This window comes from Janthinobacterium sp. SUN206, assembly GCF_030587305.1.
GTDB lineage: Bacteria > Pseudomonadota > Gammaproteobacteria > Burkholderiales > Burkholderiaceae_D > Janthinobacterium > Janthinobacterium kumbetense.
Genome location: NZ_JAPWIB010000002.1, coordinates 461,374 through 576,716, shown reverse-complemented (window position 1 = coordinate 576,716; position 115,343 = coordinate 461,374). Strand labels below are relative to the sequence as shown.

General features: G+C 62.7%; 102 protein-coding genes and 2 tRNA genes (2 of these 104 only partly in view). 72 read left to right on the top strand and 32 right to left on the bottom strand.

Going from position 1 to position 115,343, the window contains the following annotated elements:
* A protein-coding gene (locus O3300_RS15430) for an NAD+ synthase (RefSeq protein ID WP_305053443.1) crosses the window boundary here: on the top strand, positions 1-1,411 show its 3' portion. The gene continues 206 nt to the left of window position 1, outside the view; 1,411 of the gene's 1,617 nt are visible here — the last part of the coding sequence; the start codon falls outside the window, past its left edge; it ends in the stop codon at positions 1,409-1,411.
* A 41-nt stretch (positions 1,412-1,452) separates the two neighbouring features.
* The gene (locus O3300_RS15425) at positions 1,453-1,791 is read left to right on the top strand and encodes a P-II family nitrogen regulator (RefSeq protein ID WP_034758685.1); all 339 of its coding nucleotides are present in this window, start codon (positions 1,453-1,455) and stop codon (positions 1,789-1,791) included.
* A 215-nt stretch (positions 1,792-2,006) separates the two neighbouring features.
* Here the strand turns inward: O3300_RS15425 and O3300_RS15420 are convergent, their stop codons facing one another.
* From O3300_RS15420 to trxB, 3 genes are all read right to left on the bottom strand, one after another.
* Positions 2,007-2,636, bottom strand: a complete 630-nt coding sequence (locus O3300_RS15420; protein WP_034786156.1) for a trimeric intracellular cation channel family protein — start codon at positions 2,634-2,636, stop codon at positions 2,007-2,009.
* Positions 2,637-2,759: 123 nt separating this feature from the next.
* Positions 2,760-3,434 (bottom strand): Smr/MutS family protein, encoded by a 675-nt coding sequence (locus O3300_RS15415; RefSeq protein WP_305053442.1) that lies wholly within the window; start codon positions 3,432-3,434, stop codon positions 2,760-2,762.
* Positions 3,435-3,441: 7 nt separating this feature from the next.
* Positions 3,442-4,395, bottom strand: a complete 954-nt coding sequence (trxB, locus tag O3300_RS15410) for a thioredoxin-disulfide reductase (RefSeq protein WP_034786153.1) — start codon at positions 4,393-4,395, stop codon at positions 3,442-3,444.
* A gap of 216 nt (positions 4,396-4,611) precedes the next feature.
* Here trxB and O3300_RS15405 point away from each other — a divergent pair, with 216 nt between their 5' ends.
* From O3300_RS15405 to O3300_RS15395, 3 genes are all read left to right on the top strand, one after another.
* Positions 4,612-6,972, top strand: a complete 2,361-nt coding sequence (locus tag O3300_RS15405) for a DNA translocase FtsK (protein ID WP_099664816.1) — start codon at positions 4,612-4,614, stop codon at positions 6,970-6,972.
* Between the two features lie 3 nt (positions 6,973-6,975).
* A complete protein-coding gene (gene lolA / locus O3300_RS15400; RefSeq protein WP_305053441.1) occupies positions 6,976-7,632 on the top strand; it encodes an outer membrane lipoprotein chaperone LolA in 657 nt (218 codons plus the stop codon).
* A gap of 73 nt (positions 7,633-7,705) precedes the next feature.
* Positions 7,706-9,025, top strand: a complete 1,320-nt coding sequence (locus O3300_RS15395; protein WP_251351836.1) for a replication-associated recombination protein A — start codon at positions 7,706-7,708, stop codon at positions 9,023-9,025.
* 3 nt (positions 9,026-9,028) lie between these two features.
* On the opposite strand, the gene O3300_RS15390 is transcribed toward O3300_RS15395, so the two are convergent.
* The gene (locus O3300_RS15390; RefSeq protein ID WP_305053440.1) at positions 9,029-9,769 is read right to left on the bottom strand and encodes an NAD(P)-dependent oxidoreductase; all 741 of its coding nucleotides are present in this window, start codon (positions 9,767-9,769) and stop codon (positions 9,029-9,031) included.
* Positions 9,766-10,056, bottom strand: a complete 291-nt coding sequence (locus O3300_RS15385; RefSeq protein WP_180278594.1) for a DUF2917 domain-containing protein — start codon at positions 10,054-10,056, stop codon at positions 9,766-9,768. Before O3300_RS15385 ends, O3300_RS15390 begins: the two co-directional genes overlap by 4 nt.
* A gap of 180 nt (positions 10,057-10,236) precedes the next feature.
* Between O3300_RS15385 and O3300_RS15380 the strand changes: the two genes are divergently transcribed.
* From O3300_RS15380 to O3300_RS15360, 5 genes are all read left to right on the top strand, one after another.
* The gene (locus O3300_RS15380) at positions 10,237-11,658 is read left to right on the top strand and encodes a PLP-dependent aminotransferase family protein (RefSeq protein WP_099664812.1); all 1,422 of its coding nucleotides are present in this window, start codon (positions 10,237-10,239) and stop codon (positions 11,656-11,658) included.
* A gap of 276 nt (positions 11,659-11,934) precedes the next feature.
* On the top strand, positions 11,935-12,132 hold the full coding sequence (locus tag O3300_RS15375) for a hypothetical protein (protein ID WP_099664811.1): 198 nt from the start codon (positions 11,935-11,937) through the stop codon (positions 12,130-12,132).
* Between the two features lie 146 nt (positions 12,133-12,278).
* The gene (gene serS / locus O3300_RS15370; RefSeq protein WP_099664810.1) at positions 12,279-13,568 is read left to right on the top strand and encodes a serine--tRNA ligase; all 1,290 of its coding nucleotides are present in this window, start codon (positions 12,279-12,281) and stop codon (positions 13,566-13,568) included.
* 109 nt (positions 13,569-13,677) lie between these two features.
* Positions 13,678-13,767 (top strand) — tRNA-Ser (locus tag O3300_RS15365).
* 347 nt (positions 13,768-14,114) lie between these two features.
* A tRNA-Ser gene (locus O3300_RS15360) sits at positions 14,115-14,204 on the top strand.
* A gap of 163 nt (positions 14,205-14,367) precedes the next feature.
* Here O3300_RS15360 and O3300_RS15355 read toward each other — a convergent pair.
* A complete protein-coding gene (locus O3300_RS15355) occupies positions 14,368-15,030 on the bottom strand; it encodes a hypothetical protein (RefSeq protein WP_305053439.1) in 663 nt (220 codons plus the stop codon).
* Between the two features lie 125 nt (positions 15,031-15,155).
* Here O3300_RS15355 and hisC point away from each other — a divergent pair, with 125 nt between their 5' ends.
* From hisC to O3300_RS15305, 10 genes are all read left to right on the top strand, one after another.
* Positions 15,156-16,211 (top strand): histidinol-phosphate transaminase, encoded by a 1,056-nt coding sequence (gene hisC, locus O3300_RS15350; RefSeq protein WP_305053438.1) that lies wholly within the window; start codon positions 15,156-15,158, stop codon positions 16,209-16,211.
* A gap of 4 nt (positions 16,212-16,215) precedes the next feature.
* Complete coding sequence (locus O3300_RS15345) at positions 16,216-16,653, top strand: GNAT family N-acetyltransferase (protein WP_305053437.1); 438 nt, start codon at positions 16,216-16,218, stop codon at positions 16,651-16,653.
* Positions 16,654-16,716: 63 nt separating this feature from the next.
* Complete coding sequence (locus tag O3300_RS15340; RefSeq protein ID WP_099664806.1) at positions 16,717-17,586, top strand: NAD(P)-dependent oxidoreductase; 870 nt, start codon at positions 16,717-16,719, stop codon at positions 17,584-17,586.
* Between the two features lie 207 nt (positions 17,587-17,793).
* The gene (locus O3300_RS15335) at positions 17,794-18,858 is read left to right on the top strand and encodes a YeiH family protein (protein ID WP_305053436.1); all 1,065 of its coding nucleotides are present in this window, start codon (positions 17,794-17,796) and stop codon (positions 18,856-18,858) included.
* Positions 18,859-18,874: 16 nt separating this feature from the next.
* Positions 18,875-20,179: a D-amino acid dehydrogenase gene (locus O3300_RS15330; RefSeq protein ID WP_305053435.1), complete on the top strand. Its 1,305-nt coding sequence runs from the start codon at positions 18,875-18,877 to the stop codon at positions 20,177-20,179.
* Entirely contained in the window at positions 20,176-20,991 is an 816-nt protein-coding gene (locus O3300_RS15325) for a thiazole synthase (RefSeq protein ID WP_305053434.1), read from the top strand. Before O3300_RS15330 ends, O3300_RS15325 begins: the two co-directional genes overlap by 4 nt.
* 83 nt (positions 20,992-21,074) lie before the next feature.
* Positions 21,075-22,085, top strand: coding sequence for a porin (locus tag O3300_RS15320; protein ID WP_305053433.1), 1,011 nt, complete (start codon positions 21,075-21,077; stop codon positions 22,083-22,085).
* 225 nt (positions 22,086-22,310) lie between these two features.
* Positions 22,311-24,128 carry a sulfoacetaldehyde acetyltransferase gene (xsc, locus tag O3300_RS15315; protein WP_305053432.1) on the top strand — a complete coding sequence of 606 codons (1,818 nt, stop codon included), beginning with the start codon at positions 22,311-22,313 and terminating at the stop codon, positions 24,126-24,128.
* 125 nt (positions 24,129-24,253) lie between these two features.
* Complete coding sequence (gene pta / locus O3300_RS15310) at positions 24,254-25,255, top strand: phosphate acetyltransferase (protein WP_305053431.1); 1,002 nt, start codon at positions 24,254-24,256, stop codon at positions 25,253-25,255.
* A 1-nt stretch (position 25,256) separates the two neighbouring features.
* Positions 25,257-26,021, top strand: a complete 765-nt coding sequence (locus O3300_RS15305; protein ID WP_305053430.1) for a sulfite exporter TauE/SafE family protein — start codon at positions 25,257-25,259, stop codon at positions 26,019-26,021.
* On the opposite strand, the gene O3300_RS15300 is transcribed toward O3300_RS15305, so the two are convergent.
* Complete coding sequence (locus tag O3300_RS15300; RefSeq protein ID WP_305053429.1) at positions 26,011-27,408, bottom strand: RtcB family protein; 1,398 nt, start codon at positions 27,406-27,408, stop codon at positions 26,011-26,013. The genes O3300_RS15305 and O3300_RS15300 overlap by 11 nt on opposite strands.
* 446 nt (positions 27,409-27,854) lie before the next feature.
* Between O3300_RS15300 and O3300_RS15295 the strand changes: the two genes are divergently transcribed.
* Both O3300_RS15295 and O3300_RS15290 read left to right on the top strand, forming a co-directional pair.
* Entirely contained in the window at positions 27,855-28,742 is an 888-nt protein-coding gene (locus O3300_RS15295) for an RNA ligase family protein (RefSeq protein WP_305053428.1), read from the top strand.
* The gene (locus O3300_RS15290) at positions 28,739-29,878 is read left to right on the top strand and encodes an AAA family ATPase (protein WP_305053427.1); all 1,140 of its coding nucleotides are present in this window, start codon (positions 28,739-28,741) and stop codon (positions 29,876-29,878) included. The genes O3300_RS15295 and O3300_RS15290 overlap by 4 nt, the downstream gene beginning before the upstream one ends.
* On the opposite strand, the gene O3300_RS15285 is transcribed toward O3300_RS15290, so the two are convergent.
* The 3 genes from O3300_RS15285 to O3300_RS15275 are packed head-to-tail and all read right to left on the bottom strand — an operon-like array spanning position 29,871 to position 33,460.
* Positions 29,871-31,613: a cobalt chelatase gene (locus O3300_RS15285; protein WP_305053426.1), complete on the bottom strand. Its 1,743-nt coding sequence runs from the start codon at positions 31,611-31,613 to the stop codon at positions 29,871-29,873. The genes O3300_RS15290 and O3300_RS15285 overlap by 8 nt on opposite strands.
* Complete coding sequence (locus tag O3300_RS15280; RefSeq protein ID WP_289911903.1) at positions 31,610-32,584, bottom strand: AAA family ATPase; 975 nt, start codon at positions 32,582-32,584, stop codon at positions 31,610-31,612. The genes O3300_RS15285 and O3300_RS15280 overlap by 4 nt, the downstream gene beginning before the upstream one ends.
* 39 nt (positions 32,585-32,623) lie before the next feature.
* On the bottom strand, positions 32,624-33,460 hold the full coding sequence (locus O3300_RS15275) for an IclR family transcriptional regulator (RefSeq protein WP_369811606.1): 837 nt from the start codon (positions 33,458-33,460) through the stop codon (positions 32,624-32,626).
* A 224-nt stretch (positions 33,461-33,684) separates the two neighbouring features.
* Between O3300_RS15275 and xsc (O3300_RS15270) the strand changes: the two genes are divergently transcribed.
* The 11 genes from xsc (O3300_RS15270) (at position 33,685) to O3300_RS15220 (ending at position 48,331) form a co-directional block, all read left to right on the top strand.
* Entirely contained in the window at positions 33,685-35,493 is a 1,809-nt protein-coding gene (gene xsc, locus O3300_RS15270; protein ID WP_289906731.1) for a sulfoacetaldehyde acetyltransferase, read from the top strand.
* Positions 35,494-35,691: 198 nt separating this feature from the next.
* Positions 35,692-36,099 carry a nuclear transport factor 2 family protein gene (locus tag O3300_RS15265; RefSeq protein WP_034788413.1) on the top strand — a complete coding sequence of 136 codons (408 nt, stop codon included), beginning with the start codon at positions 35,692-35,694 and terminating at the stop codon, positions 36,097-36,099.
* Between the two features lie 58 nt (positions 36,100-36,157).
* Positions 36,158-37,567, top strand: a complete 1,410-nt coding sequence (locus tag O3300_RS15260) for an FAD-binding oxidoreductase (RefSeq protein ID WP_289906733.1) — start codon at positions 36,158-36,160, stop codon at positions 37,565-37,567.
* Positions 37,568-37,688: 121 nt separating this feature from the next.
* Positions 37,689-38,741, top strand: coding sequence for a taurine ABC transporter substrate-binding protein (gene tauA / locus O3300_RS15255; RefSeq protein WP_369812292.1), 1,053 nt, complete (start codon positions 37,689-37,691; stop codon positions 38,739-38,741).
* Positions 38,742-38,825: 84 nt separating this feature from the next.
* A complete protein-coding gene (locus O3300_RS15250) occupies positions 38,826-39,641 on the top strand; it encodes a taurine ABC transporter ATP-binding protein (RefSeq protein ID WP_070219220.1) in 816 nt (271 codons plus the stop codon).
* A 79-nt stretch (positions 39,642-39,720) separates the two neighbouring features.
* Positions 39,721-40,515: an ABC transporter permease subunit gene (locus tag O3300_RS15245; protein WP_058049276.1), complete on the top strand. Its 795-nt coding sequence runs from the start codon at positions 39,721-39,723 to the stop codon at positions 40,513-40,515.
* Positions 40,516-40,795: 280 nt separating this feature from the next.
* A complete protein-coding gene (locus tag O3300_RS15240; RefSeq protein WP_305053425.1) occupies positions 40,796-42,229 on the top strand; it encodes an amino acid permease in 1,434 nt (477 codons plus the stop codon).
* Positions 42,222-43,448 carry a molybdopterin-dependent oxidoreductase gene (locus O3300_RS15235; RefSeq protein WP_305053424.1) on the top strand — a complete coding sequence of 409 codons (1,227 nt, stop codon included), beginning with the start codon at positions 42,222-42,224 and terminating at the stop codon, positions 43,446-43,448. Before O3300_RS15240 ends, O3300_RS15235 begins: the two co-directional genes overlap by 8 nt.
* 10 nt (positions 43,449-43,458) lie before the next feature.
* Positions 43,459-44,073, top strand: coding sequence for a c-type cytochrome (locus O3300_RS15230; protein WP_305053423.1), 615 nt, complete (start codon positions 43,459-43,461; stop codon positions 44,071-44,073).
* A gap of 297 nt (positions 44,074-44,370) precedes the next feature.
* Complete coding sequence (locus O3300_RS15225) at positions 44,371-45,840, top strand: glycoside hydrolase family 19 protein (RefSeq protein WP_305053422.1); 1,470 nt, start codon at positions 44,371-44,373, stop codon at positions 45,838-45,840.
* A 112-nt stretch (positions 45,841-45,952) separates the two neighbouring features.
* Positions 45,953-48,331, top strand: coding sequence for a glycosyl hydrolase family 18 protein (locus O3300_RS15220; RefSeq protein WP_289906555.1), 2,379 nt, complete (start codon positions 45,953-45,955; stop codon positions 48,329-48,331).
* A 79-nt stretch (positions 48,332-48,410) separates the two neighbouring features.
* Here O3300_RS15220 and O3300_RS15215 read toward each other — a convergent pair whose 3' ends face one another.
* Positions 48,411-49,679 (bottom strand): carbohydrate porin, encoded by a 1,269-nt coding sequence (locus O3300_RS15215; protein WP_305053421.1) that lies wholly within the window; start codon positions 49,677-49,679, stop codon positions 48,411-48,413.
* 310 nt (positions 49,680-49,989) lie between these two features.
* Here O3300_RS15215 and O3300_RS15210 point away from each other — a divergent pair, with 310 nt between their 5' ends.
* The 8 genes from O3300_RS15210 (at position 49,990) to O3300_RS15175 (ending at position 59,692) form a co-directional block, all read left to right on the top strand.
* Positions 49,990-51,294, top strand: coding sequence for a sugar ABC transporter substrate-binding protein (locus O3300_RS15210; protein ID WP_099664784.1), 1,305 nt, complete (start codon positions 49,990-49,992; stop codon positions 51,292-51,294).
* A 111-nt stretch (positions 51,295-51,405) separates the two neighbouring features.
* The gene (locus O3300_RS15205) at positions 51,406-52,266 is read left to right on the top strand and encodes a carbohydrate ABC transporter permease (RefSeq protein ID WP_099664783.1); all 861 of its coding nucleotides are present in this window, start codon (positions 51,406-51,408) and stop codon (positions 52,264-52,266) included.
* A 10-nt stretch (positions 52,267-52,276) separates the two neighbouring features.
* Positions 52,277-53,095, top strand: coding sequence for a carbohydrate ABC transporter permease (locus O3300_RS15200; RefSeq protein ID WP_034777945.1), 819 nt, complete (start codon positions 52,277-52,279; stop codon positions 53,093-53,095).
* A gap of 23 nt (positions 53,096-53,118) precedes the next feature.
* Complete coding sequence (locus O3300_RS15195) at positions 53,119-54,168, top strand: ABC transporter ATP-binding protein (protein ID WP_305053420.1); 1,050 nt, start codon at positions 53,119-53,121, stop codon at positions 54,166-54,168.
* Positions 54,168-55,649, top strand: coding sequence for a mannitol dehydrogenase family protein (locus O3300_RS15190; RefSeq protein ID WP_305053419.1), 1,482 nt, complete (start codon positions 54,168-54,170; stop codon positions 55,647-55,649). The genes O3300_RS15195 and O3300_RS15190 overlap by 1 nt, the downstream gene beginning before the upstream one ends.
* Positions 55,650-55,665: 16 nt before the next feature.
* Positions 55,666-56,583 carry an AraC family transcriptional regulator gene (locus O3300_RS15185; RefSeq protein WP_305053418.1) on the top strand — a complete coding sequence of 306 codons (918 nt, stop codon included), beginning with the start codon at positions 55,666-55,668 and terminating at the stop codon, positions 56,581-56,583.
* 55 nt (positions 56,584-56,638) lie between these two features.
* Complete coding sequence (locus O3300_RS15180; RefSeq protein ID WP_305053417.1) at positions 56,639-57,565, top strand: AraC family transcriptional regulator; 927 nt, start codon at positions 56,639-56,641, stop codon at positions 57,563-57,565.
* A gap of 72 nt (positions 57,566-57,637) precedes the next feature.
* On the top strand, positions 57,638-59,692 hold the full coding sequence (locus tag O3300_RS15175) for an esterase-like activity of phytase family protein (protein WP_305053416.1): 2,055 nt from the start codon (positions 57,638-57,640) through the stop codon (positions 59,690-59,692).
* An 82-nt stretch (positions 59,693-59,774) separates the two neighbouring features.
* Here O3300_RS15175 and O3300_RS15170 read toward each other — a convergent pair whose 3' ends face one another.
* Both O3300_RS15170 and O3300_RS15165 read right to left on the bottom strand, forming a co-directional pair.
* The gene (locus O3300_RS15170; protein ID WP_369812291.1) at positions 59,775-61,859 is read right to left on the bottom strand and encodes a prolyl oligopeptidase family serine peptidase; all 2,085 of its coding nucleotides are present in this window, start codon (positions 61,857-61,859) and stop codon (positions 59,775-59,777) included.
* A gap of 118 nt (positions 61,860-61,977) precedes the next feature.
* Positions 61,978-62,685 carry a glutathione S-transferase family protein gene (locus O3300_RS15165; RefSeq protein ID WP_305053415.1) on the bottom strand — a complete coding sequence of 236 codons (708 nt, stop codon included), beginning with the start codon at positions 62,683-62,685 and terminating at the stop codon, positions 61,978-61,980.
* Positions 62,686-62,799: 114 nt separating this feature from the next.
* Here O3300_RS15165 and O3300_RS15160 point away from each other — a divergent pair, with 114 nt between their 5' ends.
* The 3 genes from O3300_RS15160 to O3300_RS15150 all read left to right on the top strand — a co-directional run bounded on the left by O3300_RS15160 (position 62,800) and on the right by O3300_RS15150 (position 65,724).
* Complete coding sequence (locus O3300_RS15160) at positions 62,800-63,165, top strand: helix-turn-helix domain-containing protein (RefSeq protein WP_099380591.1); 366 nt, start codon at positions 62,800-62,802, stop codon at positions 63,163-63,165.
* Between the two features lie 61 nt (positions 63,166-63,226).
* Positions 63,227-63,823, top strand: coding sequence for a hypothetical protein (locus tag O3300_RS15155; RefSeq protein WP_099380592.1), 597 nt, complete (start codon positions 63,227-63,229; stop codon positions 63,821-63,823).
* A gap of 248 nt (positions 63,824-64,071) precedes the next feature.
* Positions 64,072-65,724: a PAS domain-containing methyl-accepting chemotaxis protein gene (locus O3300_RS15150; protein ID WP_305053414.1), complete on the top strand. Its 1,653-nt coding sequence runs from the start codon at positions 64,072-64,074 to the stop codon at positions 65,722-65,724.
* Here the strand turns inward: O3300_RS15150 and O3300_RS15145 are convergent.
* The 3 genes from O3300_RS15145 to O3300_RS15135 form a co-directional block, all read right to left on the bottom strand.
* Positions 65,696-66,544 (bottom strand): DUF2071 domain-containing protein, encoded by an 849-nt coding sequence (locus O3300_RS15145; protein ID WP_305053413.1) that lies wholly within the window; start codon positions 66,542-66,544, stop codon positions 65,696-65,698. The two genes, O3300_RS15150 and O3300_RS15145, sit on opposite strands and share 29 nt — an antisense overlap.
* A gap of 169 nt (positions 66,545-66,713) precedes the next feature.
* Entirely contained in the window at positions 66,714-67,496 is a 783-nt protein-coding gene (locus O3300_RS15140; protein WP_034777971.1) for a 3-hydroxybutyrate dehydrogenase, read from the bottom strand.
* A gap of 92 nt (positions 67,497-67,588) precedes the next feature.
* Positions 67,589-68,662 carry an AraC family transcriptional regulator gene (locus O3300_RS15135; protein WP_305053412.1) on the bottom strand — a complete coding sequence of 358 codons (1,074 nt, stop codon included), beginning with the start codon at positions 68,660-68,662 and terminating at the stop codon, positions 67,589-67,591.
* Positions 68,663-68,788: 126 nt separating this feature from the next.
* Here O3300_RS15135 and O3300_RS15130 point away from each other — a divergent pair, with 126 nt between their 5' ends.
* The 4 genes from O3300_RS15130 to O3300_RS15115 all read left to right on the top strand — a co-directional run bounded on the left by O3300_RS15130 (position 68,789) and on the right by O3300_RS15115 (position 73,911).
* Positions 68,789-70,399 (top strand): FAD-binding oxidoreductase, encoded by a 1,611-nt coding sequence (locus O3300_RS15130; protein ID WP_305053411.1) that lies wholly within the window; start codon positions 68,789-68,791, stop codon positions 70,397-70,399.
* Entirely contained in the window at positions 70,396-71,964 is a 1,569-nt protein-coding gene (locus O3300_RS15125) for a glycerol-3-phosphate dehydrogenase/oxidase (RefSeq protein WP_305053410.1), read from the top strand. The genes O3300_RS15130 and O3300_RS15125 overlap by 4 nt, the downstream gene beginning before the upstream one ends.
* A 135-nt stretch (positions 71,965-72,099) precedes the next feature.
* Entirely contained in the window at positions 72,100-72,327 is a 228-nt protein-coding gene (locus tag O3300_RS15120; protein ID WP_099664769.1) for a hypothetical protein, read from the top strand.
* A 3-nt stretch (positions 72,328-72,330) separates the two neighbouring features.
* Positions 72,331-73,911, top strand: a complete 1,581-nt coding sequence (locus O3300_RS15115) for an FGGY-family carbohydrate kinase (protein ID WP_305053409.1) — start codon at positions 72,331-72,333, stop codon at positions 73,909-73,911.
* Between the two features lie 4 nt (positions 73,912-73,915).
* On the opposite strand, the gene O3300_RS15110 is transcribed toward O3300_RS15115, so the two are convergent.
* From O3300_RS15110 to O3300_RS15100, 3 genes are all read right to left on the bottom strand, one after another.
* A complete protein-coding gene (locus O3300_RS15110) occupies positions 73,916-75,274 on the bottom strand; it encodes a diguanylate cyclase domain-containing protein (protein ID WP_305053408.1) in 1,359 nt (452 codons plus the stop codon).
* Positions 75,275-75,563: 289 nt separating this feature from the next.
* Entirely contained in the window at positions 75,564-76,757 is a 1,194-nt protein-coding gene (locus O3300_RS15105) for a PLP-dependent aminotransferase family protein (RefSeq protein ID WP_251351887.1), read from the bottom strand.
* A 176-nt stretch (positions 76,758-76,933) separates the two neighbouring features.
* Positions 76,934-77,848, bottom strand: coding sequence for a DMT family transporter (locus O3300_RS15100; RefSeq protein WP_289899155.1), 915 nt, complete (start codon positions 77,846-77,848; stop codon positions 76,934-76,936).
* A gap of 129 nt (positions 77,849-77,977) precedes the next feature.
* Here O3300_RS15100 and O3300_RS15095 point away from each other — a divergent pair, with 129 nt between their 5' ends.
* The 4 genes from O3300_RS15095 (at position 77,978) to O3300_RS15080 (ending at position 82,314) form a co-directional block, all read left to right on the top strand.
* Positions 77,978-79,396: a PLP-dependent aminotransferase family protein gene (locus O3300_RS15095; RefSeq protein ID WP_305053407.1), complete on the top strand. Its 1,419-nt coding sequence runs from the start codon at positions 77,978-77,980 to the stop codon at positions 79,394-79,396.
* Positions 79,397-79,494: 98 nt separating this feature from the next.
* Positions 79,495-81,414 (top strand): molecular chaperone HtpG, encoded by a 1,920-nt coding sequence (gene htpG, locus O3300_RS15090; protein WP_305053406.1) that lies wholly within the window; start codon positions 79,495-79,497, stop codon positions 81,412-81,414.
* A gap of 148 nt (positions 81,415-81,562) precedes the next feature.
* Positions 81,563-81,952 (top strand): hypothetical protein, encoded by a 390-nt coding sequence (locus O3300_RS15085; protein ID WP_251351884.1) that lies wholly within the window; start codon positions 81,563-81,565, stop codon positions 81,950-81,952.
* Positions 81,949-82,314, top strand: a complete 366-nt coding sequence (locus O3300_RS15080) for a hypothetical protein (protein ID WP_305053405.1) — start codon at positions 81,949-81,951, stop codon at positions 82,312-82,314. The genes O3300_RS15085 and O3300_RS15080 overlap by 4 nt, the downstream gene beginning before the upstream one ends.
* On the opposite strand, the gene O3300_RS15075 is transcribed toward O3300_RS15080, so the two are convergent.
* The gene (locus tag O3300_RS15075; RefSeq protein WP_305053404.1) at positions 82,291-83,022 is read right to left on the bottom strand and encodes an alpha/beta fold hydrolase; all 732 of its coding nucleotides are present in this window, start codon (positions 83,020-83,022) and stop codon (positions 82,291-82,293) included. The two genes, O3300_RS15080 and O3300_RS15075, sit on opposite strands and share 24 nt — an antisense overlap.
* A gap of 134 nt (positions 83,023-83,156) precedes the next feature.
* On the opposite strand from O3300_RS15075, the gene O3300_RS15070 reads away from it, so the two are divergent.
* Positions 83,157-84,194 (top strand): hypothetical protein, encoded by a 1,038-nt coding sequence (locus O3300_RS15070; RefSeq protein WP_305053403.1) that lies wholly within the window; start codon positions 83,157-83,159, stop codon positions 84,192-84,194.
* Between the two features lie 2 nt (positions 84,195-84,196).
* Here O3300_RS15070 and O3300_RS15065 read toward each other — a convergent pair whose 3' ends face one another.
* The 5 genes from O3300_RS15065 to kynU all read right to left on the bottom strand — a co-directional run bounded on the left by O3300_RS15065 (position 84,197) and on the right by kynU (position 90,093).
* On the bottom strand, positions 84,197-85,222 hold the full coding sequence (locus tag O3300_RS15065) for a hypothetical protein (RefSeq protein WP_305053402.1): 1,026 nt from the start codon (positions 85,220-85,222) through the stop codon (positions 84,197-84,199).
* A gap of 2 nt (positions 85,223-85,224) precedes the next feature.
* Complete coding sequence (locus tag O3300_RS15060; protein ID WP_305053401.1) at positions 85,225-87,279, bottom strand: toxin-antitoxin system YwqK family antitoxin; 2,055 nt, start codon at positions 87,277-87,279, stop codon at positions 85,225-85,227.
* A gap of 106 nt (positions 87,280-87,385) precedes the next feature.
* Complete coding sequence (locus tag O3300_RS15055; protein ID WP_305053400.1) at positions 87,386-87,931, bottom strand: alpha/beta hydrolase; 546 nt, start codon at positions 87,929-87,931, stop codon at positions 87,386-87,388.
* A gap of 15 nt (positions 87,932-87,946) precedes the next feature.
* Positions 87,947-88,834, bottom strand: coding sequence for a tryptophan 2,3-dioxygenase (gene kynA / locus O3300_RS15050; RefSeq protein ID WP_099664756.1), 888 nt, complete (start codon positions 88,832-88,834; stop codon positions 87,947-87,949).
* A gap of 8 nt (positions 88,835-88,842) precedes the next feature.
* Positions 88,843-90,093: a kynureninase gene (gene kynU / locus O3300_RS15045; RefSeq protein ID WP_305053399.1), complete on the bottom strand. Its 1,251-nt coding sequence runs from the start codon at positions 90,091-90,093 to the stop codon at positions 88,843-88,845.
* Positions 90,094-90,699: 606 nt separating this feature from the next.
* Here kynU and flhD point away from each other — a divergent pair.
* From flhD to cheY, 14 genes are all read left to right on the top strand, one after another.
* On the top strand, positions 90,700-91,017 hold the full coding sequence (flhD, locus tag O3300_RS15040) for a flagellar transcriptional regulator FlhD (RefSeq protein ID WP_034758381.1): 318 nt from the start codon (positions 90,700-90,702) through the stop codon (positions 91,015-91,017).
* 146 nt (positions 91,018-91,163) lie between these two features.
* Positions 91,164-91,727: a flagellar transcriptional regulator FlhC gene (gene flhC, locus O3300_RS15035; protein ID WP_099664754.1), complete on the top strand. Its 564-nt coding sequence runs from the start codon at positions 91,164-91,166 to the stop codon at positions 91,725-91,727.
* A gap of 121 nt (positions 91,728-91,848) precedes the next feature.
* A complete protein-coding gene (locus tag O3300_RS15030) occupies positions 91,849-92,610 on the top strand; it encodes a class I SAM-dependent methyltransferase (protein ID WP_305053398.1) in 762 nt (253 codons plus the stop codon).
* A 219-nt stretch (positions 92,611-92,829) separates the two neighbouring features.
* A complete protein-coding gene (gene motA / locus O3300_RS15025) occupies positions 92,830-93,690 on the top strand; it encodes a flagellar motor stator protein MotA (protein ID WP_077401985.1) in 861 nt (286 codons plus the stop codon).
* A 58-nt stretch (positions 93,691-93,748) separates the two neighbouring features.
* The gene (gene motB / locus O3300_RS15020; protein WP_305053397.1) at positions 93,749-94,726 is read left to right on the top strand and encodes a flagellar motor protein MotB; all 978 of its coding nucleotides are present in this window, start codon (positions 93,749-93,751) and stop codon (positions 94,724-94,726) included.
* 46 nt (positions 94,727-94,772) lie between these two features.
* The gene (locus O3300_RS15015) at positions 94,773-95,321 is read left to right on the top strand and encodes a chemotaxis protein (RefSeq protein WP_077401991.1); all 549 of its coding nucleotides are present in this window, start codon (positions 94,773-94,775) and stop codon (positions 95,319-95,321) included.
* Between the two features lie 83 nt (positions 95,322-95,404).
* A complete protein-coding gene (locus tag O3300_RS15010) occupies positions 95,405-95,770 on the top strand; it encodes a response regulator (protein WP_034758362.1) in 366 nt (121 codons plus the stop codon).
* 43 nt (positions 95,771-95,813) lie between these two features.
* A complete protein-coding gene (cheA, locus tag O3300_RS15005; RefSeq protein ID WP_305053396.1) occupies positions 95,814-98,006 on the top strand; it encodes a chemotaxis protein CheA in 2,193 nt (730 codons plus the stop codon).
* A 30-nt stretch (positions 98,007-98,036) separates the two neighbouring features.
* A complete protein-coding gene (locus O3300_RS15000; RefSeq protein WP_034758356.1) occupies positions 98,037-98,543 on the top strand; it encodes a chemotaxis protein CheW in 507 nt (168 codons plus the stop codon).
* A 188-nt stretch (positions 98,544-98,731) separates the two neighbouring features.
* Positions 98,732-100,453 carry a methyl-accepting chemotaxis protein gene (locus O3300_RS14995; protein ID WP_305053395.1) on the top strand — a complete coding sequence of 574 codons (1,722 nt, stop codon included), beginning with the start codon at positions 98,732-98,734 and terminating at the stop codon, positions 100,451-100,453.
* Between the two features lie 71 nt (positions 100,454-100,524).
* The gene (locus O3300_RS14990) at positions 100,525-101,397 is read left to right on the top strand and encodes a CheR family methyltransferase (protein WP_251351875.1); all 873 of its coding nucleotides are present in this window, start codon (positions 100,525-100,527) and stop codon (positions 101,395-101,397) included.
* Positions 101,398-101,406: 9 nt separating this feature from the next.
* Positions 101,407-102,015 carry a chemoreceptor glutamine deamidase CheD gene (gene cheD, locus O3300_RS14985; protein WP_034758343.1) on the top strand — a complete coding sequence of 203 codons (609 nt, stop codon included), beginning with the start codon at positions 101,407-101,409 and terminating at the stop codon, positions 102,013-102,015.
* Positions 102,016-102,124: 109 nt separating this feature from the next.
* A complete protein-coding gene (locus O3300_RS14980; protein ID WP_034778028.1) occupies positions 102,125-103,195 on the top strand; it encodes a chemotaxis response regulator protein-glutamate methylesterase in 1,071 nt (356 codons plus the stop codon).
* A gap of 147 nt (positions 103,196-103,342) precedes the next feature.
* Complete coding sequence (cheY, locus tag O3300_RS14975) at positions 103,343-103,741, top strand: chemotaxis response regulator CheY (RefSeq protein WP_010396677.1); 399 nt, start codon at positions 103,343-103,345, stop codon at positions 103,739-103,741.
* 73 nt (positions 103,742-103,814) lie between these two features.
* Here cheY and O3300_RS14970 read toward each other — a convergent pair whose 3' ends face one another.
* Positions 103,815-104,567: an SDR family oxidoreductase gene (locus O3300_RS14970; RefSeq protein WP_305053394.1), complete on the bottom strand. Its 753-nt coding sequence runs from the start codon at positions 104,565-104,567 to the stop codon at positions 103,815-103,817.
* 294 nt (positions 104,568-104,861) lie between these two features.
* On the opposite strand from O3300_RS14970, the gene O3300_RS14965 reads away from it, so the two are divergent.
* Positions 104,862-105,314, top strand: a complete 453-nt coding sequence (locus O3300_RS14965) for a hypothetical protein (RefSeq protein WP_099664748.1) — start codon at positions 104,862-104,864, stop codon at positions 105,312-105,314.
* Positions 105,315-105,379: 65 nt separating this feature from the next.
* On the opposite strand, the gene panC is transcribed toward O3300_RS14965, so the two are convergent.
* From panC to metG, 5 genes are all read right to left on the bottom strand, one after another.
* Positions 105,380-106,219, bottom strand: a complete 840-nt coding sequence (panC, locus tag O3300_RS14960; protein ID WP_099664747.1) for a pantoate--beta-alanine ligase — start codon at positions 106,217-106,219, stop codon at positions 105,380-105,382.
* Between the two features lie 54 nt (positions 106,220-106,273).
* Positions 106,274-107,206 carry a ScpA family protein gene (locus O3300_RS14955; RefSeq protein WP_077402012.1) on the bottom strand — a complete coding sequence of 311 codons (933 nt, stop codon included), beginning with the start codon at positions 107,204-107,206 and terminating at the stop codon, positions 106,274-106,276.
* Between the two features lie 17 nt (positions 107,207-107,223).
* Positions 107,224-107,433: a DUF3460 family protein gene (locus O3300_RS14950; protein ID WP_034778041.1), complete on the bottom strand. Its 210-nt coding sequence runs from the start codon at positions 107,431-107,433 to the stop codon at positions 107,224-107,226.
* Between the two features lie 107 nt (positions 107,434-107,540).
* On the bottom strand, positions 107,541-108,020 hold the full coding sequence (locus O3300_RS14945) for a GNAT family N-acetyltransferase (protein WP_034778216.1): 480 nt from the start codon (positions 108,018-108,020) through the stop codon (positions 107,541-107,543).
* A gap of 19 nt (positions 108,021-108,039) precedes the next feature.
* Entirely contained in the window at positions 108,040-110,196 is a 2,157-nt protein-coding gene (metG, locus tag O3300_RS14940; protein WP_305053393.1) for a methionine--tRNA ligase, read from the bottom strand.
* 160 nt (positions 110,197-110,356) lie between these two features.
* On the opposite strand from metG, the gene apbC reads away from it, so the two are divergent.
* The 4 genes from apbC to O3300_RS14920 all read left to right on the top strand — a co-directional run bounded on the left by apbC (position 110,357) and on the right by O3300_RS14920 (position 115,034).
* The gene (gene apbC, locus O3300_RS14935) at positions 110,357-111,445 is read left to right on the top strand and encodes an iron-sulfur cluster carrier protein ApbC (RefSeq protein WP_034758315.1); all 1,089 of its coding nucleotides are present in this window, start codon (positions 110,357-110,359) and stop codon (positions 111,443-111,445) included.
* A gap of 219 nt (positions 111,446-111,664) precedes the next feature.
* Positions 111,665-112,072: a DUF4399 domain-containing protein gene (locus tag O3300_RS14930; RefSeq protein WP_152257152.1), complete on the top strand. Its 408-nt coding sequence runs from the start codon at positions 111,665-111,667 to the stop codon at positions 112,070-112,072.
* Positions 112,073-112,224: 152 nt separating this feature from the next.
* Positions 112,225-113,910 (top strand): alkaline phosphatase family protein, encoded by a 1,686-nt coding sequence (locus tag O3300_RS14925; protein WP_305053392.1) that lies wholly within the window; start codon positions 112,225-112,227, stop codon positions 113,908-113,910.
* A 161-nt stretch (positions 113,911-114,071) separates the two neighbouring features.
* Positions 114,072-115,034 (top strand): hypothetical protein, encoded by a 963-nt coding sequence (locus O3300_RS14920; protein WP_305053391.1) that lies wholly within the window; start codon positions 114,072-114,074, stop codon positions 115,032-115,034.
* A 15-nt stretch (positions 115,035-115,049) separates the two neighbouring features.
* On the opposite strand, the gene O3300_RS14915 is transcribed toward O3300_RS14920, so the two are convergent.
* Positions 115,050-115,343 carry the 3' end of a phospholipase D family protein gene (locus tag O3300_RS14915; RefSeq protein ID WP_305053390.1) on the bottom strand. Its footprint extends 1,272 nt past the window's final position, so the window shows 294 of its 1,566 coding nt (coding positions 1,273-1,566); the start codon falls outside the window, past its right edge — the gene reads right to left on this strand; its stop codon occupies positions 115,050-115,052.

Here is a 115,343-nt window from a genome sequence, read left to right as displayed (position 1 = left end):
GGGACTGGCTGCCGACCTGGCCCAGTTCAAGGATTTGCACGTGGTGGTGGGCTTGCCCCTGCAAGACGAGAAGGGCGTGCGCCACAATGCCGCCTCCGTGTTGCTGAACGGCGAAGTGCTGGGCACCTACCGCAAGCACGACTTGCCGAATACGACCGTGTTCGATGAAAAACGTTACTTTACGTCGTCCGACCAGGCTTTCGTGTTTGGCGTGAAAGGCGTGCGTTTCGGCATCAATATCTGCGAAGACACGTGGTTCGAGCACGCACCGATGCGCGCCCGCGCGGCCGGCGCGCAAGTGCTGCTGGTGCCGAACGGCTCGCCGTACCACATGAACAAGCAGTATCTGCGCTATGACACCATGCGCAAGAACGTCAGCGCGCAAGGCATGGCCCTCGTGTACGCCAACCTGGTCGGTGGCCAGGATGAGCTGATTTTCGACGGCGACTCGTTTGTCATGGATGCGGCCGGCACGATCTGCGCCCAGCTGCGCCATTTCGATGAAGACTTGCAGGTCGTCGACTTCGACGGCGCCACCCCCGTGCCGCAGCCGCTGGCCGCACCATTGACCACGGAGGCGCAGGTGTACCAGGCGCTGGTGCTGGGCGTGCGCGACTATATCGGCAAGAACGGTTTCCCGGGCGTGCTGATCGGCATGTCGGGCGGCGTCGATTCCGCCCTGACCCTGGCGATTGCCGTCGATGCGCTGGGCGCCGACAAGGTGCGCGCCGTCATGATGCCGTCGCAATTTACGGCCGATATCTCGTGGATCGACTCGCGCGACATGGTAAAACGCCTCGATGTGCGCTACGATGAAATTCCGATCAAGCAAACTTTCGACGCTTTCCGCGCCACCCTGGCCGAGGAGTTCGCGGGACTGGCGGAAGACGCGACGGAAGAGAATATCCAGGCGCGCATCCGCGGCACCTTGCTGATGGCCCTGTCGAACAAGCATGGCAGCATCGTCTTGACGACAGGCAACAAGAGCGAGATGGCCGTCGGCTATTGCACCCTGTACGGCGACATGGCGGGCGGCTTTGCCGTGATCAAGGATATCGCCAAGACCCTCGTCTACCGCCTGTGCGCGTACCGCAACAGCGTGTCGGACGTGATTCCCGAGCGCATCCTGACGCGCGGACCGTCGGCCGAACTGCGCGCCGACCAGCTGGACCAGGATTCCTTGCCGCCGTATGAAATACTCGACGGCATCATGCAGTTGTACATGGAAGAAAATCGGCCGATCGCCGACATTATCGAGGCTGGCTACCCGCCGGCCGATGTGGCGAAAATCACGCGCCTGATCAAGATCAATGAATACAAGCGGCGCCAGTCGCCGGTGGGCATCCGCGTCACGCACCGTGGCTTCGGCCGCGACTGGCGTTATCCCATCACGTCGAAGTTTTACGAATAAGCAGCCATCTGTCCACAATCCAACAATTTTAAGGAGTAGCCATGAAACAGATTACCGCCATCATCAAACCATTCAAGCTCGACGAAGTACGCGAGGCCCTGGCCGATGTGAACGTGACGGGCTTGACCGTGACGGAAGTGAAGGGCTTTGGCCGCCAGAAAGGCCATACCGAGCTGTACCGTGGCGCCGAGTATGTGGTCGACTTCTTGCCGAAAGTCAAAGTCGAAGTGGTGGTGGACGACAGCGTGTCGGAACTGGTGGTCGACGCCATCATCAAGGCGGCCCGCACGGGCAAGATTGGCGATGGCAAGATCTTCGTGCGCGACGTGGAGCAGGTCATCCGCATCCGTACGGGCGAAACGGGTCCAGACGCCGTCTAGCACCAGCCATAAGCTACTGCGCGTCGTGCTTTGCGGCCTGCGATGCTCACCGTGCTTCAGCACGGTTGCGCTTCTTAGCCACAAATCGCTGCCGCTCGCTACGCTTCTGGCAGGCGCTATGTAGATGTTCTTCAGCAGACCGTAGGTCGGATTAGCGCCAGCGCGTAATCCGACATGAGTTGCTAATAATATTATGGATTACGCATCAGCACCGTTCAGCGCCCCAAGCGCATGTCGAATTTCCAGCATATCAGGCGCAGAATCGTGATGCCGCTGGCGCTGGTCCACAGCGCAAAGTCGTGCTCGGCGCCGAAGTGCATCTGCAATAAATAAGCCCAGCAGCCGAAAAACGCGCAGATGGCGTAGGGTTTGCCGTCGCGAAACACCATCGGCACTTCGTTACAGACGATATCGCGCATCACGCCGCCGAAAATCCCCGTAATCACCCCCATCATCGAGGCAATAAAGATCGGCATGCCGGCGCGCATGGCTTCGGCCACACCCGCGATGGCGAACATGCCCAGGCCGATGGCGTCGGCGATGACGATCAGGCGTTCCGAGACGATCTGGCGCAAATGCTGGATCAGGGGCGCGGCCGTCAGGGCCAGCACGAAGATCAAAATCGCGTATTCCTGGTGCGACACCCAGAACAGGGGCCGCTTGTCGAGCAGGATGTCGCGCAGGGTGCCGCCGCCGAATGCCGTGATGAAGGCCACGACGAACACGCCGACCAGGTCCATGCGCTTGCGGCGCGCTTCGATGAAGCCGGAAAACGCGCCCACCAGGATGGCGATGACCTCAATGATCTTGATCAGCGAGCCAGGCGGCAATTGGGGTGGCATCATGGGTGGAGCGCTTGAGCAGGAAATAATTGTCACAGGTTAACATGACACGGCCCCGAATGGTGACAAACGGGGCCGTGTGCAGTGCGGAACTGGTGACTGAATTGTAATTGCTTGCTGTCAAGCCTAGCGGATGGGTTGCAGTGCGGAAGAAAGCAATACCACCAGCGCGCCATCGCCCCCTTCGGAGCGGCGCGCCTGGCAAAAGGCCACAACTTCATCCTTTTGCACGAGCCAGCTGTGCACCATCGATTTCAAGACCGGTTCCTGGCCTTTCGAGCCGAAACCCTTGCCGTGGATCACGCGCACGCAGCGCAGCTTGCGCCGCGTGGCCTGGTTCAGGAAGGCGCCGATGCCGTCGCGCGCCTCGTCGCGGCGCAAGCCGTGCAAGTCCAGCTCGTCCTGGATGGGCCAGTGGCCCTTGCGCATCTTTTTTACGACGTCCGGTCCCACGCCGGGGCGGGCGTAGTTCAGGGCCGGATCGTTTTCCAGGTAATGGTCGACTTCGAACAAGTCCGACAGCGATTCGCGCAGCACGGCCGCATCGTCCTCTTCCGGCGATAGCTTGCGGGCCGGCTGCTGGGCCGCCATGGCGCCCGCCTTGGGCAGGCTGGGCACGTAGCGGTCCGATTCGGGCAGGCGCTTGACGCCGCCGATGCTGGCCTTGAACAGATTGCTTTCCACGGCTTGCACCTTGGCTTGCTGGGCGCGCTCAGCCGCAGCTTGCGCGCGCGCGTCCGCCTGCTCCTTGAGCTGCTTGCTGACCGCTTTCAGGTCGGCAAAGTCTTTCATCGACGCCATGCGACGCTTACTCCTGGCCTTCCAGGTAGCGCTGGGCGTCCAGTGCTGCCATGCAACCCGTGCCGGCGCTGGTGATGGCCTGGCGGTAGATGTGGTCTTGCACGTCGCCGGCGGCAAACACGCCCGGCGCGCTGGTGGCGGTGGCCATGCCTTCCAGGCCCGTCTTGGTCTTGATGTAGCCGTTGTGCATTTCCAGCTGGCCTTCGAAGATGCCCGTGTTCGGCTTGTGGCCGATGGCGATGAACACGCCGTGCACGCTCAGCGCTTCAACCTTGCCGTCGATGGTCGACTTGATGTTCAAGCCCGTCACGCCGCCTTCGTTGCCCGTCACTTCGTCCAGGGTGTGGTTATATTTCAACACAATCTTGCCTTCGGCAACCTTGGCGTTCAGGCGGTCGATCAAAATCGCTTCCGCGCGGAACTTGTCGCGGCGGTGGATCAGGGTGACTTTATTGGCGATGTTCGACAGGTAAAGCGCTTCTTCGACGGCAGTGTTGCCGCCGCCGACGACGGCCACTTCCTGGTTGCGGTAGAAGAAACCATCGCAGGTGGCGCAGGCGGACACGCCCTTGCCCATGAATTCCGCTTCCGATGGCAGGCCCAGGTATTGCGCGGATGCGCCCGTGGCGATGATCAGCGTGTCGCACGTGTATTCGTGGCTGTCGCCCTTCAGGCGGATCGGCTTTTCATTCAGGAAAGTGGTGTGGATGTGGTCAAACACGATTTCCGTATTGAAACGCTCGGCGTGCTGCAGCAGGCGCTGCATCAGGTCCGGACCTTGCACGCCCATCGGGTCGCCTGGCCAGTTTTCCACGTCGGTGGTGGTCATCAGCTGACCGCCTTGTTCCACGCCGGTGACCAGCATCGGGTTCAGGTTGGCGCGGGCGGCGTAGACGGCGGCGCTGTAGCCGGCTGGGCCGGAGCCGAGGATCAAAACGCGGGCGTGTTTGGTAGTGGTCATAATGAGGCTTCTCTATGAGTGGGGTCTATCCGAATTGGGGGCATACGCGCGAAGAACAAGGGCGTATTGCGCTTGCGCAAGCAATCCACGATTATAGACCAAGCCGCCTGTAGCGACGAATCGTGGGGCCGTCCGGGGCATATATGGCTTAGAATACTTCCTTATTATGGGAAATTCCCTTTCAGAAACATTTTTCACCTTGCAGCGCTTCCCAGAATGACTAAACCAGCCCAGGCCAATCAAAATAGCTACACCCGAAAACCGGTCGAACGCCGGCCCCTGCCCAACCGGCTGGTGCGGCTGTTGTCCGAGGCGCGCTGGTTCGCGCTGGCCGCGTTTGCCTTGTATTTCGTGCTGATCCTGGCCAGCTTCAACAAGCTTGACCCGGGCTGGTCGCACGCCACCAACGTCGACAAGGTCGCCAACCTGGGCGGCAAGCTCGGTGCCACCTTTTCCGACCTGTTGCTGTACATCTTCGGCTTTTCCGCCTGGTGGTGGTGCGTGTGGCTGCTGCGCACGGTGTGGCATGGCTATCGCCGCCTGAGTAAGCGCTTCCTGCTGGAAGAGGAAGAGGTGGAGCGCGAGCACCATGTCGAGATGCTGATCCGCATCGTCGGCTTCTCCATCATGCTGATCGGCAGCATGGGCCTCGAATACCTGCGCATGGCGAAAAGCCTGCACGTGCAGCTGCCGCGCGATCCGGGCGGCGTGCTGGGCCAGCTGGTGGGGCACTCGGCCCACGTGGCGTTCGGTTTCACGGGCGCCACTTTATTGCTGTTGCTGCTGTTTGGTCTCGGTTTCAGCCTGTTCTTCCATGTGTCCTGGCTGCAAGTGGCCGAGCGCATCGGCGGCGCCATCGAAGACGCTTTCAACTGGTTCGTGCTGCGCTACCAGGACCGCGAAGACCGCCGCCAGGGCGAAGTGGCCGCCGTGCGCCGCGACGAAGTGGTGGTCATCGAGCGGGCCAAGCATGTGGAAAAGCACGTGGCCGCGCCGCCCGTGAAGATCGAGCCGCAGGTTGTGACGGTGGTGAAATCCGAGCGCGTGGAAAAGGAACGCCAGGCCCATCTGTTCGAGAACCTGGGCGATGGCAAGCTGCCGCCGCTGTCGCTGCTCGACGAGGCGCCACCCGTGGTGGAAACGGTTTCCGTGGAAACCCTGGAATTCACGAGCCGCCTGATCGAAAAGAAACTCTCGGACTTTGGCGTGGATGCCAAGGTAGTGGCCGCTTACCCCGGCCCTGTGGTCACGCGCTATGAAATCGAGCCGGCCACGGGCGTCAAGGGCAGCCAGATCGTGGGCCTGGCGCGCGACCTGGCCCGTTCGCTGTCGCTGACGTCGATCCGGGTGGTGGAAACCATTCCCGGCAAGAATTACATGGCCTTGGAATTGCCGAACAGCAAGCGCCAGATCGTGCGCCTGACGGAAATCCTCGGCTCCAAGGTCTACAACGATGGCGTGTCCAGCCTGACGATTGCGCTGGGCAAGGATATCGCCGGCAAGCCCGTCGTGGCCGACCTGGCCAAGATGCCCCACTTGCTGGTGGCCGGTACTACCGGTTCCGGTAAATCCGTGGGTATCAATGCGACGATACTGTCGCTGCTGTACAAATCCGACCCGCTCGACGTGCGTTTGATCCTGATCGATCCGAAGATGCTGGAAATGTCCGTCTACGAAGGCATCCCGCACTTGCTGGCGCCCGTCGTGACGGATATGCGCCAGGCCGGCCATGCGCTGAACTGGGCCGTGAACGAGATGGAGCGCCGCTATAAGCTGATGAGCAAGATGGGCGTGCGTAACCTGGCCGGCTACAACGCGAAGATTGCCGACGCGAAAAAGCGCGAAGAACACATCCCGAATCCGTTCAGCCTGACGCCCGATTCGCCGGAACCGCTGGAAAAACTGCCGACCATCGTCATCATCATCGACGAGCTGGCCGATCTGATGATGGTGGTGGGCAAAAAAGTCGAGGAATTGATCGCGCGTATCGCGCAAAAGGCACGCGCCGCCGGCTTGCACTTGATTCTGGCCACGCAGCGCCCATCTGTAGACGTGATCACGGGCTTGATCAAGGCCAACATTCCCACGCGTATCGCCTTCCAGGTATCGTCGAAGATCGACTCGCGCACCATTCTGGACCAGATGGGCGCGGAAACCCTGCTGGGCATGGGTGACATGCTGTACATGCCGCCCGGCACCGGTTTGCCGATGCGCGTGCACGGCGCGTTTGTGTCCGATGAAGAAGTCCACCGCGTCGTCAGCCATTTGAAGCTGCAGGGCGAACCGAATTACATCGAGGGCATCCTCGAAGGCGGCACCCTGGAAGGCGACGGCGCCGAAGGCGGCGCGCCGGGCGAGGGCGGCGGCGAGGCCGATGCCCTGTACGACCAGGCGGTGGCGGTGGTGCTGAAAAACCGCCGCGCCTCGATTTCGCTGGTGCAGCGCCATTTGCGCATCGGCTACAACCGCGCCGCCCGTCTGCTCGAGCAGATGGAGCAGAGCGGGGTGGTATCAACCATGCAATCCAATGGCAACCGGGAAATCCTGGTGCCGGCGGCAAGTGCCGAACAAGGGTAAAGAATGAAAAGCAATACTTTCGCAGCAAAAATGATGATCGGCGCGGCCAGCGTTGCCTGCAGCCTGTTGTTCGCTGCCAGCGCCTCGGCCAGCGCGTTGGAGCAATTCAAGAGCTTTGCGGCCGGCACCAAGTCGGCCAAGGGCGAGTTCGTGCAGCGCCAAGTCAAGAAGGCGGACGCCAGCGGCAAGGCGAAAGTGTCGACGCCCGCCAGCGGCACGTTCGAGTTCGCCCGCCCAGGCAAGTTCATCTGGACCTACCTGAAGCCGTACGAGCAGTTGCTGCAAGCCGATGGCGACAAGCTGTATATCTACGACAAGGACTTGAGCCAGGTGACGGTGAAGAAACTGGGCGATGCGCTCGGTTCCTCGCCGGCGGCCATCTTGTTCGGCAGCAACGACCTGGAAAAGAATTTCACCCTGGCCGAAGCGGGCACGCGCGATGGACTGGAATGGCTGAAAGCGACGCCGAAAGCCAAGGACACGACTTTCGACGAAATCACCATCGGCCTGCGCAATGGCGTGCCGGAAGCGATGGAATTGCGCGATTCGTTTGGCCAGACCTCGGTGCTGGCGTTCAAGAACTTCCAGAAGAATCCGGCGCTTCCGGCCAATCACTTTAAATTTGTCATGCCCAAGGGCGCCGACGTCATTAATAATTAAGACTGTTGCGCCTTGCGTATGAGCCGGCCTCGCAGCAATGCGGGGCTTTTGCATTCTTATTAGGTAACTCATTATGGCGGATCTCTTTTCCACCGCACCGCGCCAGCCGCTGGCCGAAGCCTTGCGGCCAGCCACCCTGAACGAAGTCATCGGCCAGACGCACCTGCTGGGCGCTGGCAAGCCGCTGCGCCTCGCGTTCGAGGCGGGCAAGGCCCATTCGATGATTCTGTGGGGGCCGCCCGGCGTGGGCAAGACCACCCTGGCGCGCCTGATGGCGAATGCTTTCGACAGTGAATTCATCGCCTTGTCGGCCGTGTTTGCTGGCGTGAAAGATATCCGCGCAGCCATGGACCAGGCCCGCCACAGCCTGGACCAGTTCGGCAAGCACACCTTATTGTTCGTCGATGAAATCCACAGGTTTAATAAATCGCAACAAGACGCCTTGCTGCCCTTCGTTGAATCGGGCCTGGTGACGTTCATCGGCGCGACGACGGAAAACCCCAGCTTCGAAGTCAATTCGGCGCTGCTGTCGCGCGCGCAAGTGTATGTGTTGAAATCGCTCAACGAAGACGAGATGAAGCAGTTGCTGGCCAAGGCGCAAAGCACGGCGCTGACGCACCTGAGCTTCGACGAGGCGGCGGCCGATACCCTGATCGGCTACGCGGACGGCGATGCGCGCCGCTTCCTGAATTTGCTGGAGCAGGCCGAGACGGCTGCCAGCTCGACGGGCACGACCAAAATCGACGCGGCCTTCGTCGACAATGCGCTGACCTTGAATTCGCGCCGTTTCGACAAGGGCGGCGACAATTTCTATGACCAGATTTCCGCCCTGCACAAGTCCGTGCGCGGTTCCAATCCGGACGCGGCCCTGTACTGGTTTTGCCGCATGATCGATGGCGGCGCCGATCCGCGCTACCTGTCGCGGCGCATCGTGCGCATGGCCTGGGAAGACATCGGCCTGGCCGACCCCCGCGCCTTGACCATGGTCAATGACGCGGCGGAAACGTATGAGCGGCTCGGTTCGCCCGAAGGCGAGCTGGCGCTGGGTCAGGCCGTCATCTACCTGGCGATTGCCGCGAAAAGCAATGCCGGCTATAACGCGTTCAACACGGCCATGGCCTTCGTCAAGAAAGATAAATCGAAGGAAGTGCCCGTGCACTTGCGCAATGCGCCGACGAAGCTGATGAAGGAGCTGGGCTACGGTCACGCCTACCGTTATGCGCACGATGAGCCCGATGCGTATGCGGCCGGTGAAACGTATTTTCCGGATGGCATGGCGGAGCCGGGCTGGTACCAACCCGTGCCCCGCGGCCTGGAAAGCAAGATTGCCGACAAGCTGGCGTGGCTGCGCGAGCTGGACAGAAAAGCGGGAAAACCAGCCGGCAAGGGCTGAGGCTTACAGGCCCAGCAAAGTAAAACCGTCATCCTGCGGCGCGTAGCCCACCAGTTGGCGCGTCGCTGCGATCGACAAGCGTTTATAACGGTTGTCCGACACGCCATGCACGACGTGGTAGCCGGCCGGCACGTCGGCGGCGATGCAGCGCGCCAGCAATTGCACCACGTCGCGTTCGCTGATGAAGGCGGCGATGTCGCGCGCGCTGTGTTGTTGACCTTTCTCAAACTGCGCCACGTTGGCGATGCGCACGGCGATCGCCGTCATGCCATGCTGGTGGGCGAATGCGGAGGCCACGCCTTCGCCGAAGGCCTTGCTGGCGCCATACATGTTCGCCGGGCGCGCCGGCATGTGCTCATGCACCTGTACGTCGAGCGGATAGCCTTCGATGGCTTGCGCGCTGCTGGCGAACACGACTCTTTTCACGCCTTGCGCCTGCGCCGCGCGGAAGATGTTGTGCGTGCCGATGATGTTCGGCTGCAACAGTTGCGCATCGAAATCGGCGCTGGCGTGCGGCACGCCGGCCAGGTGCAGCACCACGTCGATGCCGGCGCAGGCGGCCAGGCAGGCGGCGTAGTTGCTCACGTCGAGCTGAATGAACGGGCAGGGCGCTTCGGCCAGCTTGCCTGTGTGCAGGTCGGCCAGGCGCAGGGAAAATTCCCCGTGCCGGCTCTTCCAGAAAACGGTGCCGATGACGCCGGCGGCGCCCGTGACGAGGACGCGCAGTGGTGGTGCTTGAGTCATGTATTCCTAATATTCAAGGTGTGAGGCAGTGCCAGGTTCAGCCAGCGCAGCAGGGCGGGGCGCGGTGCGGCCGTGCCATGGACGCGGATGTGTCCGCTACCCACGGCTTCGACCAGCACCAGGCCGTCATTCGGTATCGTGTAGCGTTCGCCGCTGCGCAGCACGCAATCCTCGAACTGGGCGTAGGCCGTGATCCACGCCGTGCCGGACAGGCATTCGATGACCTTGGCGTGCGCTTTTTCCAGGCGCAAGGGCCGTTCGCTGCGTAATTCGTGGTCGGTATGCATGGCGTCGCTCCTGTTGTGCTGACAGGAGCAGCTTAGGCGCTTGCCGTGAACCATGACAGATGCAGGAAAACGAAATTGTGATGAATACAGTACACTTCGTCATAGACTGTGCTTATCAAAAAAGCGGGCAACTGTATCTGTGCCGGCCCCGCGCGGCCGCCGCATACTGAAGGGATGAACATGAGCGCGCATTTGAATCTGTACGAGCACCTGGCCAACGAGCTGGGCGCGCTGATCGACTCGCGCGTGTTCGCGCCCGGCGACCGCCTGCCGTCGATACGCCACCTGGCGCAGCAAAAGCGCATTTCCATCAGTACCGTGATGCAAGCCTTGCGCCTGATGGAAGACCGGGGGCAAGTCGATGCGCGGCCCCAGTCCGGCTATTTCGTGCGCCACCGGGCGCCGCGCCGGCCCTGCAGCGCCGACGCCCAGCACCTGAAGGAGCCGGCCTTTGTCGGCATCAACAATCTGTTGATGCGCGTGCTGAAGGATAACGAAACGGCGAATATCGTGCAGCTGGGCACGGCCTGGCCGCCCGACGAGATCCTGCCGATCAAGCGCATGCAGCGCACCATCAGCGCGGTGGCGCGGCGCGATCCCGTCCTGCTGAGTAAAGTCAGCTGCTACGACATCAGCGAAGGCAATTTCCTGCGCCAGGTGGCGCGCCGCGCGCTGGACTGGGGCAAGCTCGATCCGCACGAGATCGTCGTGACGAATTCCTGCACGGAAGCGATCAGCCTGTGCCTGCGCGCCGTCGCCAAGCCGGGCGACACCATCGCCATCGAGTCGGCCACGTATTTCGTGCTGCTGCAAATGATCGAAAGCCTGGGCATGAAGGCGCTGGAAATTCCCACCGACCCGAAGACGGGGCCGTCGCTCGACGCGCTGGAACTGGCCTTGCGCGCCGGCCTCGTGCAAGCGTGCCTGTTCGTGCCGAACGCAAATAATCCTTTGGGCTGCGTCATGCCGGAAGCAAACAAGAAGCGGCTGGCGGGGCTGCTGTCGGAATTCAATATTCCGCTGGTGGAAGACGACGTATATGGCGACCTGTGCTTTGCGCCGCAGCGTCCGTGGCCCGTGAAGGCCTATGACACGAGCGGCAATGTGCTGTTGTGCTCCTCGTTTTCCAAGGCGATCACCCCCGCGTCGCGCGTGGGCTACGTGCTGGCCGGGCGTTTCGCGCAGGAAGTGGCGCTGCTGAAAACCGTGTCGAGCGGCGCCACCAGCCATTTCTTCCAGGCCGTGCTGGCCGACTTTCTGGAAGGCAGCAGCTACGATCAGCAGCTGCGCAAGATGCGGCGCACCCTGGTGCAGCGCATCGCCCGCATGTCCGACGCCGTGGCGGCCAGCTTTCCGGCCGACTGCATGCTGTCCGAGCCGCAGGGCGGATTCGTGCTGTGGGTGCAGATGCCGCCGCAAGTCGATGCGCTGGCCCTGCATGGCCAGGCGATCGCGGACGGCGTGGCGTATATGCCGGGCCAGCTTTTCTCGGCCTCGGGCAAGTTCGGCAATTATCTGCGCCTCAATTGCGGCAATGCGTGGACGCCGCGCATCGAGCAGGCCATTGGCCGCCTGGGGCATCTCGTCAAGGACGCCTTGTAGAACGCCTGTCAAAACCTACTGCGCGGCGCGCTTTGCGGCCTGCGATGCTCACCGTGCTCTAGCACGGTTGCGCTTCTTAGCCACAAATCACTGTCGCTCGCTACGGTTTTGTCAGGCGTTGTTCATTCCCTTGTTTTCCCTTCAGTCCCCGTTTTTCACCGTTCGCTCCCTGTTTTTCGCCGCTGGTCGCAAGCCGGTGGCGTTGTTTGCGGCCGTTGGCTAAAGTACCACCATACCAGCAGCAGTCAACGAAACAAACTAACCAGGAGTCACATCATGAACGCACTGAAAAACATGGAAATCACCTTTGTCGCCGCCGCCATCATCGCCATCGGCGCCAGCTTCGCCACCGCCGGCGCGAATACCCTGGAAGTGAGCGCCAGCAGCAGCGTGATCGCCCAGGCCGCAGACATGCCTGTCGTTACCGTCAGCGCCCGCCGCCTGACGGCTGCCGAAAAAGCCGCGTTCATTTAAGCAATAAGCCAAGCAGAAAATGTAAAGGGGGCGGGAGTGCCCGGCCAGGCCGCCATGACGATGGTTGACCTTGCGCAAAACTCATCGAAGTGAACTGGGTCTTGGTACAATGAGTGCTTTCGATACATCGGCACCGCCATCCACCCATGATAGATATCCAACTTCTCCGTAAAGACATCGCCACCGTCGCAGAACGCCTGGCGACGCGCAAATTCCAGCTCGACGTGGCAGGCTTTACCGCCCTAGAAGCCGAACGCAAGGCGATCCAGACGCGCACCGAAGAGCTGCAGGGCAAGCGCAATGCGCTGTCCAAGCAAATCGGCATGTTGAAAGGCAAGGGGGAAGACACCTCGGCCGTGATGGCGCAAGTGGCCGGCCTGGGCGATGAGTTGAAAGCCGATGAAGCGGCCCTGACCCTGGTGCAAGCCAAGCTGAGCGATTTCATCATGGCCGTGCCGAACTTGCCGCATGAATCGTCGCCCCTGGGCACGGACGAGTCGGGCAACGTGGAAGTGCGCAAGGTCGGCACGCCACGCACCTTCGATTTCGAGGTCAAGGATCACGTCGACGTGGGCGCCCCGCTGGGCCTGGACTTCGAAGTGGCTACCAAGCTGACCGGTTCGCGCTTCTCCGTCATGAAGGGCGGCATCGCCCGCCTGCACCGCGCACTGGCGCAATTCATGCTCAACACCCACGTGGATGAGCACGGCTACACGGAATGCTATACGCCGTACATGGTCAACGCCGATTCCCTGCGCGGCACGGGCCAGCTGCCGAAATTCGAAGCCGATCTGTTCTCGGTGAAAAAAGGCGGCGCGGAAGGCGAGGGCGAGACCTTTTACCTGATCCCCACGTCGGAAGTGTCGCTGACCAACATCGCGCGCGATGAAATCCTTGCGCTCGATCAACTGCCCCTGAAAATGACGGCCCACACGCCATGCTTCCGCTCGGAAGCGGGCAGCTACGGCCGCGACACGCGCGGCATGATCCGCCAGCACCAGTTCGACAAGGTGGAAATGGTGCAAGTAGTGCATCCGGACACGTCGTACCAGGTGCTGGAAGAAATGGTCGGTCATGCGGAAAGCATCTTGCAACGCCTGGGTCTGCCATACCGCGTGATGTCGCTGTGCACGGGCGACATGGGGTTCGGCGCTACCAAGACCTTCGACCTGGAAGTATGGCTGCCGGCGCAAAACACCTACCGCGAGATTTCGTCCCTGTCGAACTGCGAAGCCTTCCAGGCCCGCCGCATGCAGGCGCGTTTCCGCAACGCGGCCGGCAAGCCGGAACTGGCGCACACCCTGAACGGCTCCGGCCTGGCGGTGGGCCGCACCCTGGTGGCCGTGCTGGAAAACTACCAGCAAGCGGACGGCAGCGTCGAGATCCCGGCCGTGCTGCGCCCATACATGGGTGGCCTGACGCATCTGAAGGCTTAAAAGGTTCGGGCAGCCGGTGAATGGAAGGCGAAAAATAGTCCTTCCATTTTTTCAAGCGGCTGCTATAATCTTGCCTTCTCGCAGCAATGCGGGAGAGACCGCAGCAAATGGAGAGGTGGCAGAGTGGTCGAATGTACTTGACTCGAAATCAAGCGTACGTTAAATCGTACCGTGGGTTCGAATCCCACCCTCTCCGCCAGAACAAATAGAGAAAGCTCCCGCAAGGGAGCTTTTTTTATTTGTGGCGGCGAAGAGGAGCAAGGCGCCTGCGCGCCTTGCGCGTGGGATTCGAAGACGAGCGCGTACTCGCGCGAGGCTCCCCGAATCGTCAAATTGGTTTTCACGCGTGCGCCAAGGTGGCGTCTACAAAGGCGAGCCGCGCCTTGTACGAGGCTCCCCGAATCGCCCGATCAGTTTTTTGGTTTGGCTACCAGCCCTCAGTTGCAAATCGCCAATAAAACCCCTACCCAACCCAACAATCCCCATGCTAAAATAGCGCCTCGTTCAAACAGGCACGTTAGTTTGAACGAATAGACCGCAGTAAACGGAGAGGTGGCAGAGTGGTCGAATGTACTTGACTCGAAATCAAGCGTACGTTAAATCGTACCGTGGGTTCGAATCCCACCCTCTCCGCCAGAATACATAAGAGAAGCTCCCGCAAGGGAGCTTTTTTTATGCCCACAACAGATGCCAGCCACCAGCGTATCAAGGCCAGGTAGAAAAACCGCCCAAAGCGCGCAGCGCAAGGCGTTTTTTCCTCCATTCAGACTTTGAAAGCCAGCGTCCCCACTACCGCAAGCTAGTGCACGAGCTTGGCCACCGCAAACGCGACGCCCGACATGGCAATGATCGTCCCCACGCACGACAGGATGACAGCCGACTTCGCCTCAGCCACATCTGACTTGGTCGCATAATTGGAGCGCACCACAGCGAGGTCCAGTTTCAAGCCACTGACATCCGTCTTGAGAACGCCGACATCGGTCTTGAGAGCAGCGACATCCGTTTTCAGACCAGCAACATCCACCTTGAGGCCAGTGACATCCGTTTTCAGGCCAGCCACATCCACCTTGATGTCAGCCACATCGACCTTTACATCCTTTACGTCCAGTTTCACACTGGCCATGTCTTTTGCCAGTGCGTTGACTTGCTCGTCCATGGCGCAATCCTCCGTGCTTGTCACTGCATGCTCCTCGCTTTTTTCACCGCTGTCAAACAGTGTCCCGAGGGTATCGCGCATGGCTTTGCTATTGCTTGCCAGGCGTTGCGCCAGCGCCGTCACGCGCTGTAAGTCGGCCATTCCTTCGCCCTGTAGCTGCTCCGTGGCAGTCTGCAATTCCACGGTGATCTGCTCGCTGAGACTGGCTGCGACCTGCAGCCACGCATCGATCTTGCGCTGGCGTGACTGTTGCGTCAGCGCGCCATGCCGCACCTGCGTATCGCTCAGCTTGTGCATGCTGTTCATGCTGCGTCCTCTTCACGTTGGGGCCGATGCCGCCCACGCTACTCCTCGCCGATGGTGTCCGCCTTGACCCCGCTCACCCTATGGTAATCTACCGTATCCCCATCCTGCCCCCACCAATAAAACCAATGAGCCGATTCTGGAGCACCATCGTCAGCGAGCTGACCCCCTACATCCCAGGCGAGCAACCGAAACTGCCCGACCTGGTCAAACTCAATACCAACGAAAACCCCTACGGCCCGTCGCCTCAGGTGCTGGCCGCGCTGCGCGCAGCGGCCAACGACAGCCTGCGCCTGTACCCCGATCCCACGGCGAGCGAACTGAAGCAAACTCTGGCCGACTACCACGGCCTGAGCAGCGCGCAAGTGTTCGTCGGCAACGGTTCCGACGAAGTGCTGGCGCTGGCCTTCATGGCCTTGCTCAAGCACGATGCGCCGCTGCTGTTCCCGGACATCAGCTACAGCTTCTATCCCGTGTATTGCAAGCTGTACGGCATCGATTACCGCACGGTAGCGCTCGACGAGTCCATGCGCATCCGTCCGGAAGACTACCAGGGGCCGTGCGGCGCCATCATCTTCCCCAATCCCAACGCGCCGACAGGCGTGGACTTGCCGCTGGCCGGCGTGGAAGCGCTGCTGCGCGACCATCCCGACGCCGTCGTGGTGGTCGATGAAGCGTATGTGGATTTTGGCGGCGAGAGCGCCGTGTCCCTGGTCGAGCGTTATCCGAACTTGCTGGTGGTGCAGACGTTCTCGAAGTCGCGCTCCTTGGCCGGCTTGCGCGTGGGCAGTGCCTTCGGGCATCCGGACCTGATCGAGGCGCTGGAGCGGGTGAAGAACAGTTTCAATTCGTATCCGCTGGACCGGCTGGCGCTGGCCGGTGCCGTCGCGTCGCTGCACGACGAAGCGTATTTCCAGCAGACGCGCCAGGCCGTGATCGCCAGCCGCGAACAGCTGACGGCGGACCTGGCGGCGCTGGGCTTCGAGGTGCTGCCCTCGGTGGCCAATTTCGTCTTTGCCCACCACCCGCAGCATGACGCGGCGCAACTGGCCGCCGGCTTGCGCGCCCGCTCCGTGATCGTGCGCCATTTCAACGCGCCGCGCATCAGCCAGTATTTGCGCATCAGCATCGGCAACCCAGCCGAATGCGCAGCCCTGGTGGCGGCGCTGCGCGACCTGCTGTGACGCCATGCTGACCTTCTTGCCTGCCAGCCTGGCCGATGGCGAGGCGCTGGCCAGCCTGCGCGTGGCTGCCATGCGCGCAAGCCTGGAGCGCATCGGCCGCTATGATCCGCAGCGGGCGCGCGATCGTTTCCTGGCCACTTTTGATCCAGCCCGTACCTGGCAGTTGCGCCATGACGACACGCTGGCCGGCTTCTATGTGTTGCGGCCGCAAGCGGACTATCTGTTGCTCGACCACCTCTACCTGGCACCCGGCTACCAGCGGCAAGGGATGGGCGCGGCCGTGCTGGCGCGCGTGTTTGCCGAGGCCGATGCGACCCGCCAGAGCGTGCGTGTGGGCGCCTTGCGCGACAGCGAGGCGAACCGCTTCTATGTGCGTCACGGCTTCGTGCCCGATGGCGAGGAAGAGTTCGACCTGTATTATCGGCGCGCCCCCGCGCCTTGATGCTGCCGGCGGCGACTGTTTGTGCAACAATAATCGCATTCATTCATCGACAGGACGGACAATATGGCAAAAGTGGCATTCATCGGTTTGGGCGTCATGGGTTTCCCCATGGCAGGTCACCTGGCGGCGGGCGGGCACGACGTCACCGTGTACAACCGCAATCCGGCCCGCGCGGCCGCCTGGCTGGAACAGCACAAGGGCAGCAGCGCCGCCACGCCGGCCGCCGCCGCTGCAGGCGCCGAGTTCGTGTTTACGTGCATCGGCAACGATAATGATCTGTATCAAGTCATCCTGGAAGAGGGCGGCTTGCTGTCCGCCATGGCGCCGGGCAGCATCCTGATCGACCATACGACGGCATCGGCTGAAGCGGCGCGCACCATCCATGCTGCGGCGAAAGAGCAGGGCGTGTTCTTCCTCGATGCGCCCGTGTCCGGCGGCCAGGCGGGCGCGGAAAACGGCAAGCTGACCGTGATGGTGGGCGGCGATGCGGAAGCGTATGCAAGGGCCGAGCCCGTCATCGCGCTGTTCTCGCGCGCCGTCACCTACATGGGTGCTTCCGGTTCCGGCCAGCTCACAAAAATGGTCAACCAGATCTGCATCGCGGGCCTCGTGCAAGCCTTGAGCGAAGGCATCGCCTTTGCGGAAAACGCGGGCCTGGACGCGGCCCTCGTCGTCGACGTGATTTCCAAGGGCGCGGCGCAGTCGTGGCAGCTGGAAAACCGGGGCAAGACCATGATCGAGCGTAAGTTCGACTTCGGCTTCGCCGTCGACCTGATGCGCAAGGACCTGGGCATCTGCCTCGCCGAAGCCAAGCGCAACGGCAGCGACTTGCCCGTGACCACCTTGACGGACCAGTTCTATGGCGAAGTGCAGCAGGCGGGCGGCAACCGCTACGATACATCCAGCCTGATTACCCGCCTGAACAAAAAGTAAGCCCTCAGGCTCATAGTTAAAGAGCGGCGCGTCCCTGCAAAGGGCCGCGCCGCTTGTCGTTTACGCCAACATTAACCTTAAAACGTCAGTTTCCGGAACATCCGGTTTCGATTTTCATGGAAAAACATGGACTTCGCTAGCTCATCGTGTATTATTAAAAAACGAGATGAAATGTCCCAATTTTTAAAACATTATGAGCGGACCCGCATGAAAACCAACTCCTCAGCGATAACACGCGTTGTCGACAAGAACATTCCCTACCTGTCTTCCGCCGTCGCCATCTGGCGCCCCCGCGCCGTGCTGCGCAGCTGGCCCGGCGTGGCCATCGCGCTGGTGATCGCCCTGTCGGCCACCTTTATTTCCAGCAATTACGGCGGCCCCCAGTTGCTGTACGCGCTGTTCTTCGGCCTGGCCTTCCACTTCCTCGCGTCCGATCCCACCTGCAAGCCCGGCATCGAGTTTTGCAGCAAGGTGCTGCTGCGCACGGGCGTGGCCCTGCTGGGCGCGCGCATCACGTTCAACCAGATCGCTTCCGTGGGCGTGACGCCGTTGTTGATCGTCGTCGGCGGGCTGGTGGCCACCCTGGGTTTCGGCTATATGCTGGCCAAGTGGCTGAAGCGTCCCATCACGGAAGGCATCCTGTCCGGTGGTTCCGTCGCCATCTGCGGCGCCTCGGCCGCGCTGGCCATCTCGGCCGTGCTGCCGCAAACCAAGGAAAACGAAAAGTTCACGCTGCTGACGGTGGTGGGCGTGACGTCGCTGTCGACCCTGGCCATGATCGTCTACCCGCTGCTGGTCAAGCTGCTGGGCTTTGACCCGACGGAAGCGGGCGTATTCATCGGCGGCACCATCCATGATGTAGCGCAAGTGGTGGGCGCCGGCTACCTGGTCAGCAACCACACGGGCGACGTGGCCACCTTCGTGAAACTGACGCGCGTCGCGTGCCTCGTGCCCGTCGTGCTGGGCCTGTCGATCATGTTCAAGCGCAAGGATGGCAAGAGCGAAGTCGATGCGCCGCCGCTCGTGCCGTTCTTCCTGATCGGCTTTGTCTGGCTCGTCATCACGAACAGCCTGGGCCTGATTCCGCAGGAAGTGAATGGCTGGATCAACAATGCCTCGCGTGCTTGTCTCGTCATCGCCATCGCCGCGCTGGGCGTGAAAACGTCGTTCCAGTCGCTGGCCTCGCTGGGCTGGCGTCCCGTGATCATGCTGGTGATGGAAACGGTGTGGATTGCCGCCTTCGTCGCCATTGCCGTCCTGCTGACGCGCTGAGCGAAGCGGGCCCGCCATGAAGATCCTCGTCCTCGGCGCCGGCGTGGTCGGCACGGCATCGGCCTGGTATTTGCGCCAGGCGGGCCACGATGTGCGCGTGCTCGAGCGCCAGGCGGGCGCCGCGCAGGAAACCAGCTTCGGCAACGGCGGACAGATTTCCGTCTCGCATGCGGAACCGTGGGCCAATCCCGCCACCCTGCGCAAGGTCGTGCGCTGGTTGGGCAAGGACGATGCGCCGCTGCTGTTCCGTCCCCGCCTGGATGCGCTGCAATGGCAGTGGGCCTTGCACTACCTGCGCGAATGTTTGCCGTCGCGGGTGGCGCGCAATATGCGCCAGATCGTTGCCCTGGCCGAGTACAGCCGGCAGAGCCTGCAAGCCTTGCGGCGCGAGACGGGCATCGCGTATGACCACCTGGAGCGGGGCATCCTGCATTTTTATACGGAGCAGCAAGAGTTTGACAAATCGCAAGCGGGCGCCGCGCTGTTGCGCGAACTGGGCTGCCCGCGCAACACCGTCAGCGCGGATGAAGTGATACGGCTGGAACCGGCCCTGGCCCACGCCCGCCGGCACATCGTCGGCGGCGATTTCACGGCCAGCGACGAGTCGGGCGACGTGCACCTGTTTACCACGGCGCTGGCCGCGCGCGCCGCCGCTGCCGGCGTGGATTTCCAGTACGGCACCGCCGTGACGCGCTTGCTGGCCGATGGCGAACGCATCGCGGGCGTGGAATGCATCGATGCGCAGGGCCGCCACCGCCTGGAATACGCGGACGCCGTGGTGGTGGCCATGGGCAGCTTTTCCGCGCCCCTGCTGCAGCCGCTGGGCATACGCTTGATGCTGTATCCGGGCAAAGGTTATTCCGCCACGTATCCCATCCTTGACCCGTCCGCCGCGCCGACCGTCTCGCTGACGGACGATGGCCATAAATTGGTGTTTTCGCGCCTGGGCGAGCGCCTGCGCGTGGCGGGCACGTGCGAGTTGAACGGCTACACGCGGGAACTCAATCCCGTGCGCTGCGCCGCCATCACGCGCCGCGTGCAGGCGCTGTTTCCCCACGCCTGCGATTACAGCGACCCCGTCTACTGGGCCGGCCTGCGCCCCCTGACACCGTCGAACGTGCCCTATATCGGCGCCACGCGCTACCGCCAGCTGTTCCTCAACACGGGCCACGGCACCCTGGGCTGGACCATGGGCTGCGGCGCGGGCAGGGCGATCGCCGACCTCGTGTCGGGACGCCGGCCGGAAGTCGATTTTGCGTTTTGCGGGGAGCCGCCCCGGCAAGAGACCGCTTTGGTTCAACTTAGGAGAGCACCACGATGAGAGACGACGCCACCCCCAGCCAGCCACCCAGCGGCCTGACCCTGGCCGGCACCACCTACCAGTCGCGCCTGCTGGTGGGCACCGGCAAGTACAAGGATTTCGAGGAAACGCGCCTGGCCATCGAAGAGAGCGGCGCCGACATCGTCACCGTGACGATCCGCCGGGTCAACATCGGCCAGGAAAAGGGCGAGCCGAACTTGCTCGACTTCATTCCGCCATCGAAATACACGATTCTGCCCAATACGGGCGGCTGCTACAACGCGCGCGACGCCGTCTACACCTTGCAACTGGCGCGCGAGTTGCTGGGCGGCCACCCGCTGTGCAAGCTGGAAGTGCTGGGCGATGAAAAGACCTTGTTCCCGAACATGCCGGAAACCCTCAAGGCGGCCGGGGAGCTGGTGCGCGACGGCTTCCAGGTGATGGTGTATTGCAGCGACGACCCCATCCAGGCGCGCATGCTGGAAGACCTCGGCTGCATCGCCGTCATGCCGCTGGCCTCCCTGATCGGCTCGGGCATGGGTATTTTGAATCCGTGGAACTTGTCGCTGATCATCGAGCAAGCCCGCGTGCCCGTGCTGGTCGACGCAGGCGTGGGCACGGCGTCGGACGCGGCCATCGCCATGGAACTCGGTTGCGACGGCATCCTGATGAATACCGCCATCGCGGCGGCGCGCGAACCGATACGCATGGCGCGCGCCATGAAACTGGCAGTGCAGGGCGGACGCGAGGCTTACCTGGCCGGACGCATGCCCCGGAGAGCGGACGCCATGAGCGCTTCGCCCTCGTCGCCGATGGCCGGGCTGATCGCCTGAGCCGCCGCATTTACCCGCAATTGCAGCACCGTAGTCGATTATCGTTTCAAGCGTTTATAAAAACCACAATACCTGGAGATGACATGAAACACACACTCGTAGCGGCAGCCATCCTGGCCTCCTTCCTTGCCGGCAACGCCAGCGCCCAATCGTCCGTCACCGTGTACGGCTTGCTCGACGCGGGCCTGACGTCCGAACACGGCGGCGCGGACGGTTCCGTCACCAAGCTGGCCACCGGCGTGCAGTCGGGCAGCCGCATCGGCTTCAAGGGCACGGAAGACCTGGGCAATAATTTAAAGGCCAACTTCTTGCTGGAAAACGGCCTCGACGTGGATACGGGCGCCAACCGCCAGGGCGCCTTGTTCGGGCGCAAGGCTTACGTGGGCCTGTCGGGCGGCTTCGGCGCCGTGAACCTGGGCTTGCAGCACAACCCGCTGTTCACTGCGCTGGACAATATCGACCCCTTCGAGACGGGCATGACGGGCGCCTCGATCAACCTGATGAGCGTGGCCAGCCTGCGCACGAAAAATTCCATCATGTACGAGACGCCGAAGGTGAACGGCTTGTCGGCCGCCGTCATGTACGGCCTGGGCGAAAAGCCGGACAGCAACACGCTGGGCCGCACCATCGACTTTTCCATCGATTACGCCAACGGTCCGCTCGTGCTGACCCTGGCCCACGACAACCGCAAGGATACGCTGCTGAACACGGCGAAAGTCACCTTGCTGGGCGGCACCTACGACTTCGGCCCGGCCAAGCTGCACGCCGCGTATGAGACGGACAAGGACGATGCGGGCACGGATTTCCGCAACTACATGCTGGGCGCATCGGCCCCCGTGGGCGCGGCGGGCAGCGTGATGGCTTCGTACATCCGCAAGGATGACCGCACGAATGCGCGCCGCGGCGGGCGCCAGCTGGCCATCGGCTACACGTTTGCCTTGTCCAAGCGCACGAATCTGTACACCTCGTACGGCCGCATCAGCAACGATGGCGCGGGCACCAACTTCGTCGGCGATGCATCGAGCGGTGGCAGCGTGCCCTTGCCTGGGCATAACTCGAGCGCCTTTACGGCCGGCATGCGCCTGAAGTTCTAAGCGCGACGGCGCAGCGAGGGATGGCGGCTTGTCTGTTGCGGATAAGCCGCCATTGTTGTTTCAGGAGTGGGGCAAAGTCGCGGATTCCGGATTCAGGAATGAAACAGTCCGATTTTTCATGAAATTTCATTGACAGCGCATTTCGCAACCGTTAAATTGAACACGTATTTCAAATATCGGAACAAAATATACCGATTTTTCATAAAACCGTAAGGAGACTGAGCCATGACCGATTTGTCCGACCAAAAAGCCGCCGCCGCAGCGGCCATCCCCACCGGCCCGCAAAAGATGACGCCTTCCGAAGCGTTCGTGGAAACCCTGGCCGCCAATGGCGTGACCGACATGTTCGGCATCATGGGCTCGGCCTTCATGGATCCGATGGATATCTTTGCCCCCGCCGGCATCCGCCTGATCCCCGTCGTGCACGAGCAGGGCGCCGGCCACATGGCCGACGGTTATGCCCGCGTTTCGGGCCGCCATGGCGTCGTCATCGGCCAGAACGGCCCCGGCATCAGCAATTGCGTCACGGCCATCGCCGCCGCCTACTGGGCGCACACGCCCGTCGTGATCATCACGCCGGAAACGGGCACGATGAGCATGGGCCTGGGCGGCTTCCAGGAAGCGAACCAGTTGCCGATGTTCGAAGAATTTACGAAATATCAAGGCCACGTGACGAATCCCGCCCGCATGGCGGAATTCACGGGCCGCTGCTTCGACCGCGCCATGTCGGAAATGGGCCCGACGCAATTGAACATCCCGCGTGACTATTTCTATGGCGAAATCAAGGCGGAAATCCCGAAACCGAACCGCCTGGACCGTGGCGCGGGCGGCGAGCAAAGCCTGAACGATGCGGCGGAACTGTTGGCGAAGGCCAAGTTCCCGGTGATCATCTCGGGCGGCGGCGTCGTCATGGGTGAAGCCATCGAAGAGTGCAAGGCCCTGGCCGAGCGCCTGGGCGCACCCGTCGTCAACAGCTATCTGCACAATGACTCCTTCCCCGCCAGCCACCCGCTGTGGTGTGGCCCGCTCGGTTATCAGGGTTCCAAGGCGGCCATGAAACTGATCGCCCAGGCCGACGTCGTCGTGGCCCTCGGTTCGCGCCTGGGACCGTTCGGCACCTTGCCGCAGCACGGCATGGATTACTGGCCGAAAAACGCCAAGATCATCCAGATCGACGCGGACAACAAGATGCTGGGCCTGGTCAAAAAGATTTCGGTGGGCATCTGCGGCGACGCCAAGGCGGCCGCGAAAGCGATTATTGCCCGGCTGGATGGCAAGACCCTCGATTGCGACGCCACGCGCGAGGAACGCTATGCCACCGTGCAAGCGGAAAAGGCCGCGTGGGAAGAGGAATTGACGAACTGGACGCATGAAAAGGATGCGTACAGCCTGGACATGATCGAAGAGCAAAAGAAAGAGCCGGGCAATTACCTGCACCCGCGCCAGGTGCTGCGCGAGCTGGAAAAAGCCATGCCGGAAGACGTGATGGTGTCGACCGACATTGGCAACATCAACTCGGTGGCCAATAGTTACTTGCGCTTCGAAAAGCCGCGCAGCTTCTTTGCGGCGATGAGCTTTGGCAATTGCGGCTATGCCTTCCCGACCATCATCGGCGCGAAAGTGGCTGCACCGCACCGTCCGGCCGTGTCGTATGCGGGCGACGGCGCCTGGGGCATGAGCTTGATGGAAACGATGACGTGCGTGCGCCATAACATTCCCGTCACGGCCGTGGTGTTCCACAACCGCCAGTGGGGCGCGGAAAAGAAAAACCAGGTGGATTTCTACAACCGCCGCTTCGTGGCCGGCGAGCTGGACAACCAGAGCTTTGCCGAGATCGCACGCGCCATGGGCGCCGAAGGCATCACGGTCGACAAGCTGGAAGACGTGGGCCCGGCCCTGAAAAAGGCGATCGACATGCAGATGAATGAAGGCAAGACCACCATCATTGAAATCATGTGCACGCGCGAGCTGGGCGACCCGTTCCGCCGCGATGCGCTGAGCAAACCGATCCGCCACCTGGACAAGTACAAAGACTACGTGTAATCAGTCTGCCCGATCCTTGTATGACCCCGGCAATCGCGCCGGGTTTTATGTGCCGGAATCATGTTTCATGTCTCATGCTTCATGCTTGCGTGGTTCCGGCATTTTTTTACCGAATTGGAGTCGCCATGAAAGCCCTGCACCGCATCATCGCGCAAGCCCGCGCCGTGCCGAAAAACATCGTCTTGTGCGAGGGCGGCGACGTGCGCGTGCTGCAGGCGGCCGCGCGGGCGGCCAGCGACGGCCTGGCGCATATCACCATCGTCGGCAAGCCGGCCGCCATCCTGGCCCTGGCGCGCGAACAGGCGCTGGACCTGGATGCCGTGCGCCTGGTCGACCCGGAAACGTCCGATGAGTCGGAACACTATGCCCAGCAATTGTTTGTGCTGCGTCAAGCCAAGGGCATGACGGTGGAGCAGGCGAGGATCGCCGTGCAAGATCCCTTGTGCTACGCCAACCTGATGGTGCGCCTGGGCGACGCGGACGGTTGCGTGGCGGGCGCCGTGCACACGACGGCCGACGTGGTGCGCAGCGCCATCCAGATCATCGGCGTCGATCCGGCCTTCAAGCTCGTGTCGAGCTTTTTCCTGATGATGCTGTGCGAACCTTTCCACAGCCTGAAGGGCGGTTTCATCTTTTCCGACTGCGCCCTCGTCGTCGACCCGAAGGCGGAGGAATTGGCCGACATCGCCATGGCCGCCGCCGACAGCGCGCAAGCCCTGCTGATGGAAGAGCCGCGCGTGGCCATGCTGTCGTTTTCCACCAGCGGCAGCGCCCACCACGCGGCCGTCGACAAGGTGCATGCGGCAACGGACCGGGTCAAGTCCCAGCGTCCGCTGCTGGCCATCGATGGCGACGTGCAGCTCGATGCGGCCATCGTGGCCGAGATTTCGCAAAGAAAAGTCAAGGATTCCGTCGTCAACGGCCGCGCGAACGTGCTGGTGTTCCCGAACCTGGACGCGGGCAATATCGGCTATAAATTGGCCGAACGCATGGGCGGCGCCGTCGCCATCGGCCCCTTGCTGCAAGGCTTGAACAAACCGGCCAACGATCTGTCGCGCGGTTGCTGCGCCGACGACGTGTATAACGTGATTGCCGTCACGTCCGTGCAGGCCCAGGGTGGGCGCTGAGTTGTTCAGCTTGCCCGTGCTGGCGCTGCTGGGCGTGGTGGCGGCGGGCACGTATTTCCAGACCGTCACGGGTTTCGGACTGGGCATGATCGTCATGGGCGTGGCCAGCGGCCTGGGCCTGGCGTCCGTGCCCGCGCTGGCGGCCCTCGTCAGTTTGTTGTCCCTGGCCAATTGTCTCGTGGCCTTGCCGGGCGCCTTGCACCACCTGGACTGGCGCGCCATCCGCGCCGCCAGCATCGGCTTGCTGCCGGCCATGGCGGCCGGTGTCTTGCTATTGGGATACCTGGACCAGGCGTATGCGCCCATCCTGAGACTCTTGCTGGGCGCGGCCATCGTGTATGGCGGCGTCAGCATCCTGCTGCAGGCGCCGCCGGGACCGGGCGCGGCCGACAAGCGCAGCTTCTTCATCAGCGGCGTGTGCGGCGGCCTGTTTTCGGGCCTGTTTTCGCTGGCGGGACCGCCGCTCGTGTACCAGTTTTATCGCCAGGAAATGAGTCTGACCACCATCCGCTACAGCCTGATCTTCCTGTTCGCCATCAGCGCGGGTGGGCGCTCGCTGATGGCGGGCAGCCAGGGCCAGCTCGATGCGAAAGTATTGCTGCTGTGCACGCTGGCCTTGCCCGTGGGCGTGCTGGCCACGGTGGCCGGCAAGCGCTATCCGCCGCCGATCGCCCAGCGCGGCATGCGCCGCATCGCGTTTGCCGTGCTGACCGCCATCGGCATTTCGCTGATGGCGGCGGCCGTGCCGCAATTGCTCAGGCCTTGAACGTCAGTAAAGGTTTCAGGCGGGCCACCGATTGCAGCAAGCCCGCTTCCTCCTGCGCGGCGATGACGGGACCGATCTTTTTATACGCCATCGGCGCTTCCTCGACGCGGCGTTCCTCGCGCAGGGTCACGCACTGGAACGCCATCTCGTCGCCGCCCACCGTGGGCCGCATGGCGCGCATGGCCTGGCGGCGGATGCTGCGCCCCGCGCCGTGCGAGCAGGACCACAGCCAGTCGGGATTGCCCATCCCCGTTGCCACATAGGAATAATCGCCCATGGAGCCGGGGATCAGCGCCAGGTCGCCTTCGCGCGCGGGCGTGGCGCCCTTGCGGTGGATGTTCATGCCGTGCTCGCGCAGGATGACGTTGTGCGGCACGTCCACCACCAGGCGGGATTGATCCTGCGCAAACACCTGCGCCAGGCTGTCGCGCACCAGCTCGGCCAATACCATGCGGTTGACCCAGGCATAGCGCGACGCCACGCCCATGGCGTCCATGTATTCGCCGGCCAGTTCGCCCGTCAAGCCGTACAGGCCGGACTGCGGGTGGCGCACGCCTGCCGGCCACGCCTCTTTGGCGCGGTCCATCCAGCGGCTGCCGACGAAAAAGCCCACGTCGCGGCTGCCGCTGTGGATCATGACGACCACTTCGCCGGGCACCAGTCCGTGCCGGTACGCGGCATGGCGGTCCATGACGGCATCGACCAGCTGGATTTCCACGAAGTGGTTGCCCGATCCCGTGGTGCCCAGGCTGGGGTCGCGTATCACTTCGCGCGTGCCCACCAGCGCTTCGGGCGCATGGCGCAAGCCGCCGCCCAGTTCGCGCAAGGCGATGCAATCGTCGAGCTCGCGCAGCAAGCGCTGCTTGTCGACCCGTGGCCACAAGTCCTCATTGTGCAGGCTGTCGATGAACGCTTCTGGCCCCACGTCGAACAGGGCGGCAAACGCTTTCGAGCGCAGCGGCACGTTGCGGCCGTCTTCCAGCAGCACATGTTTGAGCTTGGCGAGCAGTTGCGGCTTGCGCGCCTCGAACTGCGCCAGGGCCAAACCCGTCGTGATCAGGCGCATGCCGCAGGCGATGTCCGTGCCGGGGATGGCGGGAATCACCATGTCGGGACTGGTGGCAACGATGCTGCCCACGGGCGCGATGCTGCCCGGGTGGAAGTCGGGAGTGGCGCAGGCCTTGCACACATGGCCATCCTGGCCCGGCACGGCGACGGCGGCAAACTCCATTAGTTGGCGCACGGCTTTTTCCTCGAGGGGAAAGTTGTGGGGCAGCAGCACGGACGCCTGGGCGTGCGGATTGCTGAGTGTATAAATGCCGTCGGCATAGGCGACAGCGATGCCCTGGCGGCGCAGGGCTTTTTGTAATCTGGATAGGGGAAACACGATTCTGCTCCGGAAATAACGAATGCACGGCCTTTTTGCAAGGGCCATGTTTGTTTTCCACGCAGCAGCGACAGGAAGTGCCGCCAGCTTAGCAAACTTTGTGCCGCTTGCAAAGCCGCCGGCCCCGACAGTGCGCACAAGAGGGCGCACGATACGCAGCGCCACTTGCAAAATAATCAAACAGCCTTTATATTCGCGGTTCTTTCTCGAACCTCTTCCTTATTGGAGCCAAAAGTGCCTCGCTTCTTCGCCATCACCTGCTAACGCTGACGAAATGCTCTCTGCAGCATCGTTCGGCGCGTTGACGCCCCCGATTGCTGCGGCACTGTTTTTGCTCTCTCCGCACACGTATCCAGGACCACCGTCCTGATCGTCCACGCCCGAACACGTCGTCAGTACCCCTGACCCTGTATGGACACGCCCCGGTGAACGCGGCGTGGGACGCTATGTTTTTACAATCTTTGCCCTTATTTAAATACCCGCGCACGCCGCACGTGGAAGGTTCGCGCCTGCAGGATGGCGACGACGGTTCCGACCAGATGCCCCTGAAAAAGCTGGCCGGCCAGTACGTCGTCATCGAGGAAAAAATCGATGGCGCCAACTCCGCCGTGTCGTTCAGCGACGCGGGCGAAGTGCTGCTGCAGTCGCGCGGCCATTACCTGGCGGGCGGCGGCAGCGAACGCCAGTTCAACCTGCTCAAACCGTGGGCGCATGCGCATGAACACGCCTTGCTGCACTTGCTGGAAGATCAATTTGTGCTGTTTGGCGAATGGTCTTACAGCAAGCATTCCGTGTTTTACGACCGGCTGCCCCATTACTTCAACGAATTCGACGTGTATTGCCGCCGCACGCAGATGTTTTTGTCGACGGCGCGCCGCCACGCCATGCTGGCCGGCTCGCCCGTGCTGTCCGTGCCCGTGCTGTATGCGGGATTGATGCCGACTTCGCCGAAACAGCTGTGGCAGCTGCTGCGCCATTCGCTGGCCAAGTCCCGCCTGTGGCGCGACGCTTTCGAAGGCGTCGTGGCGCGCGAACGGCTGCCGCTGGACCTGTGCTGGAAGCAGACGGACAAGTCCGACCACGCGGAAGGCTTGTACCTGAAAGTGGAAGATGACGAGCAAGTACTGGCCCGCTACAAGCTGGTGCGGCATGACTTTACGCAAACCATCCTCGACAGCGGCTCGCACCACAGCACGCGTCCATTGATCCCGAATCTGCTGGCCGAGGGCGTCGACCTGTACGCGCCGCAGCCGCTCGTCACGTGGGAGAGCCTGGGCTTGCACACTTGCCAGTCGCTGGACGAACTGGCAATATTTTCAAGGAGTACTAGATGAACTGGAAACAGTTACAACAACTGGTGCCGTCGGCGGGCCAGTCGCCCGATTTCAACGCCTGCCTGGCCGCCTTCCCGCAGCTGGAACTGGCGAAGACGACGCCGCAAAACCCCGTGTACCACGCGGAAGGCGATGTGTGGACGCATACGATGATGGTGGTGGAATCCCTGCTGGCCATGCCCGATTACCAGCAAGCCACGCGGGCGCAGCAGGAAATCGTGTTCCTGGCCGCCTTGCTGCACGACGTGGCCAAGTGCAGCACCACCGTGATCGACCCCGTCACGGGCGCCATCGGCCAGCCCGGCCACTCGCGCAAGGGCGCCCTCGATGCGCGCATCGCCCTGTGGGACGTGGACGTGCCGTTTGCCGTGCGCGAGGAAATCTGCCGCCTGATTAATGTACATCAAGTGCCGTTTTTCGCGCTGGAAACCTCGCGGCGCGGCGTGACGCCCGAGTTCACCGTGCGCGAACTGTCGTGGCAAGTCGATATCCGCTTGCTGGCCATGCTGGCCGAGGCCGATATCCGCGGCAGGATCTGTCCCGATCCGCAGCGCATTTTAGATGCCATCGAGCTGTTCCGCGAACTGGCGCGCGAGGAGGGCTGCTATGGCCAGCGCCGGGTGTTTGTCGACGATCACACGCGCGTCAAATACTTTCGCGGCGCCGAGGCGCACCCCGATTACTCCCTGTTCCAGGAGCCGGGCTCGCGCGTGATCGTCATGTCGGGCTTGCCCGCGTCGGGCAAGAATACGTGGGTGGAGAAGCACCATCCGCGCCTGCCCGTCGTCTCCTTCGACGATGCGCGCATCGCCCTGGGCTTGAAGCACGGCAAGAACGAAGGGCAGGTGGGCGACTATGCGGAAGAGCGGGCGCGCGAGCTGCTGCGCAAGGGTGAACCGTTCGTGTGGAACGCCACGCATCTGTCCAAACTGATGCGCGAAAAGACGCTCAACCTGCTGTACAAATACCATGCGCAGGTGGAACTCGTGTACCTGGAGCAGCCGCGCAAGGAATTACTGCGGCGCAACGGCCAGCGCGACACGTCGCTCAGCAACAAGAAGTTGCAGTCGATGCTGTGGAACTGGGAAATCCCGCTGCCCATGGAAGCGCATGCCGTGCGTTACGAAGTTACTTGAGTGATTGGCGTTTGCATCCACCGAGCAACTGCGCGATCTCGCTGAACAGCTCATTGTTCAGCGAGGCGGGCAGGGTGGTGGCCAGGCTGCGGCTGTAGTAGGCGCCCAGGTCCAGCCCCAGTCCCAATCCGCAGATTTTCACGGCGCCCTGCGCTTCGCGGCGCGCCACCACTTGTTTTAAATGTTGCGCCAGATAAAACTCGTCGTTGGCCAGATTCGTGGCTGTATCCATCGGGCAACCGTCGGATACGACGAGCAAGATGCGCCGCCGTTCCGGGCGCGCCAGCATGCGCGTGCACGCCCAATCCACGGCTTCGCCATCGACGCCTTCGCGGTACAGGTCCGCTTTCAGCAGGGCCGCGATGTCGGGCCGCGCGCGGCGCCAGCTCGTGTCGCCATCCTTGAAAACCATGTGCACCAGTTCGTTCAAGCGGCCCGGCTGGGCGGGCGAGCGGGCGCGCATCCAGTCGCGCTTGACACGTCCCCCGTTCCACGCGCCCGTCGTAAAACCCAGCAACTCCGTGGCGATGCCCGCCTGGTCCAGCGCGCGCAGCAGAATGTCGAGCAGCACGGCCACGGATTCCGCATGCGTCTTCATGGAGCCGGAGCAATCGACGAGGAAGGTGACGAGGCAATCGGCTTGCGGCAGGAATTGTTCCTTGCGGAACAGCCGGCGTTCGGACGGCGAACTGATCAGCTGAGCCAGGCGGCGCCCGTCGATATAACCCTCTTCCTCGCCGAACGACCAGCCATCGCGTTGCGGTATGGCCAGCAGTTGCGTGAAACGCCGCGCCAGGCGGGCCGTGTTGATGCCCAGGCTGGCGATGCGCGCATCCATGCGTTCGCGGTACTCGAGCAGCAGGGCGCGGCGCACCAGTTCGCCCGCTTTTTCTTCGCGGTCATATGCCGTGGAGTACGCCTTGTAGGCGCCCTTGCCATCGATGAAGGTACGGCTGTCGCCCAGCGGGGCGGCATCGGGCAGGTGGTCGTTGTCGCTGTCGAAATCGAGCAGCAGCTTGAAGGCCGCCTGCGCCCTGGCGTCGCCGGCGTCGTCCTGGTCGCCTTCCCGCTTCGCCTGCGCCTCTTGCAGCATGGCGTCGACGGCGTGGGCGATGGCCAGAGCGTGGCGCGCAAAGGCCGCCTGGTCCGTTCGGTGGCGGCGCAAGCCCGCCAGGTCGCCGCTCAGTTGCGAAGACACGGACCAGCGCGTGGCCTCGATGAAATCCTCCGTCTTTTCCAGCACGGGCCTGGCCGTCAGGCGCGACCAGCACATCTGGAAAACCGTGTACAACAGCAAGCCCGACGCGCCTTCGGCCAGGCCGGAATCGTAGAACGCATGCGACCAGGCCGTGAAACGGTGGCGCAGGTTGTGCGCCACGCCCGCATGTTGATCTGGCGCAAGTGTTTCCACCCTGAGCTGTTCCAGCAATTCGAAGACGAGCCGCGCCACGGGTTCCACCGGGCACAAGGACTTGTGCAGGGCGGCGTCCGTGTGCAGCAGGCGCAGGGCCACGCTGTCGGCCGCGCCGCGCAGCGAGGGCAAATCCTGCAGCGCGGCATTGGGCTGCAGATGGGAGGAGTGGATGGGCAGCGGGCGGTGGCCGTCGTGCAGGCGCCGGCCCCGGTAGCGGATGGAGGCAACGCCGCTCAGCGCGCGGATGGCGCCCGCGCACAACTCGTCCGTTTCCTGCTGCTCGCGCGTGTAGGCGGCAGGCGCGGTCGCTTCCGTACTCATGCCTGGCTCGCCAGCAATTCCTCATTGAAACAGCGCTGGTAATACTCGGCCACCATGGGCCGCTCGGCCTCGTCGCATTTGTTGAGGAAGGACAAGCGGAAGGCCAGCGCCGGGTCGCGGAAGATCTGGCAATTCTCGGCCCAGGTAATCACCGTGCGCGGCGACATCAGGCACGCCAGGTCGCCCGCCGCATAGCCGTGGCGCGTCAGGCTGGCCACGGCCACCATGGCGGCTGCCAGCTGGCGGCCCGCCTCGTCGTTCATGGCGGGCACCCTGGCCAGCACAATCTCGGCTTCTTCCGCCTGCGGCAAATAGTTCAGGGTGGCAACGATGTTCCAGCGGTCGATCTGTGCATGATTGAGCACTTGCGTGCCGTGGTACATGCCGTTCAAGTTGCCGAGTCCCACCGTATTCGACGTGGCGAACAGGCGGAAGTGGGGATGCGGCGTGATGACGCGGTTCTGGTCCAGCAGGGTGAACTTGCCGTCGCGCTCGAGGATGCGCTGGATGACGAACATCACGTCGGGCCGGCCCGCGTCGTACTCGTCGAAGATCAGGGCCACGGGGCGCTGCAGCGACCAGGGCACGATGCCTTCCTGGAATTCCGTCACCTGCTGCTGTTCGCGCAGCACGATGGCGTCCTTGCCGACCAGGTCCAGGCGGCTGATGTGGCCGTCGAGGTTGACGCGCACGCAAGGCCAGTTCAGGCGCGCCGCCACTTGCTCGATGTGCGTGGACTTGCCCGTGCCGTGCAAGCCTTGCACCATCACGCGGCGGTTGTGGGTGAAGCCGGCCAGGATCGCCAGGGTGACATCCTTGTTGAAGCGGTAGGCGGGGTCGATGTCGGGCACATGCGGGTCGCGTTCCGTGAAGACGGGCACGAGCAGGTCGCTGTCGATGTGGAACAGGCTGCGCACGGACTGCAAGGTTTGCGCCGCTGCGGCGGGGGGATGTTGGCGTGAATCTGGCACCTTGTTCTCCTGTGAAACCGCAGCGGGGGCGCTACGGGGTTATGAATTACCTGCCTGCAATGCGTCGTCGTCCCCGCCCGTCGTCGGCATGGTTTCCGATTCGATGGCGGCCAGGGCTTGCGCGGCGCGTTGCAATGCTGGCAAGAAATGTAAAGCCTTGTCGTGCGTCAAACGGATGATGGGCGCCTGGATGGCCACGGCCAGGTTCGAGCGGCCGTTCGGGTTCGGCACCAGCACGGCCACGCACAGCAGGCCGGGCAGGAATTCCTCGTCGTCCAGCGCATAGCCGTTGCGGCGCACCAGTTCCAGTTCGCGTTCCAGCTTGACGGGGTCCGTTTCCGTCTTGTCCGTAAAGCGCGTCAATTCCATGTGGCCCAGCAGGCGGCGCCGTTGCACGGGCGTCATTTGCGCCAGGAACAGCTTGCCGCTGGACGAGCAGTGGGCCGGCACCCGCGAACCGGGATGCAGGTAGAAGCGCAGCGGGGCCGCTGTTTCCACCCGGTCCAGGTACACGACTTCGCTGCCGCTGAAGGCCGTCAGGTTGCAGCTTTCGCCCACTTCCTCGACCAGCTGGCGCAAGACCATGCGGCGGGCGCCATGGAAAGTGTTGTTAATCAGTAGGTTCGATGCGAGGCGGCGCAGGCGCACGCCCGTGCTGTAGTGGCGGCCATCGCTTTCGCGCTGCAGCACGCCCACGCTTTCCAGCTGTTGCAGCATGCGGTGCAGGGTGGGCTTCGGCAAGCCCGTTTCTTCCACCAGCGCTTGCAGCGACAGCAACTGGTCTTTTTCGGCAATCACTTCCAGCAAGGCAAACAAACGCATCGTGGGCGTGTCGCCTTCCAGTTTTTCCGGCTCAAGTTTTGGGGATGAAATCATGTCCATGGTGGCCTCGGTTGGGTAGCTCTGAGTGTGACGTCAGCTTATTTCATTTTCGAACTCAAATTGTACCGTTTCCTTGAAAATCTGTTTGACTTTTGATTGCCGAACGCTTAAATTGAATTGTATATCAAATTTCGGAACAAAATATACCGATTTTTGATAAATTAATTGATAATTCGCTGCACTTCATCACCACAGACCAGGAGACACCCATGAATGACATGACCGAGCAAAAAGCCGCCGCCGCAGCGGCCATCCCCACCGGCCCGCAAAAGATGACGCCTTCCGAAGCGTTCGTGGAAACCCTGGCCGCCAATGGCGTGACCGACATGTTCGGCATCATGGGCTCGGCCTTCATGGACCCGATGGATATCTTCGCGCCCGCCGGCATCCGATTGATCCCTGTCGTGCACGAGCAGGGCGCCGGCCACATGGCCGACGGCTATGCGCGCGTTTCGGGCCGCCATGGCGTCGTCATCGGCCAGAACGGCCCCGGCATCAGCAATTGCGTCACGGCCATCGCCGCCGCTTACTGGGCGCACACGCCGGTGGTCATCATTACTCCCGAGACGGGCACGATGAGCATGGGCCTGGGCGGCTTCCAGGAAGCGAACCAGTTGCCGATGTTCGAAGAATTTACGAAATATCAAGGCCACGTCACGAATCCCGCCCGCATGGCGGAATTCACGGGCCGCTGCTTCGACCGCGCCATGTCGGAAATGGGCCCGACGCAATTGAATATCCCGCGTGACTATTTCTATGGCGAAATCAAGGCGGAAATCCCGAAACCGAACCGCCTGGACCGCGGCGCCGGCGGCGAGCAAAGCCTGAACGATGCGGCGGAACTGCTGGCCAAGGCCAAGTTCCCCGTGATCATCTCGGGCGGCGGCGTCGTCATGGGCGAAGCGATCGAGGAGTGCAAGGCCCTGGCCGAGCGCCTGGGCGCGCCCGTCGTGAACAGCTACCTGCACAATGACTCCTTCCCCGCCAGCCATCCGCTGTGGTGCGGCCCGCTCGGTTATCAAGGTTCCAAGGCGGCGATGAAACTGATCGCCCAGGCCGACGTCGTCGTGGCCCTCGGCTCGCGCCTGGGCCCGTTCGGCACCTTGCCGCAGCACGGCATGGATTACTGGCCGAAAAACGCGAAGATCATCCAGATCGACGCGGACAACAAGATGCTCGGTTTGGTGAAAAAGATTTCGGTGGGCATCTGCGGCGACGCCAAGGCGGCCGCCAAGGCGATTATTGCCCGCCTGGATGGCAAGAAGCTCGATTGCGACGCCACGCGCGACGCACGCTATGCCACAGTGCAAGCGGAAAAGGCCGCGTGGGAAGAAGAATTGACGAACTGGACCCATGAAAAGGATGCGTACAGCCTGGACATGATCGAGGAACAGAAGAAGGAGCCGGGCAATTATCTGCACCCGCGCCAGGTCTTGCGCGAGCTGGAAAAAGCCATGCCGGAAGACGTGATGGTGTCGACCGACATCGGCAACATCAACTCGGTGGCCAACAGTTACTTGCGCTTCGAAAAGCCGCGCAGCTTCTTTGCGGCGATGAGCTTTGGCAATTGCGGTTATGCCTTCCCGACCATCATCGGCGCCAAGGTTGCCGCGCCGCACCGTCCGGCCGTGTCGTATGCGGGCGACGGCGCCTGGGGCATGAGCTTGATGGAAACGATGACCTGCGTGCGCCACAACATTCCCGTGACGGCCGTGGTGTTCCACAACCGCCAATGGGGCGCGGAAAAGAAAAACCAGGTGGATTTCTACAACCGCCGCTTCGTCGCCGGGGAACTCGACAACCAGAGCTTTGCGGAAATTGCGCGGGCCATGGGCGCCGAAGGCATCACGGTCGACAAGCTGGAAGACGTGGGCCCGGCCCTGAAAAAGGCCATCGACATGCAGATGAATGAGGGCAAGACGACCATCATCGAAATCATGTGCACACGCGAGCTGGGCGACCCGTTCCGCCGCGATGCGCTGAGCAAGCCGATCCGGCACCTGGACAAGTACAAGGACTATGTTTAATTAAGTGAGCCAGCCTGTGGGAATGGGCTGTGACCAAATTCTCACAGATTGTCACGAAAACATCATAATTTCATTAAAGAATACAAGGCGTCCCGTTTTTTGAATTATTTGATTTGACAAGGCCATGCTTAAGGCTTAAATTCAATAAAAGACAAAAAACGGAACGTAGCGTATCAAAAACGATTTACGGAGACAACCATGAACCACCCTGTACCGCACACTGACGCCGTCACCACGGACTTCCTGCAAGCGTTCGGCGATGCCTGGAACCGCCACGATATCGAGGCCCTGATGGCCGCCATGGCCGACGATTGCGAATTCCACGCCGTCGCCGGTCCGGAACTTCTGGGCAAGAGCTTCATCGGCCGCGACGCCGTGCGCGCCGGCTTCGAGCTGGCCTGGCAAACCTTCCCCGACGCCGCCTGGCTCAACCCCGTGCATTTCGTCAGCGGCGAACGGGGCGTGACGGAGTCGACCTTTGCCGGCACCAAGGCGGACGGCACGCGCATCGAAGCGCGCATGGTCGATATCTTCACCTTCCGCGACGGCAAGATCGCAGTCAAGAATGCTTTCCGCAAGGATCGCCCACCCGTCGTCACAGTCTGAGCCAGCACGTTCACCAGGAATGACCATGAACAAACCTGTCGACACCCCGCCTGGCGTAATGGGCAACAACAGCACCGCCGCCCGCACGCCCTACGACCCCGCCTTCGATCCGCTGGTGGCCCAGCGCCCCGGCCATGGCAATGCCTACGCGCCCACCTACTGGATCGGCACGGCCGGCGAGCCGCCCGCCGACGACGGCCCCATCACGCATGACATCGACGTCGACGTGGCCATCATCGGCTCGGGTTTTACCGGCCTGTCCTGCGCCATCTTTTTGGCCCAGGAACACGGCATCAAGGCCACCGTGCTGGAAGCGAACCGGGTCAGCTGGGGCTGCAGCACGCGCAATGGCGGCCAGGCCCAGTGCACGACGGGCCGCCTGAAGCGCTCGCAGTGGATAGACCGTTATGGCCTGGACACGGCCCTGAAACTGCACGCGGAAGTGTGCGACGCGATGGAAACGTTCAAGAAGATCACGGCCGATATCGATTGCGACCCGCAGCCGGGCGGCCACCTGTACATCGCCCACAAGGCGAAAGCCATGCCCGCGCTGGAAAAAGAAGCCAAGGTCATGCGCGAGATCTTCAAGTACGACGCCCGCATCCTCGACGCCGGCACCGTCAAGCGCGAATTCGTCGACGACAAGGAAGCGGCCGGCGCGCTGCACGAGCCGGAAGGCATCGGCATCCATGCGGGCAAACTGGCCTTCGGCTACCTGCGCAAGGCGCGCGCGCTGGGCGCCAAGGTGCATCCGTCCAGCCCCGTGATGGGCTGGGAAACGCGCAATGGCGTGCATTATCTGCAAACGCCGGGCGGCGTGGTGCGTGCCCGTTCCGTGGCCGTGGCCACGGGCGGCTATACCTCGCCCCACCTGCATCCGCAAGTGAAGAACCGCCTGCTACCGATTCTGTCGAACTCGCTCGTCACGCGCCCGTTGACCCCGGCGGAAATCGAGGCGTGCAACTTCCGCACCCACCAGGTGATCACGGATACGCGCATCTTGCGCCACTACTACCGCTTGATGCCGGACAACCGCGTACAGATCGGCAGCCGCAGCGCCATCACGGGCGCCGACGCGCCGGACGACAAATACAAACAGTTTTTGATCAACGATCTGCACCGCAAGTTCCCCGCGCTGACGGGCATCGGCATCGATTACTCGTGGTGGGGCTGGGTCGACGTCAGCCACGACATGATGCCGCGCATCGTGCAGCCGGACCCGAAGCAATCGATCTTCTATTCGCTCGGTTACGGCGGCAACGGCGTCATGTACTCGGCGCAGGCGGGCCGGCGCATGGCCGAGCGCATCGCGGGCAAGGCCAGCGACACGGGCTTGCCGATCTTCAATTCGAAATTGCCGTACCCCAACATGATGGAACTGGTCGAATCGCAAGCGTTCGCCCCGTTCCGCCGCCTGGGCCAGCGCTTCCTGTACCGCTGGTATCACTTGAAGGATGAAGTGTTTTAAATAGTAATAGCAGTAGTCGTACTAAGCCGCCGTATGAGTTGACATAGAGCAACCAACGGCGCCTCCCGCAAGGGATGAGATTGCCCGCACGTTCACACATAACAATAACTTGGAGTGAGACATGAACACATACACGAGCAAAAACACGGTATTTTCAACGATGCGCCGCGCCGTCCTCGGCACCCTGGTGCTGGGTGTCGTGGCCGCCTCCAGCGGCACGGCCTTCGCGCAAGGCAAGGAAGTGACGATTGCCTACCAGGAAATCAACGGCCCCTTCCTGGTGGCCATCGCCAGCGGCGAAGTGGAAAAAACCACCGGCTATAAAATCAACTGGCGCAAATTCGATTCGGGCGCCAAGGTGGCCACCGGCATGGCGTCCGGCGACGTGCAGATCGGCGTCATCGGTTCGAGCCCATTGACGGCGGCCGTCAGCCGCGGCGTCGATCTGCAGCTGTTCTGGATCATCGACGACATCAACGAAGCCGAAGCGATGGTGGCGCGCAACGGCGCCGGCATCAGCAAGCCCACGGACTTGCGCGGCAAGAAGATCGCCGTGCCATTCGTTTCCACCACGCATTTTCACACCATGTTCGCGCTGGAAACGTGGGGCATCAAGCCCACGGAAGTGAAATTGCTGAACATGCAGCCGAACCAGATCGCCGCCGCCTGGGAGCGGGGCGACATCGACGCCGCCTTCGTGTGGGACCCGGCCTTGAGCAAACTCAAGCAAAACGGCAAGGTGCTGGTCACTTCCGGCGAACTGAGCAAGAAGGGCAAGGCCACGTTTGACGGCATGGCCGTCGAGCGCGCCTGGGGCGAAGCGAACGCGGACTTCATGGCCAAGTTCGTCAAGGTGATGGCCGCTGCCGACGCCGACTACCGCGCCAATCCGAAGGCGTGGACCATCGATTCCCCGCAAGTGAAAGCCAACGTCAAGCATTCGGGCGCGGCCGCCAAGGACGTGGCCGCTTCCGTGGCCCTGTACGCCTACCCATCGCTGCAGGAACAGGCGTCGCCGGCCTGGCTCGGTGGCGGCGCGAAGGGCGGCGTGGCGCAAGCCTTGCTGGCCACGGCGCAATTTTTGAAGGGCGAAGGCAAGATCGACACCCTGGCAAGCGATTACGCCAAATATGTGACACCCAGGTATGCACAGGCCGCCGGCCTGCTGAAGTAAACGTTGTGCGATGGCGCGCCTGCGGGCGCGCTGACTGAACAGAATACGTTGAACTGAAGTGACTACACCTATGCGGGGCACACGATGGAAAATCTCTACGTCAAGGATGTCAGCGTGATTTATCCGGGCAAGACGGCCGGTGAACGCGTACATGCCTTAAATAATATCAATCTCACCATCAATAGCGGCGACTTCGTCGTCGCGCTGGGCGCCTCGGGTTGCGGCAAGACCACCTTGCTGAGCCTGATGGCGGGCTTTATCGCCCCCTCCAAGGGCGAGATCATGCTCGGCGACAATAAAGTGGAAGGGCCGGGCGCCGACCGTGGCGTCGTATTCCAGAAACATGCCTTGCTGCCGTGGCTGAACGTGATGGAAAACGTGGAATTCGGCTTGAAGCTGCAAGGCGTGCCGAAAGCCGTGCGGCGCGAACAGGCGGCAAAGAACCTGGCGCTGGTCGGCTTGAAGGACTTTCACGACAATATGATTTATCAATTGTCGGGCGGCATGCAGCAAAGGGTGGGCATCGCCCGCGCCCTGACCAGCAATCCCGCCATGCTGCTGATGGATGAACCGATGGCGGCGCTCGACGCGCTGACGCGCGAAACCATCCAGGAGTTGCTGCTCGATATCTGGGCCAAGTCCAGCACCATGTTCTTCTTCATTACCCACAGCGTCGACGAGGCGCTGTTCCTGGCGAACCGGCTGATCGTCATGTCGCCCCGTCCGGGCCGCATCACGCACACGTATGAACTCGATTTCAACAAGCGCTTCCTCGAGTGCCGCGATGCGCGCGCCGTGAAATCGAGCCCGGACTTCATCAAGATGCGCGAAACGGTGCTCAACATCATTTATGGCGACGAGCGCGCCGTCAATAAAGAGCTGGAGGTGTCCCATGCATAGCCCATCCGTCGTGGGATTTCCTCCCACCACCGCCAAGCGCGCCGGCTTTTTCTCGCGCCTGTTCGCCCCCCGCTGCGCCATGCCCGGCGAAGCGTTCGGCGCGCCGGGGCAGGGCAATTCCAGCCGCATCGCCACCGTCACCGTCATCGCCGTGCTCCTGCTGTGGTTTGGCGTGACGGCCAGCGGCATGGTGAAACCCTTGTTTCTGCCTTCGCCGCAAGCCGTGTATGAAAAATTCATCATGGCGGCCACCACCGGTTTCGGCGGCGCCACCCTGTGGGAACACACGGTGGCCAGCCTGGTGCGCGTGTTCGGCGCCTTTGGCCTGGCTTGCCTGTTTGCCATTCCCGTCGGCGTGATGATGGGCGTCAACCGCGTGGCGCGGGGCATCTTCGATCCCTTGATCGAGTTCTACCGTCCATTGCCGCCGCTTGCTTACTTGCCACTGGTCATCATCTGGTTCGGTATCGGCGAGTTTTCGAAGGTCTACCTGATCTTCCTGGCCATCTTCGCGCCGATGGCGATCGCGGCCCGCGCGGGCGTCAGCTCCGTGTCGCTGGAGCAAATCCACGCGGCCTACTCGATGGGCGCTACCCGTTTCCAGGTGATCGTGCACGTGATTTTGCGCGCGGCGATACCGGAAATCCTCACCGGCATGCGCATCGGCATCGGCGTGGGCTGGACCACCCTGGTGGCGGGCGAAATGGTGGCGGCCACGCGCGGCCTCGGCTACATGGTGCTCAGCGCGTCCGAGTTCCTGGCCAGCGACGTGGTGATCATGGGCATTATCGTGATCGGCTTCTTCGCTTTCCTGTTTGATTTGATGATGCGTTACCTCGAACGTACCCTCGTGCCATGGAAGGGCAAGGTGTAAGACGTTCCCGGGAGTGGCGCGCACGCCACAAGTGTTGCCGCCGCTCCCTTTTTTTAATCCGCAATAAGCCGTACTTACCCTCCAGCGCGCTTGCCCCTCGGGCGCCGCGCCGGGCCGCTGCATTTCCAGATTGACTTATGGAATGCGGCCAACCAGACTGATTCACACGATGTATCGATGCTGCTTGACGGTGTTGCCTAAATAAAACAAAGCCGCGCGGCAAGAACAAGCCGCAGCAGGCAGGGCGCACCGAGCTTCAGAGATTTTCAGGAGACAAAACATGATTAGCGAATCGCATAACAGTACCGGCTTGCAGCACTCGCTCAAGCAACGCCACATGAGCATGATCGCCATTGGCGGCGTGATCGGCGCCGGCCTCTTTGTCGGCAGCGGCGTCATCGCCAAGGCCGCCGGCCCGGCCGCCATCCTTTCCTTCCTGCTCACGGGCGGCCTCGTCGTCCTGATCATGCGCATGCTGGGCGAGCTGGCCTCGTCCCTGCCCGTGGTCGGCTCCTTTTACGAATATGCGCGCCTGGCCTTCGACGACAAGCCGAAAGTGTCGAAATTCCTCGGCTTCATGAGCGGCTGGATGTACTGGTATTTCTGGGTCGTCGTCGTGGCCCTGGAAGCCATTGCTGGTGCGAAATTAGTCAACTTCTGGCTGCCCGACGTGCCGTCGTGGTCGATCAGCCTGGTGCTGCTCGTGTCGATGACCATCCTGAACCTGTTCTCCGTGAAGGCGTTTGGCGAATTCGAGTTCTGGTTCGCCTCGATCAAGGTGGTCGCCATCGTCGTCTTCCTGTTTGTCGGCGCCTTGTTCATCACGGGAAGCTTGCCTAACAGCATCCCGACCCTGGGCTTTTTGACCAGCAACGGCGGCTTCATGCCGCATGGCTGGGGCCCCGTGCTCAGCGGCGCCGTCGCCGCCACGGCCTTTTATTCGGGCGCCGAAATCGTCACCATCGCCGCCGCCGAAACGTCGGACCCGGCCAAGGCCATCGCCCGCGCCACCAATTCCGTCATTACGCGCGTGCTGATGTTCTATGTGGGTTCCATGTTTGTCGTCGTCTGCATCGTGCCCTGGGATTCGCCGGCCATCGCCACGCCTTTCGTCAGCGCCCTGACCGTCATGAACATCCCATACGCGGCCCACATCATGAACGCCATCATCCTGACGGCCGTGCTGTCGGCCTTGAATTCCAGCCTGTATGCCTCGTCGCGCATGATCTTTGCACTGACGCGCCGCGGCGATGCGCCGACTGGCCTGGTCAAGCTGAGCAAGAACGGCGTGCCGATCCGCGCCATCCTGTTCAGCACCTTGTTCGCCTACTTTGCCATTGCCGTCTCGTATGTGTCGGCCGACCTCGTGTTCCCCTTCATCGTCAACTCTTACGGCATCCTGATCCTGTTCGTCTACCTGCTCATTGCGATATCTCAATTGCGTTTGCGTCGTCGCCTGGAACGCGAATGCCCGGAACGCATCAAGGTGCGCATGTGGCTGTTTCCTTACCTGACCTACTTCACCATCATCGCCATGCTGGTGATCCTGGGCGCCATGAGCGTGTCGTCCGATACGGAGCAGCGCGTGTCGTTCTGGTTCGGCCTGCTGAGCGTGGTCATCCTGAGCGTCATGTACTACATCAAGAAACTGGTCAACGACGACCGCAACGGCGGTGAGGCGGCCGACACCAAAGTGGAGCTCAAACATGTCTGACACGACCTTGTTGCCCGCAGGCCGGCGCCGCTTCCTGCGCACGACGGCCGCCCTGGGCGCCGCCGCAGTGGCGGGGCCTGGGTCAGCCTTGGCCGCTTCCGTCACCTTGCCGTTTGAAAATGGCGAACGCGAACTGGTGGCCTTCCCGCAAAAGCGCCCGCTGATCCTGCTGACCAGCCGTCCGCCCCAGCTGGAAACGCCGTTCGGCGTGTTCAATGAAGGCGCGATCACGCCCAACGATGCGTTTTTCGTGCGTTATCACTGGAGCGGCTTGCCCACCAGCATAGACGGCGACAGCTACCGGCTGCGCATCGCCGGCCTAGTCAAGACGCCCTTGGAACTGTCGCTGGCGGAACTGAAGCAGCTGGCCGAGCCCGTCGACGTGGTGGCCGTGACGCAATGTTCAGGCAACAGCCGCGGCTTTTTCGCCCCCCGTGCGAATGGCGGGCAGCTGGGCAATGGCGCCATGGGCAATGCCCGCTGGACGGGTATCCCCCTGAAAACCGTGCTGGAAAAGGCCGGCATCGCGGCCAATGCCGTGCAAGTGGCCTTCAATGGCCTGGAAACGCCGCCCGTGGGCGACGGTCCCGACTTTCAGAAAGCCTTGTCGGTCGAGCACATCATGGCCGGCGACGTCATGCTGGCCTGGGCCATGAATGGCGAGGACATTCCTTTCCTCAACGGCTACCCGCTGCGCCTGATCGTGCCCGGCTATTACGGCACTTACTGGGTCAAGCACCTGAGCGACATCACCGTGCTGGACAAGCCCTTCGACGGCTTCTGGATGAGCACGGGCTACCGCATTCCCGACAATGGTTCCGGCTTCATCGAACCGGGCGCGCCCGTGGGCAAGACGACGCCGATCAGCCGCCTCAACGTGCGCTCCTTCATTACCAGCGTGCAAGATGGCGCGCAAGTGAAGGCGGGACGCGACCTGGCCTTGCGCGGCATCGCGTTTGATGGCGGCCAGGGCATCAGCGAGGTGACCGTCTCGGTGGATGGCGGTCAGAGCTGGCAGGAAGCCAGGCTGGGCAAGGACCTGGGGCGCTTTTCGTTCCGCGAGTGGACGATGGTCATGAAGGCGCCGCGCAAGGGCAAGCATGTGCTGATGGTGCGCGCCGTTAACCGCATCGGCCAGAGTCAGCCCATGAAAGCCCTGTGGAATCCCATGGGTTATATGCGCAACGTGGTGGAAACCACGCGCATCCAGGCAGTCTGAGGAGAACCATATGAAGATATTACTTGCCGCGCTGGCACTGTCGGCGGCGGGCGGCGCGTGCGCGCTGGACATCCACTTGCCGCCGGAAACGGCGACCTACAAACCCAGCGAATTGCCTGGCTACCAGCTGGTGCAGCGCAATTGCATGACGTGCCACGCGGCCCAGTACGCATCGACCCAGCCGCCCGCCTCGCCGCGCGCCTACTGGGAAGCGACTGTCAAGAAGATGAAAAAGCCGTTCGGCGCCCAGTTTGACGATGCGGATGTGCCGGCCATGGTCGATTACCTGGTAAAAACCTATGGCGCGGAGCGGGGCACCGCCGTGCCTGCCGCTGCCGTCGCCAAGCCCGTGGCAGCCGCCGTCCCGGCTACCGGCGGCAAGGATGTCAAAAGCTTGCTGGCGGCGAACGGCTGCATGGCTTGCCACGCCCTCGACCAGAAAGTGGTCGGCCCCGGCTTTGCCGAGGTGGCGGCCAGGTACAAGGGCAAGGACGGCATCGCCGCCGTGGCGGCCAACATCCGCAGTGGCGGTGCGGGCAAATGGGGCCCCGTGCCCATGCCGCCGTTCAGCCAGCTCAGCGAAGCCGATGCGGCGGCCTTGGCGAAGTACGTGCTGAACAGATAAGTTCGTCCCGGACGCGCGGCGACCCTTAATACCACTTGCCGCCACCCGTCCTGCGCGGTATTGCCCGCTGCCATCATGCAGCGGGCTTTTTTTACGTCCCCTATTCGCCGCTACCTCGCTTGCCAACGCGGCGGTTGCATGCACTGGTATTGTAAAAAACACCGTTATATAAAACCACTTGACTACCAATTTAGGGCGTCGCATTCTCTGTGCAGAAAGCCGACGCTTCGCTGTGCTTTCTTTACGTACAACATAAAAGCTACTTCGATAGTTTTCGTATAACGTTCAGGAGACATTGTGAAGACACGGCAAATTAGCCGGCTGGCCTCGCCTTTGATGGCTGGCCTGCTGGGCAGCGCGCTGCTCGCTTGCGGCGGCAATTCCACCACCGAACCCTCATCGACCTTGCTGGCCGCCACGGCTGCCGCCGACAATTGCGCGGCCTGGAGCGCCGCTGCCGTCTACACGGCGGGCCAGTGCGCCGTCTACGACGGCAAGGTGTACCGGGCCAAATGGTGGGTGCAGGGCACGGCGCCGAACAACGACCAGTGGGGACCGTGGAGCCTCGATACCACCACCCCGACACCGACTCCCACGCCGACGCCGACTCCCACCCCGACGCCGACGCCCACTCCAACACCCACTCCCACGCCGACACCCACGCCTACGCCCGGCATCCCCACCAAGGCCCAGGCCGAGGCCAACGAGGCGGCGCTGACGAATAACGATTTCTTCCGCAAGGTCAAGGCCTCGATCCGTACCCTGGGCAATGCGGCCGTCGAAGCCGTGCAGCCGGGCCTGACCAGCAATCCGCTCAACGTCAAGCGGGTCGAGCGCCTGCTGCCGGCGGCGAAGTGGGATTACTATTTTGCCGCGCGCGACGTCAGCTATACGTACCAGCGCTTTCTGCAAGCGGTGGCCAAGTTCCCGGCCGTGTGCGACGACTACAGCGACGGGCGCAATGCGGACGCCATCTGCCGCCACAGCCTGGCGACCATGTTCGCCCACTTCGGGCAGGAAACGGGCGACCACAACGCCAGCAGCCCGCTGCCGCAATGGCGCCAGGGCTTGAAGTATTTGCGCGAACTGGGCTGCGACGAGACGGGCGCCGGCTGCGGCTACAACATCGAGTGCGCCGACCCCGTCTTCAACAAGGTGTGGACCTGCGGCAAGAACGCCGACGGCAGCTTCAAGAAGTATTTCGGCCGTGGCGCCAAGCAGCTGTCGTACAACTACAACTATGGGCCGTTTTCGCAAGCCATGCATGACGGCGATCAATCCGTGCTGCTGAAAAATCCGGACCTGGTGGCCTCGACGTGGCTGAACCTGGCGTCGGCCACGTTCTTCTTCGTCTATCCGCAACCGCCGAAACCGTCGATGCTGCATGTGCTCGATGGCACGTGGGTGCCGAACGCGGCCGATACGACGGCTGGCGCGGGCAATAACTTTGCCACCACCATCATGATCATCAACGCCGAATGCGGGCAGGGCACGGAAAAGCAGGCCGCGCAAAACCGCATCGATTACTACAAGCAATTTGCCGCCGACATGGGCTGGGATTATTCCGGCGAACAATTGTCATGCGCCAACATGCAGCGCTTCACCCCGGCCAGTTCCGCTTCCTACAACATCTATTGGGAAAAGAACTGGAGCGCGGGTGGCGAGAACCAATGCCAGCTGGTCAGTTACCAAACCCCGTACAGCGCCTTGCTGGCCGGAAACTACGTGAAATGCGTGGAAGCCAACTGGAATGTGAAGTTGCAGTAGCAGTAAATGCAGGAATAGCCGGCCAGGGATAACAGTTGACAAGAGCCCCTTCAGGGGCCTGCAACAGCTCACAACGTACAACCTGTACAACCATAACGGAGACCAATACAACATGAAATCGAATGCATTATTGATGGCCCTGCTCAGCGGCGTGCTCGTCGCTTGCGGCGGCGGCCAGGAAGGCACGACCGCCACGCCCAACACCTTGCTGGCCGCCGCGGAAGCGTGCGCCGTCTGGGATGCCGCCACCGTCTACACGGGCGGCCAGTGCGTGCTGTACCAGGGCGTCACCTACAAGGCCAAGTGGTGGACGCAGGGCAATGTCCCCAGCGCCACCGACCAGTGGGGCCCATGGGCCGTGACGGATACCCCGACGCCAACCCCGACGCCAACCCCGACACCGACCCCGACGCCAACGCCAACACCAACGCCAACACCGACACCGACCCCGACCCCAACGCCGACACCGACCCCGACGCCAACACCGACCCCAACGCCGACACCGACGCCAACCCCCACGGCTTGCCGTCCGGACGGCTTGATCTCGGCCGTGCCGAATGTGCCGTATTGCAAGGTGTACGACGCGAATGGCCGCGAAGTGCTGGGCAATGGCTTGAACCGGCGCATCGTCGGCTATTTCGCCAGCTGGCGCACGGGCGCCGATGGCAGCCCGACTTACCTGGTGAACAATTTGCCGTGGGACAAGATCACCCACTTGAACTATGCGTTTGCCTCCGTCGATCCGGCCACGTCAAAAATCGCCATCGGCAGCGGCGCGGCCAATCCCGATACGGGCCTCACGTGGCCAAACGTGCCTGCCGCCGCCATGGACCCGTCGCTGCCGTACAAGGGCCACTTCAACTTGCTGTCGCAATACAAGAAGAAGTATCCGGGCGTGAAACTGATGATTTCCGTGGGCGGCTGGGCCGGCAGCGGCGGCTTTTACACGGCCACGACGAACGCGGACGGCAGCATCAACACGGCCGGCATCAACACCCTGGCCGACTCCATGGTGGCCTTCGTGCGCCAGTACAACTTCTTCGATGGCGTCGATGTCGATTACGAACATCCGACCACCAACAATGAAGCGGGCAATCCGAACGACTTCGCCGTCTCGAAACCGCGCCTGGCGGGCCTGATGACGAGCTACAACGTGCTGCTGAAAGTGCTGCGCCAGAAGCTCGACGAAGCGGCTGTGCAGGACAACAAGTATTACCTGCTGACCATTGCCGGCTCGGCCTCGGGCTGGGTCTTGCGGGGCGAGGAAAACATGTCGGGATTGAAATATCTCGATTACGCCAGCCTGATGTCGTATGACTTGCACGGCGCGTGGAACCAGTACGTGGGACCGAACGCGGCGCTGTTTGACGACGGCAACGACGGTGAGTTGCGCGCCGGTAACGCCTACCAGTTCCAGAATATCGGCTATCTGAATACGGACTGGGCCTACCGCTATTACCGTGGCGCCATGCAGGCGGGGCGCATCAATATCGGCGTGCCGTTCTATACGCGGGGCTGGAAGGATGTGACGGGTGGCACGAATGGCTTGTGGGGCACGACGCCGTTGATCAGTTCCACGGTCACCTGCGCCGGCACCAAGACGTGCGGCACGGGCGCCACCGGCATCGACAACGTGTGGTACGACCTGGATTCGCAGGGCAAACCGACGCCAGGCGGCGGCAACCCCATCTGGCATGCGCTGAACTTGCAGAACGGTATCGTGCCGAGCTACCTGGATGCCTATAAAGTCACGGACAAGGCGCTGGTGGGCACCTATGTGCCGTATTACAGCAGCACCATGGTGGCGCCGTGGCTGTGGAATGCGACCAAGAAAGTATTCATTTCCACGGAAACCACGCAGTCGATCGCGGCCAAGGCCCAGTACATCGTCAACAACAATATCGGCGGCGTAATGATCTGGGAAATGGCGGGTGACTATGCGTGGGATGCCACGCGCAACGGCGGCAAGGGCGAGTATTTCATGGGTACCACCCTGACGGACGTGCTGTACCAGGCCTTCCGCACGGCTGGCGCGTATGGCAACAAACGCGCCGAAATCGCCATGCCGGGCACGGCGGCCAACGTCAGCATCACCCTGGGGGGCTGGAAGCTGGGCGACAACAACTTCCCCATCAATCCGGTGATGACGGTGAAGAACAACACGGCTTCGACCTTGCCGGGCGGCACCGTGGTGGAGTTCGACTATCCCGTCTCGGCGCCGTCGGACATGAGCGACCAGTCCGGCTTCGGCTTGACGGTGATCAATGCCGGTTACACGGGGCCGAACAATATCGGCGGCTTCACGAAGAACTACAACCGGGCCCGCTTTGCGATTCCCGCCTGGCAATCGCTGGCGCCGGGCGGCTCCGTGGCGCTGACCTTGAATTACCGCTTGCCGATCTCGGGACCTGCCAACTACACGGTCACCGTGGGCGGCACCAAGTATGCGCTGACGCAAGAGTATCCGGAATTGCCGGTGGCCTTGCCGTAAGTTGAATCCGGTAATGTAAACAGAGAAGGGCGGAACCGCGGTTCCGCCCTTTTTGGTTTCTGGCGTTAGCTAAGCTGGCTTAAAACCAGGTTTCCACCTGGAAGCCGTACGAGGTGCCGCTGGTATTGTTGTTGTAGATCGGGCCGCCGTTGTTCGACGCATTGACCGAGGCGGTGGCCGCATCGTTCCATTTGCCGTAGGTCACGAAAGCGCGCAGTTCGGGACGCGACCACAGGCCAGGACCGGCCGAGATCGTCGGCGCGATGGTCAGCTTGGTCAGGCGCTTGGCCGGCAGGCCGCCCGCTTGCGTCACGCGGTCCGTGCCCAGTTCGCCCACCAGCTTGAAGTTGTCGGTGAACGCGTACACGGGACGCACGCCAACCGAGGTCCAGGTCGAGGAACCGTTGGCGTTCGACTCGTCTTTTTGCCACAGGGCAACGAATTCCATGCCGAAGTTGGCCATCGGCTGGATCGCCATGTCATTGAAGATACGCGTGCGTTTCACGTCCGAACCGAAATTGGTGTCGCCCGAAGCGCCGAACTGCGCGCCCTTGCCCGTGCCGGGACCGACGCCGTACTGCACGCCGAAGGTATTGCCGCCGCCAAACACTTTACCTTGGCGGTGGAATGCCGACAGCTGCCAGCCGTTATTGCGCTTGCCAGTGGCGACGTCATCCTTGCCTTCGCCGATGATGTAGGTCGCGGCCAGGTCCAGGGTGCCGTTTTCATTGACGGGAATCTCGCCGTAGATGAAGTTCTGACGCACGGCCGATTTGGTGTTGACGCCGCCGTTCGGCAACGCGACCTTGACGTCGTTGTCCTTGAAGAAAGCATACGAGAATTTACCCGGGCCAGCGGGAATGCGGTCCAGGCCGGCGCCCGTGCCGTTCATATTGATGTATTGCAAGTCCAACATGTGGATGTCAGGACGGTAGTAGAAGCGTTTACCGATCCAGGCCGTGCCGCCGTTCAGGAAATCGAGTCCCTGCGCTTCGACGTAGGCCTTGACGATGCCCAGCTTGTTGTCGCCGAAATCCGAGTTAGGCGCATAAGCGTTGACCCAGATGGTGGCCAGGTAGTTCACGCCGCCGGACTTGGCGATGGACTTGGTGTAGCCGAATTCCGTGTAGGCGTCGCACTCATTGCCCAGACGGTATTTCATGGTATTGCCACCCAGGCCGAAGCAGCCTTGCGAACCGCCGTCGCCCGACGTATTGCTGCCGGCGCCGGCGCGCAGGTAGCCGTGGAAGCCTTCGGAGTCGGATGGGTACATCGGGTCGGCCATGGCGGAAGCGCTGGCGATGGCGAGGAGCAGGGCAGGCAAGGTTTTCAAGGCAGTGCGGTTCATGCGGTCTCCAGAAAAATGTAGGTGGTAGCGGTGGCGCCCCGGAAGGCTGTCACCGCACACGGTCTAATGCCGAAAACCAAGTCTAGCAGCGCTTTTTTAACCACCCTGATACAAAACGAACAAGTGACGATACTTTCTTTCAAAGTGTTGTTTTTATCCAATGTCGATACTCTTGCGCATAGTGGGCTTGCAAAGGAGTATCGAATTGCGGTTTTGGAGTATCAGAAAGTATCAAAGTCTGGTGCTACATTGTGGTCGTGGTGCTAAGTACCTGAGCATTGCCAACGACAAAAAACACTGGAGACACACAATGAAACGTTCCGCCATTGCCGCGCTGTGCGCCGGCTTCCTCAGTTCGTCCGCCTTCGCCGCAACCGACCTCGTCATCGCCACCGTCAACAATGGCCACATGATCGAAATGCAAAAGCTCAGCAAGTTCTTCGAGCAAGCCAATCCCGACATCAAGCTCAAATGGGTGACCCTGGAAGAGGGCGTCTTGCGCCAGCGCATGACCACCGATATTGCCACCAAGGGCGGCCAGTTCGACGTGATGACCATCGGCCTGTATGAAACGCCCATCTGGGGCAAGAAAAACTGGTTGATCCCCATCAAACCTGACGCCAAATACGATATCGACGACTTGCTGCCCGCCATACGCGAAGGCCTCTCCGGCGACGGCAAGCTGTACGCGTCGCCGTTCTATGGCGAAAGCTCGATGATCATGTACCGCAGCGACCTGGTCAAAAAGGCGGGCGTGACGATCGAGGACCGTCCTTCCTGGAACCAGTTGCGCGACGTGGCGGCCAAGCTGCACGATCCGGCCAACGGCGTGTACGGCATCTGCCTGCGCGGCAAGCCGGGTTGGGGCGACAACATGGCGCTGATCACCACCATGGCCAATTCCTATGGCGGCCAGTTGTTCGACATGCAATGGAAGCCGCAATTTACCAGCAAGCCGTGGAAAGACGCGGTCAACATGTATGTCGACCTGATGAAGAAATACGGCCCGCCGGGCGCGGCTGCCAACAGCTTCAATGAAAACCTGGCGCTGTTTAACCAGGGCAAGTGCGGCATCTGGATCGACGCGACCATCGCCGCCTCCTTCATCACCGACCCCAAGCAAAGCAAGGTGGCCGACAAGGTGGCGTTCGCCCAGTCGCCCGTGGGCGTGACGGAGCGGGGCGCCAACTGGCTGTGGATCTGGTCGCTCGCCATTCCGTCGAGCTCGAAGCACCCGAACGAGGCGCAGCGCTTCATCAACTGGGCCACCTCGCCCGACTACGTGAAACTGGTTGCCAAGGAAACGAGCTGGGCCAACGTGCCGACGGGCACGCGCAAGTCGACGTATGCGAGCCCCGAATTCCAGAAAGTGGCGAAATTTGCCGCCGCCGAAGGCAAGGCCCTGGCCACCACGCGCGCCGTGCAAAGCACCTTGCCGCCATCGCCATATGTGGGCGTGCAATTCGCGTCGATCCCCGAATTCCAGGTGATCGGCGTGGCGGCCGGCCAGCAGATGGCGGCGGCGTTGCTGGGCAAGGTGACGGTGGACCAGGCGCTGGAATTGTCGCAGCAGACGGCTGAACGCGAGATGCGCAAAGGAGGGTACTACAAGTAAGCCTGCTGCATAGTTTGCTTGCTCCAATAGCGTAAAGCCGGGGTCAGACCCGACGGGTCTGACCCCAGATTTTTGCCGGCGATTGTTCCTTCTTGCCCCAAGAGAAATCCTATGAAACGCATTATCCCCCGGACTTTGCTGACGCCGGCCGTGGTCGCCGTCTCCGTCATTTCCGTGATCCCGCTGCTGATCACCCTGTATTACGCGTTCGTGCGCTATTCGATGCTCGATCCCAGCGGCCATCCTTTCCATGGCCTGGCCAATTTCCACTTTTTCTTTACGGATGCCTCGTTCCTGCCGGCCCTGCAGAACACGTTTACCCTGCTGTTTTCCGTCATGCTGATCACGGTGGTGCTGGGCACGGCGCTGGGCTTGCTGATCAATGAAGCGTTTCCGGGGCGCGCCGTCGTGCGCGTGCTCTTGATTTCGCCGTTTCTTGTCATGCCGGCCGTGAATGCCCTGATGTGGAAGAACATGCTGCTCAACCCGATCTACGGCCTGTTTGCGCAGATCAGCCTATTCTTTGGCGCCACGCCTGTCGACTGGCTGTCGGCCCACCCCCTGTTTTCCATCATCATGATGGTTTCGTGGCAATGGCTGCCGTTTGCCTGCCTGATCTTCATGACGGCGCTGCAATCGATGGACCGGGAACAGCTGGAAGCGGCGCGCATGGATGGTGCCACGTATCTGCAGCAGTTGCGTTACCTCTACATTCCCCACCTGGGACGCGCCGTCTCGGTGGTGCTGATGATCGAAATGATCTTCTTGCTGTCGATCTTTGCGGAAATCTTTACCACCACGGGCGGCGGTCCCGGCTTCGACACGACCACCATCACTTTCATGATTTACCAGCAGGCACTGCTGTCCTATGACGTGGGAGCGGCCTCGGCCGGCGCCCTGTTCGCCGTGCTCATCGCCAACATCGCCGCCTTCTTCCTGATGCGCGTCATCGGCAAGAATCTGTCGAAATAAGGAGACCTTGATGCATAGCAAACTTAACTTATATGGCCGCACGGCTGCCGCCTGGCTGTTCGCGCTGCTGCTGTTCTTCCCCATCTTCTGGCTGGGTCTGATGGCCTTCAAGACGGAAGGGCAAGCCATTTCCACGCCGCCGCTGCTGTTCTTCACACCCACGCTCGACAGCTTCCGCGAAGTGCTGGCGCGCGACAATTACTTCGGCTATGCGTGGAATTCGCTGTTTACCAGCGTGCTCTCGACGGCCATCGGCCTCCTGATTGCCATCCCGGCCGCGTACTCGATGGCTTTCTTTCCCACGGGCGGCACCATCGGTTTGCTGAAATTCATGCTCAGCTCACGTTACATGCCCGGCGTGGGCGCCTTGATGCCGATCTATATCTGCTACCAGTACTTCGGCCTGCTCGACACGCGCATCGGCCTGACCATCATGTTCATGCTGATGAATTTGCCCATCATGATCTGGCTGCTGTACACGAGCATGAAGGAGTTGCCGCGCGAAATCCTGGAAGCGTCGCGCATGGATGGCGCCACCGTGTGGGACGAATTCCGCCACGTCGTGCTGCCCCTGTCCGTGGGCGGCATCGCTTCCACGGCCCTCGTGTGCATGGTGTGGTCGTGGAATGAATCGTTCTGGTCGCTGAACCTGGGCGCTTCCAACGCGGGCACCCTGGCCTGGCTCATCGCATCATATTCGAGCCCGGAAGGCTTGTTCTGGGCGAAATTGTCGGCCGCTTCCCTGATGGCCATCGCACCCATCATGGCGCTGGGCTGGTTCTGCCAGAAACAACTGGTGCAGGGTATGACCTTTGGCGCAGTCAAATAAACTACAGAATAGAGACACACATCATGGCTTACCTTCAACTGAGCAATATCGAGAAATTCTTTGGCGAGCACCGCGCCATCAAGGGCATCGACCTGGAGATCCGGCAGGGCGAATTCGTCGTCTTCGTGGGGCCGTCGGGTTGCGGTAAATCAACCCTGCTGCGCCTGATCGCGGGCCTCGAACCGATCGATGGCGGCAAGCTGTCGCTCGACGGGCGCGACATCACGGCGCTGCCATCATCCAAGCGCGACCTGGCGATGGTGTTCCAGTCGTATGCGCTGTATCCGCACATGACGGTGTTCCAGAACATGTCGTTCGCGCTGAAGCTGGCCGGCGTCGACCCGGCCATCATCCGCGAAAAAGTCGACAAGGCGGCCGCCATCCTCGACCTGGGGAAGTACCTGGAGCGCACGCCCAAAGAATTGTCGGGCGGGCAGCGCCAGCGCGTGGCCATCGGCCGCGCCATCGTGCGCGACCCGAAAGTGTTCTTGTTCGATGAACCGCTGTCCAACCTCGACGCGGCCCTGCGCGTGCAGACGCGCATCGAGATCGCCAAGCTGCACCGCGAGCTGGGCGCCACCACCATCTACGTCACGCACGACCAGGTCGAGGCGATGACCCTGGCCGACCGCGTGGTGGTGCTGCGCGACGGGCAGATCGAGCAGCATGGCTCGCCCCTGGAACTGTATGACCGTCCCGCCAACCGCTTCGTCGCGCAATTCATCGGCACGCCCAGCATGAACGTGGTGCCGGCCGACGCGGCGCCGCAGCTGCTGGCGCAGGCGGGCAGCGCGGCGCAGGCCGACGGTTTTGTCGGCATCCGCCCCGAGCACGTGCACCTGGGTGCGGCGCAGCCGGGCAGCGTGCCCGTCACCGTCGACCTGGTCGAATCGCTGGGCGTGGAAACCCTCACCTATGTGCGCCTGCCGAACAATGTGCAGCTGGTATCGCGCGGCGCGGAGCGCAGCAGCCTGCAGCCGGGTCAGCAGACGCACCTGACGTTCGAGCCGGGCTTCGTGCATTATTTCGACCGCGCCGGCAAGACCTACGCGGCAGCGAAAGGAGCGCTGTAATGGACGCCATCGCCTTGAACCAGGCAAACCTGGCAACGCTGCCAGGGACCGTGGCCGTGCCAGCGTATGCGCGCGGCGCGCTCGTGCCCAGCATCGTGCATATCGGCGTGGGCGGGTTTTTTCGCGCCCACCAGGCCGTGTACCTCGACGACTTGCTGGCGCTCCAAGGCCAGGAGCATGCGCAGTGGGGTTATTGCGGCGTGGGCTTGCTGGCGCATGACGCGGCCATGCGCGACGCCATGCAGGCGCAGGATGGCTTGTACACGGTGGTCGAGCGCAGCGCGGCCGGCGATAGCGCGCGCATCATCGGCAGCATCGCCGAATACCTGTATGCGCCCGACGAGCCGCAAGCCGTGCTGGATAAGCTGGCCGACCCTGGCACGCGCATCGTCGCGCTGACCATCACGGAAGGCGGTTATTACGTGAACCAGGGCACGGGCGAGTTTGACGCAGGTCATGCCGACATTGCGTACGAACTGGCGCACCCGGAGGCGCCGCGCTGCTCGTTCGGCTACCTGGCCGCGGCGCTGGCCCTGCGCCACCAGCGTGGCCTGGCGCCGTTTACCATCATGTCCTGCGATAACCTGCAAAACAATGGCGACGTGACGCGCAAGATGCTGTTGGCCTTTGTCGCCCTGCGCGACGTGGAGCTGGCGCGCTGGCTGGCCACGCACGGCAGCTTCCCCAACAGCATGGTCGACCGCATCACGCCGGCCACCACGGACGAACACCGGGCGCTCGTGCGCGAGACCTTCGGCATCGTCGACGCCTGGCCCGTCGTGTGCGAGCCGTTCCGCCAGTGGGTCATCGAAGACGAATTCCCGCAGGGCCGTCCCGCCTGGGAAAAAGTCGGCGCGCAGATGACGCACGACGTGCTGCCGTATGAAAAGATGAAGCTGCGCTTGCTCAATGCCAGCCACCAGGCCCTATGCTACATTGGCATGCAGCTCGGTTACACGTTTGCGCATGAAGCGATGGGTGATCCTGGCATCCGCGCGCTCGTGCGCCGCATGATGGATGACGAGGTCACGCCCTTGCTCGGCGAAGTGGAAGGCATACATCTGGACAGCTATAAAGATACGCTGATCGAGCGCTTCTCGAATCCGGCCGTGCGCGACCAGCTGGCGCGCATCGGCACGGAAGGTTCGGCGCGCATCCCGAAATTCGTGCTGCCGTCCGTGCGCGAAGCGCTGGCCCGGGGCGGCGCCATCACGCTGCTGGCGTTTACCGTGGCGTGCTGGTTCCGCTACCTGGAAGGCCACGACGAGCAGGGACGCGAGATGCCCTTGAACGATCCGTACGCGGTGCGCCTGCGCGCGCTGGCGCTGCAGGGCGGCTCGGACGCCGCGGCGCTGCTGTCCTTGCGCGAGCTGTTCGGCGACCTGAGCGACACACCGGCCTTCACGCAGGCGGTGGGGCAGTCGCTGGCCAGCCTGTATGGGCTGGGCGCGCGCGCGGCGCTGGAACAGATCGTCGCCTGACGGGGGAGGGCGCGCCATGCAACGCAAGGCCGAATATCCGCAACCGCAGATGGAGCTGGAGCAGCAGCGCGACGCCACGCCCGGCTTCGAGCCGAAAGGCAGTTTCGGCTTCATCCGCTACCTGGAGCACGGCTTTCCGAATTCGCTGGTGCGCTGGCATTACCACGACGAGTACGAGCTGCACCTGATCGTCGAAAGCAGCGGCAAGGTGTTTGTCGGCGACTACATCGGCCAGTTCGCGCCCGGCCACCTGGTGCTGACGGGGCCACGCGTGCCGCACAACTGGGTCTCGCTCGGCACGCCGCCGGAAGGCGTGGCCTTGCGCGACATGGTGATCCAGTTTTCGCACGCGCCGCTGGCGTCGATGGCCGTCGCCATGCCCGAGTTGAAGGATATTTTCCCGCTGCTGCAGCGCGCCCTGCACGGCGTGGAATTCTTTGGCGTCAGCGAACAGTCGCTGCGGCGCTTCCAGCGCATCCGCGACAGCAGCGGCTTGCCGCGCCTGATCGAATTTTTGAGCCTGCTGGGCGAACTGGCGCAGACCAGCGACTACCAGCTGCTGTCGACGGTGCCGATGCAGTCGAGCGACGACGACGTGGCCCTGGCGCGCATCAGTTCCGCCATCAACTTCATCGTGCACAATTACAGCAGCCAATTCTCGCTGAAACAGCTGGCCGAGCAGGTGGACATGCCCGAGCGGACGTTTTCGCGCTTCTTTCGCCACGCCACGGGCAACAGCTTCACGGACTTCGTCAACCGACTGCGCATCAACAAGGCGTGCCAGCTGCTGATGGAGACGGAGCGCTATGTCAGCAACATCTGCTACGAGGCGGGATTCAACAACGTGGCCAATTTCAACCGGCGCTTCCTGGAATTGAAGGGCATGACGCCGAAGGAGTTTCGCCAGCAGGCGCTGGGCCGTTTTGGCGAGTGAGGCTTTTTGAGGTACATTGGATGGCACAGGCGGGGACAGCCTGGGAGAGACGAGCATGGAACACCTGTGGCAGAAGGACAGCGAGCGCAAGGCGCCCGAACTGGAACGCGAAAGCTATGACGGCATCATCAATTACCTGGAACACGGCTATCCCAGCTCGCGCGTGCGCTGGCACTGCCACGAGGAATACGAGCTGCACCTGATCGTCGCCACCAGCGGGCGATTGTTCGTGGGCGACTATATCGGCGAGTTTTCGCCCGGCCACCTGGTGCTGACGGGCCCGCGCCTGCCGCACAACTGGATTTCCAACGTGATGCCGGAAGGCGGCGTGGCCCTGCGCGACATGATCGTGCAATTCGCCCACGCGCCGCTGGCGGGCGCCGCGCGCGTCATTCCCGAATTGCGCGAGTTGTTGCCGCTGCTGGAGCGCTCCAGCTATGGCGTGGAGTTTTTCGACATGGGCGCGGAAGCGGAGCGGCACCTGGCGCGCATCCGCGTCACGCATGGCGCCGAGCGCTTCGCCGAATTCGTGCAGCTGATGAGCAAACTGGCGCGCACGGCCAATTACCGCTTGCTGTCGAGCGCCTCCCTGCGTTCGTACGACGACGATGCGACTCTGGCCAAGGTGAATTCCGTCCTCAACTACATCACGGACAATTACCGCGAGCCGATTTCGGCGGAAATGCTGGCCGAGCAGGTGGGCATGTCGCTGAGCAAATTCTCGCGCTTCTTTCGGAAGGCGACGGGCAACAGTTTTACGGATTTCATCAGCCGGCTGCGCATCAACAAGGCGTGCCAGCTGCTGATGGATACGGACCAGTATGTGTCGAACGTCTGCTACGACGTGGGCTTCCAGAACGTGGCCAACTTCAACCGCCGCTTCCTGCAGGTGAAGGGCGTCACGCCGAAGCAATTCCGGCGCCAGGCCGATGGCCGCTTTGGCGGCATCGGCGGGCCCGTGGCGGTTATGCCACAGGCCTAGCCGCTGTCATTGCCTTGTCACTTTGACTGGTTATGCTCCACGGCTACTCCACCCACCTTAGCCGAGGAATGCATGAATACTGCCGTAACGCCGATCCCGAAACTGACCCTGTTGGCCATCGCCGCCGGCCTGGCCCTGGCCGCGTGCGGCGGCAGCGACAATCCGCCGGCGGAGCCTTCCAAGCCCGTGGCGCAGACGGGCGTGTTCCTCGATGGCGCGGTGGAAGGGCTCGATTACGTGGCGGGCAGCGCGGCCAAGGCCAGCACCAATGCCAAGGGCGAATTCGTTTGCAATCCGGGCGAGACGGTCGCCTTCAGCGTGGGCGGCCTGGCCCTGGGCTCGGCGCCGTGCGGCGCCGTCGTCACGCCGCTGGCGCTGGCCGCCAGCACCAACGTGGCGGACGACAAGGTCGTCAACCGCCTGCTGGCGCTGCAATTGCTCGATGACGACAGCGATCCGTCGAACGGCATCAGGCTGACGGCCGAAGTGAAGGCTGCGCTGGCAGGCAAGACCCTGGACTTCGCCGCCGCCCCGGCAGCCTTCAACACGGCCCTGGCCGCGCATCTGGCAACGGTGGGCGCGAAATTCGCCGGCCGCACGGTCGATGCGGAGCGCCGCGCCCTCGTGCGCGAGCATTTCGAAGACACCCTGGCCTCGAAAGCGGGCGCGCCCGTCAATGAAGCGCTGACGCAAGCCAATCCGGTGGGCGAAGTGAAAGTGACCGTGACGCGCTACCAGATCCAGGCGGCCGATAAATTCTACGTGCCGTACGAAGGCGCGAACGCGAAGATCAAGGGCGAGTTCCCGAACGGTTTCCTGCCGTCGTACGGCTCGGGCCTGGCCTACAAGGGCAAGAATGCGGCCGGCGACCTGGAATTCTATGGCTTGACGGACCGCGGCCCGAACGGCGACGGCCCGCTGGTGCCCGATCCCTCGGGCAAGGGCACCATCGGCAGCAAGATCTTCCCGTCGCCCAGTTTTACCCCGTCGTTCGGCGTGATCACGGTGGGCAAGAATGGCGCTGTGCTGGCGTCGAGCACGCCGATCAAGGTGTCGGCTGCCGTCAACAGCTCGGGCTTGCCCGTGCCCGTGGGTGCGGTCGGCAATTCGGCCGAGATTCCCGTCATGGATGCGATGAAGTTCGACGCCGCCGGCAAGGCCGTCTTCAACGCGGGCGGCCTCGATTCGGAAGCCATCGTCGTCGATGCGAAGCGCAATGCGCTGTGGGTATCGGACGAGTACGGCCCGTTCATCATCAAGATCGATGCGGCCACGGGCGTCATCCAGGCCAAGTACGAGCCGGGCAAGGGCTTGCCGGCGCTGTTCGCCAAGCGCCGTGCCAACCGCGGCATGGAAGGCATGACCCTCGATGCGAGCAACGACAAGCTGTACGCCTTCCTGCAAAGCCCCTTGAGCGACGGCACGGCCATGTATTCGGTGACGAAGAAGGCGGAGCAGGTGGAGCGCTTCGCCCGCTTCACGCGCTGGATCGAATTCGACCCGGTGACGGGCACCAGCGGCAAGATGTATGCGTATCCCTTGAATGCGGCCGACTACCAGGATGGCCGCACGGGCAACGCCAAGCTGGGCGACATGGTGGCGCTGGGCGGCGGAAAATTCCTCGTCATCGAGCAGGGTGCCGCGCCGTCGGGCAAGGTCTTCAACAAGCTGATGCTGGTCGAATTGAAGGGCGCCACGGACATTTCCGCCGCCGCCTTCAATGCGACGACGTCCGACCTGGAAAAGAGCAGCATGGGCGGCGCTGGCGTCAACGGCGCCGACTGGGCTGCCGTCACGCCGCTGAAGAAAACCCTGCTGCTGGACTTGAACGCCATCGGCTGGGCGGCGGAAAAGGCGGAAGGCCTGACCCTGATCGACGACTCCACCATCGCGCTGGCCAACGACAATGACTTCGGCCTGAAGACGAAGATCTTTGACGCGAATGGCGTGGAAGTCGATGGCGCCGACGTCACGAAGTGCACGGTCGACGCCAACGGCACCATCGTCACGAGCAGCGCCGCCGGCTGCAACGCCGCCAACACCATCCGCGTGGCGCGCGGCGACGACCGCGAGCGTCCTAGCCGCTTGTGGATCGTGAAGTTCGCCAAGGCGCTCAATTCATATTGATGGCGTATTGATTTGGCTTAATTGATGGATGAAAAAAAGCCGCACAGTGCAAACTGTGCGGCTTTTTTACGCTGGAACAGGCTTACTTTTTAGTGTAGGTGTTGAGCCAATCGAGCACCGTGTGATGCCACAGCAGCGAATTGGCCGGCTTCAGCACCCAGTGGTTCTCGTCCGGGAAGACCAGCAGCTTGCTCGGGATGCCCTGGCGCTGCAGCGCCGTGAAGGTGCCCAGGCCTTGCGCGGTAGGGATGCGGAAATCCAGGTCGCCCTGTACCACCAGCATCGGCGTCTTCCAGTTTTTCACGAAGTTGACGGGGTTGAACTGTTCGTGCTTGGCCGGCGCGTCGTAGTACGGGCCGCCGTTTTCCCACTCGGTGAACCACAGTTCTTCCGTCGCGTAAGCCATGCCGCGGTTGTCGAACACGCCGTCGTGGTTGACCAGGCATTTGAAGCCGTCCGGCCAGTTACCGGCGATCCAGTTCATCATGTAGCCGCCGTACGACGCGCCCAGCGCGCAGCTGCGCTCGCGGTCCAGCCATGGGAACTTCTTGGTGGCCGCTTCCAGGCCCTTCTGCAAGTCGACCAGCGGCTTGCCGCCCCAGTCGCCGCTGATGGAATCCGTGAATTTCTGGCCATAGCCGGTGGAGCCGTGGAAGTCGATGAAGACGGTGGCGTAGCCGGCGCCCGCATACACTTGCGGATTCCAGCGGTAGCTCCAGCTGTTGCCGAAGCTGCCTTGCGGGCCGCCATGCACCAGGAAGGCAACCGGATACTTTTCGCCGGCCTTGGCGTTCCATGGCTTCATGACGTGGCCGTAGACGGTTTCGCCATTCGCGCCCGCGAACGAGAACTGTTCATATTCGCCGAAACGCACGTCGGCCAGGGCCGCCGCATTCTGCTTCGTCAGCTGCACCATCGGCGCGTTTTCCGACTTCGCATCGAGCTTGCGCGTGTACAGCTGCGCGCCCGAGGCCAGGTTGGCTTGCGCCAGCACGATGGTATTGCCGCGCACGTCGAAGTCGCCCACGGCGCCCTTGCCCGTCAGCGCAGCGACCTTGCCGCTGGCCGCGTCGATGTGGAACAAGCGGTGCTGGCCCACGTCATCGGCGGCGACGAGGAACGCCTTGCTGTCCGGCGTCCAGCGGAAGTCGGCCACGGAACGGTCCCAGTCATCGGCCAGGGTGCGCTTCTTGCCGGTGGCGACATCCATCAGCACCAGATGAAAACGGTCCGCTTCGAAGCCCGGCTTGGTCATGGCGACATAGGCCAGGGTGCGGCCATCGGGCGACCAGGTGGCTTTGGCATCCCAGGCCGGATTGTCGGCCGTGAGATTGCGCGGCGCCGGGCCGCCGATAGCAGGAATCGTGTAGACGTCGAAGTTGGTCGACCACGATTCCGTGCGGCCGGCCACGCGCACGGAGAAGGCCACCGTCTTGCCGTCCGGGCTGAAGTGGTATTCGCCATTGTCGCCGAACGGCTTCGATGGCGCGTCGCCGTCGAGGGTGCCGCTCAGGCTGACGGGCGCGGCGCTGACCTTGCCCGTGGCGTCGATGGGCGCCGAGTACAGCGCGTTGCGGCGGCCATCGGCCCAGGTATCCCAGTGGCGCACGAACATCTGGTCGTAGACCATGCCGCTGGCCTTGTTTTTGGCTTTGTCATCGAGGCGCTTCTTCGTGCAGGCGAGGTCCGCGCAATCGAGGAAGACGCCCATGCTGAAGGCCAGGCGGTCGCCCTGCGGCGACAGGCGGTAGGTGTCGACGTCCAGCGCCAGGTCGGTGACCTTGGCCGCTTCGCCGCCGTTCAGGGGCAGCTGCCACACTTGCGAGGAGCCGGAGCGGCCGGACAGGAAGTAGATGGCGTCGCCGTTCGGCGACCATTGCGGATCGCTGGCGCTGGCATCGCCGCGCGTGAGCTGGCGCGGTACAGCGTTCGGCGCGCGCAGGTCGATCATCCACAGCTGCGTGTTGCCGCGGTTTTTGTCCAGGTTGGTGGTGCGCACCGTGTAGACGACGCGCGTGGCGTCCGGCGACAGCACGGGGCTGCCCACACGTTCCATGGCCACCATGTCTTCCACGGTGAAACCGCGCGGCGCGGCCAGCGCCGGCACGGCGGCGGTGGTGGCCATGGCGGCACTGAATGCTCCCAAGAGCAGCAGACGTAAACTCATTCAAACTCCCGATTCTTATGACGACGTTATCGATATGGTATTGACGTGGCCGGCTGTACCGCCGGCAGCCCGACATCATAGCAATAAAGACGCGCCTGCTGCGGGAGTTGACCGCCGGTTAGCCGGCCGGCAGTGCCAGTTGGTCGAGCGCCACGTGGCCCAGGAAGCCGCCCTGGCTGGTGGCCGGCAAGCCGTCCTCGATGGCGTGGGCAAAGCGGATGCCGGGGTCCTGTTCCAGCGCCGCCAGCACGCGTGCCGTGTCCGGATAGTCTGCCAGGCGCGCCAGCTGCAGCGGTTCGGCCCAGCGCGCCGTGGCGGCCAGGTAGGCGTCGGCGATGGTGGGGGCGGTATCGGAAGCGAGCCAGGTGCGGCCGGCGAGCAGGCGCTCCAGGTGCGCCAGGCTTTTGTTGACCTTCTCGACGGCCATCTCGCGCCAGACGGCCGCGCGCGCGTCGGTTTCCGGCGCGCGCGACGCCTGGAAGGCGGGCATGAAGGCCGCGTGGAACGTCGTGTGCAAAAAGGACAGCACGCTGTTCAGGCGGTCGTATTGCGGCGTGCCCTGCGCAAAGCCCAGGCCTGTGTGCGGCGCGCGCGCGGCGATATGCAGCAGGATCGCCATGCTTTCCAGCAGCGGCGTGCCCGCGTGCGTGAGCAGGGCCGGCGTCTGGCCCAGGGGATTGATGGCGAGAAAGGCGGGATGCTGCTTGCTGGCCGGGTCGCGCGCTTCCACGCGGGCAAGTTGGTACGGCAGGCCGCTCCATTCGAGGGCGGCGATGGCGGCGAACGAGCAGCCGAACGGCACGCTGTAGATCAGGGTAGTTTCCATGCTGGAGCTCCGGTGAGAGGAAAGAAGGGCAGTCTAATCGCGATGGTTACTATTTGGAAGAAGGCAGAATAATGTGGTATAGGTACATTTTTTATACCAGGTGGGAAGCCAACCATGAAAGACAATGTCTCCGGCTGCGCCGTGGAAGAAGCCATGCGACTGCTGGGCGGGCGCTGGCGCATCGTGCTGCTCAGCTATCTGATGGCGGGGCCGAAGCGCTTCAGCGAAATCCGCCGCGCCGTGCCGAATATCTCGCAGCGCATGCTGACCCTGGACTTGCGCGCGCTGGAAGAGGCGGGCTTGCTGACGCGCACGATTTACGCGGAAGTGCCCGTCAAGGTGGAATACCGGCTGACGGACGAGGGCTTGCGCTTGCGGGAGCTGGTCGAGATGCTGCGCGCCATCGGCTTGCGCCTGCGCGGACAGGCGGACGGGGGCGGCGCCTTTCTCGCGCCCGATGGCGACGATCACTCTCAATAGAAACAACTGTCTTTATGCAAAGTGCTAGACTGCCGGCCTTTGCTCACTACTCTCGATACCCATGCGCCTGACTTCCCTCGCCCTGACCGCCGCCGCCCTGTTTGCCGCCTTGCCGGCCCAGGCGGCCACCATGCCGACGCTCGAACAAATCCACGCCGCCGTGCAGGTGGGCGTGGCCAAGACCCGGGCCAAAATGCAATCGACTGTGACGGTACCGATCGCCGTCAAGGTCACCAGCTTGACCGGCTGCCAGGATTCGCAGGAAGTGCCGGGCGAAGTGGTGTGCCTGGTCGCCATGAGCGGGGGCATGCGCGATGCTTTCATGGTGCTGCCGTTGCGCAACGAGAACGGTACCTGGGTGGGCGTCGAGCGCAAGGATGCCAAGTTCGCGGGACCGTCGCCGGCCGAGGCGCAAGCGATGATACGCGCCTGGGCCAAGGAAGAAGTGGCGCGCAATCCGGAAGCGGCCAAGGATGTGCAGATGCAGGAAGCGCAGAGCACCATGCAGGTCAAGGCCATCAACGAGTGCGAGGTCAAGCGCAAGACGGGCTATCTGGTCTGCGATACGGAATTGAGCGTGCCGAGCCGTCCGGAAGCCATCAAGACGGAACTGACCTTCATGCTGGAAAACGCCAACTGGCGCTACGTGCCGCGCTAAGCCGCCGCGTTGTTTGCCGCCGGGACAGTCACGCTGTTCCGGCACCGTTCCCGCCATCCCCCTGCGGCCACGCTGCCGCCTGCAATATTTGCAGATTCGCAAGGCAATTTCGCCAGTGAAAATTGCCGATTTAAATTAATAATTAGACATTAAAATTAATATGTCGGTGCAGATCGCCGCCGGCTTCCTGCCGTCTTGCATTTGCCCGCTTCCCCGTGCCTGCACGGGCTACCTCTGAGGATGTGACCATGCGACTCAATCTTCCCGTCAGCGATACCGAAATCAACCTGAGCGATACCGAGACCATCGTCTCGACTACCGACTTGCAAGGCAATATCACCTATGCCAACCCGTATTTCATCGCCGTCAGCGGTTACAGCGCGGAAGAATTGATCGGCGCGCCGCAGAACATCCTGCGCCATCCCGACATGCCGGTCGAAGCGTTCGCCGACTTCTGGGCCACCATCCGTTCGGGGTGTTCGTGGAGCGGCATGGTGAAAAACCGCTGCAAGAATGGCGATTACTACTGGGTGCTGGCGAACGTGACGCCGGTGGTGGAAGACGGCGTGGCCGTCGGCTACATGTCCGTGCGCACCAAGCCCACGCGCCAGCAGGTGGCGCAGGCCACGGCCCTGTACGCGCGCATCAAGGCGGGGCAGGCCGACGGCATCGTCATCAGCCAGGGCGCGGCCGTGCGGACTGGCTGGCTGGCCAGGTTCGCGCGCCTGCGCGACTTGCCGCTGGGCAAGCGAATCGGCTGGAATCTGGGCTTGCTGAGCCTGGTATTGCTGCTGCAACTGGCGTGGAATGCGGGCCTGCTGCCGGCCGGCGCGGCCGTCTGGCTGACGGGCTTGTCCGTGGTAGCCTTGGGCGCGACCCTGTATTTCTGGCACAGCCTGCACCGCGCCGTGCTGCAACCGTTGCAGCAGGCGCGCCAGGCTTGCGACGTGATGGCGGGCGGCGACCTGACGGGCGAGCTCGATACGACGCGGCGCGACGAGATGGGGCAACTGCTGCGCTCCCTGCGCCAGCTGCGCGTAAACTTGCATTCCATCGTCGGCGATGTGCGCGGCAATTTCTTGCGTATCAGCATGGCCAGCCAGGAAATCGCCGCCGGCAATATGGACTTGTCGGGCCGTACGGAAGCGCAGGCGTCAGCCCTGCAGCAGACGGCGTCGAGCATGGAGCAGCTGGCGGCCACGGTGCAGCAAAACAGCGGCAACGCCGTGCAGGTCAGCGACATGGCGGGCAAGGTCCACGGCCTGGCCGGGCGCGGCGGCGAGATCGTCGGTCAGATGGTGAGCATGATGGCCGATATTGACGCTTCATCGAAGAAGATCGGCGACATTACGGGCATTATCGAAGGCATCGCCTTCCAGACGAATATCCTGGCCCTGAACGCGGCCGTGGAAGCGGCGCGCGCCGGCGACCAGGGGCGGGGCTTTGCCGTGGTGGCGGGCGAAGTGCGCAGCCTGGCCCATCGCAGCGCGGCGGCGGCCACGGAAATCAAGCAATTGATCACGGCGTCGTTGGCGCAGGTGCAGGCGGGCGCGAAGCTGGCCCAGCAGGCGGGCGCCAGCAGCGCCGAAATGCTGGGCGCCGTGCAGGGCGTGCACGGCATCATGGAAGAGATCGCCTCCGCTTCGCGCGAGCAAAGCCACGGCATCGGCCAGGTCAACATGGCCGTCACGCAGATGGATGAAGTGACGCAGCAGAACGCGGCGCTGGTGGAGGAATCGGCGGCCGCCTCGGCGTCGCTGCAAGACCAGACCTTGCAGCTGGAGCAGGCGATGGCCTTGTTCAAGCTGGAACGGCGGCGCGGCGGCCAGGCAGGCTCCGCCACGCCCCCGCGCACGGGGGAGCGCCGGCGTGCTACAGCAGGCGCTCTGACAACGCCTTGAAGGGCACCCTGGGCACGAGAAAGGCAAACGGCTGGGAGACGGGCGGCAACTGCGCCAGCAAGCCGCAGTCGGCGCGCAAGGCTGTCAGCGCTTGTACTTGATCCAGATCAACGGGCAAGTCGATTTCGCCGAAGACCAGCTTGCCGTTGCGCGGCACGTGCGCGATGGCTGCATCCTGGCAGGCGAGGAAGGCGACGGCGTCGCGCCAGTTGCCGAACAGCGCTTGCCAGCCGGCATCGAGGACATGGTCGGTTGCGATGTCCGCCTGCACGTCCAGCGATGGCGCGCTGCCGGCGCCGCTTGTAACGCTGCAGCGGGCTTGCGTGGCCGTGACTTCCAGCGTCATGCCGGCGGCCAGGTGGGTCGGCAGGATGTCGCTGAACAGCCGCGTGCCCAGCGCATGCGGCAAGCTGTCCATGATGTTTTTCAGAAAGTACACGCAGGGCACGGCCGGCGCGCCCGCTGGCGTGTGGTCCAGATATACACGCCAGTTGCTTTGCAACGGAGACGGCAGCATCCGGCGCAGGGGGCCGGGCAGGGCCGGGCCGAAGTGTCCGTGACGGTAGGTCAGCACGGTAAATGGCGTCTTGCCGTCGCGCTGCCACAGGGTCACGCCGGCGGGCAGCAGTTGCTGCGCGGCAGCGGCGTCGACCAGCCAGCTCACGTAGACGACGTCGCGCACGTCGCTGTGCAGGGTCAGGAAGGGCAGGCGGGACATGATCGCCTGGCGTAGGTTGGCAAAGCGCGTGGAATTGGCGAGCGCGGCAAACAGGCGCCCCGGCCAGCCCGCGCGCGGGTGGCGGTAAGTGTTGTCTTGCAATTGGGAACTTTCGGGGTAGATACCGGGGGAATACGCTGATGCAAAAGCACCCGTCCACATCATCGCGAGCGGCAGCGATGTGTGGCCGAGACGCGCAGCTGTGCTGGAGCACAGCGAGCATCGCAGGCCGCACAGGGCGCCGCGCAGCCGATGTGGGCGGGCGTCACTATTATTGCATGTGCCAGCCGTGGCTGACGACGATCGACTGGCCGCTCAGGGCGTTCGACGGGAAGGCGGCCAGGAAGACGGCCGTTTGCGCCACGTCTTGTGTGGTGGTGAATTCGCCGTCGATGGTGTCTTTCAGCATGACTTTCTTGATCACGTCTTCTTCGCTGATGTTCAGCTGGGCCGCCTGTTCGGGGATTTGCTTGTCGACCAGCGGTGTGCGCACGAAGCCAGGGCAGATGACGTTGGCGCGGATGCCATCCTTGGCGCCTTCCTTGGCCACCACCTTGGCCAGGCCCAGCAATCCATGCTTGGCGGCAACGTAGGCACTCTTGAACGGCGAGCCTTCGTGCGAGTGCACGGAACCCATGTAGATGATGGCGCCGCCGCGGCCCGCCTTGATCATTTCGCGCATGCAGGCGCGCGTGGTGAGGAAGGCGCCGTCCATGTGAATGGCCAGCATCTTTTTCCATTGGTCGAACGGGTAGTCGACGACGGGGCTGATGATCTGGATGCCCGCATTGCTGATCAGGATATCGATGCCGCCGAAGTGGGCGGCGGCATCGGCCACGCCCTTGTCCACTTGTTCTTCGCTGGAGACATCCATGGCGACGGCAAACGCCTGGCCGCCCGACTGCTTGATTTCCTCGGCCGTCTTGCTGGCCGCTTCCAGGGCCAGGTCGGCGATGACGACCTTGGCGCCTTGTTTCGCGTATTCAATAGCCATTTCCTTGCCGATACCACTGGCGGCGCCGGTAATCAGTGCGACTTTGTCTTTGAGTTGCATATTAATCCTTTGCATTGCGGGTTGGAGTGATCGTGGAAAACCTGACTATGCCAGTATAGCCAGAAAACGCGCTGCGCATGCCCCGCGCACGCCTATGGGGCTTGCTGCCGGTCAAGCTGCCTCTCTTGTATTTCCTGCAAGCGCCAGGCGCCGGGATTGGTGCCCGCCCAGGTGCGGAACGCATGATTGAACGCGCTTTGCTCCTGGTAGCCGAGCAGGAAGGCAATGTCGACCAGCGACAAATCCGGCGCGCGCAGATAATCGCGCGCCAGCCCGTACCTGGCCTGGTCCAGCAGGGCCTGGAAGCTGGTGCCCGCGTCGGCCAGCTTGCGCTGCAGGGTGCGCGGCGTGACGGCCAAGGCGGCGGCAACGGTGGCCAGCCGCGCCGACCCGTGGCGCAAGCCCGCGACGATGGCCGCGTGGACTTGCGCGTCGATGGCGCCGCCAGTGTCGGTTTCAGCCTGGCGCTGCGCCAGCAGTTGTTCCGCATGCTGGCACAGCACGGGGTACAGGCTGACGTCGGCGTTCGGCACGGGCCAGTCCAGCAATTGCGCATCGAAGGTGGCCGTGTTGGCAGGGGCATTGAAGGCGGGCAGGCTGCCCAGCACGCGCACATATTCGTCGCGGTGCGCCGCGTGGCGCAGCAGGTCGCCGCCGCCATCGTGCGTGAACGCCAGGCGGGCCGGCGGCAGCGGCATGCCCGCCAGCCAGTCGCCGCACACGCGGATGCCGGCGAAGACGCTGTCGACCAGGTGCCGGCTGGCGCCCGGGTAGTTGCTTGCCCAGCGGTAATGCGCGACTGCGCCGTCGCGCTGCAGGGTCGAGCGGCCCAGGTCGTGCGCCAGCCGTTCATAGCGGGCCGTCTGTTCCAGTGCCTGGCCCACGTTGCTGCAACTGAGCAATATCAAACCGTAGGCGCTGTAGGTGCCCATGCGCACGCGCTGGCCCACGTGCAGGCCGAAATGCGCATCGCCCGCCAGTTGCGCGCCCGCATCGAGCAGGCTCACGTAGTCGCACGCGGCCAGGCTGGCTGCGGACGCTTCCAGGCTGTACGGCGCCACGCCGGCCGCCTGCGCCAGGGCGGCAACGGGGATGCCGTGCGCGCCGGCCGCTTCCAGCAGCGGCTGCAGATAGGCGCCGGCGACCCGGCCTTCAGTGCTTGTCATGATGGAACAATGCGATTGTCATGAAAAACCAATACCCTTGGCCTGTGGCGGCATATGCTGTTGAACAGGCAAGAACAGTATAGCAAGCCGCCGTGGCGCGCAACTGGCCGAACACAGGGGATGTCGATGCAACGCTGGAATGGATGGGGAGACGAGAGCATCACGTATGCGCTGAGCGAGGACGCGCTGGCCTTCCTGGGCGAGCGCCTGGGGCCGGGCAGCGCCATCGTCGACGCCACCTTCGACGACGCCTGCGCGCAAGTGCCCGCTTCGCGCCTGGCGCCGCATCCGCTGATCGACACCCAGCCTGCCACGCGCGTGCGCCATGCGCTCGGTCAAAGCCTGCCCGACTGGTTTAAATTACGCCATGGCCGCATCGGCGCCGTGCCTGATGGCGTGGCCTTTCCCGACAGCGCGCTGCAGGTGCGCCAGCTGCTCGCGTATGCGCGCCAGGCCTGCGTGGCCGTGATTCCCCACGGCGGCGGCACCAGCGTGGCCGGGCATTTGACGGTGGCGGCGGGGCCGCGCCCCGTGCTGGCGCTCAGCCTCGCGCGCCTGTGCGCGCTGGGCCACCTGGACCGCGAAGCGCAGCTGGCCACGTTCGGCGCGGGCGTGTATGGCCCCGACCTGGAAGCGCAGTTGCGCGCGCATGGCTACACCCTGGGCCACTATCCGCAATCGTTCGAGTATTCGACCTTGGGCGGCTGGATCGCCACGCGCTCGTCGGGCCAGCAATCGCTGCGCTATGGCCGCATCGAGCAATTGTTCGCGGGCGGCGAAGTGGAAACGCCGGCCGGTACCTTGAGCATTCCCACCTTTCCAGCTTCGGCGGCCGGCATCGACCTGCGCGAAATGGTGCTCGGCTCCGAGGGCCGGCTGGGCATCGTGACGCAGGCGACGGTGCGCGTCTCGCCGCTGCCCCCTTATGAAGCGTTCCACGCCGTGTTTTTCGCCGACTGGGGTCAGGCGCAAGCGGCCGTGCGGGCGCTGGCCCAGTCGCGGCTGTCCTTGTGCATGCTGCGCCTGTCGAATGCGCTGGAAACGCAGACCATGCTGACCCTGGCCGGGCACAAGAAGCTGGTGGGACTGCTGGAGCGCTATCTGTCGCTGCGCGGCTGCGGCGAAGGCAAGTGCATGCTGATGCTGGGCGTCAGCGGCGAAGCCGGGCCGGCGCGCGCGGCCCTGCGCGGGGCCTTGGCGCTGGCGCGGCGGCACAAGGGCGTGCACGTGGGACGGCACATGGGCGATAAATGGAAGCAGGGGCGCTTTCGCAACGTCTACCTGCGCAACGGCGCGTGGGAACACGGCTACGTGATCGACACGGTGGAAACGGCCGTCGACTGGCCGCGCGTGGCGCACATGATGGCGGCGCTGGAGCAGGCGGGCACCAAAGCGCTGGCGCAGCACGGCGAGCAGGTGCATGCGTACACGCATTTGTCGCACGTGTACGCGCAGGGCGCCAGCGTCTACACCACGTATGTCTATCGGCTGGCGCCCACCTTCGAGGAAAACATGGCGCGCTGGCGCAGCCTGAAAAACGCGGCCAGCGCTGCCATCGTCGCCAACGGCGGCACCATCAGCCACCAGCATGGCGTGGGCACCGATCACGCGCCGTGGCTGGCGGCGGAAAAGGGAGAGCTGGGCATCGCGGCCATGCGCGCGTTGCTGCGCCAGTTCGACCCGCAGGGCATGATGAATCCCGGCAAACTGCTGCCTGACCTTGGAGACCGATTGTGAACAGGGCGGAGCTGCCTGGCCTCCTGGCGCGCGAGTGGGACATCTTGATCGTCGGCGGCGGCATCACGGGCGCCGGCATCCTGCTGGAAGCGGCGCGGCGCGGCTTGACGGCGCTGCTGGTGGAGCAGCGCGATTTCGCCTGGGGCACGTCGAGCCGCTCCTCGAAGCTGGTGCACGGCGGCTTGCGCTACCTGAAGCAGGGACAGTTCGCGCTGACGCGCGAATCGGTGCATGAGCGGCAAGCCTTGCTGACGGATGCGGCGGGGCTGGTCGAGCCGCAGGGCTTTGCCTTTGGCGATTACACGGGCCGGAAGCCGGGGCGGCGCCAGTTCATGCTGGGCCTGGCCATCTATGACGTGATGGCGGGCCGGCGCGCGCGCCGCTATGTCGATGCGGCGGATTTCGCCATGCTGGCGCCGCATGTCAACCGCGATGGGCTGCGGGGCGGCATGCTGTACCAGGACGCCAAGACGGACGATGCGCGCCTGGTGCTGCGCGTGCTGCAGGAGGCGCGCCGCCATGGCGGCGTGGCCGTCAATTACTTGGGCGTGGCATCGCTGCTGCGCGACGATGGCAAGGTCGCCGGCGCCACCTTGAACGATGCGGTCGATGGCCGGACACTTACTGTGCGCGCGCGCCTGGTGATCAGCGCCACGGGCGCTTGGGCCGACGGCTTGCGCGGCCAGGTGGGAGAACAGCCGAAACTGCGGCCCCTGCGCGGCAGCCATCTGCTGCTGCCGGCCTGGCGCCTGCCGCTGGCGCAAGCCGTCAGCCTGATGCACCCGCACGATGGCCGCCCCGTGTTTGCGTATCCCTGGGAGGGCGTGACCCTGGTGGGCACCACCGATGTCGACCATGGCGCCAGCCTGGACCTGGAGCCGGCCATCACGCGCGGCGAACTCGATTATCTGCTGGCGGCGCTGCGCTGGCAGTTCCCGCAGCTGGCGCTGGGTGAAGACGATGTGCTGGCCACGTTTGCCGGCGTGCGCCCCGTGATCGACAGCGGCCAGCTTGACCCGTCGAAGGAAGCGCGCGAACATGCGCTATGGCTGGAAAACGGCTTGCTGACGGTGGCGGGCGGAAAATTGACGACGTTTCGCGTGATTGCCCTGGACGCATTGCGCCGCGCCGCCCCGCTGCTGCCGGGCTGGCAGGCGGATTTGCGCCCCTTGCCGATCTTTGACCCGTCGCCGCCCTTGTCGGGCAAGGCCTTGGCGCTCGATGGCGAGCAGCGCGCACGCCTGCTGGGGCGTCATGGCGCGGCCGCGCAAGCGCTGTGCGATGCGGCACAGGAGGGCGAACTGGCGCCGGTTCCCGGCACGCAGACTTTATGGGCGCAGCTGCGCTGGGGCGCGCGCAACGAAGACGTGCAGCACCTGGACGACTTGCTGCTGCGGCGCACGCGCCTCGGTTTGCAGCTGGCCGGCGGCGCGCTTGCTATCATGCCGCGCCTGCGCGCCATCTGCCAGCAGGAACTGGGCTGGGACGATGCGCGCTGGGAGGAAGAACAGCAGCGCTACCTGGCCCTGTGGCGCCGCCATTACAGCGTGCCGCAAGGCGAATGAAGCAATGATAAAAGCAGCGATAAAAATATAAAAGAGGAGAACATCATCGAAACCACCCTGTTTGGCCAGCCCCTGGCGCTGGGCGACGCCCGCATCACCTATGACAGCCTGTCGCCGCTGGACTTGCGCCAGAGCGTGGACGTCCTCGTCGATGACCTGGGCGAAGACCTGCTGCAAATCACGTGCGCGAATGGCGACATCGTCGACGTGGGCTGGTATCCGGCCTGGAATGCGCAGGGACGCTTGCGCGTGGTGGCTGTGCGGGGGCAGGACTGGGACGCGCCCGTGTTCAGCGCGCAGCCGGACAAGGATCCGCAGGCGCTGCTGCAGGCGCTGCGCGCCGCGCTGGCCAGCGTGGGCTGAGCCATGACGTCCGCAGCGGGCGATGGCCCGTACATCCTCTCCATCGACAATGGCACGCAAAGCGTGCGCGCGCTGCTGTTCGACCGCGATGGCAAGCTGGCGGCCAAGGCGCAAGTCTTCCTGGAAGCGTATTACTCCGACCACCCCGGCTGGGCCGAGCACGACGCCGACGGCTACTGGCAAGCCGTATGCGAAGCGTGCCAGCAGCTGTGGCGCGGTACGGACATAGCCAAATCCTCGGTGGCCGGCGTGGCCGTCACCACGCAGCGCGGCACGGTGGTCAACGTGGATGAACATGGCGCACCGTTGCGGCCCGCCATCACCTGGCTGGACCAGCGCAGCACGCGCGACATTCCCCGGCTGGCTCCGTGGTGGCGCGCCGCCTTCCGCGCCACGCGTCTCGACGGCACGATACGCTACTTCCGCCGCGAGGCTGAAATCAACTGGATCAGCGCGCACCAGCCCGACATCTGGCGCCGCACGCACAAATTCCTGCTGCTGTCGGGTTTTCTGAACCACCGGCTCTGCGGCAACTACGTCGATTCGACGGGCTCGCAAGTGGCGTATATTCCCTTCGACTACAAGCGCCACGCCTGGGCCGGGCGCTTCGACTGGAAATGGCAGGCGCTGGCGATTCGACGCGCCATGCTGCCCGAGCTGGTAACGCCGGGCACGCGCATGGGCACCATCACGGCTGCGGCGGCCGCGGCGACGGGCATCCCGGAGGGTACCCCCTTGCTGGCGGCCGCCGCCGACAAGGCGTGCGAGGTGCTGGGCGCCGGCTGCGTCGAACCGCACGTGGCGTGCCTCAGCTACGGCACCACGGCCACCATCAACACGACCAACCGCAAGTATGTGGAAGTGACGCGCTTCATTCCGCCGTATCCGGCCGCCATGCCGGGCGCCTACAGCACGGAAGTGCAGATATTCCGCGGCTACTGGATGGTCAACTGGTTCAAGGAGCAGTTCGGCGACCGCGAACGGGCGGCGGCCGCCGAGGATGGCACGGGCTTGTCCGCCGAGGCGCTGTTCGACCGCCTCGTCGAGGCCGTGCCGCCAGGCTCCATGGGTTTGATGCTGCAGCCGTACTGGAGTCCAGGCATCAAGGTGCCGGGGCCGGAAGCGAAGGGCGCCATGATCGGCTTTGGCGACGTGCACACGCGCGCACACATCTATCGCGCCATCCTCGAAGGACTCGCGTATGCGCTGCGCGAAGGCAAGGAGCGCATCGAGCAGCGCAGCGGCATTGCCATCACGGAGCTGCGCATCGCGGGCGGCGGTTCGCAAAGCGATGCGGCCATGCAGCTGACGGCCGACATCTTCGGCTTGCCCGCCGCGCGCGCCCACGTGTATGAAAGTTCGGGCCTGGGCGCGGCCATCGCCGCTAGCGTGGGCCTGGGCTGGCATGCGGACTTTCCCGCCGCCGTGCAAGCCATGACGCGCAAGGGCAAGGTATTTCAGCCGGATCCCGGGCACAGCAAGGTCTATGAAAAACTGTACCGGCGCGTGTACCGCAAGATGTATGCGCGGCTGCAGCCCCTGTACCGCGAAATCGCCGACATCACCGGCTATCCTGAAAAGTGAACGGCTAGCGCAGGACGAGCGCTTTCACCGTTTCCCAGGCCGCGCTGCCCGATTGCGTGACGCGCACCTGGTTGCGGCCCCCTTCCTTGGCCACGTACAGGGCGCGATCGGCGGCGACGAACAGCGCTTCGCGGTCGTCCAGCTGGTGCGGGCGGATGGTCGCCACGCCGATGCTGACGGTGATCCACGGCGAGGTGATCGATCGCGGGTGCGGCAGTTGCAGCGCTTCGATGTGCGCGCGGATGGCTGCGGCCAGGTGCAGGGCGCCTTCGGCATCCGTGTCTGCGAACAGCAGGACGAATTCCTCGCCGCCGTAGCGGGCAGCCAGGTCGCCGGGACGTGCGGCGTGCGAGGCGATGGCTTGCGCCACTTGCTGCAGGCAGGTGTCGCCGGCCGGATGGCCCAGGCTATCGTTGTACAGCTTGAAGTGGTCGACGTCGAGCACCACCAGCGACAGGACGCCGCCGCCGCGCACGGCGCGCTGCCATTCCTTTTCCAGGAAGCTGTCGAAATGCCGGCGGTTGGCGATCTGCGTCAGCGGGTCGAGATAGGCGGCGCGTTGCAAGGCGTCTTCCGACTGCTTGTGGTGCGTGATGTCGTGCAGCAGGCCGATATACAGGGGCTGGCGCAGATACATGGGCGTCAGGGTCAGGTCCATGCTCAGCGCCTCGCCGTTGCGGTGGCGGATCGCCACTTCGCGCGTGCCGTGGTTGTGCGCTTTTTCCGGATTGGCCGCGTGCATGGTGAAGTAATCGAGGTATTCCTGCGTCACCAGGGGGCTGAGCAACTCGCCGATGGAGCGCCCGGCCAGTTCGTTTTCGCGGTAGCCCAGGTACTGGTCGCAGGCCGGATTGGTGTACTGGATGCGGCCATCGGCCTCGATGATCAGCAAGCCCTCGGCCATGTTGTTGACGATGGTGCGCAGGCGCTCGGCCTGTTCCTGCTGGGTTTCATTGTTGCTGCGGATTTGCAGCTGGGCGCGCACGCGCGCGCACACTTCGGCCATGCGCAGCGGCTTGCTGATGTAATCGACGGCGCCGCAGTCGAAGCCGGCCACCACGTCTTCCGTTTCCGTCTTGGCGCTCATGAAGATGACGGGGATACCCTGCGTCAGCGGGTGCTGCTTGAGGCGGCGGCACGTTTCGATGCCGTCCATGTCCGGCATCAGCACGTCGAGCAGGATCAGGTCGGGGTGGGCGCGCTGGGCGATCGCCAGCGCCCGTTCGCCGGACGTGGCGACATAGGTTTGATAGCCTTGCTCGCTCATCAGTTTGCGCAGCAGCTCAAGGTTGGCCGGCGCATCGTCGACAATCAAAATGGCGGCCTCGCGCCGCTGGGAATGCTCCACACTGCCTGGACTCATTGCTTCCGGCCTTCTCGATGTACTTTGCGATGCCAGCGATTGCTGCACTTTCGGTGATGCTGACCGGGTTCAAATCTGCGACAGCGGTCAAATCATACCGCCTTGCCAATTTTTTGGGTAAAAAAATCGACGTTGCGCGAGGCGGTAAAACATTATTTTTATGCTATTTTTAAAAATAAATACACGCAATTGCTGTCGTGAAGGCGGGTTTTGGGCGAAAAAGACGCGTACCCCCTGGGGCTGGGTAGCTGGGACACGCCCCGCGGCAGGCGGGGCGTGGGGAGTGCGATTACATTTTTGCGGCGATCAGTTTGCCGAGGATGGCGATGCCTACACGGATGCGTTCCGGCGGCACCGTCACGAACGACAGGCGCAAGGTGTGCGTTTCCGGCGTGTTGGCGTAGAACGGCGCGCCCGGCACGAAGGCGACCTTGTTGGCGATGGCTTCATCGAGCAGTTTCATCGCATCGATGTGCTTCGGCAGGGTAACCCAGATGAACATGCCGCCTTCAGGCTTGGTCCACGTGACGCCGGCCGGGAAGTGCTCTTCCAGCGCCGACAGCATGGCCTGGCACTGGTTGCCGTACAGGCTGCGGATGCTGGGGATATGCCGGTCCAGGAAGCCATCCTTGATCACTTCATGCACGACCATCTGCGTCAGTTGCGACGTGTGCAGGTCGGCCGCCTGCTTGGCCAGTTCCAGGCGGCGCACCAGCGGCATCGGCGCCACCACGTAGCCGAGGCGGATGCCGGGCGTGAGCACTTTCGAGAACGAGCCCATGTAGATCACGCCGTCCGGATTCATGTTGATCATCTTCGGATACGGCTCGCCGCTGTAGCTCAGGGCGCCGTACGGATCATCTTCAATCAGCGGCAGGCCGTGGCGGGCGCAGGTTTCCACCAGTTCCACGCGGCGCGCCACGGACAGGCTGCGGCCCGTCGGGTTCTGGAAGTTCGGCAGCGCGTACAGCAGGCGCGCGCCATCGGCGACGGGGTTGACCGACGACGGCACCAGGCCTTCGTCATCGGTATCGACGGAAACGAATTCGGGACGGTAGACGGAAAACGCCTGCAGGGCGCCCAGGTAGCTGGGGGTTTCCACCAATACCTTGCTGCCTTCGTCGATCAGGACCTTGCCCAGCAAGTCCAGTGCCTGCTGCGAGCCGGACGTCATCAGCACCTGTTCCGGCATGATGGTGCTGCCGTTGGCGGACAGGGAATCGGCGATCCACTGGCGCAGCGGCAGGTAGCCGTCGGTGGGGCCGTATTGCAGGGCGACCTTGCCATTGTTCGACAGGACCTTGTCGAAGGCGGTCTTCATTTCTTCCACGGGGAAGGTGGCGGGCGAGGGCAGGCCGCCGGCAAACGAGATGATCTCGGGACGCTGCGTGATCTTCAGGATTTCGCGGATGAACGAGCTTTGCAGCTGTTCCGCGCGTTCGGCAAAGCGCCATTGGATCGGATTCGGATTTTCAATTTTCATACGAGTCTCACAGAAGATGCCGAGCTGCGCCGGCTGGATTTGTTGGCCCGCTTGTGGCGGTGCGTGCGCAAGCGGCGCCGGATAGGCGTCGCCATGGTGCTGCGGTATTGTACGGCTTGCACGCCGCTCTGCCCATCCGCACGCGCAACGGCGTTGCAAATGGGCGTCAAGGAGCGTTACTTCAGCTTGCGCCCGATCCCCACCACGGCGATCACGGCGCCCGCAAACAGCAGGCTTTCACCCGTCAGGGGTTCGTGCAGCAGCAGCGCCGCGCCCAGCAGGGTGAGGAAAGGCTGCAGCAACTGCGTCTGTCCCACGCGTGCCACGCCGCCCAGCGCCATGCCCCGGTACCAGAAAAAGAAACCGATAAACATGGAAAACACGGAAATATAGGCAAAGCCCAGCCAGGCCGCGCTGCTGGCCTGCGCCATCAGCGCGCGCTGCGGCCAGGCGTTCCACAGCACCACGGGCAAGACAAATGGCACGGCCAGCAGCAGCGCCCAGGAAATCACATGCTGGCCCGGCATGGCTTGCGCCAGGCGCCCGCCTTCGGCATAGCCGAGTGCGGCCAGCAGTACGGCGGCAAAGATCAGCCAGTCGGCCAGGTGGAAGCTGCCGCCGCCCTGGCGCAGCGCGAAGGCCACCACCAGCGCCGTGCCGAGCAGGGCCATCAGCCAGAAGCCCGGCGATGGGCGCTCCTTGCCGCGCAATACGGCAAACACGGCGGTGGCCAGCGGCAGGATGCCCACCAGCACGGCGCCGTGCGAGGCGGGCAGGCTGCGCATGGCGATCGACGTCAGCCAGGGGAAGCCCAGTACGCAGCCCAGCGACACGAGCGCCAGCGGCAGCCATTGTTCGCGGCGCGGCATCGGCGCGCGCTGCTGCCATAGCCACAGTCCGGCCAGGACGGCGGCCACCAAGGCGCGGCCCAGGGCGACGAAGGTGGGGTCGAGTTCGGCCACCGCCAGCCGCGTAAAAGGCAGGGTCAGGCTGAAGAGGGCGACGGCGATCAAGCCCAGCAACAGGCCGGTGCGGTCGGCGCCGAGGTGAGGTGGATGGTTGGAAACGATGGTGCTGGTGTGCGAAGACATGGGATTCCCGAGGCTGGCGTGACAAGGTATGGGCATGGATTAAACGGCCCGATACTGCTATCCTAGGGTGCAATAGCAATACAGTACAAATACACTTCCACGCATAATTTCACATACTGTGACGGCCATATGAGCAATACACTCCCTTTGCTGTCGCGCGTCTCGGGCGAAACCCTGATCGACCAGATCGTGCGCTCGCTGGCGGCGCGCATCGACGACAAGCTGCTGCGCGGCGGTGCGCGCATGCCGTCGATCCGCCAGTGCGCCGCCAGCCTGAGCGTGTCGTGCGCCACGGTGGTGGCCAGCTACGACAAACTGGTGGCGCGCGGCTACCTGGAATCGCGGCGCGGCGCCGGCTTTTTCGTGTGCGAGCGCTCGCCGTTGAACACCCCCTTGCCGCCCGCTGGCGCGCAGGATGCGGCGGCGCAGCCGATGGACGTGGTGTGGCTGATCCGTAACATGTTCCGCCAGACGCCGGCCATCCCCGCGCCAGGCTCCGGCATGCTGCCCGCCGAGTGGCTCGATGGCGACCTGGTGGCGCGCGCCTTGCGCGACGTCAGCCGCCAGCCCGGCAGTTTGCTGCTGGGCTACGGCGCGCCGCAGGGTTTCCTGCCGTTGCGCCAGCAGTTGCAGCTGAAGCTGGCGGGGCTGGAAATCGCCTGTCCGCCCGAGCAGATCGTCACCACGGTGGGCGTGATGCAGGCGCTGGACCTGGTGGCGCGCGAGTTTGCCCGCCCTGGCGAAACGATTTTCGTCGACGATCCCGCGTATTGGCTGATGTTCGGCGCTTTTGCCGCCATGGGCATGAATGTCATCGGCATCCCGCGCCTGGCCGACGGTCCCGATATCGCCGTGCTGGCCGAGCTGGCGGCCTTGCACCGTCCCAGGCTGTACGTGATCAATTCGGTGCTGCACAATCCCAGTTCGACGTCGCTGTCGGCGGCCAAGGCTTTCCAGGTGCTGCGCCTGGCCGAACAGCACGATTTCCTCATCGTCGAGGATGACATTTATTGCGACATGCACCCGGGCGGCGCGGTGCAGCCGGCCACCCGCCTGGCCGCGCTGGACCAGCTGCGCCGCGTGATTTACCTGGGCGGCTTTTCCAAGAGCCTGGCGGCGAACCTGCGCGTGGGCTTCATCGCCACCTCACAGGAGCGGGCGCAGCGCCTGGCCGACCGCAAGATGCTGGCAACGCTCACCACCAGCGACATCGGCGAGCGCGTGGTGTATAAAATCCTCTCGCAGGGGCTGTACCGCAAGCATGCGGAGCGCCTGCGCACGCGGCTCGACAAGGTGCGCGAGGGCACGTACCGCAAGGTCGAGCAGGCGGGCTTGCGCTTCGACCCGGCTTCGGCGGGCATGTTCGTGTGGGCCGATGCGGGCTGCGACACGAATGTATTGGCCGAAAAGGCGCTGGCCGAGGGCCTGGTGCTGGCGCCGGGCAGCCTGTTTTCGCCGCGCCAGCTGCCGTCGACCCGCATGCGCCTGAACCTGGCCACGGTGCAGGACGAGCGCATCTGGGCGTTTTTCGACCGCGCACTGGGGTAAACTGGACATTGCAGGACATTCGGCTGGGGCTCTTGAAATCGCTTGTACCATCCCCAACTCCGTAGAATCCGTCCCATCCACAAGACTATGAGGTAAAAATGGCTGTCTCCGAAAAGCAAACCCTGGGTTTTCAGACCGAAGTGAAGCAAATGCTGCACCTGATGATCCATTCCCTGTACTCGAACAAGGAAATCTTCCTGCGCGAATTGATTTCGAACGCGTCCGACGCGGCCGACAAGTTACGCTTTGAAGCGATCGATAACGACGCCCTGTACGGCAACGATCACGAATTGAAGATCAAGGTCAGCTTCGACAAGGATGCGCGCACCATCACCATTTCCGACAACGGCATCGGCATGACCCGCGACGAGGCGATCTCGCACCTGGGCACCATCGCCAAGTCGGGTACCAAGGAATTCTTCGGCAAGCTGTCGGGCGACCAGCAGCAGGACGCGGCCCTGATCGGCCAGTTCGGCGTGGGCTTCTATTCCGGCTTCATCGTCGCCGACAAGATCACTGTCGAAACGCGCCGCGCCGGCGTGGACGCCTCCGAAGGCGTGCGCTGGGAATCGGCGGGCGAAGGCGATTACAGCATCGAGACCATCGAAAAAACGGGCCGCGGCACGGACATCATCCTGCACCTGCGCGAAGGCGAAGACGAATTGCTGTCGAGCTGGAAGATCAAGTCCATCATCCGCAAATATTCGGACCATATCTCGCTGCCGATCGTGATGCAGAAGGAAGAGTGGGACAACGAGAAAAAAGAAACCGTCCTGAAAGACGAATTCGAAACCGTCAACCAGGCCAGCGCCCTGTGGGCCCGCAACAAGGCCGACATCACGCCGGAACAGTACGACGAATTCTACAAGCACGTGTCGCACGACTTCCAGTCGCCGCTCACGCACACGCACAACCGCGTGGAAGGCCGCAGCGAATACACGCAGCTGCTGTACATCCCGGCCAAGGCGCCGTTCGACATGTGGGACCGCAACAAGCGCGGCGGCATCAAGCTGTACGTCAAGCGCGTCTTCATCATGGACGATGCCGAGCAGCTGATGCCGACCTACCTGCGCTTCGTGCGCGGGGTGATCGACTCGGCCGACCTGCCGCTGAACGTATCGCGCGAAATCCTGCAGGAATCGCGTGACGTGAAAGTGATCCGCGAAGGCTCGACCAAGCGCGTGCTGGGCATGCTGGAAGAACTGGCGAACGCGGATGAGCAGGACAAGAAGGACAAGTACGCCGTCTTCTGGAAGGAATTCGGTCAGGTGCTGAAGGAAGGCATCGGCGAAGACGCGGCCAACAAGGAGCGCCTGGCCAAGCTGCTGCGCTTTGCCTCGACGGCCAACGACAGCGACGAGCAAATCACCTCGTTCGCCGACTACGTGGCCCGCATGAAGGAAGGCCAGGACAAGATTTACTACGTCACGGCCGACAATTACGCCGCCGCCAAGAATAGCCCGCACCTGGAAATCTTCCGCAAGAAGGGCGTCGAAGTGCTGCTGCTGACGGACCGTGTCGATGAATGGATGCTGTCGTTTATCCAGGACTTCGAAGGCAAGGAACTGGTCTCCGTCGCCAAGGGTGGCCTGGACCTGGGCGCGCTGGAAGATGAAGCGGAAAAGAAAGAGCACGAAGAAACGGAAACCTCGTACGCCGACCTGGTGGGCAAGATGAAGACCGTGCTGGCCGACAAGGCCAAGGACGTGCGCGTGACGTTCCGCCTGACCGATTCGCCAGCCTGCCTGGTGGCTGATGAAAACGAATTGTCGGGCAACCTGCTGCGCATGCTCAAAGCTGCTGGCCAGAACGCGCCGGAATCGAAGCCGATTTTGGAAATCAACCCGAACCACCCGCTGGTGACGCGCTTGAAGTATGAAGATGCGGAAGGCGGCAAGTTCGGCGACTGGGCCAACATCCTGTTCGACCAGGCCATGCTGGCTGAAGGCGGTTCGCTGGCCGATCCGGCCAGCTTCGTGAAACGCCTCAACGAATTGCTGCTCAATTCGGCGAAGTAATCGCTTAGCTGCAAACGTCATCAAGCCGGCTCTTTCCTCGTGAAAGGGCCGGCTTTTTTTATGCTACAGTGCGCGATTATTTTATTTTATGGAAAAAGCAATGGCGCATTGCCCGGCATGTGACAGTTCCAACATTCAACGCCTCTCCATGGTGCATGCCTCCGGCATTTCCGGCACCTCTACCCATATGTCGGGCAGGATTGATGGTGATTTCATCCACGGCCATGCGCATACGCGCAGCCAGACCTTGCTGTCACGCCAGGCCGCCGGGCCGACGATGCAGACCCACCAGAAGGCAGGGCTGATCGTGCTGGGCGTGATCATTTTTGTCATCGCCGCCGTCGTCTTTTACCAGGCCGGCGCGAATGGCCTGTTCTGGATCTTCGTGGCAGGGGGCGTCGTCTCCATCGCCTTGTCGCAAACGACCTTCGTCGCCAATTGGGACAAGGAGGCTGCCGCCTTGCAGGACAAATATGCGCGTACCTTCATGTGCCATGCATGCGGCCACCGCTTCATTCCCGTACTCAAGCAGCCATGAAGATCCGGCTGATGGCGGGCCTGGGCGCCCACGCGCTGGGCTGCCTGCTGTTTATCGCCTTGAGCTGGCTGGGTTTTTACCTGTACACGCAGCTGTTTGGCAGCCTCGGCTCGCGCGGCGTGGCCGGCGGCCTGGCGCTGCTGCTGGTGTTTTACGTGTATGCGGGTACCAACCTGGTGCTGGCGCTGCTGCCGCCCGGCAGGGTGAAGCCGCTGCTGTGCGGCTTGCTGGGCGCGGCCGTACTCGCGTATCTGTTGCCCCAGCATCCGCTGCGGGCGATTTACTTTAGCGCGCTGGCGGGCGGCTTGAGCTGGCTGGCCGTGCTGGCCAGCGGGCGTTTAAGCGGATACCTGCGCGGCTGACAGGGCGTTGACAAAGGCGGCGACGGCGACGGTGGCCGCTTCCGGCGCCGCCTGCAGCAGCATGTGCGGCGCGGCGATGTCGGCCAGTTGCGCGCCGGGTGCCAGGCGCAGTATCTGCAGGGCGTTCGCCGGCGGCACCAGACGGTCGTGGCGGGCGCGCAGATACAGCACCGGCAGGCTGCCGCGCGCGAAGCTGCGCGAGGCGTCGGTTTCCAGCACGGCGCGCAGGCGCTGGCGCAGCACGCTGGGAGGCACTTGCGCCAGCGCTGCCGCCAGTTCCGCCTGCAGTTGCGGCGTGGCGCAGGGCACCAGCAGCGCCTGGCGCAGGGCGAAGCCGGGCATGGCGCCAAAGGGCACAAGGCCGAGCAGGTGGCGCAGTGGCGCCAGCATCGGGCGCGGATTGCGCACGAATGAACAGCACAGGATCAGGGCGCGCATGCCGGGCGGCGGATCGGCGCGCAGGGCGGCCCCCAGCGGCCCGGAAAACGATTCGGCCAGCACGACGAAAGGGCGATCCTGCGGCAAGCGCTCGCGCACGAACGCTTCCAGCGCCGCGTAATCGAGTGGCGCGGCCGGATAGGCGATGGCCAGGGTATCGAGGGCGGCCTGCGCGCGCAGGGCGGCGTCAAAGCGGTCGAATAGCCGGGCCGTGCCATCCATGCCGGGCAGGAGGACAAGCAGGGGCGAGGCGTGGGTTGGTGTCGTCATTGCGGCCATCATAGCAGCCGCGCCGGCATATGCGCCGTCCGCCAGCCGCACGGCATGGGCGCTGGCGCCATGCTAGAATCGCCAGCGCGCCCTGCGTGGCCGTAAGAGCGGCCAAATCCCCGACAGACAGAATCATGCATATCATTTTTTCGAATTACCGTACCCTGGGAGGCGCCTTGCTGGCAGCGTCCTGCGTCCTTTCCCAGCCCGCCCGCGCCACGGCGGCGCCCTCTGCGCCAGCCGGGAAAAGCCTGTCCTCCCTGCTGGCCGGCGGCCCCTTGCCGCGCCTGAGCGACGATGCGCAGGTACGCGCCGCCCTGTTCGACTTCTTCGGTTACGCGCGTGGCAGTTACACGGAAGACGATGAATTGCTGCTGGCGCAGGCGCTCGAAGCGATCAGCGAAAAGCGCGACGCCACGCGCAGCGTGCTGGCCGATGGCCGCCAGTTGCTGGCGTCGATGAATGACCGCAAGCAGGGCCGCGAACGGGGTGCCATGCTGCTCGACAAGCGCGGCGCCATCATCGCTTTTGGTCTCGTCAACGGGCATTGCCACCTGGAGGGCCAGCCGCTGGCGAAAGTCTGCAATCCCGATCCGAACGCGGTGTTGACGGTGTTCCACCGCAAGGGCATGCTGGTCGGCGAAGCGGCGCCCCTGCTGGCCTGGGCCCGGCAATTGCCGCCCATGCTGGCGCTGATCGCGGGCGACAAGGAAGCGGGCGCCGACGGGCAAAAGATCGCCAGCGTCGAATATGTGCTGGCGCAGCCGGCCCTGCCGGGCTGGAACCGCGCCCAGCTGCCGCCCGCCTATCCGCCGGCGCTGCTGCCGCTGCTGCTCGATAAGTCCACGGTGCTGACGTCGGCCGGCGCCGGCGTGTTTGCCTATCCCCTCACCTTGAAGGGCAAGAAACAGAACAATGTGCTGGACCATGCCGAAGGCCGCCCGCCGCGCGATTTGGAAGTGGCGCTGCGCAGCTATGCCAGTTTCGACACGGTGGTGGAGCGCTACCGCCAGCTGGCCAAGGGCGCCAGGCTGCAGCGCAACGAGCGCACGGCCTACCTCGATGGCGACATGGGACAGGGCAGCTATCGCGTCTACATCCGCAACACGGGCGCGGATGGCGTGATGATCGACGTGGCGCTGTGGCAGCGCAAGCTGGCGGCCGGCCGCTGATTTCAGCCAGGGCGCGCCGGTTCGTAGCCCAGTTGTACCAGTTGCGCGGCGATGGCGTCGTCGCGTGTTTTCCTGCCGGTGCGCAGGCGCGCATGCGTCAGGGACGCGGGCAAGCCATGCGCCAGCAATGCGTCGATGTCGAGCATGGTCTCGGATGCCGACAATTGGCGCAGGGCAGGCAAGGTGGCGAGGCCGGGCAGGCTGTCGAGCGTCTTGCAGGTGTGCAGGTTCAGGCGTTCGAGCACGGGATTGGCCCCCAGCGCGATCTGCCGCAGCTTGATCTGGTCTTCCACCCATAGCGCCTGCAGCAGGGGGAAGCGGCCGATATCGCCCAGCGTTTCCAGGCCGCGCACGCGTATCACTTCCAGTTTCTTCAATAGCGGCGCCTCGATGTGGGCGAGCGATTCGCGGCCGCCCAGCTGCAACAGCAGCCTGTCCAGGCGGCCCATCTCCGAGATGAAATCCAGCGGCACCTTGTTCTTGATGCGGTACAGCGACAGCTCGTGCAGCGCCGGCAGGCCGGCCAGGGTGTCGATGCGCTGGTGGTGGCCTTCGAGGACCAGGCTGGCCAGGTGCGTATAGTGGTGCAGGGGTGCCAGGTCGATATTGTTCTTTGCCGACTCGCCCAGGTGCAGGTATTCGAGGCCGCGCAAACTCTCCAGCTGCAGGATGTCGGCTTGCGCCAGTTCGTACACGCCCAGGCTCAGGCGCTTGAGATGCCGCAGTTCGCCCAGCGCTTCCAGATGGATGGCTTGCCGGTGGTAATCGATGGACAGGCTGGCCACATGCGGCAGCGCGCGCAGGATGCGGGCATCGAACACCCTCGGGTCATAGCCGTAGATGCGGATGGTCAGCGCCGTGCCGCAGGTGGCGGCCAGGGCGTCGAGGTCGGCCAGCAGCGGTTCCGGCTCGGCCAGGGTATTGAACTGCACCAGCACCTGCTTGCCAGCGGCAATGGCGGCGCGGATCGCCACGGCGTCGATGCGTTCGGGGTTCTGGATGCACTGCGGCCGTTCTGCTTGCGTCATCGTCACAATCCTATGGGGTAGGTTACCTGCCTGGGGGGCGGACAGCCTTCCGGGCCCGGGAACGTCTGCTTGCCCGTGTCATCGTAGCGCTTGCCGCAATCGACGAGCACGCGCTTGCGGAAGGTGTAGATGCTGGCCACCTTGCCGTTCGGGTGGTAGCAGATATTGTCGCCGTCGCGGTCGGCCGACGCGTAGCTGTTCATGGTCTGGCCATTCACCGTGCGCGTGCTGTGGCCGCTGCGCGGCTCCGTGCATTTGAGCTGGCCGCTTTCGTAATACACGTTGAAGACGGAGGTGTCGGCGGCACGGTCGACCAGCAGTTCGTCCTTGCGCTTGCCGTTCGGGTAGTTCTCGTATCCTTCCTGGCGCTGGCCGTACTGGAAGGTGTAGTAAGACTGTGGCTTGCCGTCCGGGTAGTACATGTGGTGGTACTCGCACACGTCGTCGCGCGTGCTGCCGTACTCCTTGAAGGTGCAGCGGTGGATGTCGTTGAGCAGCTGGCCGTCCTCATAGTATTCGCGCAGGTGCGTGAGCAGACGGCCCTGATCGATGACGGCCAGGCGTTCCGGCTTGCCGTTCGGGTAGTAGCGCGCATCCAGCCCCTGCTTCTTGCCGTTGTCCCACAGGGTATCGAGGCGCAGGATCTTGCCGCTGTCGTCGAACGCCTGTTCGCGCCCATCCAGTTGGCCGTTGCGGTAGGTGGCCGTGTAGACCACGTATTCCTTGCCCGCCGGGCCAAGATAGCGCGTGCGGCTGCCATCGAGCACGCCGGCCTGGTAGTGGTCGCGCACGCGCAGCGCGCCTTGCGCATCCGTGTCGACCGCCTCGCCCTGTTTTTTGCCCTGCACAAAAGTGACGCTCTGCGTGACCTTGTCCTTGAGCCTGAGTTTCCACGGCCCGTCGCGCAAGCCGTCGATGAAGCTGCCGTCGCCGTCTTCCGTGATCCACGCGCCATGGCGCGCGCCGTTGACGTAGTTGCCGCGCGTTTGCAGCTTGCCGCCCATGCTGCGCTCGTGCGGGCCATTGAGCTGGCCGCCCGTGTAGGTGTCGAAGCCCGTCACTTCCTCTGCATCGGCATAGTTGACGACCGTCCAGCGGCCTTCGCGCTTGCCGGCCCGGTACATGCCGCTCTCGCTCTGCCTTGGATAATCGAAGCGCCACAGGCCTTCCTGCAAGCCGTTGACGAAATGTCCCTTTTCGCTGCCTTCGTGCATGCCTTCGCGTACCCACAAGCCCTGGCGCTTGCCCTTCACGTACTGGCCTCGTTCGACCACCGAACCGTCGTCCCAGGCCAGGCTGTAAATGACGGACGGGCCGTCTGCGCTGCCCGTGAACTGCCGCGGCGCCGTTTCCCATGTCACTTGCCACAGGCGGTAGTTGGGCAGGATGCCCGCGCCCGCGTCGCTGTACAGGGTGTAGCTGGCCGTCAGGTAGTGGTCACCTTTTTTCAGGAAGGTTTTCTTGTAGGTGATGGCGTCCTTGCCGCCAGCGGCCAAGGGTTTGCCGTCATCGCTGTAGTAGCCGACGATGGTGCCTTGCGTATGGTCGATGGCGTCGAAGTCCGCATTGCCGCTCTTGCCCCGGGCGACGCTGTAGTCCATCGGCGCCAGCTTGGCCAGCGCGGCCTTGACCTGGCCCGCGTTGGGACTGGCGCTTTGCGCCGCGATGCGGTTCAGGGCCGGCTGCAAGCCATCGAGGCGCCGGTATTTGCCGGAACTGCGGTGGTAGCGGTAGGCGCGCAGGCCGTTCTTGTCGCCCTGGCGGAACAGCACCAGCATGGTTTGCACGCTGTCGTCCGTTTCCTTGTCCAGCGAGGCGTAGAAGACGGAACGGATGACGGCATTGCCGAACTGGTCGAGAAAAATCGGTTTCGCGCTGCCGCTCTTGCACTCGCAGTAATAGCCGTTGACGCCATCTTTTTCCTTGAGGAAGGCGATATCGAAGCCGCTGTCCTGGGATGCGCTGATGGCGGGATGGGCGAGGCTCTTGCCTTCATAAAAGGGCGCGCCGTGGGCCAGCGCGGAGCAGAGGAGCAAGGGCAGAAGCAGACGTTTCATCGAGTGGCTGGCGCCGGGGCGCCGCAATGGAAAGGCCACGATTCTGCCTGCGTTCTTACTTGTGGGCAAATATGCGCCTATCGTGCGCAGGTGCGCGCCCTGCGTGTCAGGGTTGGTGCGCGGCGCAGAAGTCCAGCAGCAGCTGCTCGCCGTCCGGCCACGGGCCGTAGCCGGCGTCGCCGTTGATATGGCCGGCGTCGCCGATCATGGTGAAATCGCTGCCCCAGGCGGCGGCAAATGCGCGTGCGCGCGCGAAGCTGACGTAGGGATCATCGCCGCTGGCGACCACCAGGCTGGGGAACGGCAAGGCTTGCAGCGGCATCGGCGCAAAGCCCGTCGTGCCGGACGGGTAGGACGGCGCTTCCACATCGCTGGGGGCGACGAGGAAGGCGCCGGCGATCCTGTGCGGCGAGCCGCTGGCCGCCCAGTGGGCCACCAGCGTGCAGGCCAGGCTGTGCGCCGCCAGCACGGGCGGGCGCTCGCAGGCGGCGATGGCGCGGTCGAGCTCCGCCACCCATGCGTCCTTGTCCGGCGTCTGCCATTCCCCGTGCGGCACGCGCGACCATTGGGGGTGGCGCGCTTCCCAGTGGGTTTGCCAGTGCTGCGGCCCCGAATTCCACAGGCCGGCCAGGGTCAAGACGAGAGGCGACATCGATGCTCCTTGAGGTTATAACTCCGTGCGCAGGGCGAACAGTTCAGGGAACAATACCACGTCGAGCATCTTGCGCAAATAGCTCACGCCCGCCGTGCCGCCCGTGCCCGTCTTGAAGCCGATGATGCGCTCCACCGTCGTCACATGGCGGAAGCGCCAGAAGCGGAAGGCCGTTTCCAGGTCCACCAGCTTTTCGGCCAGCTCGTACAGGGCCCAGTGTTTCGACGGGTCGCGGTAGACTTCCAGCCACGCCGCCTTGACCGAGGCGTCGGAGGCGGTCGGCAGGGTCCAGTCGGCGTTCAATCGTTCGGCGGAGATGGGCAAGCCGCTGCGCGCCAGCAGCTTGATGGCTTCATCGTAGACGGAGGGCGCGCGCAGGGCGGCGTCGAGCACCGCATAGGTTTCCGGCGCCGTCGTATGCACGTTGAGCAGGGCGGCGTTCTTGTTCCCCAAAATGAATTCGATTTCGCGGTACTGGAAGGATTGGAAGCCGGACGAGGCGCCCAGGTAGGGGCGGATGGCCGTGTATTCGGGCGGCGTCATGGTGGCCAGCACGTCCCAGGCATGGACCAATTGATCCATGATGCGCGCCACGCGGGCCAGCATCTTGAAGGCGGGCGCCAAATCGCCGCTTTGCAGGTTGGCGCGCACGGCGTGCATTTCGTGCAGCATCAGCTTCATCCACAATTCGCTCGTCTGGTGCTGCACGATGAACAGCATTTCGTTGTGGTTCGGCGACAGCGGATGCTGGGCCGTGAGGATGCGGTCCAGCGCCAGGTAGTTACCGTAGCTCATAGATTCGCTGAAATCCATCTGCGCGCCATGCCACTGCGCGTCCTGGGCGCCGGCATGCATGGGGCAGCCGCTGGTGTTTTCCTTGTTCATAGTCTTGTCGTCGCTCATGGGATGGTTCAGGTGACCGCATCGCGCTTGGCGGCGATGTCATAGGCTTGGGTATCGAGGATGTCGCGCAGGATGTCCACGGCATCCCATACGTCGGCAAAGCTCGTATACAGGGGCGTGAAGCCGAAGCGCATGATGGCCGGTTCGCGGTAGTCGCCGATCACGCCGCGCGCGATCAGCGCCTGCATCACGGCATAGCCGTGCGGGTGCGTGAAGCTGACCTGGCTGCCGCGCCGCGCGTGTTCGCGCGGCGTGACGAGGCCCAGCGGATGGCTGGCGCAGCGCTGCTCCACCAGCGCGATGAACAAATCCGTCAGGGCCAGCGACTTGTGGCGGATGGCTTCCATGCTCGTTTGCGCAAAGATGTCGAGGCCGCATTCGACCAGGGCCAGCGAGAGTATCGGCTGCGTGCCGCACAGGGCGCGGGCAATGCCGTCGGCGGGCGCGAAGCCCGGATCCATGGCGAACGGCGTGGCGTGGCCCCACCAGCCGGACAAAGGCTGGCGGAAGCGCGCCTGGTGTTTTTCCGGCACCCAGATGAAGGCGGGCGAGCCTGGGCCGCCGTTCAGGTATTTATAGGTGCAGCCGACGGCCAGGTCGGCGCCGGCGCCGTTCAGGTCCAGCGGTACGGCGCCGGCCGAATGGGCCAGGTCCCACAGCGCCAGCGCGCCGTGCGCGTGGCAATGGCTGCTGATGGCGGCCATGTCGTGCTGGTAGCCGGTGCGGTAGTTGACGTGCGTGAGCATGGCGACGGCGCAATCGGCATCGATAGCTTGCGCCAGTTCCTCGGGGCTGTCGACCAGGCGCAGCTGGTAGCCGCGGTCCAGCCAGGCGGCCAGGCCCTGCGCCATGTACAGATCGGTGGGGAAGTTGCTGCGTTCGCTGACGATGATGCGTCGCGCGGCCTGCGCCGGGTCGCTGGCCTGCATCTGCAGGGCGGCGGCCAGGGCCTTGAACAGGTTGACGGAGGTGGTGTCGGTGATCACCACTTCGCCTGTGCCGGCGCCCAGCAGCGGGGCCAGGCGGTCGCCCAGGCGCTTGGGCAAGTCGAACCAGCCGGCCGTATTCCAGCTGCGGATCAGGTCCGTGCCCCATTCGGCCGTGATGACGTGCTGGGCGCGGGCCAGGGCCGCTTTCGGCCGCGCGCCCAGGGAATTGCCATCGAGGTAAATCACGCCTTGCGGCAAGTCGAATTCCTGGCGCAGGCGCGCCAGGGGATCGTCGAGGTCGCGCGCGCTGCAGTCATGTCGAGAAATCATGGTGGCTTTCATATTGATACTTGTCTGAATGGCATGATATTGCTTGAGGCTTAAAGTATCACGCGGAAGTGGCAGTGTAGCAAATCCCCGTCGCAAAACGTGTTTCCTGGCATGGGCAGGCGGCGAAAAAATGCCAGCTTGTGGGGCGTCAACGAAAAAAATCACGATTTTTAAAAATATTTTCAAATAGCCCTAAAGTTTTGCCAGGCGCCGCCGTCAACGATTACATGAACAGCGTCAAACCGACGGAAAAAGAATGCAGCTTTTTTAAATATTTTTCAAAAAAGCCCTAAAGTTCCTGCCAAGGCAGCCGTTATCTAGGTAGACAGGCTTGATTCTTATCAAGTTGTTGTAAAAAAGTGATATTTTTTACAGGCCAAAAGTCGGGCAAATCCGGCACAGAGCCAACCTCCCACATCCGCGCCGTTGCTGGCGTGCGACCATGATCGAGCAGTGTTTGTCAGACAAACACCTACGATCCCATCCGCTATTTCCCGACCAAAAATACAGCGCTTTGCCTCTGTTGCGTTTAATGTTGCTCCTGCAGAATGTATCTCACTGGCAACACACAACGCCAGCTGAATTCAACGGATTGAGGAGATGGAAATGACTGCTAACGATATGATGGCTGAGATTCGCGACGCTAACCTGAGCTACCTGATGCTGGCCCAGCAAATGATTCGTGCGGACAAAGTAACGGCCATCTTCCGTTTGGGCATTGCCGCCGAAATCGCCGAACTGATCGAGGGCATGAGCAATGCGCAGATCCTGAAACTGGCAGGCGGCAACATGATGCTGGCCCGCTTCCGCTTCGACGACAGCGCCATCCTGGGCATGTTGACGAACTACAATAAAGACCGCTCGCTGGCCCAGTCCCATGCTGCCATTCTGATGGCCGGCCAGGGTGTCGAAGAAATCGCTTAAGGTTCCCATCAAAACGTCCATGGCGGTGTTGCATTGCCTCGCCGTACATTTGTACTGTCTTCGGCAACGCGCCTTGCCCTGAACATTTTTCTGGCAACCTTGTTAGGCAGTATCAGTCAGTATCAGTCAGTAGTGGAGTACACAGCATGGCCAAGAAAAGTGTCGTATCGGAAGCGCAGGAAATCCAGCTGGCCATCGAATTGATACAGCTGGGCGCCCGTTTGCAACTGCTGGAGACCGAAGTCTCGCTGTCGCGCGAACGCCTGCTGAATCTGTACAAGGAATTGAAGGGCGTCTCGCCGCCCAAGGGCATGCTGCCGTTTTCCACCGACTGGTTCATCACCTGGCAACCGAATATCCATTCCTCGCTGTTCATTAATATCCACAAATTCCTCGTCGACCACGCCGGCGCTACCGGCATCGAAGCCGTGATGAAGGCATATAAGCTGTATCTGGAGCAGATGCCGCCCGAAGCGGGTGAAGAGCCCCTGCTGTCGCTGACGCGGGCCTGGACCCTGGTGCGCTTTTTCAGCAGCAAGATGCTGGACATGGCGCCCTGCGGCAAGTGCGGCGGCAAATTTGTCGTCAACTGCCTCGACCTGAACGCCGATTATGTGTGCGGCCTGTGCCACATGCCTTCGCGTGCCGGCAAGACCAAGAAGGCGCGCGATGAAGCAGCCGCTGTCGCGCCGCCGGGCGTCGCCGCTTGATGCTGCTTCAATAGCTGCCCGAATAATAGCCTCAGTGAAAACCGGAGCGGTCGCCAGACCGGACTCCGGTTTTTTCATGGTGCTTTCGCTTACACTGGCGTTTTCCTCCTTTGACTGTCCCATGCTGCAACAAATCCTGCGCGCGCCCGCGCTCAAGGCCATCCTGATCCAGGTGCTGGCCTTTCCCTTGATGTTGCTATTGGTATATGGTCTGGCGCGTGCCGGCGTGGCCATGTCGTTGCCGGCCGTGGCGTTGGTGCAGGGCGTGCTGGCGGCACTTATCACGTGGCGCGCGGGACTGGCGCGCTGGTGGTGCGCCATCGGCCTGCTGTTTGCGCCTGCCTTGCTGGCGGCCAGCCTGCTCGATTTGCCGCCGGCCGTGTTCCTGGCGGCCTTTGTTTTCCTGCTGAGTTTGTACTGGTCGACGTTTCGCACGCAAGTGCCGTTTTATCCGTCGGGGCCGAAGGTGTGGCAGGCGGTGGCCGAGCTGATCGCGGACCGTCCCGGCGTGCGCCTGGTCGATATCGGCAGCGGCCTGGGTGGACTGGTGCTGGACCTGGCGCGGCGCCGGCCCGACGGGCAGTTTTCCGGCATCGAGCTGGCGCCGCTGCCGTGGCTGGCAAGCCGCTTGCGTGCATGGCTGGCGGGCAGCCGCGCGCGCTTCCTGCGCGGCGACTACGAGGCGCTCGATTTCGGCCGCTACGATGCCGTCTTTGCCTACCTGTCGCCGGCGGCGATGGCGGCCCTGTGGCGCAAGGCGGAAAGGGAAATGTTGCCCGGTAGCATGCTTCTTAGTTACGAATTCCAGATTGCGGCACGCGAGCCCGATAAGACCATTGCCGCCACAGAGGGTGGCCCTTTACTTTACATATGGTGCTTTTAAGCAATTGTCTGCGTTATTTGCTTGCCCGTCGGGCAATCTCACGTTATTGTAGTTCCACACGGCATTTTCTCGGAATTGCATTGAAAAGCAGCGCATTTCAATTAACTTCCGGTTGCTTTTTTTGCCGCTGTCTTTGCCGGCGGCGCAGCCGCCAGAAGACAGGAACAGGTTTGAACATGCCGGGCATACAGCCCCGGCCATTATTGGGAGTCAGGGCACTTGTTAGTCATAATCGGATACATCATCGTCTGCGCCTCGGTCTTTGGCGGCTTCGCGTTGGCCGGCGGCCATCTGGCGGCGCTGTTCCAGCCGCTGGAGCTGCTGATGATCGGCGGCGCCGCCCTGGGCGCCTTCCTTGTTGGTAACAATAACAAGGCCATCAAGGCGACGATCGCCGCCTTGCCCAGCCTGTTCAAGGGTTCGCGCTATACCAAAGAACTGTACATGGAACTGATGTCGCTGCTGTTTGAAGTGCTCAGCAAAGTGCGCAAGGAAGGCTTGATGTCGATCGAAGGCGATATCGACAAGCCAGAGGAAAGCCCCCTGTTTTCCAAGTATCCGGCCGTGCTGGCCGACCACCACATCGTTGAATTCATGACCGATTACCTGCGCCTGATGGTATCGGGCAATATGGATGCGTTCCAGATCGAAAACCTGATGGACAACGAAATCGAAACGCACCATCACGAAGGCGCCGTGCCGGCCCACGTGATCGCCAAGGTGGGCGATGGCTTGCCCGCCTTTGGTATCGTCGCCGCCGTGATGGGCGTGGTGCACACGATGGAATCGGTGGGTATCCCGCCGGCCGAACTGGGCATGCTGATCGCGCACGCGCTGGTCGGCACCTTCCTCGGCATCTTGCTGGCGTATGGTTTCGTCGGACCGCTGGCCAGCCTGCTGGAGCAGAAGCTGGAAGAGTCGAGCAAGATGTTCCAGTGCGTGAAAGTGACCCTGCTGGCCAGCCTGAACGGCTATGCGCCGGCGCTGGCCGTGGAGTTCGGCCGCAAGGTGCTGTTCTCGACCGAGCGCCCGACGTTCAATGAGCTGGAAGACCACATCAAGAAATCGAAAACGAAGTAAGCAGTGAATATACGCCTGGACACCATGAGTCATTTGCAGCACACGGAAGGGGGACGCCATGGCCGATGAAGGCATGCGCCCGATTATCGTCAAGCGTATCAAGAAGACGGCTGGCGGACACCATGGCGGGGCGTGGAAAATCGCCTACGCCGACTTTGTCACGGCCATGATGGCCTTCTTCCTGCTGATGTGGCTGCTGGGCTCCACCTCGAAGGGCGACTTGAACGGCATTTCCGAATTCTTCAAGACACCCTTGAAAGTGGCCATGGCGGGCGGTTCCGGCAGCGGCGAAAGCAATTCCGTTATCCAGGGCGGCGGCCAGGACCTGTCGCGCCAGGATGGACAAGTGCGCAAGGCGCAGGAAGAGCAGCAGCGCAAATCGTTCGACCTCAATTCCGCCAAGGCCGCGCTCGAACGCGAGGAGGGCAAGCGCCTGCAGGCGCTCAAGGCGCGCATCGAAGCGACCATCGACGCCAATCCCCTGCTGAAAAAATACAAGAACCAGTTGCTGCTCGACATCACCAGCGAAGGCTTGCGCATCCAGATCGTCGACGAGCAGAACCGTCCGATGTTTGCACTCGCCAATGCGAATCTGCAACCGTACACCAAGGAAATCCTGCACGCCATCGGCTCCGTGCTCAATGAAGTGCCGAACCGCATCGGCCTGTCCGGCCATACGGATTCGACGCCCTACATGAGCGATGCCGGCTACAGCAACTGGGAATTGTCGGCCGACCGCGCGAACGCGTCGCGGCGCGAACTGGTGATTGGCGGCATGAAGGAAGAGAAAGTATTGCGCGTGGTGGGACTGGGCTCGGCCGCCCACCTGGACAAGCTCGACCCCTTCAATCCGATCAACCGGCGCATCAGCATCATCGTCATGAACAAACGCACGGAAGAAAATGTCCTGCGCGATGGCTCGGCGATCGAGCTGCCGGTGACCGATGCCGCTGCCGCCGCTGTCGCTTCAGGGCTGGCGGCCGGTGCGCCGCCTGCGGCGGTGCCAGCCCCCAGCCCGGTAGCGGCGAAAAAATAACACGCAAGGCTGTCGACGCGTGGTGTATTGAAACAATGAGACCTTTATGACAAGAAAGAAAATACTTGGCTCGCATGTAAAGCGCCTGCTGTCTGGCGTGTCGGACCATGGCCGCAAGCACTTGACGGAGGTGGAAACCGACCTGGTGCAGACCGGCATCTTGCTGGAAGAGGCGATCGAGAAGCTGTCCTTCAATTTCATGGCGATACACGCAGCTGTTGCTGCGCAGCAAGATACCATCGCCCTGCTGCTCGACGGCGGTATTCCGGCCGAGCAGCAGCGGGAAAAACTGCTGGCGTTGCAGGATGAGGTGGGGGGCTACGTGAATGCCGCCATCACCAGCCTGCAGTTCCAGGACATGACCAGCCAGCTGATCGAGCGCACCTTGAAGCGCGTGACGGGCTTGCGCGAGTTCCTCGGAACCCTGGGCTCGCATGGCGCGGAGATGTTGCCGGAGAGCGACAATGAAGAAATTGTCGCCTTGCTGGGGCGGGTCAGCATGGCGCTGGCGATTCAAAGCCTGGAGTTGCGCAGCGTGCTGCGCAAGGCTGTCAGTCAACAGCATTTGGAAAGTGGCGACATCGAGCTGTTCTAGCATGCCAGTGCGGAACGCTTGTGGTTGCATGGATTGATTAATCAAATACTCGGGCAGGATGCCCGGAATAAGTGGGAGCAAAGATGGCCAAAACGATACTTGCAGTGGACGATTCCAGCTCATTGCGCCAGATGGTGGCGTTCAGCCTGAAAGCCGCCGGTTACCAGGTGGTGGAGGCCGTCGACGGCCAGGATGGACTGGAAAAAGCCAAGCTGCAAACCGTGGACCTGGTATTGACGGACCAGAACATGCCGCGCATGGATGGCCTGGAGCTGATCAAGCTGCTGCGCGAGCTGCCGACCTACCAGAAGGTACCCATCCTGATGCTGACGACGGAGTCGTCGGACGAGATGAAATCGAAGGGACGTGCCGCCGGCGCCAATGGCTGGCTGGTCAAACCATTCGATCCGCAACGCCTGATCGAAGTGGTCAAGAAGGTGATCGGCTGATGCCAGCCGCGCAGCACAACGATGCAATTGACGGAGTCACCCTATGACCATCGATATTAGCCAGTTTTTTCAGGTCTTTTTCGATGAGGCCGAAGAACTGCTGGCTGAAAAAGAACGGCTGCTGCTGGCCGTTGATATTGCGGCGCCCGACGCCGAAGACCTGAATGCCATTTTCCGCACCGCCCATTCGATCAAGGGCGGCGCATCGACGTTCGGCCTCTCCGACATGAGCGAGGTGACGCACATCCTCGAGTCGCTGCTCGACCGCATCCGTCAGGGCCAGATGGCCCTGACGGCGGAACACGTCGACGCCTTTTTGGCGGCCAAGGATATCCTCAAGATGCAGCTCGACGGCCACCGTCTGGGCAGCGCCGTCGACCAGGATGCCGTGGCCAATGTGCGCATGATGCTGCAGTCGTTCTCGCAGGACGTGCCCGTGGCCGCGCTCACGCCCGTCGCGCCGGCTTTCCATACGGCGGAAAAGGCCGCCGTCAGTCATGCCGGCGGCCATCGCATCCGCCTGGAGCTGCCGGCCATGGAGCTGCGCGAAGTCGATGCGCTGGCGGCCGAACTGGGCTTGCTGGGCGACGTCGTGGTATCAAGCCTGCCCGACGCGCGCAAGGTGCTGGAAGTGACGACGCATGAAAGCCTGGACGATATCCTGGCCATCTGCTCCTTCGTGCTCAATCCGGACGACATGGTGATCACGCAGGCGCCGCCACTGGCGCCAGGCGAAGCCGAAGCGGCCCGCGCGGCGCAGGAAAAAGCCCAGGGCTACGGCTTCTTCGACCCGCTGCCAGGCGCGCAGGGCGCGGCCGATCCCGGTTACGGCTTCTTCCAGCCGCTCGAGGACATCCGCGCCGCCGCAGGCGTGCAGAGCGAGGCCGAACAGGGCTACGGTTTCTTCCAGCCGCTCGAACAGATTCGCGCCGACGCGGCCAAGGCGGGCAACGCCGGCGCCGCCGCCACGCCGGTCGTGGCCAGCGCCGTGGCCGAAGCGGAGCAGGAAAAGAAACCGGCCAAGAAAGAGGGCGACAAGGCCGGCGCCGAATCGTCGTCGATCCGCGTCTCGATCGAGAAAGTCGACCAGCTGATCAACCTGGTGGGCGAACTGGTGATCACGCAGGCGATGATCGAGCAGCGCGCCAGCGCGCTCGACCCGATGCTGCATGAAAAACTGCTCGACAGCGTCAGCCACCTGACGCGCAATACGCGCGACTTGCAGGAAGCGGTGATGTCGATCCGCATGATGCCGATGGATTTCGTCTTTTCGCGCTTCCCGCGCATGGTGCGCGACCTGGCGACGAAACTGGGCAAGAAGGTCGACTTCATCACCAATGGCGCCGCCACGGAGCTGGACAAGGGCCTCATCGAGCGCATCGTCGATCCGCTCACGCACCTGGTGCGCAACAGTATCGACCATGGCGTGGAAATGCCGGCCGCTCGCGTGGCCGCCGGCAAGACGGAAGCGGGCCGCTTGTTCCTCTCGGCCAGCCACCAGGGCGGCAACATCATCATCGAAGTATCCGATGATGGCGCTGGGCTGAACCGCGAGCGCATCCTGGCCAAGGCCGTGCAGCAGGGCCTGGACGTGTCCGAGACGATGAGCGACGCCGACGTGTGGCAGCTGATTTTTGCGCCCGGCTTTTCCACCGCCGAAGCGGTCACCGACGTGTCGGGCCGCGGCGTGGGCATGGATGTCGTCAAACGCAACATCAGCGCCATGGGCGGCGTCGTCGATATCCGTTCGGCGAAGGGTTTCGGCACGACGATTTCCATCTCGCTGCCGCTGACCCTGGCCATCCTGGACGGCATGTCGATCCGCGTCGGCGACGAAGTGTATATTTTGCCTCTGGGCTTTGTCATCGAATCGCTGCAACCGGCCGTTGAGGATATCAAGGACATCAGTGGCAAGGGCCAGGTGGTGAAAGTGCGCGGCGAATACCTGCCCTTGATCCCGCTGTACCAGATGTTCGACATCGCGCCGCGCTTTACCAGTCCCTCGGAAGGCATCTGCGTGATCCTCGAGACGGAAGGGCGCAAGGCGGCCCTGTTCGTCGACGACCTGGTGGGACAGCAGCAGGTCGTGGTGAAAAACCTCGAATCGAATTACCGCAAGGTGGTGGGCATTTCCGGTGCCACCATCCTGGGCGATGGCGGCGTGTCGCTGATTCTCGATGTCGCCGCCCTGATCCGCTCCTCTCGCCAGCTGGCCGACGAGTCCATTTTTTCGTAATACCGATAGATAAAGATAGGAAAACGCACCATGTCAGATACTCAACAAACATCCGGAAGCAATGCGGGCGACGGCAAGGACATCGCCGGCCGTGAATTCCTGGCCTTCACCCTGGGCTCCGAAGAGTACGGCATCGATATCCTGAAGGTTCAGGAAATCCGCGGCTACGAAGCGGTTACCCGCATCGCCAACGCGCCTGAATTCATCAAGGGCGTGATCAACCTGCGCGGCATCATCATCCCCGTGGTCGACATGCGCATCAAGTTCAACCTGGGCACGCCCGTGTACGACCAGTTCACGGTGGTGATCATCCTGAACATCGGCGGGCGCATCGTCGGCATGGTGGTCGACAGCGTTTCCGACGTCACCACGCTGACGCCGGAGCAGGTGAAGCCGGCGCCGGAAATGGGTACCGCCTTCTCGACCGACTACATGATCGGCCTGGGCACCATCGACGAGCGCATGCTGATCCTGGTCGATATCGACAAGCTGATGTCGAGCAGTGAGATGGGCCTGATCGACAAGCTGGCGGCTTAAGAGGTCGCATGGCAGCAAGGCGGCGCCCGGTGCGCCGCCGTTTTGGCACGCAAAGAATCACTACAGATATGCATGTACCGGTGCGACTAGAGGCGCGCCGGCAGGCTGCAAGGTCCGTCAGAGACCAGGCCACAACACGGCGCCGTCCGGTTGAACGGGCGCCGTTCACATAAATATTGGAGACTGTAATGAGTTTGCGCGATTTCAAGATAGGCACCCGGCTGGGGATAGGTTTTGGCAGCATCCTCGCCATCCTGGTGGTAGTGATCGTTTCGGCGAATGCACTGAATTACCGTAACAAGGCCCAGTTGCTCACGGGGCTGGAGCTGGCAAGCGAAAAGAATACGCAGGCGTCGCTGATGAAAAGCGCGATGCTGGAAACCGGTATCGCCATGCGCAATATCGGCCTGCAGGGCGATGTGGGGCTGATGCAGGTGGAAGAGGGCAAGGTGCGCGAGCAGCGCAAGCTGTACGACGGCGCGCGCGGCAAGCTGGCCAGCCTGGGCCTGTCCGAGGGCGAGAAGGCGCTGCTGGCCAATATCGCCAAGGTTGACGGCGAAGTCGATGCCGCCTTCAAGGAAGCGATGGGGCAGGTACTGGCGTTTAACAGCGAGGGCGCGGCGAAGGTGATTGCCACCCGCATCGATCCCTTGAACAAGACGACCCTGGCCGACATCAACAAGCTGCTCGACCTGCAGCACGTGGCGCAGCAAAGCTTCATGGACGACTCGCTGGCGGCCGATGCGCGCCTGATGACGGTGTTGTTCATCCTGGGCGGCGCGGCGGTGGCGATCGGCGCCTGGTGCGCCATCTTCATCACGCGTTCGATCACGGTGCCGTTGTCCGGCGCCCTGGCCGTGGCGCAGAAGGTGGCTGCCGGCGAGCTGACGGCGCGCGTGGTGGTCGAAGGCAAGGATGAAACGAGCGCCTTGCAGCAGGCGCTCAAGGACATGAACGCGAGCCTGGTGCAGACGGTCAGCGACGTGCGCCAGGGAACGGATACGATTACCGTGGCGTCGCGCGAGATCGCCAGCGGCAATGCGGACCTGTCGGCGCGCACGGAAACGCAGGCCAGTTCGCTCGAAGAGACGGCATCGTCGATGGAAGAACTGACGTCGACCGTGAAGCAGAACGCGGACAATGCGCGCCAGGCCAACCAGCTGGCCGTGTCGGCGTCGTCGGTGGCGGAGCAGGGCGGCAAGGTGGTGGCGCAAGTGGTCGATACCATGGGTTCCATCAAGGACAGTTCGCGCAAGATCGTCGATATTATCGGCGTCATCGACGGCATCGCGTTCCAGACGAATATCCTGGCCTTGAATGCGGCCGTCGAAGCGGCGCGCGCGGGCGAGCAGGGACGCGGCTTTGCGGTGGTGGCGTCGGAAGTGCGCAACCTGGCGCAGCGTTCGGCTGGTGCGGCGAAAGAGATCAAGGGCCTGATCGGCGACTCGGTCGACAAGGTCGATGCTGGCAGCCGCCTGGTGGACGAGGCGGGGCAGACCATGGGCCTGATCGTCACGTCGATCCGGCAGGTGGCCGACATCATGGGCGAGATCACGGCGGCAACGCAGGAACAGAGCCATGGCATCGAGGAAGTGAACCAGGCCATCGCGCAGATGGACCAGATGACGCAGCAGAACGCGGCGCTGGTCGAGGAAGCGGCGGCGGCGGCCGAAAGCATGCAGGACCAGGCGCAGAAACTGGCCGATGCCGTCAGCATCTTCAAGCTCGATGGCGAGAGCGCGGCGCAGGCGGCCGTGCCCGCACCCGCGCCAGTAGTCAAGATGGCTGCACGGCCGGTACCGAGTGTGGCGGCAAATACACGGCGGTTGGCAAAGACGGCGCAAGCCGGCACGCCACCGCCCGCGAAAAAGCTGGCGGCGGCCGGCGGCGACGATTGGGAAGAGTTCTGACGCCAACCCGGTCCCGCTAGTTATACTTGCAAAGGCATTGGTCAGAGTAGTCATAGAGAGGTAAAAACAAAATGCCGCAAACTAAAACGGATTCGGTCAAGGAATTTGATTTCACTGGCAAGGACTTTGAACGGGTCCGCGCCATGATTTACAAGCGGGCCGGCATCGCGCTGGCCGACAGCAAGCAGGAGATGGTCTACAGTCGCCTGGCGCGACGCCTGCGCGCGACCGGCATCTCCTCGTTCGTCCGCTACCTGGACGACCTGGAAGCGGGCCGCATGGGCGATGAGTGGGAAGCGTTCACGAATGCGCTGACGACCAACCTGACGTCGTTCTTCCGCGAGGCGCATCACTTTCCGCTGCTGGCCGAGCATGTGAAGAAACTGAGCGGGCCGATCACCATCTGGTGTTCGGCCAGTTCCACCGGCGAGGAGCCGTATTCGATCGCCATGACGGTGTGCGAGGCATTCAATACGCTCACGCCGCCCGTCACCATCATCGCCACGGACATCGACACGAACGTGCTGGCCACGGCCGCCAATGGCGTCTACAACCTGGACCGGCTCGACAAGATGCCGGCCGATCGTGCGCGGCGCTTTTTCTTGCGCGGCAAGGGCGATCGCGAGGGGCAGGTGCGGGTGCGCCCGGAACTGCGCCAGATGATCACCTTCAAGCCGCTCAACCTGCTGGCCGACAGCTGGCCGGTGACGGGCCAGTTCGACGTCATCTTTTGCCGTAACGTGATGATTTATTTTGACAAGGCGACGCAGCGCAAGATACTGTCGCGCTTTGTGCCGTTGATGAAGCCGGATGCCCTGCTGTTTGCGGGCCATTCGGAGAATTTTCTGTACGTGTCGGATTCATTGAAGCTGCGCGGTAAAACAGTCTATGAGCTCGATCAGCCTCGGGGCACCGCGCCCAAGGCATCGTCGCATCGTACATGAGAGTGAAATATGAGCCTGGAATCCAAAGAGCAATTCGCCACTAACGTCTATTACGACAGGACGTTCAATTGTGACGCCGCCAAGATCTTGCCTGGTGAGTATTACTTTACCAACAAGGACATGCTGATCGTCACCGTGCTCGGCTCCTGCGTTTCGGCCTGCATCCGCGACCGCGTCACGGGCCTGGGCGGCATGAACCACTTCATGCTGCCCGACGGCGGCAGCGATCCGAACAGCCCGATTTCCGCGTCGATGCGCTACGGTACCTACGCCATGGAGATCCTGATCAACGATTTGCTGAAGGCGGGCGCGCGGCGCGAGAACATGGAAGCGAAAGTGTTCGGCGGCGGCGCCGTGCTGCGCGGCTTCACGGCGATCAACGTGGGTGAGCGCAATGCGGCTTTCGTCATCAATTATCTGAAGGCGGAAAAGATGCGCGTGGTGGCCGAAGACCTCAATGACATCCACCCGCGCAAGGTGTATTTTTTCCCCCGCAGCGGCAAGGTGCTGGTGAAAAAGCTGATGCAGACGCATAACGATACGCTGGTGCGCCGCGAACTCGATTACGCAAGCCGTCTCAAGGTCGCGCCAGTCGGCGGCGAAGTCGAGCTGTTCTGACAAACACCAGACCAAACCTGCTGCGCGTCGGGCTGTGCGGCTTGCGGCGATTTTGTCCGGTGTACTAATTTAATAAAGAATAAGGGCCGCAAGGCCTGGAAGGATAACTATGAAGATCAAAGTATTGATCGTGGATGATTCGGCCTTGATCCGCAGCGTGATGACGGAAATCGTGAACAGCCAGCCCGACATGGAAGTGGTGGGCGCTGCGCCCGATCCGCTGGTGGCGCGCGAGATGATCAAGCAGACCAACCCCGACGTGCTGACCCTTGACGTCGAGATGCCGAAGATGGATGGCCTAGACTTCCTGGAAAAACTGATGCGCTTGCGCCCGATGCCGGTACTGATGGTGTCGTCGCTGACGGAGCGGGGTTCGGAAATCACCATGCGCGCGCTGGAACTGGGCGCCGTCGATTTCGTCACCAAGCCGAAGATTTCCATCCAGAGCGGCATGCGCGAGTACACGGACATGATCGCCGACAAGATCCGCGCCGCCTCGAAGGCGCGCATCCGCGCGCGCACCCTGCCGTCGGCCAGCGACAAGGTGGCCGCGCCGCTGCCTGCGCTGCGCAGCCCGTTGACGTCGAGCGAAAAGCTGATCATCGTCGGCGCCTCCACGGGCGGCACGGAAGCCATCCGCGAATTCCTCATGCAGATGCCGTCCGATTGTCCCGGCATCCTGATCACGCAGCACATGCCGGAAGGCTTTACGCGCTCGTTTGCGCGCCGTCTCGATTCGCTGTGCAAGATATCGGTGCAGGAAGCGGCAGGCGGCGAACGGGTACTGCCCGGCCACGCCTACATCGCGCCCGGCCATTCGCACCTGACCCTGACGCGCAGCGGCGCCAACTACATGACCAAGATCGACCAGGGTGAGCCGGTAAACCGCCACCGCCCGTCCGTCGACGTGCTGTTCCGTTCGGCCGCGCAATCGGCCGGTAAAAATGCCGTCGGCGTGATCCTTACCGGCATGGGCAAGGATGGCGCACAAGGCATGTTGGAGATGAAGGCTGCAGGAGCGTATAATTTTGCGCAGGATGAAGCCAGTTGCGTGGTGTTCGGCATGCCGCGCGAGGCGATCGCCGTCGGTGCTACGCATGAGGTCGGCGCTCTGACGGCGCTGCCTGGCATGGTGCTGGGACACCTGGCTGCGCATGGCATGCGTGCTTTGCGCGTGTAAGCCACGTTTTATATGATCTGAGGCAAGTTTGTTCGCCTAAAAGCAACGAAAATGCTATCCTACAACTTGCTGCCGTAGTGTCGACCATAATGTCGGCATTCATGTCGATATTATTAACAAACCGCTACAGAAACAACGGAGTTATTCATGGCTGATCCAAAGATGAAATTTTTAGTCGTTGACGATTTTTCGACGATGCGCCGCATTGTCCGGAATCTGTTGAAGGAACTGGGTTATGCCAACGTCGATGAGGCGGAAGACGGCGTGATGGGCCTGGCCAAGCTGCGCGCGGAATCCTATGATTTCGTCGTGTCGGACTGGAACATGCCAAACATGGATGGCCTGACGATGCTGCAGCATATTCGTGCCGATCCCGCACTGGCCAAGCTGCCCGTGCTGATGGTCACCGCCGAAGCAAAAAAAGAAAACATCATCGCCGCCGCCCAGGCTGGCGCCAGCGGTTATGTCGTCAAGCCGTTCACGGCCGCGACCCTCGATGAAAAGCTGAACAAGATTTTCGAGAAGCTGGAAAAAGCCGGCGCCTGATCACGGCTTGATACTGATCAAGAAAAACGCTGCCAATGCGAATTGGCAGCGTTTTTTTTCGTCCGCAAAAAACTCAGACCAGCCCGCCATTCGCGCGCAGGGTCTGGCCATTCACCCAGCGGCCATCCGGCCCTGCCAAAAAGGCCACGGCGGCGGCGATGTCGTCCGGCGTGCCCAGGCGTTCCAATGGCGCCATCTTGCCCATGCGCTGTATCGTTTCGTCCGTCTTGCCGTTCAAGAACAGCGCCGTGGCCGTGGGACCGGGGGCGACGGCGTTGACGGTGATGTTCTTGCCGCGCAATTCCTTGGCAAAGATAGCCGTCATCGTCTCGATGGCCGCCTTGGTGGCGCCGTAGACGGCATAGCCGGGCAGGGCCAGGCCGATCACGCTGGTGGAGAAATTGACGACGCTGCCGCCGTGGCGCAAGCGCGTCGCCGCCTGGCGCATGGTGTTGAAGCTGCCCTTGACGTTAATGGCGAACAGGCTGTCGAAGGTGGCGTCGTCCGTGTCGGCCAGGGCCGGCAGCGCGGGCGGCATGATGCCGGCATTGTTGACCAGCACGTCGACGCCGCCGTAGGCCGCCTCGGCCGCATCGAACAGGGCTTGCACCTCGCCCGCGTCGGCGACGTTGGCCTTGACGGCGATGGCGGCGCCGCCGTCGGCCACGATGGCCGCCACCAGTTGCTCCGCTTCCACGTTGCCGTTGGCGTAATTGACGACGACCTGCATGCCGTCGCGCGCCAGGCGGCGGGCGATGGCCGCGCCGATGCCGCGCGAAGCGCCCGTGACGATGGCGACCTTGGCCGGTATAGCTGCTGTGTTCATGGGTGTTCTCCTGTCGTGGTGGGAGGCCCGCATGCTGTCGCTGCGAACCAGTGCAGCCATTGTCATCTTTATTGATTGATGGATAAAGATGGGTTTGATGATTTTAGTGTGCAAATTGCATTAACAATTGTCCCAGGCTTGCCGGGTACGGACAGAGAAGATCCCGTTGCCTGCAGATAATTGCGCAAAGGAATGAAATATTTCCCAAAGTTAACTTTACACGTCAAATAATTTGGCCCATGATCGCTGCAGTATTTCCCCTTTGTCCCCGACCCCGACAAGAAGGAGCGCACGATGCGCCGAGCACCCGTATTATTTTTCGCCCTGGGCACGGCCCTGTTAACGGCCTGCGGCGTGAGCCTGGAGCAAACCGCCGTTGCGCCCGTCGCGTCGGTCGAGATGCAGGAGCCTGCCGCGCAGCCGGTAGCCGAAGCCGATGGCCGGCATGCCTATTTGCATCGCGTGGGCGGCCATGACTATGTCAGCCTGAGCCAGCATGGCCCGCAGGGCGGCTTGCCGATACTCACGGGTACGCAGCGCCATGCACACGCCATCCGCCTGCTGGCGGCCGATCCGGCCCAGGCGCGGGCCATCCTGCGCAGCCTGAGGCTGCCTGCGAACCAGCGCAAGCTGTGGGCGGGAGAGGAAATCGTGCTCGATGCGGCCAGCTATGACATGTTGCAAGCGGCACGCGGCAGCAACAGGCCGCTGTTTGCCGAACTCAAGCTGGTGGGGATGGAGAAGTAAGGAAAAGAAAAAGAAACAGAAACGGGGCCGAATGGCCCCGTCGAGGTGACGCTTGGAGATGGCGCTTAAATTTCCAGGTTGTCGATCAAACGGGTCTGGCCCAGCTTGGCGGCGGCCAGCACCACCAGCGGTTCGCCGGCGGCCAGTTCGGCGGCGTTCGGCGCCTGCAGGTTGGCACGCTTGCGCACGGCGATGTAGTCCGATTTCCAGCCGCGGCCGTCCAGCAGCTGCATGGCCGCCTGTTCCAGTTCGCCGACGGCAAGGTTACCCTTGCGCACTTCCTCGGCGACGAAATTGAGGCCCTTGAACAGTTCCGGCGCTTCCGCGCGTTCGCTTTCTGACAGGTACATATTGCGCGAGGACAAGGCCAAGCCATCGTCTGCGCGGTAGGTTTCGGCGGCGATGATTTCCGTCGGCAGCGCGAACTGGCGCGCCATGTTGCGGATGATCATCAGTTGCTGGTAATCCTTCTTGCCGAACACGGCTACGCGCGGACCCACGCAAGAGAACAGTTTGGTGACGACCGTGCACACGCCTTCGAAGAAGCCGGGACGGAATTCGCCTTCCAGGGTATTGCCCAGATCATCGGGCGGGCGCACGCGGTATTCCTGCGGCTCCGGGTACAGTTCCTTTTCCGTCGGCGCGAACAGCACGTACACGCCTTCCTTTTCCAGCTTGGCGATGTCGGCCGCCATGGTGCGCGGATATTTCTCGAAGTCTTCGTTCGGGCCGAATTGCAGGCGGTTCACGAAGATCGAGGCGACGACGGGGTCGCCATGCTTGCGCGCCAGGCGCATCAGCGACAGATGGCCTTCGTGCAGGTTGCCCATGGTGGGGACGAACGCCGTGCGCAGCTGTCCGCTGAGCTGGTCGCGCAATTCTTCGATGTCGGAAATAATTTTCATGGATTGCTTTCGCTAAAACCCCGTTGTACGGTGGTCAGTGACAAAGGGAAGGAGTCAGGCGGGCGAATAGGCCAGCCGGACGTAGATGGGGGCAAACGGTTCTGCCTGTGTGATTTCGATCAGGGTTTCCTTGGCCAGTTCCAGCAGGGCCACGAAGTTGACCACCACCACGGGCACGCCGCCGGCAATGTCGAACAGCTCGCTGAATTCGACGAAGCGCGACGATTGCAAGTGGCGCAGGATGCTCGACATGTGCTCGCGCACGGACAGTTCCTGGCGGCTGATGCGGTGATGCTGGGTCAGTTTGGCGCGTTTCAGCACGTCGAGCCACGCCTGCTGCAAGTCCACCGGTTCCACGTCGGGCCAGGTGGGCGTCAGGCTTTGCTCGATGAAAATCTGCGTGCGCACGAAATCGCGTTCGAACTGGGGAATGGCGTTCAGGTCGTAGGCGGCCAGCTTGATCTGTTCGTACTCGAGCAGGCGGCGCACCAGTTCGGCACGGGGATCGCCGCCATCTTCCTCGACGTCGCTCTTGCGCGAAGGCAAGAGCATGCGCGACTTGATCTCGATCAACATGGCCGCCATCAACAAATACTCGGCCGCCAGTTCCAGGTTGCGCACGCGAATCTGGTCGACATATTTCAGATATTGCAGGGTCACCTGCGCCATCGGGATATCGAGAATATTGAAATTTTGCTTGCGGATCAGGTAGAGCAGCAAGTCGAGCGGGCCTTCGAAGGCTTCGAGGAAGATTTCCAGCGCGTCCGGCGGAATGTACAAATCCGTCGGCATGCGCATCATCGGCTCGCCATACAGGCGGGCGATGCCCAGCGGGTCGGCGGCGGGCGCCGCGTCCGTTACTGCCGTGGCGGATGCTGCAGGGTCGCCGCTGCCGTCGCCGCCAGCGGCGGGTTCGGGCGACTCGATGACTGCGCCGGCACCGGAAGCGTCGGCTTCCGGCGTGACTGCAGACTCTTCAGGCAACATCGTGCCGGTTCCAGATCTTAGTTCTTGTTCTGGTAAACGTAAGCCTGTTGCTTGACGGCCGACGCCAGCTGGCGCTCCTGCTCATCGATGCTGACGGCCGGCTTGTCCCACAGCAGGGCGCGGCCCGCTTGCTGGCCCGCTTCCATGCCAGGATTCTTGGCCTTCAGTTCAGCGATGAACAAGGTGTGGTCGGATACGTAGTTGTTGTGTTTTGCAGGCAGTTTCATATTCTCTTCTGAGTGTCTTATAGGTAAGGTCAGCCGGCCGTATTTTACCGCGCCGTGCCGCCTGGCGGGTTGTTGTATCGGCAAGTCCGGGGCGAAATTGCTAAAAATCAATAACGCAACAAACGCCGCATCACCATCGGCGCCGGTTCGGCGGGGTTGGCGTGCGAATATTCCAGTTCTTCGGCCAGGTCGAATTCGAAGGCCGCATAAAAATCGATCAGCTTGCGCTGGTCGCGCCGCACGGCCAGGCGCAATTCCTCCGCCTGGCACGACAGGCCGTGATGAATGATGGCTTCCAGCAAATGTTGCGAAACGTGGCTGCCCCGGTAGGCGGGCAGCACGCCCATGCGTGAAATCTTCCAGATGGCGGGATCGCTGTCGAGCGGCATCCAGCGCAGCGAGCCGGCTGGAATGTCGTCGATCAGCAACAGAAAACCGCCGCCGTGGCGCAATTGCTCTTCCACCTGCTGCGCCGTCTCGTGGTGTCCACTGGACGAGGCCGCCACCTTGCCGGCCCACGCGGCGCGGGTCAGCTCGGCCATCAGTTGTGCATCGGCATTTGTTGCTTCGCGCACCACGATATTCATCATCGGTCCTTGTGCGGGCTTAGCGGATGCGCATGCCAGGTTCGGCGCCTGGCCAAGGGTTCAGGATGTAGATGCCCGGATTCGCCTTCTCGTCGGCGGCGGAGGCGGCCATGACCATGCCCTCGGAAATGCCGAACTTCATCTTGCGCGGCGCCAGATTGGCCACCAGCACCGTCAGCTTGCCGACCAGCTCTTCCGGCTTGTAGGCCGAGCGGATGCCCGAGAACACATTGCGCAAGCGGCCTTCGCCCGCGTCCAGGGTCAGGCGCAGCAGCTTGTCGGAGCCGTCGACCAGTTCGCAGTTGACGATTTTCGCGATGCGCAAGTCGACCTTGAGGAAGTCGTCGATCTTGATCTCGGGCGCCAGTTCCTCGATGGCGGAGGCCGGTGTTTCAGCGACCGCTGCGGCGTCGTTCGCGGCATCGCCAGCCGGCGCCGCGATGGCGGCAGCTTGCGGTGCGTCAAACAGCGCTTCGATCATCTTTGCATCCATGCGCGTCATCAAGTGGCTGTAGGCGCCGATGGTACGGCCCAGCATGCTGTTCGAGACGGCGTCGCCGAACACTTGCGTATCGGCCCAGGTGAATTGCTCGTCGTTGAGGAACGAGGCCACGTTCTTGGCCACGCCCGGCAAGACCGGCGACAGCAGGATCGTCAGCTGGCGGAACAGGATCAGGGCCGTCGTGCACACGTCGTGCAGTTCGGCTGTCTTGTCCGCATCCTTGGCGAGGATCCACGGCTTGTTTTCATCGACGTACTGGTTGGTGATGTCGGCGATTTCCATGATCTCGCGCAAGGCCTTGCCGAATTCGCGGTTCTCGAAGTGCGCGGCGATGCTGGCCTGGCGCTCGACGATGACGCCGTTGGCGTCCACCGTCAGCGCGCGGTTGATCCAGCTTTGCGCGCCTTCCGACAGTGTCGATGCCAGCTTGCCGTCGAAACGCTTGGCGATGAAGCCGGCGCAGCGGCTGGCGATGTTCACATATTTGCCGATCAGGTCGCTGTTCACGCGGGCCACGAAGTCGTCGCCGTTGAAGTCCAGGTCTTCCACTTTCGAGTTCAGCTTGAAAGCGATGTAGTAGCGCAGCCATTCCGGGTTCATGCCCAGGTCCAGGTAGCGCAGCGGCGAGATGCCCGTGCCGCGCGACTTCGACATCTTTTCATTGTTGACTGTCAGGAAGCCGTGCACATTGACTTTCAGTTTGTCGATCACCGGGTGGCCGGCGAATTTCAGCATGGCGGGCCAGAACAGCAAATGGAAGGAGACGATGTCCTTGCCGATGAAGTGGATTTGTTCCGTGGCAGGATCGTTCAGCAAGGCGTCGAAATCGAGGCCTTTCTTGTCGCAATAGTTTTTCAGGCTGGCCAGGTAGCCGACCGGCGCGTCCATCCACACATAGAAGAACTTGCCCGGCGCATCGGGAATCGGGATGCCGAAATAGGGTGCGTCGCGCGAGATATCCCAGTCGGCCAGTTTTTCGCCCGCTTCACCCAGCCATTCGCTGACCTTGTTGACCATTTCAGGCTGCAAGCGGCCTGGCGTGTTGAGCCAATCCTTGAGGAATTCGAAGCAGCGCGGGTCGGACAGCTTGAAGAAATACTGTTCCGACGGCTTCATCACGGGCGTCGCGTTGGTGAAGACCGAGAACGGGTTGACCAGGTCGGTCGGCTGGTAAGCCGCGCCGCACACTTCGCAATTGTCGCCGTACTGGTTCTTGGCGCCGCATTTCGGGCATTCGCCCTTGATGTTGCGGTCGGCCAGGAACATGCCCTTGACCGGGTCGAAGAAGCGGTCGACGGTTTTCGTGACGATCAGGCCCGTATCGCGCAGCTTGCGGTAGATCGATTGCGACAGATCAACGTTTTCCGGCGAATCGGTCGAATACCAGTTGTCGAAGGCGATATGGAAGCCATCGAGGTACTGGGCGCGGCCGGCCGCGATGTTGGCGACGAATTGCTGCGGCGTAATGCCTTCCTTTTCGGCGGCGATCATGATGGGCGTGCCATGCGTATCGTCGGCGCCCACAAAGTGCACTTCACGGCCGGCTGCGCCATCGCGTTGCATTCGCTGGAACCGGACCCAGATATCGGCCTGGATGTATTCCATGATATGGCCAATGTGAAAAGCGGCGTTTGCGTAAGGCAGGGCAGTGGTGACGAACAGCTTGCGAGTCATGATTGATGCACTTTTGGGATGGATAATAGGTCATTTTAACAGCGGAAAGGCAATATGAGCAGATGCAGCGCTGGCAAGTGATGCTTTTGCCGCCATCGCGCCATGCAAATTTGCGCTAGACTGCGCGTATTGCACATATGTAGTACACACGGAGATTTACATGAGCATCACAGTAGAAGACGTCAAGGCCGCGCTGGCCCAGGTTATTGATCCAAATACACATAAAGATTTCGTTTCCAGCAAAACCGTCAAGAATCTGAAGGTCGATGGCGATGATATTTCGCTCGACATCGAACTGGGCTACCCCGCCAAAAGCCAGATTGACCTGATCCGCAAATCCGTGCTGGCCGCGCTGCGCGTGCTGCCGGGCGTGGGCAACGTCAGCGTGGGCGTGTCGTCGAAAATCATTTCGCACACGGTGCAGCGCGGCTTGAAGCCGATGAGCAACGTGAAAAACATCATCGCCGTCGCTTCCGGCAAGGGCGGCGTTGGTAAATCGACCACGGCCGTCAACCTGGCCCTGGCCCTGGCGGCCGAAGGCGCCACCGTCGGCATGCTGGACGCCGATATCTATGGCCCGTCGCAACCGATGATGCTGGGCATCAGCGGCCAGCCGAAGACCCTCGATGGCAAGAGCATGGAACCGATGGAAAACCACGGCCTGCAAGTGTCGTCGATCGGCTTCATGATCGATCCGGACGAGCCGATGGTATGGCGCGGCCCGATGGTCACGCAAGCGTTGCAGCAATTGCTGGACCAGACCAACTGGCGCGACCTCGATTACCTGATTGTCGACATGCCGCCGGGCACGGGCGACATCCAGTTGACCCTGTCGCAAAAAGTGCCCGTCACGGGCGCCGTGATCGTCACGACGCCGCAGGACATCGCGCTGCTGGATGCGCGCAAGGGCTTGAAAATGTTCGAGAAAGTCGGCATTCCTATCCTCGGCGTGGTGGAAAACATGAGCACGCACATCTGCTCGAACTGCGGCCATGCGGAAGAAATCTTCGGCGCCGGCGGCGGCGCGAAGATGTGCGCGGACTTCGGCGTGGAATTCCTCGGCGCCTTGCCGCTGACCATGGCGATCCGCCAGCAGACGGATTCCGGCACGCCGACCGTCGTGGCCGAGCCGGAAGGTCCCGTCGCCGTGATCTACAAGCAGATCGCCCGCACCATCGCGATCAAGGTGGCGGAAAAGGCGAAGGATATGACCAGCAAGTTCCCGTCGATCGTCATCAAAAACGACTAGTGGCTGGGTGGCCTTGCAAACCTACTGCGCAGCTCACTTTCGGGTCGGCGTTACTCACCGTACTAAAGTACGGTTGCGTTACTCAACCCGACATTGAGCTTGCTCGCTACGGTTTTCAAGGCCACCGTGGCACTATTGGCTTAACTCTTCCCCGGCGCCACGACCGCCAGGAATATGGTTTCATGCAGTCCGTGTTGTTATTAAACAAGAGGAGACATCATGCAATTGACCACCGTATTCCTGCGCCAAGCCGCAGCCGTGATCGCTGGCAGCCTGCTGGCCGCCAGCGCGTTTGCGCAATCCGTTTCGTTCGTCGAGCCCGTCGATGGCGCGACAGTGAGCAGCCCGTTCAAAGTGAAATTTGCCGTCAGCGGCATGGACGTCAAGCCGGCCGGCGACATGACGGCCAAGACGGGCCACCATCATTTGCTCATCAATATGGGGCCGATGAAGGCGGGCGAAATGATCCCCATGGACGATAAACATTTGCACTTCGGCAAAGGACAGACGGAAACGGACGTCACCTTGCCACCGGGGCAGTACACCCTGACCATGCAGTTCGCCAACGGCGCGCACCAGTCGTATGGGCCGGAATTGAGTAAAAGCATCAAGGTGACGGTCAAGTAAGTCAGGCAAATAAGCCAGGCAAATTCATCTGTTTCAGTAAAGGCCGGGTTCCAGCGATGGAGCCTGGCCTTTTTCATATTGTTGCCTGTTGTCATTATTGTGTCATATAGTCAGCGTATGCTGGCCGGTGGCCTAACTTTTGATGAGCGGATATGACGAAACATTTCTCCCTTTCCCGGCAACTGGCGCAGGCGCTGCTGCTGGCGGCTGGCGTGGCGGCGAGCCAGGTGCATGCGGCCAAGGCCGTTCCTGCTGTTGCTGCCGGTGCGGCGCAGCCGAAGCTGGTGGTGGTGCTGGTAGTGGACGGCTTGCCGCAAGAGCAGGTGACGCGCTACCGCGACCAGTTCGGCCAAGGCGGTTTCCGCCGCCTGCTGGAGCAGGGCGCGTGGTTCAGCGACGCGCACCAGGCGCATGGCATCACGGTCACGGCCATCGGCCACTCGGCCGTGCTGTCGGGCGCCTATCCGTATCAGCATGGCGTGATCGGCAATAACTGGATCGATCCCGTCACGAAAAAATCCGTGTACTGCACCGAAGATGGCAATTTCCATTACATCGGCGAAGACACGCAGCCCGACGACGGCACGGCGCCGACGAAACTGCGCGTGAGCACCCTGGGCGACGAGTTGCGCTATTCCACGGGCGACAAGGCGAAGGTCGTCACGGTGTCGGGCAAGGACCGGGGCGCCATCCTGCTGGCCGGGAAAACGGGCACGGCGTATATGTACATGGAAAGGACGGGCAATTTCGCCAGCAGCACCTATTATATGCAGCAGCATCCGCAATGGGTGCAGCGCTACCAGGCCGCCAAACCGCAAGACCGTTATTATGGCAAGAGCTGGACGCCGCTGCTGGCCGATTCCGCCTATGCGCGCGATGCCCGCGATGATCTGGTGCCGGCCAAGCCGGGCGCGCGCAACACCTTCCCGTTCGCCTACTACAGCGACAGCGGCAAGCTCGATGGCGAGTACTACAGCCGCCTGAAGGCCGGTCCCTTCCTCGATGAACTGACCCTGGAATTCGCCCGCGCCGCCATCGATGGCGAAAACCTGGGCCACAACCCGGCCGGCGTGCCCGATATCCTGGGCGTGAGCCTGTCCGCGCACGATTACGTGAATCACGCCTACGGCCCGGAAAGCAAGATGTCGCACGACCACCTGCAGCGCCTGGACCGCATGCTGGCCGGCTTCTTTGCCGACCTCGATAAAAAAGTCGGCATGGACAACGTGCTGGTGGTGCTGACGGCCGACCATGGCTTTGCCAACGTGCCGGAATTTGCCGAAACGCGGGGCTTCTCGGCCAAACGCATCGATGGCGCCAAACTGGTCGATGCCTTGAACCAGCACCTGGCGACTAACCTGGGTATCGACAAGCTGGTGACGACGTCGTCGCTGCCGAATATCTACCTCGATTACGCGCTGGCGGAGAAGGGCGGCGTCAAGCGCGCCGCCCTGGAAGACGCGGCGGCCCGCTTCCTGCTGCAGCAGGACGGCCTGGCGCAAGTCTACACGCGCACGCAGATGGAAACGGGCGCCGTTGCCACGCGCATGGACACCCTGATGCGCCGCGCCTGGAACCGCCAGCTCTCGGGCGACCTGATGGTCGTGACAAAGCCGGCCTGGTACTTCGGCAAGGGCGCGGGCGGCACTTCGCACGGCACGCCTTACACCTATGACACCAACGTGCCGCTGATGGTGTTCGGCCCCCGCTGGATCAAGCCGGGCGCCTATGGCCAGTATGCGGAAGTGGTCGATATAGCCCCGACCCTGGCGCACCTGCTGCGCGTGCGCCAGCCGTCGGCGTCGGAAGGGCGGGTGTTGATGGAGGTGGTGCGGTAGTTCAGGCATAGAGGTGTATCGTTGATGTAAAGGCCAGGCTTGCGTTTTCACGGAAGCCTGTTTTTTTTATTGATTTAAGAGTTGTAAGTCGACAAATATCAATAGGCACGCAAAGTTCTTGACGGATAGTGAAATTTCTTTATTTCACGATGAGGACGTCAATGAACAGTTCACTATTCAAATGTTGTTGTATGGCATTGATGTGGATTTTGCTGCCGGGGTGCGTCGTGCCACACTTCGATCATGCCTCATATGACTATTATTATGCCGTTCCCTTGAAGGCCGACAAGCCGTGGCTAAGTCTGAGCAACGGGCTTGATCTGCATGCCTATAACAAATGTGAGCATAGTGAAGTGCCGCCAAAATGTGACCCGCCGGGTTTTTGGGTGATGGAGCGACCGCAGAAGCCGGATTGGCATGAGATAGGTCGCTACAGAGTGAGCGTGTGGCATCCCGGCAAGTTGCAGTTTCAACCAATGCTTTCGGCCTATGCCAACACGACGTATCGTGCAGTTAGTCTTGTTAAAGAAGAATCACGCAAAATATATTTGCTTCGGCCTGGGTTTGGCGGTGACGAGCGCCGATCACTGGAGGGAAACGACGCTGGTGTTGTTGCAATCGATTTGCGGCCAAACGCATTATGTAGAACGGATGAGCCTGTACCACGCCTTATTGTCTTTGATGCCGATAATATATGGGTATTTGCGGAGTATGAATCAGACTGCCGAAAGGATCTGCAGGCCGATTTCGCCCCGCTTGATATATTGAACTTTGAGGACAGCGATCAGTTTAATGCTATTTTGCGTAAACCGATGAAACTGTTTTACCTCAGCTCCAGCGTGGTAGGTCAGTCAGATTTTGGTCAACCGCGCACGGTTTTACGGGATGCTGATCTCCCGAATGAAAGTACGCGCAAGACCGTGCGCTTGTCCGAGGTCGTCCGATTACAGAGCACGATGTTCCGGCTTGAGACCACACCGGCGCCACCTCTGTTGCCAGTACCGGATTATCCCAATTTTTATTGTCACTACTCAGATACGGTTATTGGTTTGAGAATGATATTTTTTGATGGTGAGAAACCATACCCCGACCTTAAATATTGTCGGCCATTTCGCGGGAAATGACATAGGCTGCGTGCTTTACAGTAGCCAATCAATCGGCAGCACCGACAGAATCGCCACCCCCAGGCGCTTCCACACGCTGGTGCCCGGCTCCGTGTCGTAGCGCGTGGTGGCGCCGCTGGCGTCGCGGGCGATCCAGTACAGCGCGCCGTCGTCGCCCAGGAGTACCTGGTAGGCGCGCTGCGGGATGGTGGTGCGCATGGCTTGCCCCAGCTGGCTGGCCAGCGCGGGGCTGTCGATGACGAGGCCCATTTCCGTGTTCAATTCGATCGAACGCGGGTCGAAATTGAACGAGCCGACAAAGATGCGCCG

Bases quoted from the DNA above. Each gene is read 5' to 3' on its own strand.
- O3300_RS14955 (WP_077402012.1), bottom strand. From the start codon at position 107,206: ATGTTGCCTGAAGAGTCTGCAGTCACGCCGGAAGCCGACGCTTCCGGT.
- O3300_RS15230 (WP_305053423.1), top strand. From the start codon at position 43,459: ATGAAGATATTACTTGCCGCGCTGGCACTGTCGGCGGCGGGCGGCGCG.
- O3300_RS15175 (WP_305053416.1), top strand. From the start codon at position 57,638: ATGAATACTGCCGTAACGCCGATCCCGAAACTGACCCTGTTGGCCATC.
- O3300_RS15110 (WP_305053408.1), bottom strand. From the start codon at position 75,274: ATGAGTCCAGGCAGTGTGGAGCATTCCCAGCGGCGCGAGGCCGCCATT.
- O3300_RS15190 (WP_305053419.1), top strand. From the start codon at position 54,168: ATGGACGCCATCGCCTTGAACCAGGCAAACCTGGCAACGCTGCCAGGG.
- O3300_RS14980 (WP_034778028.1), top strand. From the start codon at position 102,125: ATGAAGATCAAAGTATTGATCGTGGATGATTCGGCCTTGATCCGCAGC.
- O3300_RS15055 (WP_305053400.1), bottom strand. From the start codon at position 87,931: ATGTCGCCTCTCGTCTTGACCCTGGCCGGCCTGTGGAATTCGGGGCCG.
- O3300_RS15135 (WP_305053412.1), bottom strand. From the start codon at position 68,662: ATGACAAGCACTGAAGGCCGGGTCGCCGGCGCCTATCTGCAGCCGCTG.
- O3300_RS15075 (WP_305053404.1), bottom strand. From the start codon at position 83,022: ATGACGACACCAACCCACGCCTCGCCCCTGCTTGTCCTCCTGCCCGGC.
- O3300_RS15330 (WP_305053435.1), top strand. From the start codon at position 18,875: ATGAAGATCCTCGTCCTCGGCGCCGGCGTGGTCGGCACGGCATCGGCC.
- O3300_RS15000 (WP_034758356.1), top strand. From the start codon at position 98,037: ATGTCAGATACTCAACAAACATCCGGAAGCAATGCGGGCGACGGCAAG.
- O3300_RS15030 (WP_305053398.1), top strand. From the start codon at position 91,849: ATGCTGCAACAAATCCTGCGCGCGCCCGCGCTCAAGGCCATCCTGATC.
- O3300_RS15220 (WP_289906555.1), top strand. From the start codon at position 45,953: ATGAAATCGAATGCATTATTGATGGCCCTGCTCAGCGGCGTGCTCGTC.
- O3300_RS15070 (WP_305053403.1), top strand. From the start codon at position 83,157: ATGCATATCATTTTTTCGAATTACCGTACCCTGGGAGGCGCCTTGCTG.
- kynU (WP_305053399.1), bottom strand. From the start codon at position 90,093: ATGATTTCTCGACATGACTGCAGCGCGCGCGACCTCGACGATCCCCTG.
- O3300_RS15420 (WP_034786156.1), bottom strand. From the start codon at position 2,636: ATGATGCCACCCCAATTGCCGCCTGGCTCGCTGATCAAGATCATTGAG.
- O3300_RS15340 (WP_099664806.1), top strand. From the start codon at position 16,717: ATGGCAAAAGTGGCATTCATCGGTTTGGGCGTCATGGGTTTCCCCATG.
- O3300_RS15260 (WP_289906733.1), top strand. From the start codon at position 36,158: ATGGGCAACAACAGCACCGCCGCCCGCACGCCCTACGACCCCGCCTTC.
- O3300_RS15195 (WP_305053420.1), top strand. From the start codon at position 53,119: ATGGCTTACCTTCAACTGAGCAATATCGAGAAATTCTTTGGCGAGCAC.
- O3300_RS15285 (WP_305053426.1), bottom strand. From the start codon at position 31,613: ATGAGTACGGAAGCGACCGCGCCTGCCGCCTACACGCGCGAGCAGCAG.
- O3300_RS15425 (WP_034758685.1), top strand. From the start codon at position 1,453: ATGAAACAGATTACCGCCATCATCAAACCATTCAAGCTCGACGAAGTA.
- motB (WP_305053397.1), top strand. From the start codon at position 93,749: ATGGCCGATGAAGGCATGCGCCCGATTATCGTCAAGCGTATCAAGAAG.
- O3300_RS15295 (WP_305053428.1), top strand. From the start codon at position 27,855: ATGTTTTTACAATCTTTGCCCTTATTTAAATACCCGCGCACGCCGCAC.
- tauA (WP_369812292.1), top strand. From the start codon at position 37,689: ATGAACACATACACGAGCAAAAACACGGTATTTTCAACGATGCGCCGC.
- apbC (WP_034758315.1), top strand. From the start codon at position 110,357: ATGAGCATCACAGTAGAAGACGTCAAGGCCGCGCTGGCCCAGGTTATT.
- O3300_RS15130 (WP_305053411.1), top strand. From the start codon at position 68,789: ATGCAACGCTGGAATGGATGGGGAGACGAGAGCATCACGTATGCGCTG.
- O3300_RS15010 (WP_034758362.1), top strand. From the start codon at position 95,405: ATGGCCAAAACGATACTTGCAGTGGACGATTCCAGCTCATTGCGCCAG.
- O3300_RS15275 (WP_369811606.1), bottom strand. From the start codon at position 33,460: ATGATTTCATCCCCAAAACTTGAGCCGGAAAAACTGGAAGGCGACACG.
- panC (WP_099664747.1), bottom strand. From the start codon at position 106,219: ATGAAAATTATTTCCGACATCGAAGAATTGCGCGACCAGCTCAGCGGA.
- O3300_RS15105 (WP_251351887.1), bottom strand. From the start codon at position 76,757: ATGAAAATTGAAAATCCGAATCCGATCCAATGGCGCTTTGCCGAACGC.
- serS (WP_099664810.1), top strand. From the start codon at position 12,279: ATGATAGATATCCAACTTCTCCGTAAAGACATCGCCACCGTCGCAGAA.
- O3300_RS15100 (WP_289899155.1), bottom strand. From the start codon at position 77,848: ATGTCTTCGCACACCAGCACCATCGTTTCCAACCATCCACCTCACCTC.
- O3300_RS15250 (WP_070219220.1), top strand. From the start codon at position 38,826: ATGGAAAATCTCTACGTCAAGGATGTCAGCGTGATTTATCCGGGCAAG.
- cheY (WP_010396677.1), top strand. From the start codon at position 103,343: ATGGCTGATCCAAAGATGAAATTTTTAGTCGTTGACGATTTTTCGACG.
- O3300_RS14995 (WP_305053395.1), top strand. From the start codon at position 98,732: ATGAGTTTGCGCGATTTCAAGATAGGCACCCGGCTGGGGATAGGTTTT.
- O3300_RS14990 (WP_251351875.1), top strand. From the start codon at position 100,525: ATGCCGCAAACTAAAACGGATTCGGTCAAGGAATTTGATTTCACTGGC.
- O3300_RS15165 (WP_305053415.1), bottom strand. From the start codon at position 62,685: ATGGAAACTACCCTGATCTACAGCGTGCCGTTCGGCTGCTCGTTCGCC.
- O3300_RS15200 (WP_034777945.1), top strand. From the start codon at position 52,277: ATGCATAGCAAACTTAACTTATATGGCCGCACGGCTGCCGCCTGGCTG.
- xsc (WP_305053432.1), top strand. From the start codon at position 22,311: ATGACCGATTTGTCCGACCAAAAAGCCGCCGCCGCAGCGGCCATCCCC.
- O3300_RS15060 (WP_305053401.1), bottom strand. From the start codon at position 87,279: ATGAAACGTCTGCTTCTGCCCTTGCTCCTCTGCTCCGCGCTGGCCCAC.
- O3300_RS15240 (WP_305053425.1), top strand. From the start codon at position 40,796: ATGATTAGCGAATCGCATAACAGTACCGGCTTGCAGCACTCGCTCAAG.
- O3300_RS15235 (WP_305053424.1), top strand. From the start codon at position 42,222: ATGTCTGACACGACCTTGTTGCCCGCAGGCCGGCGCCGCTTCCTGCGC.
- O3300_RS14945 (WP_034778216.1), bottom strand. From the start codon at position 108,020: ATGAATATCGTGGTGCGCGAAGCAACAAATGCCGATGCACAACTGATG.
- O3300_RS15065 (WP_305053402.1), bottom strand. From the start codon at position 85,222: ATGACGCAAGCAGAACGGCCGCAGTGCATCCAGAACCCCGAACGCATC.
- O3300_RS15150 (WP_305053414.1), top strand. From the start codon at position 64,072: ATGCGACTCAATCTTCCCGTCAGCGATACCGAAATCAACCTGAGCGAT.
- O3300_RS14950 (WP_034778041.1), bottom strand. From the start codon at position 107,433: ATGAAACTGCCTGCAAAACACAACAACTACGTATCCGACCACACCTTG.
- O3300_RS14965 (WP_099664748.1), top strand. From the start codon at position 104,862: ATGCGCCGAGCACCCGTATTATTTTTCGCCCTGGGCACGGCCCTGTTA.
- lolA (WP_305053441.1), top strand. From the start codon at position 6,976: ATGAAAAGCAATACTTTCGCAGCAAAAATGATGATCGGCGCGGCCAGC.
- O3300_RS15080 (WP_305053405.1), top strand. From the start codon at position 81,949: ATGAAGATCCGGCTGATGGCGGGCCTGGGCGCCCACGCGCTGGGCTGC.
- htpG (WP_305053406.1), top strand. From the start codon at position 79,495: ATGGCTGTCTCCGAAAAGCAAACCCTGGGTTTTCAGACCGAAGTGAAG.
- O3300_RS15290 (WP_305053427.1), top strand. From the start codon at position 28,739: ATGAACTGGAAACAGTTACAACAACTGGTGCCGTCGGCGGGCCAGTCG.
- O3300_RS15325 (WP_305053434.1), top strand. From the start codon at position 20,176: ATGAGAGACGACGCCACCCCCAGCCAGCCACCCAGCGGCCTGACCCTG.
- trxB (WP_034786153.1), bottom strand. From the start codon at position 4,395: ATGACCACTACCAAACACGCCCGCGTTTTGATCCTCGGCTCCGGCCCA.
- O3300_RS15155 (WP_099380592.1), top strand. From the start codon at position 63,227: ATGCGCCTGACTTCCCTCGCCCTGACCGCCGCCGCCCTGTTTGCCGCC.
- O3300_RS15345 (WP_305053437.1), top strand. From the start codon at position 16,216: ATGCTGACCTTCTTGCCTGCCAGCCTGGCCGATGGCGAGGCGCTGGCC.
- O3300_RS15245 (WP_058049276.1), top strand. From the start codon at position 39,721: ATGCCCGGCGAAGCGTTCGGCGCGCCGGGGCAGGGCAATTCCAGCCGC.
- O3300_RS15390 (WP_305053440.1), bottom strand. From the start codon at position 9,769: ATGACTCAAGCACCACCACTGCGCGTCCTCGTCACGGGCGCCGCCGGC.
- O3300_RS15210 (WP_099664784.1), top strand. From the start codon at position 49,990: ATGAAACGTTCCGCCATTGCCGCGCTGTGCGCCGGCTTCCTCAGTTCG.
- O3300_RS14970 (WP_305053394.1), bottom strand. From the start codon at position 104,567: ATGAACACAGCAGCTATACCGGCCAAGGTCGCCATCGTCACGGGCGCT.
- O3300_RS15395 (WP_251351836.1), top strand. From the start codon at position 7,706: ATGGCGGATCTCTTTTCCACCGCACCGCGCCAGCCGCTGGCCGAAGCC.
- O3300_RS15095 (WP_305053407.1), top strand. From the start codon at position 77,978: ATGAGCAATACACTCCCTTTGCTGTCGCGCGTCTCGGGCGAAACCCTG.
- xsc (WP_289906731.1), top strand. From the start codon at position 33,685: ATGACCGAGCAAAAAGCCGCCGCCGCAGCGGCCATCCCCACCGGCCCG.
- O3300_RS15405 (WP_099664816.1), top strand. From the start codon at position 4,612: ATGACTAAACCAGCCCAGGCCAATCAAAATAGCTACACCCGAAAACCG.
- O3300_RS15380 (WP_099664812.1), top strand. From the start codon at position 10,237: ATGAGCGCGCATTTGAATCTGTACGAGCACCTGGCCAACGAGCTGGGC.
- O3300_RS15215 (WP_305053421.1), bottom strand. From the start codon at position 49,679: ATGAACCGCACTGCCTTGAAAACCTTGCCTGCCCTGCTCCTCGCCATC.
- flhC (WP_099664754.1), top strand. From the start codon at position 91,164: ATGGCCAAGAAAAGTGTCGTATCGGAAGCGCAGGAAATCCAGCTGGCC.
- O3300_RS15115 (WP_305053409.1), top strand. From the start codon at position 72,331: ATGACGTCCGCAGCGGGCGATGGCCCGTACATCCTCTCCATCGACAAT.
- cheD (WP_034758343.1), top strand. From the start codon at position 101,407: ATGAGCCTGGAATCCAAAGAGCAATTCGCCACTAACGTCTATTACGAC.
- O3300_RS15265 (WP_034788413.1), top strand. From the start codon at position 35,692: ATGAACCACCCTGTACCGCACACTGACGCCGTCACCACGGACTTCCTG.
- O3300_RS14930 (WP_152257152.1), top strand. From the start codon at position 111,665: ATGCAATTGACCACCGTATTCCTGCGCCAAGCCGCAGCCGTGATCGCT.
- O3300_RS15385 (WP_180278594.1), bottom strand. From the start codon at position 10,056: ATGCATACCGACCACGAATTACGCAGCGAACGGCCCTTGCGCCTGGAA.
- kynA (WP_099664756.1), bottom strand. From the start codon at position 88,834: ATGAGCGACGACAAGACTATGAACAAGGAAAACACCAGCGGCTGCCCC.
- O3300_RS15170 (WP_369812291.1), bottom strand. From the start codon at position 61,859: ATGAGTTTACGTCTGCTGCTCTTGGGAGCATTCAGTGCCGCCATGGCC.
- O3300_RS15180 (WP_305053417.1), top strand. From the start codon at position 56,639: ATGGAACACCTGTGGCAGAAGGACAGCGAGCGCAAGGCGCCCGAACTG.
- O3300_RS15185 (WP_305053418.1), top strand. From the start codon at position 55,666: ATGCAACGCAAGGCCGAATATCCGCAACCGCAGATGGAGCTGGAGCAG.
- O3300_RS15085 (WP_251351884.1), top strand. From the start codon at position 81,563: ATGGTGCATGCCTCCGGCATTTCCGGCACCTCTACCCATATGTCGGGC.
- O3300_RS15205 (WP_099664783.1), top strand. From the start codon at position 51,406: ATGAAACGCATTATCCCCCGGACTTTGCTGACGCCGGCCGTGGTCGCC.
- O3300_RS15355 (WP_305053439.1), bottom strand. From the start codon at position 15,030: ATGAACAGCATGCACAAGCTGAGCGATACGCAGGTGCGGCATGGCGCG.
- O3300_RS15375 (WP_099664811.1), top strand. From the start codon at position 11,935: ATGAACGCACTGAAAAACATGGAAATCACCTTTGTCGCCGCCGCCATC.
- O3300_RS15320 (WP_305053433.1), top strand. From the start codon at position 21,075: ATGAAACACACACTCGTAGCGGCAGCCATCCTGGCCTCCTTCCTTGCC.
- O3300_RS15015 (WP_077401991.1), top strand. From the start codon at position 94,773: ATGACAAGAAAGAAAATACTTGGCTCGCATGTAAAGCGCCTGCTGTCT.
- pta (WP_305053431.1), top strand. From the start codon at position 24,254: ATGAAAGCCCTGCACCGCATCATCGCGCAAGCCCGCGCCGTGCCGAAA.
- flhD (WP_034758381.1), top strand. From the start codon at position 90,700: ATGACTGCTAACGATATGATGGCTGAGATTCGCGACGCTAACCTGAGC.
- cheA (WP_305053396.1), top strand. From the start codon at position 95,814: ATGACCATCGATATTAGCCAGTTTTTTCAGGTCTTTTTCGATGAGGCC.
- O3300_RS14925 (WP_305053392.1), top strand. From the start codon at position 112,225: ATGACGAAACATTTCTCCCTTTCCCGGCAACTGGCGCAGGCGCTGCTG.
- metG (WP_305053393.1), bottom strand. From the start codon at position 110,196: ATGACTCGCAAGCTGTTCGTCACCACTGCCCTGCCTTACGCAAACGCC.
- O3300_RS15415 (WP_305053442.1), bottom strand. From the start codon at position 3,434: ATGGCGTCGATGAAAGACTTTGCCGACCTGAAAGCGGTCAGCAAGCAG.
- O3300_RS15335 (WP_305053436.1), top strand. From the start codon at position 17,794: ATGAAAACCAACTCCTCAGCGATAACACGCGTTGTCGACAAGAACATT.
- O3300_RS14920 (WP_305053391.1), top strand. From the start codon at position 114,072: ATGAACAGTTCACTATTCAAATGTTGTTGTATGGCATTGATGTGGATT.
- O3300_RS15160 (WP_099380591.1), top strand. From the start codon at position 62,800: ATGAAAGACAATGTCTCCGGCTGCGCCGTGGAAGAAGCCATGCGACTG.
- O3300_RS15140 (WP_034777971.1), bottom strand. From the start codon at position 67,496: ATGCAACTCAAAGACAAAGTCGCACTGATTACCGGCGCCGCCAGTGGT.
- hisC (WP_305053438.1), top strand. From the start codon at position 15,156: ATGAGCCGATTCTGGAGCACCATCGTCAGCGAGCTGACCCCCTACATC.